At 42.1% G+C, this 101,568-nt stretch carries 95 protein-coding genes, 2 tRNA genes and 5 pseudogenes; 49 read left to right on the top strand and 53 right to left on the bottom strand.

Annotated features, from left to right (window positions below; translation table 11 throughout):
* Positions 1–121 precede the first annotated feature (121 nt).
* Positions 122–2,140 carry an excinuclease ABC subunit UvrB gene (gene uvrB / locus ACYVIL_RS08745; protein WP_303477061.1) on the bottom strand — a complete coding sequence of 673 codons (2,019 nt, stop codon included), beginning with the start codon at positions 2,138–2,140 and terminating at the stop codon, positions 122–124.
* Positions 2,141–2,197: 57 nt separating this feature from the next.
* Positions 2,198–3,562: an MATE family efflux transporter gene (locus tag ACYVIL_RS08740; protein WP_460312220.1), complete on the bottom strand. Its 1,365-nt coding sequence runs from the start codon at positions 3,560–3,562 to the stop codon at positions 2,198–2,200.
* A 1,117-nt stretch (positions 3,563–4,679) separates the two neighbouring features.
* On the opposite strand from ACYVIL_RS08740, the gene ACYVIL_RS08735 reads away from it, so the two are divergent.
* The 9 genes from ACYVIL_RS08735 (at position 4,680) to nth (ending at position 11,665) form a co-directional block, all read left to right on the top strand.
* Positions 4,680–4,756, top strand: a tRNA-Asn gene (locus tag ACYVIL_RS08735).
* Positions 4,757–4,777: 21 nt separating this feature from the next.
* Positions 4,778–4,854, top strand: a tRNA-Asn gene (locus ACYVIL_RS08730).
* Positions 4,855–5,005: 151 nt separating this feature from the next.
* Complete coding sequence (gene rsxA, locus ACYVIL_RS08725) at positions 5,006–5,587, top strand: electron transport complex subunit RsxA (protein WP_303476321.1); 582 nt, start codon at positions 5,006–5,008, stop codon at positions 5,585–5,587.
* Positions 5,587–6,141: an electron transport complex subunit RsxB gene (gene rsxB / locus ACYVIL_RS08720; RefSeq protein ID WP_303476323.1), complete on the top strand. Its 555-nt coding sequence runs from the start codon at positions 5,587–5,589 to the stop codon at positions 6,139–6,141. The genes rsxA and rsxB overlap by 1 nt, the downstream gene beginning before the upstream one ends.
* Positions 6,142–6,152: 11 nt before the next feature.
* The gene (gene rsxC / locus ACYVIL_RS08715; RefSeq protein ID WP_460312217.1) at positions 6,153–8,552 is read left to right on the top strand and encodes an electron transport complex subunit RsxC; all 2,400 of its coding nucleotides are present in this window, start codon (positions 6,153–6,155) and stop codon (positions 8,550–8,552) included.
* A 6-nt stretch (positions 8,553–8,558) separates the two neighbouring features.
* The gene (gene rsxD, locus ACYVIL_RS08710) at positions 8,559–9,653 is read left to right on the top strand and encodes an electron transport complex subunit RsxD (protein WP_460312216.1); all 1,095 of its coding nucleotides are present in this window, start codon (positions 8,559–8,561) and stop codon (positions 9,651–9,653) included.
* Between the two features lie 3 nt (positions 9,654–9,656).
* Positions 9,657–10,319 (top strand): electron transport complex subunit RsxG, encoded by a 663-nt coding sequence (gene rsxG, locus ACYVIL_RS08705; protein WP_460312215.1) that lies wholly within the window; start codon positions 9,657–9,659, stop codon positions 10,317–10,319.
* A 1-nt stretch (position 10,320) separates the two neighbouring features.
* Positions 10,321–11,019, top strand: a complete 699-nt coding sequence (locus tag ACYVIL_RS08700) for an electron transport complex subunit E (protein ID WP_303476331.1) — start codon at positions 10,321–10,323, stop codon at positions 11,017–11,019.
* Positions 11,020–11,032: 13 nt separating this feature from the next.
* Positions 11,033–11,665, top strand: a complete 633-nt coding sequence (gene nth, locus ACYVIL_RS08695) for an endonuclease III (protein WP_460312214.1) — start codon at positions 11,033–11,035, stop codon at positions 11,663–11,665.
* Positions 11,666–11,971: 306 nt separating this feature from the next.
* Here the strand turns inward: nth and ACYVIL_RS08690 are convergent, their stop codons facing one another.
* Positions 11,972–13,246, bottom strand: a complete 1,275-nt coding sequence (locus tag ACYVIL_RS08690; RefSeq protein WP_460312213.1) for a metal-dependent hydrolase family protein — start codon at positions 13,244–13,246, stop codon at positions 11,972–11,974.
* Between the two features lie 373 nt (positions 13,247–13,619).
* On the opposite strand from ACYVIL_RS08690, the pseudogene ACYVIL_RS08685 reads away from it, so the two are divergent.
* From ACYVIL_RS08685 to ACYVIL_RS08670, 4 genes and pseudogenes are all read left to right on the top strand, one after another.
* A pseudogene (locus ACYVIL_RS08685) lies at positions 13,620–13,724 on the top strand (endonuclease III); the annotation flags it as partial.
* Between the two features lie 360 nt (positions 13,725–14,084).
* Positions 14,085–14,702, top strand: coding sequence for a c-type cytochrome (locus tag ACYVIL_RS08680; protein WP_460312212.1), 618 nt, complete (start codon positions 14,085–14,087; stop codon positions 14,700–14,702).
* Between the two features lie 23 nt (positions 14,703–14,725).
* A complete protein-coding gene (locus ACYVIL_RS08675) occupies positions 14,726–14,875 on the top strand; it encodes a hypothetical protein (RefSeq protein WP_460312211.1) in 150 nt (49 codons plus the stop codon).
* Positions 14,876–15,091: 216 nt separating this feature from the next.
* A pseudogene (locus tag ACYVIL_RS08670) lies at positions 15,092–15,219 on the top strand (endonuclease III); the annotation flags it as partial.
* Positions 15,220–15,498: 279 nt separating this feature from the next.
* Here ACYVIL_RS08670 and ACYVIL_RS08665 read toward each other — a convergent pair.
* Positions 15,499–16,068 (bottom strand): FMN-dependent NADH-azoreductase, encoded by a 570-nt coding sequence (locus ACYVIL_RS08665; RefSeq protein WP_460312210.1) that lies wholly within the window; start codon positions 16,066–16,068, stop codon positions 15,499–15,501.
* Positions 16,069–16,173: 105 nt separating this feature from the next.
* Between ACYVIL_RS08665 and ACYVIL_RS08660 the strand changes: the two genes are divergently transcribed.
* The 3 genes from ACYVIL_RS08660 to ACYVIL_RS08650 all read left to right on the top strand — a co-directional run bounded on the left by ACYVIL_RS08660 (position 16,174) and on the right by ACYVIL_RS08650 (position 19,873).
* A complete protein-coding gene (locus tag ACYVIL_RS08660; protein ID WP_460312209.1) occupies positions 16,174–17,064 on the top strand; it encodes a LysR family transcriptional regulator in 891 nt (296 codons plus the stop codon).
* Positions 17,065–17,887: 823 nt separating this feature from the next.
* Positions 17,888–18,949: a 1-aminocyclopropane-1-carboxylate deaminase/D-cysteine desulfhydrase gene (locus tag ACYVIL_RS08655; RefSeq protein ID WP_460312208.1), complete on the top strand. Its 1,062-nt coding sequence runs from the start codon at positions 17,888–17,890 to the stop codon at positions 18,947–18,949.
* Between the two features lie 30 nt (positions 18,950–18,979).
* Positions 18,980–19,873: a hypothetical protein gene (locus tag ACYVIL_RS08650; RefSeq protein ID WP_460312207.1), complete on the top strand. Its 894-nt coding sequence runs from the start codon at positions 18,980–18,982 to the stop codon at positions 19,871–19,873.
* Between the two features lie 76 nt (positions 19,874–19,949).
* On the opposite strand, the pseudogene ACYVIL_RS08645 reads toward ACYVIL_RS08650, so the two are convergent.
* Together ACYVIL_RS08645 and ACYVIL_RS08640 are read right to left on the bottom strand one after the other, a co-directional pair.
* A pseudogene (locus tag ACYVIL_RS08645) lies at positions 19,950–20,138 on the bottom strand (hypothetical protein); the annotation flags it as partial.
* 30 nt (positions 20,139–20,168) lie between these two features.
* A complete protein-coding gene (locus ACYVIL_RS08640) occupies positions 20,169–20,447 on the bottom strand; it encodes a hypothetical protein (protein ID WP_460312206.1) in 279 nt (92 codons plus the stop codon).
* Positions 20,448–20,526: 79 nt separating this feature from the next.
* Between ACYVIL_RS08640 and ACYVIL_RS08635 the strand changes: the two are divergent.
* Positions 20,527–20,655, top strand: a pseudogene (locus ACYVIL_RS08635) (endonuclease III); the annotation flags it as partial.
* A gap of 110 nt (positions 20,656–20,765) precedes the next feature.
* On the opposite strand, the gene ACYVIL_RS08630 reads toward ACYVIL_RS08635, so the two are convergent.
* The gene (locus ACYVIL_RS08630) at positions 20,766–21,821 is read right to left on the bottom strand and encodes a M14 family metallopeptidase (protein ID WP_460312205.1); all 1,056 of its coding nucleotides are present in this window, start codon (positions 21,819–21,821) and stop codon (positions 20,766–20,768) included.
* A gap of 224 nt (positions 21,822–22,045) precedes the next feature.
* Positions 22,046–22,513 carry a hypothetical protein gene (locus ACYVIL_RS08625; protein WP_460312204.1) on the bottom strand — a complete coding sequence of 156 codons (468 nt, stop codon included), beginning with the start codon at positions 22,511–22,513 and terminating at the stop codon, positions 22,046–22,048.
* Positions 22,514–23,028: 515 nt separating this feature from the next.
* Here ACYVIL_RS08625 and ACYVIL_RS08620 point away from each other — a divergent pair.
* Both ACYVIL_RS08620 and ACYVIL_RS08615 read left to right on the top strand, forming a co-directional pair.
* The gene (locus ACYVIL_RS08620) at positions 23,029–24,087 is read left to right on the top strand and encodes a helix-turn-helix domain-containing protein (RefSeq protein ID WP_460312203.1); all 1,059 of its coding nucleotides are present in this window, start codon (positions 23,029–23,031) and stop codon (positions 24,085–24,087) included.
* Positions 24,088–24,173: 86 nt separating this feature from the next.
* Entirely contained in the window at positions 24,174–25,442 is a 1,269-nt protein-coding gene (locus ACYVIL_RS08615) for a serine hydrolase domain-containing protein (protein WP_460312202.1), read from the top strand.
* Positions 25,443–25,739: 297 nt separating this feature from the next.
* Here ACYVIL_RS08615 and ACYVIL_RS08610 read toward each other — a convergent pair whose 3' ends face one another.
* Both ACYVIL_RS08610 and ACYVIL_RS08605 read right to left on the bottom strand, forming a co-directional pair.
* Entirely contained in the window at positions 25,740–26,915 is a 1,176-nt protein-coding gene (locus ACYVIL_RS08610) for an iron-containing alcohol dehydrogenase (RefSeq protein ID WP_460312201.1), read from the bottom strand.
* A 47-nt stretch (positions 26,916–26,962) separates the two neighbouring features.
* Positions 26,963–27,649: a type 1 glutamine amidotransferase domain-containing protein gene (locus tag ACYVIL_RS08605; protein WP_460312200.1), complete on the bottom strand. Its 687-nt coding sequence runs from the start codon at positions 27,647–27,649 to the stop codon at positions 26,963–26,965.
* 171 nt (positions 27,650–27,820) lie between these two features.
* Between ACYVIL_RS08605 and ACYVIL_RS08600 the strand changes: the two genes are divergently transcribed.
* The 4 genes from ACYVIL_RS08600 (at position 27,821) to ACYVIL_RS08585 (ending at position 31,926) form a co-directional block, all read left to right on the top strand.
* Entirely contained in the window at positions 27,821–28,735 is a 915-nt protein-coding gene (locus ACYVIL_RS08600) for a LysR family transcriptional regulator (RefSeq protein WP_460312199.1), read from the top strand.
* Between the two features lie 190 nt (positions 28,736–28,925).
* A complete protein-coding gene (locus ACYVIL_RS08595; protein ID WP_460312198.1) occupies positions 28,926–30,083 on the top strand; it encodes a helix-turn-helix transcriptional regulator in 1,158 nt (385 codons plus the stop codon).
* Between the two features lie 87 nt (positions 30,084–30,170).
* Positions 30,171–30,851, top strand: coding sequence for a DUF4386 domain-containing protein (locus ACYVIL_RS08590; RefSeq protein ID WP_460312197.1), 681 nt, complete (start codon positions 30,171–30,173; stop codon positions 30,849–30,851).
* 55 nt (positions 30,852–30,906) lie between these two features.
* Positions 30,907–31,926: a serine hydrolase domain-containing protein gene (locus ACYVIL_RS08585; RefSeq protein WP_460312196.1), complete on the top strand. Its 1,020-nt coding sequence runs from the start codon at positions 30,907–30,909 to the stop codon at positions 31,924–31,926.
* A 74-nt stretch (positions 31,927–32,000) separates the two neighbouring features.
* Here ACYVIL_RS08585 and ACYVIL_RS08580 read toward each other — a convergent pair whose 3' ends face one another.
* Positions 32,001–32,672, bottom strand: a complete 672-nt coding sequence (locus tag ACYVIL_RS08580) for a hypothetical protein (protein ID WP_460312195.1) — start codon at positions 32,670–32,672, stop codon at positions 32,001–32,003.
* A 16-nt stretch (positions 32,673–32,688) separates the two neighbouring features.
* On the bottom strand, positions 32,689–33,120 hold the full coding sequence (locus tag ACYVIL_RS08575) for a hypothetical protein (protein ID WP_303476373.1): 432 nt from the start codon (positions 33,118–33,120) through the stop codon (positions 32,689–32,691).
* Between the two features lie 492 nt (positions 33,121–33,612).
* On the opposite strand from ACYVIL_RS08575, the gene ACYVIL_RS08570 reads away from it, so the two are divergent.
* Entirely contained in the window at positions 33,613–35,013 is a 1,401-nt protein-coding gene (locus ACYVIL_RS08570) for a M20/M25/M40 family metallo-hydrolase (RefSeq protein ID WP_460312194.1), read from the top strand.
* Between the two features lie 79 nt (positions 35,014–35,092).
* Here the strand turns inward: ACYVIL_RS08570 and ACYVIL_RS08565 are convergent, their stop codons facing one another.
* Genes ACYVIL_RS08565 through ACYVIL_RS08555 form a run of 3 tightly spaced genes read right to left on the bottom strand, consistent with a single transcriptional unit; the run spans position 35,093 to position 37,989 of the window.
* The gene (locus tag ACYVIL_RS08565; RefSeq protein WP_460312193.1) at positions 35,093–35,629 is read right to left on the bottom strand and encodes a redoxin domain-containing protein; all 537 of its coding nucleotides are present in this window, start codon (positions 35,627–35,629) and stop codon (positions 35,093–35,095) included.
* Complete coding sequence (locus ACYVIL_RS08560; RefSeq protein ID WP_460312192.1) at positions 35,598–36,779, bottom strand: MFS transporter; 1,182 nt, start codon at positions 36,777–36,779, stop codon at positions 35,598–35,600. The genes ACYVIL_RS08565 and ACYVIL_RS08560 overlap by 32 nt, the downstream gene beginning before the upstream one ends.
* Before the next feature lie 37 nt (positions 36,780–36,816).
* Positions 36,817–37,989, bottom strand: coding sequence for an MFS transporter (locus ACYVIL_RS08555; protein WP_460312191.1), 1,173 nt, complete (start codon positions 37,987–37,989; stop codon positions 36,817–36,819).
* Between the two features lie 120 nt (positions 37,990–38,109).
* On the opposite strand from ACYVIL_RS08555, the gene ACYVIL_RS08550 reads away from it, so the two are divergent.
* Entirely contained in the window at positions 38,110–39,021 is a 912-nt protein-coding gene (locus ACYVIL_RS08550) for a LysR family transcriptional regulator (protein WP_460312190.1), read from the top strand.
* Between the two features lie 163 nt (positions 39,022–39,184).
* Here ACYVIL_RS08550 and ACYVIL_RS08545 read toward each other — a convergent pair whose 3' ends face one another.
* On the bottom strand, positions 39,185–40,171 hold the full coding sequence (locus ACYVIL_RS08545; RefSeq protein WP_303476390.1) for a zinc-dependent alcohol dehydrogenase family protein: 987 nt from the start codon (positions 40,169–40,171) through the stop codon (positions 39,185–39,187).
* Between the two features lie 126 nt (positions 40,172–40,297).
* On the opposite strand from ACYVIL_RS08545, the gene ACYVIL_RS08540 reads away from it, so the two are divergent.
* Both ACYVIL_RS08540 and glpQ read left to right on the top strand, forming a co-directional pair.
* Complete coding sequence (locus ACYVIL_RS08540; protein ID WP_460312189.1) at positions 40,298–41,191, top strand: LysR family transcriptional regulator; 894 nt, start codon at positions 40,298–40,300, stop codon at positions 41,189–41,191.
* A 78-nt stretch (positions 41,192–41,269) separates the two neighbouring features.
* Positions 41,270–42,274 carry a glycerophosphodiester phosphodiesterase gene (glpQ, locus tag ACYVIL_RS08535; protein ID WP_303476395.1) on the top strand — a complete coding sequence of 335 codons (1,005 nt, stop codon included), beginning with the start codon at positions 41,270–41,272 and terminating at the stop codon, positions 42,272–42,274.
* Positions 42,275–42,328: 54 nt separating this feature from the next.
* Here the strand turns inward: glpQ and ACYVIL_RS08530 are convergent, their stop codons facing one another.
* Positions 42,329–43,192 carry a flagellar protein MotY gene (locus ACYVIL_RS08530; RefSeq protein WP_303476396.1) on the bottom strand — a complete coding sequence of 288 codons (864 nt, stop codon included), beginning with the start codon at positions 43,190–43,192 and terminating at the stop codon, positions 42,329–42,331.
* Between the two features lie 204 nt (positions 43,193–43,396).
* On the opposite strand from ACYVIL_RS08530, the gene rnt reads away from it, so the two are divergent.
* On the top strand, positions 43,397–44,023 hold the full coding sequence (gene rnt / locus ACYVIL_RS08525) for a ribonuclease T (RefSeq protein ID WP_303476399.1): 627 nt from the start codon (positions 43,397–43,399) through the stop codon (positions 44,021–44,023).
* Positions 44,024–44,158: 135 nt separating this feature from the next.
* On the opposite strand, the gene purF is transcribed toward rnt, so the two are convergent.
* The 10 genes from purF to ACYVIL_RS08475 all read right to left on the bottom strand — a co-directional run bounded on the left by purF (position 44,159) and on the right by ACYVIL_RS08475 (position 57,417).
* On the bottom strand, positions 44,159–45,685 hold the full coding sequence (gene purF / locus ACYVIL_RS08520; RefSeq protein WP_303476402.1) for an amidophosphoribosyltransferase: 1,527 nt from the start codon (positions 45,683–45,685) through the stop codon (positions 44,159–44,161).
* Positions 45,686–45,694: 9 nt separating this feature from the next.
* Positions 45,695–46,186 (bottom strand): CvpA family protein, encoded by a 492-nt coding sequence (locus ACYVIL_RS08515; RefSeq protein ID WP_216050228.1) that lies wholly within the window; start codon positions 46,184–46,186, stop codon positions 45,695–45,697.
* Positions 46,187–46,262: 76 nt separating this feature from the next.
* On the bottom strand, positions 46,263–46,943 hold the full coding sequence (gene dedD / locus ACYVIL_RS08510) for a cell division protein DedD (RefSeq protein WP_303476404.1): 681 nt from the start codon (positions 46,941–46,943) through the stop codon (positions 46,263–46,265).
* 48 nt (positions 46,944–46,991) lie between these two features.
* Positions 46,992–48,263, bottom strand: a complete 1,272-nt coding sequence (folC, locus tag ACYVIL_RS08505; RefSeq protein ID WP_460312188.1) for a bifunctional tetrahydrofolate synthase/dihydrofolate synthase — start codon at positions 48,261–48,263, stop codon at positions 46,992–46,994.
* A complete protein-coding gene (accD, locus tag ACYVIL_RS08500; RefSeq protein WP_303476407.1) occupies positions 48,263–49,111 on the bottom strand; it encodes an acetyl-CoA carboxylase, carboxyltransferase subunit beta in 849 nt (282 codons plus the stop codon). Before accD ends, folC begins: the two co-directional genes overlap by 1 nt.
* A 195-nt stretch (positions 49,112–49,306) precedes the next feature.
* Positions 49,307–50,113: a tRNA pseudouridine(38-40) synthase TruA gene (gene truA, locus ACYVIL_RS08495; RefSeq protein WP_460312187.1), complete on the bottom strand. Its 807-nt coding sequence runs from the start codon at positions 50,111–50,113 to the stop codon at positions 49,307–49,309.
* A 232-nt stretch (positions 50,114–50,345) separates the two neighbouring features.
* Positions 50,346–53,951, bottom strand: coding sequence for a FimV/HubP family polar landmark protein (locus ACYVIL_RS08490; RefSeq protein WP_460312186.1), 3,606 nt, complete (start codon positions 53,949–53,951; stop codon positions 50,346–50,348).
* A gap of 403 nt (positions 53,952–54,354) precedes the next feature.
* Positions 54,355–55,371, bottom strand: a complete 1,017-nt coding sequence (locus ACYVIL_RS08485; protein WP_460312185.1) for an aspartate-semialdehyde dehydrogenase — start codon at positions 55,369–55,371, stop codon at positions 54,355–54,357.
* Positions 55,372–55,429: 58 nt separating this feature from the next.
* Positions 55,430–56,560, bottom strand: a complete 1,131-nt coding sequence (locus ACYVIL_RS08480) for a 4-phosphoerythronate dehydrogenase (RefSeq protein ID WP_460312184.1) — start codon at positions 56,558–56,560, stop codon at positions 55,430–55,432.
* A 590-nt stretch (positions 56,561–57,150) separates the two neighbouring features.
* Positions 57,151–57,417, bottom strand: a complete 267-nt coding sequence (locus ACYVIL_RS08475) for a pentapeptide repeat-containing protein (protein ID WP_460312219.1) — start codon at positions 57,415–57,417, stop codon at positions 57,151–57,153.
* Between the two features lie 408 nt (positions 57,418–57,825).
* On the opposite strand from ACYVIL_RS08475, the gene ACYVIL_RS08470 reads away from it, so the two are divergent.
* Both ACYVIL_RS08470 and ACYVIL_RS08465 read left to right on the top strand, forming a co-directional pair.
* On the top strand, positions 57,826–59,220 hold the full coding sequence (locus ACYVIL_RS08470; RefSeq protein ID WP_460312183.1) for a M20/M25/M40 family metallo-hydrolase: 1,395 nt from the start codon (positions 57,826–57,828) through the stop codon (positions 59,218–59,220).
* 60 nt (positions 59,221–59,280) lie between these two features.
* A pseudogene (locus ACYVIL_RS08465) lies at positions 59,281–59,751 on the top strand (FKBP-type peptidyl-prolyl cis-trans isomerase).
* 94 nt (positions 59,752–59,845) lie between these two features.
* Here ACYVIL_RS08465 and ACYVIL_RS08460 read toward each other — a convergent pair.
* Entirely contained in the window at positions 59,846–60,601 is a 756-nt protein-coding gene (locus tag ACYVIL_RS08460) for a class II aldolase/adducin family protein (protein WP_460312182.1), read from the bottom strand.
* A 100-nt stretch (positions 60,602–60,701) separates the two neighbouring features.
* On the opposite strand from ACYVIL_RS08460, the gene ACYVIL_RS08455 reads away from it, so the two are divergent.
* Complete coding sequence (locus ACYVIL_RS08455; protein WP_460312181.1) at positions 60,702–61,394, top strand: Crp/Fnr family transcriptional regulator; 693 nt, start codon at positions 60,702–60,704, stop codon at positions 61,392–61,394.
* Between the two features lie 35 nt (positions 61,395–61,429).
* Here ACYVIL_RS08455 and fabB read toward each other — a convergent pair whose 3' ends face one another.
* On the bottom strand, positions 61,430–62,644 hold the full coding sequence (gene fabB, locus ACYVIL_RS08450) for a beta-ketoacyl-ACP synthase I (RefSeq protein WP_303476455.1): 1,215 nt from the start codon (positions 62,642–62,644) through the stop codon (positions 61,430–61,432).
* A gap of 210 nt (positions 62,645–62,854) precedes the next feature.
* Here fabB and mnmC point away from each other — a divergent pair, with 210 nt between their 5' ends.
* Positions 62,855–64,882, top strand: coding sequence for a bifunctional tRNA (5-methylaminomethyl-2-thiouridine)(34)-methyltransferase MnmC2/FAD-dependent 5-carboxymethylaminomethyl-2-thiouridine(34) oxidoreductase MnmC1 (mnmC, locus tag ACYVIL_RS08445; protein ID WP_460312180.1), 2,028 nt, complete (start codon positions 62,855–62,857; stop codon positions 64,880–64,882).
* 41 nt (positions 64,883–64,923) lie between these two features.
* Here mnmC and ACYVIL_RS08440 read toward each other — a convergent pair whose 3' ends face one another.
* The 6 genes from ACYVIL_RS08440 to ACYVIL_RS08415 form a co-directional block, all read right to left on the bottom strand.
* Positions 64,924–65,658 carry a FlgO family outer membrane protein gene (locus ACYVIL_RS08440; protein WP_460312179.1) on the bottom strand — a complete coding sequence of 245 codons (735 nt, stop codon included), beginning with the start codon at positions 65,656–65,658 and terminating at the stop codon, positions 64,924–64,926.
* Positions 65,659–65,662: 4 nt separating this feature from the next.
* Entirely contained in the window at positions 65,663–66,415 is a 753-nt protein-coding gene (locus ACYVIL_RS08435; protein WP_460312178.1) for a FlgO family outer membrane protein, read from the bottom strand.
* Positions 66,416–66,430: 15 nt separating this feature from the next.
* The gene (locus tag ACYVIL_RS08430) at positions 66,431–67,045 is read right to left on the bottom strand and encodes a FlgO family outer membrane protein (RefSeq protein WP_303476528.1); all 615 of its coding nucleotides are present in this window, start codon (positions 67,043–67,045) and stop codon (positions 66,431–66,433) included.
* A 381-nt stretch (positions 67,046–67,426) separates the two neighbouring features.
* Positions 67,427–67,708 (bottom strand): YfcL family protein, encoded by a 282-nt coding sequence (locus ACYVIL_RS08425; protein ID WP_460312177.1) that lies wholly within the window; start codon positions 67,706–67,708, stop codon positions 67,427–67,429.
* A gap of 40 nt (positions 67,709–67,748) precedes the next feature.
* Positions 67,749–68,879, bottom strand: a complete 1,131-nt coding sequence (locus ACYVIL_RS08420) for an ATP-NAD kinase family protein (RefSeq protein WP_303476465.1) — start codon at positions 68,877–68,879, stop codon at positions 67,749–67,751.
* The gene (locus ACYVIL_RS08415; protein WP_303476468.1) at positions 68,876–69,436 is read right to left on the bottom strand and encodes an elongation factor P hydroxylase; all 561 of its coding nucleotides are present in this window, start codon (positions 69,434–69,436) and stop codon (positions 68,876–68,878) included. The genes ACYVIL_RS08420 and ACYVIL_RS08415 overlap by 4 nt, the downstream gene beginning before the upstream one ends.
* A 168-nt stretch (positions 69,437–69,604) precedes the next feature.
* Between ACYVIL_RS08415 and ACYVIL_RS08410 the strand changes: the two genes are divergently transcribed.
* The 4 genes from ACYVIL_RS08410 to ACYVIL_RS08395 are packed head-to-tail and all read left to right on the top strand — an operon-like array spanning position 69,605 to position 72,789.
* Entirely contained in the window at positions 69,605–70,363 is a 759-nt protein-coding gene (locus tag ACYVIL_RS08410) for a sugar-binding protein (RefSeq protein WP_460312176.1), read from the top strand.
* 7 nt (positions 70,364–70,370) lie between these two features.
* Complete coding sequence (locus ACYVIL_RS08405; protein WP_460312175.1) at positions 70,371–71,072, top strand: FFLEELY motif protein; 702 nt, start codon at positions 70,371–70,373, stop codon at positions 71,070–71,072.
* 2 nt (positions 71,073–71,074) lie between these two features.
* The gene (locus tag ACYVIL_RS08400) at positions 71,075–71,602 is read left to right on the top strand and encodes an acyl-CoA thioesterase (protein ID WP_460312174.1); all 528 of its coding nucleotides are present in this window, start codon (positions 71,075–71,077) and stop codon (positions 71,600–71,602) included.
* A 23-nt stretch (positions 71,603–71,625) separates the two neighbouring features.
* Entirely contained in the window at positions 71,626–72,789 is a 1,164-nt protein-coding gene (locus ACYVIL_RS08395; protein ID WP_460312173.1) for a retropepsin-like aspartic protease family protein, read from the top strand.
* A 6-nt stretch (positions 72,790–72,795) separates the two neighbouring features.
* On the opposite strand, the gene ACYVIL_RS08390 is transcribed toward ACYVIL_RS08395, so the two are convergent.
* From ACYVIL_RS08390 to prmB, 4 genes are all read right to left on the bottom strand, one after another.
* Complete coding sequence (locus ACYVIL_RS08390) at positions 72,796–73,599, bottom strand: hypothetical protein (RefSeq protein WP_303476481.1); 804 nt, start codon at positions 73,597–73,599, stop codon at positions 72,796–72,798.
* A gap of 154 nt (positions 73,600–73,753) precedes the next feature.
* On the bottom strand, positions 73,754–74,887 hold the full coding sequence (locus ACYVIL_RS08385; protein WP_460312218.1) for an MFS transporter: 1,134 nt from the start codon (positions 74,885–74,887) through the stop codon (positions 73,754–73,756).
* Between the two features lie 59 nt (positions 74,888–74,946).
* Positions 74,947–76,044 (bottom strand): chorismate synthase, encoded by a 1,098-nt coding sequence (gene aroC / locus ACYVIL_RS08380; RefSeq protein WP_303476483.1) that lies wholly within the window; start codon positions 76,042–76,044, stop codon positions 74,947–74,949.
* Between the two features lie 20 nt (positions 76,045–76,064).
* Positions 76,065–77,006 carry a 50S ribosomal protein L3 N(5)-glutamine methyltransferase gene (gene prmB / locus ACYVIL_RS08375; RefSeq protein ID WP_460312172.1) on the bottom strand — a complete coding sequence of 314 codons (942 nt, stop codon included), beginning with the start codon at positions 77,004–77,006 and terminating at the stop codon, positions 76,065–76,067.
* Between the two features lie 97 nt (positions 77,007–77,103).
* Between prmB and smrB the strand changes: the two genes are divergently transcribed.
* A complete protein-coding gene (gene smrB, locus ACYVIL_RS08370) occupies positions 77,104–77,706 on the top strand; it encodes an endonuclease SmrB (RefSeq protein ID WP_303476490.1) in 603 nt (200 codons plus the stop codon).
* A 45-nt stretch (positions 77,707–77,751) separates the two neighbouring features.
* Here the strand turns inward: smrB and ACYVIL_RS08365 are convergent, their stop codons facing one another.
* Complete coding sequence (locus ACYVIL_RS08365) at positions 77,752–77,874, bottom strand: hypothetical protein (RefSeq protein ID WP_372545493.1); 123 nt, start codon at positions 77,872–77,874, stop codon at positions 77,752–77,754.
* 278 nt (positions 77,875–78,152) lie between these two features.
* Here ACYVIL_RS08365 and ACYVIL_RS08360 point away from each other — a divergent pair, with 278 nt between their 5' ends.
* On the top strand, positions 78,153–78,881 hold the full coding sequence (locus ACYVIL_RS08360) for an NAD(P)-binding domain-containing protein (protein ID WP_303476493.1): 729 nt from the start codon (positions 78,153–78,155) through the stop codon (positions 78,879–78,881).
* Positions 78,882–78,900: 19 nt separating this feature from the next.
* Here ACYVIL_RS08360 and ACYVIL_RS08355 read toward each other — a convergent pair whose 3' ends face one another.
* From ACYVIL_RS08355 to ACYVIL_RS08345, 3 genes are all read right to left on the bottom strand, one after another.
* A complete protein-coding gene (locus tag ACYVIL_RS08355) occupies positions 78,901–79,542 on the bottom strand; it encodes a transglycosylase SLT domain-containing protein (protein WP_460312171.1) in 642 nt (213 codons plus the stop codon).
* A gap of 107 nt (positions 79,543–79,649) precedes the next feature.
* Positions 79,650–81,254 carry a glutamate--cysteine ligase gene (gshA, locus tag ACYVIL_RS08350; RefSeq protein WP_460312170.1) on the bottom strand — a complete coding sequence of 535 codons (1,605 nt, stop codon included), beginning with the start codon at positions 81,252–81,254 and terminating at the stop codon, positions 79,650–79,652.
* A 132-nt stretch (positions 81,255–81,386) separates the two neighbouring features.
* Complete coding sequence (locus tag ACYVIL_RS08345) at positions 81,387–84,251, bottom strand: insulinase family protein (RefSeq protein WP_460312169.1); 2,865 nt, start codon at positions 84,249–84,251, stop codon at positions 81,387–81,389.
* A gap of 86 nt (positions 84,252–84,337) precedes the next feature.
* Here ACYVIL_RS08345 and ACYVIL_RS08340 point away from each other — a divergent pair, with 86 nt between their 5' ends.
* From ACYVIL_RS08340 to ACYVIL_RS08325, 4 genes are read left to right on the top strand one after another with little or no spacing between them, the layout of a single operon-like run.
* Positions 84,338–84,922: an Hpt domain-containing protein gene (locus ACYVIL_RS08340; RefSeq protein ID WP_460312168.1), complete on the top strand. Its 585-nt coding sequence runs from the start codon at positions 84,338–84,340 to the stop codon at positions 84,920–84,922.
* A gap of 21 nt (positions 84,923–84,943) precedes the next feature.
* Positions 84,944–85,645, top strand: a complete 702-nt coding sequence (locus tag ACYVIL_RS08335; protein WP_460312167.1) for a TIGR01621 family pseudouridine synthase — start codon at positions 84,944–84,946, stop codon at positions 85,643–85,645.
* The gene (locus ACYVIL_RS08330) at positions 85,642–86,013 is read left to right on the top strand and encodes a VanZ family protein (protein ID WP_368411654.1); all 372 of its coding nucleotides are present in this window, start codon (positions 85,642–85,644) and stop codon (positions 86,011–86,013) included. The genes ACYVIL_RS08335 and ACYVIL_RS08330 overlap by 4 nt, the downstream gene beginning before the upstream one ends.
* The gene (locus tag ACYVIL_RS08325) at positions 86,010–86,939 is read left to right on the top strand and encodes a ketopantoate reductase family protein (RefSeq protein WP_460312166.1); all 930 of its coding nucleotides are present in this window, start codon (positions 86,010–86,012) and stop codon (positions 86,937–86,939) included. The genes ACYVIL_RS08330 and ACYVIL_RS08325 overlap by 4 nt, the downstream gene beginning before the upstream one ends.
* Before the next feature lie 27 nt (positions 86,940–86,966).
* Here the strand turns inward: ACYVIL_RS08325 and lysS are convergent, their stop codons facing one another.
* From lysS to ACYVIL_RS08295, 6 genes are all read right to left on the bottom strand, one after another.
* Positions 86,967–88,511: a lysine--tRNA ligase gene (gene lysS / locus ACYVIL_RS08320; protein ID WP_460312165.1), complete on the bottom strand. Its 1,545-nt coding sequence runs from the start codon at positions 88,509–88,511 to the stop codon at positions 86,967–86,969.
* 44 nt (positions 88,512–88,555) lie between these two features.
* Positions 88,556–89,654, bottom strand: a protein-coding gene (gene prfB, locus ACYVIL_RS08315; protein WP_303476504.1) for a peptide chain release factor 2 whose coding sequence is annotated in 2 segments (ribosomal slippage) — positions 88,556–89,578 and positions 89,580–89,654 — 1,098 coding nt in all. Because the reading frame shifts where the segments join, the coding sequence is not laid out codon by codon here.
* Positions 89,655–89,779: 125 nt separating this feature from the next.
* Positions 89,780–90,352 carry an NADPH-dependent FMN reductase gene (locus tag ACYVIL_RS08310; RefSeq protein WP_303476505.1) on the bottom strand — a complete coding sequence of 191 codons (573 nt, stop codon included), beginning with the start codon at positions 90,350–90,352 and terminating at the stop codon, positions 89,780–89,782.
* Positions 90,353–90,376: 24 nt separating this feature from the next.
* Entirely contained in the window at positions 90,377–92,113 is a 1,737-nt protein-coding gene (gene argS / locus ACYVIL_RS08305) for an arginine--tRNA ligase (RefSeq protein ID WP_460312164.1), read from the bottom strand.
* 25 nt (positions 92,114–92,138) lie between these two features.
* The gene (gene prfC / locus ACYVIL_RS08300) at positions 92,139–93,725 is read right to left on the bottom strand and encodes a peptide chain release factor 3 (RefSeq protein WP_460312163.1); all 1,587 of its coding nucleotides are present in this window, start codon (positions 93,723–93,725) and stop codon (positions 92,139–92,141) included.
* A 256-nt stretch (positions 93,726–93,981) separates the two neighbouring features.
* Entirely contained in the window at positions 93,982–94,629 is a 648-nt protein-coding gene (locus ACYVIL_RS08295; protein ID WP_015066602.1) for a LexA family protein, read from the bottom strand.
* Between the two features lie 123 nt (positions 94,630–94,752).
* Between ACYVIL_RS08295 and ACYVIL_RS08290 the strand changes: the two genes are divergently transcribed.
* From ACYVIL_RS08290 to eexR, 7 genes are read left to right on the top strand one after another with little or no spacing between them, the layout of a single operon-like run.
* Positions 94,753–94,998, top strand: coding sequence for a helix-turn-helix domain-containing protein (locus ACYVIL_RS08290; RefSeq protein ID WP_435786256.1), 246 nt, complete (start codon positions 94,753–94,755; stop codon positions 94,996–94,998).
* Between the two features lie 55 nt (positions 94,999–95,053).
* Entirely contained in the window at positions 95,054–95,923 is an 870-nt protein-coding gene (locus tag ACYVIL_RS08285) for a hypothetical protein (protein ID WP_191867311.1), read from the top strand.
* Positions 95,910–96,572, top strand: a complete 663-nt coding sequence (locus ACYVIL_RS08280; RefSeq protein ID WP_001158521.1) for a DUF6475 domain-containing protein — start codon at positions 95,910–95,912, stop codon at positions 96,570–96,572. Before ACYVIL_RS08285 ends, ACYVIL_RS08280 begins: the two co-directional genes overlap by 14 nt.
* Positions 96,559–97,107, top strand: a complete 549-nt coding sequence (locus tag ACYVIL_RS08275) for a lytic transglycosylase domain-containing protein (protein ID WP_000848909.1) — start codon at positions 96,559–96,561, stop codon at positions 97,105–97,107. The genes ACYVIL_RS08280 and ACYVIL_RS08275 overlap by 14 nt, the downstream gene beginning before the upstream one ends.
* Positions 97,104–97,403, top strand: coding sequence for a flagellar transcriptional regulator FlhD (locus ACYVIL_RS08270; RefSeq protein ID WP_000210563.1), 300 nt, complete (start codon positions 97,104–97,106; stop codon positions 97,401–97,403). Before ACYVIL_RS08275 ends, ACYVIL_RS08270 begins: the two co-directional genes overlap by 4 nt.
* Positions 97,400–97,933, top strand: coding sequence for a FlhC family transcriptional regulator (locus tag ACYVIL_RS08265; RefSeq protein WP_000566753.1), 534 nt, complete (start codon positions 97,400–97,402; stop codon positions 97,931–97,933). The genes ACYVIL_RS08270 and ACYVIL_RS08265 overlap by 4 nt, the downstream gene beginning before the upstream one ends.
* Before the next feature lie 54 nt (positions 97,934–97,987).
* Positions 97,988–98,419 (top strand): entry exclusion protein EexR, encoded by a 432-nt coding sequence (gene eexR, locus ACYVIL_RS08260; protein ID WP_040132805.1) that lies wholly within the window; start codon positions 97,988–97,990, stop codon positions 98,417–98,419.
* Positions 98,420–98,524: 105 nt separating this feature from the next.
* On the opposite strand, the gene merA is transcribed toward eexR, so the two are convergent.
* Genes merA through ACYVIL_RS08240 form a run of 4 tightly spaced genes read right to left on the bottom strand, consistent with a single transcriptional unit; the run spans position 98,525 to position 101,341 of the window.
* Positions 98,525–100,198, bottom strand: a complete 1,674-nt coding sequence (merA, locus tag ACYVIL_RS08255; protein ID WP_191867310.1) for a mercury(II) reductase — start codon at positions 100,196–100,198, stop codon at positions 98,525–98,527.
* 37 nt (positions 100,199–100,235) lie between these two features.
* On the bottom strand, positions 100,236–100,649 hold the full coding sequence (gene merC, locus ACYVIL_RS08250) for an organomercurial transporter MerC (protein WP_154622165.1): 414 nt from the start codon (positions 100,647–100,649) through the stop codon (positions 100,236–100,238).
* A 9-nt stretch (positions 100,650–100,658) separates the two neighbouring features.
* On the bottom strand, positions 100,659–100,934 hold the full coding sequence (gene merP, locus ACYVIL_RS08245) for a mercury resistance system periplasmic binding protein MerP (protein WP_028867975.1): 276 nt from the start codon (positions 100,932–100,934) through the stop codon (positions 100,659–100,661).
* 59 nt (positions 100,935–100,993) lie between these two features.
* A complete protein-coding gene (locus ACYVIL_RS08240; RefSeq protein WP_028867974.1) occupies positions 100,994–101,341 on the bottom strand; it encodes a mercuric transporter MerT family protein in 348 nt (115 codons plus the stop codon).
* Between the last annotated feature and the right edge of the window lie 227 nt (positions 101,342–101,568).

Genomic DNA, 101,568 nt, shown 5'->3' with positions numbered 1-101,568 from the left:
CACCGCTGATCAGTTAGCATTAGTCTCGGCATGGTATTGAGTTGTTAGTTTATTTTTGGCGAAACAAATTATAACTCTTTACCATGCCGCTCAAAAACCAATCACGAAAGATCAACAGGCCCTAGGATAATTTTACGCTTTGTTCCCTAAGTTGTTCTACTTCATCCCTAAGACTTGCTGCTTTCTCAAACTCTAACTCCCGCGCTGCAGTGAACATTTGCTTCTCTAACTCAGCAATTTTGGCCATTAACTCAGTCGCCGTCATTGCTTTGTATGTCTTATTGGCTTCAGCAATTTTCCGCAACTTAACCTTGCCACCTACATCAACTGAATTCCCTTCACCAATATCCATAATATCGGTGATCGGTTTGTTTAATTGCGTAGGTTGAATACCTTCATCTAAATTATGTTGATGTTGCTTTTCTCGACGACGTTGGGTTTCTTTCATCGCCCTTTCCATTGAGCCGGTAATACGATCTGCATAAAGTATTGCTTTACCATTCACGTTACGAGCCGCCCGTCCCATAGACTGGATCAATGATCGATCAGAACGTAAAAAGCCTTCTTTATCTGCATCTAAAATCGCCACTAAAGAGACTTCTGGCATATCTAAGCCTTCGCGCAAGAGATTAATTCCTACCAGAACATCAAACTTCCCTAATCGCAAATCGCGGATAATTTCAATACGCTCAACAGTATCAATGTCAGAATGCAGATAACGCACTCGAATACCATGCTCATCTAAATAGTCGGTGAGATCCTCTGCCATTCGTTTTGTTAGTGTAGTGACTAACACTCTTTCGTTCTTCGCCACTCGCAAGTTTATTTCTGACATTACATCGTCTACTTGGGTGGCAACCGGTCTCACTTCAACTTCAGGATCTAATAAACCTGTTGGCCTAACAACTTGCTCAACAATATCCTCACCTGACTTTTCTATTTCATATTTACCAGGTGTGGCTGACACATAAATGGTTTGCGGAGATATCTGTTCAAACTCATCAAATTTTAGTGGTCGATTATCCAATGCTGACGGCAGTCTAAAACCAAACTCAACTAATGTTTCTTTACGCGAACGATCGCCTTTATACATTGCGCCTATTTGTGAAACTGTTACGTGAGATTCATCCACGAATAACAATCCATCAGCAGGAAAATAGTCTAATAATGTCGGCGGTGGCTCACCGGGGGCTCTGCCTGATAAATAGCGAGAATAGTTTTCAATTCCAGAGCAATACCCTAACTCTTGCATCATTTCCATATCAAACTGAGTACGCTGAACTATGCGCTGTTCTTCCACCAACTTATGGACAGACTTGAGTTGGTCTCTGCGCTCTCTAAGCTCATCTTTGATATGACCAATGGCTTCTAAAATCTTTTCTCTGGGCGTCACATAATGTGTTTTCGGAAAAACCGTAGCTCGTGTAACTGTCTGCTCCACGCTCCCGGTTAGGGGATCAAATAACCTAATGGCATCAATTTCTTCGTCAAATAATTCAACTCTAATCCCCTGCTTCTCGGAGTCCGCGGGAAAAATATCGATCACATCACCGCGCACACGAAACGTGCCGCGCTCGAAAGAGACGTCATTACGACTATACTGTAACTCCGCTAAGCGACGAAGAATCGCCCTTTGATCCATCAAATCGCCTTGACGCAAATGCAGCAACATTTTCATATACGACTCAGGATCACCTAGTCCATAAATAGCCGAAACACTAGAAACGATGATAACGTCACGGCGTTCCATCAAAGATTTAGTGGCGGACAATCGCATTTGTTCAATGTGATCATTTATTGAAGAGTCTTTTTCTATAAAAGTGTCAGTGCTTGGTACATAAGCCTCGGGCTGATAGTAGTCATAATAAGAAACAAAGTATTCAACTGCGTTATTTGGAAAAAATTCTTTCATTTCTCCATATAATTGTGCAGCAAGGGTTTTATTATGAGCAAGAATCAAGGTCGGTCTTTGCACGTGTGAAACAATATTTGCCATTGTGAAGGTTTTACCCGAGCCGGTTACTCCTAACAACGTTTGATTTGCTAATCCGCTTTCCAATCCATCCACCAATTTTTCAATAGCTTGGGGCTGGTCACCAGCAGGTTGATAATGTGAGGATAATTCAAATGGACGACTCAATTTCTTTTCCTTACTCAAATGAAGTAAATGTACACTTAACCAAAGCGAATAAAACTCCTAAACTGGCTGTGTTTGAATATTGGTGCTTTTTTTAAACCAAGCATAGGCCACTATTGCGGTACAAAGGTTTGCCACTATGATGCCGAAAAACAATCCGTGGATATCCAGCAACCTACTGCCTAAATAAGCCAAAGGTACAAAAAACAAAAATAAACGAACCACACTCAAAATTAATGCCGAGATCGGCTGATGCATCGCATTGAAAGAAGAATTGGTAAGTATGACAACACCTTGTAACCCATAACCTAAGGGTACGATATACAAGAATAATACGATCAGATCTGCAACTTGTTGTTCTTCTGCGAACAAAGACGCAATATAAGGTGCAACACCACACAATATGAGGTAAACAATAAACTGGATAACCAGCACCGATTTCAGAGAAAGCGAATAACTACTCGCAACCCGTGAGAGTTTATTGGCTCCAAAATTTTGACTAATAAACGGTGGTAAAGACATCGATAACGCTAAAACTAAAATACTCGCAATAGACTCCAAACGACTCCCTACTCCCCATGCAGCAACAGCCCCAGGTCCGTAAGCTGCTATGATTTTAGTGATAACACCACCGGCAATCGGCGTTAACATATTGGCCCCAGCAGCAGGTAAGCCAATTCGTAAAATCCCCCCGCTGGTCAGCCTAAGCTCGTTAAAAGTTAACAATCGTGGAAGCATCAATTTTCGCTTTAAGGCAAGCAAATACAATATATAGAGTAATCCGACTCCCCAAGAAATAGCCGTAGCTAAAGCTGCTCCTTGAATGCCTAACGCAGGGACGGGTCCCCAACCAAAAATTAGAATCGGATCTAAGATAACGTTAATTACCCCGCCAACAGTCATAACTATACTGGGAGTTTTCGTATCACCAGCGGCTCTTAAAACGCTATTTCCAACCATAGGAACCGCTAAAAATATAGCCGCTGCGTACCACAACTCCATGTAATCATAAATGAAAGGAAGCAGTTCGTCGGTCGCCCCCATTGAACGAAATATCGGATCAATTGTTAAATATCCAACAAAGGCTAAAAGCCCCACCAAAATGAGAGAAAGCATAAGTGCGCCAGTAGCAAACTCTTTAGCTAAATGAGTTTCACCGGAACCCAACGAGCGCCCAATAATGGCAGAAGTACCAATGCCCAAACCAATATTTAGACTAATAATGGTAAAGGTCACCGGAAATGTGAAACTAATGGCCGCCAGTTCTTCAGTGCCGAGCATGCTCACAAAAAATGTATCAGCTAAACCAAAGGTCATTAACATTATCATTGCCAAAACCATCGGCAAGGTCATTTTTTGCAGAGTTTCGAAAATAGGGCCATTTAGCATATCATTATTACGGCTTGTTGCTTGGGGCTCTTTCACTTTAGTTGTACTCATTAAGGCTAATTGGCAATATTTATAGACATAGCAATAATTCTCACTATGCCAACGCTATTTTTTACTTAGTTTGGAATGTATTTATGCTGCGAAAACAGCCGATCAATTATATGACAGACAGATCATCGAATATATGACTATTTGAATTATTTTAAGGCTTTAGCGCGTTTTTCTACTAATAACCCTTTGCCAAATCAAAAATTATCGCCCCCTTTATAAACACACCAAAGATGTTAATAAAATGTCAATTTTTCAACATCTTACTAAACAGTTTAAAGCTATTTCACAAAAATACACACAGGACAATAGGCTTAAGGTAAGTTTATGCTCCAGCTTGGTGCAACTTTTCACTAAAAACAGATAAACTATTGATTATACTGATTAAATATTTTTTTGGGAAAAATATCAAATGCTATATTGACTTCTTTAAACAAATTAGAAATAGCTATCTCAGATCGTTATACACAAACTTATCCACAGGATTAGTGGATAACTGTACTCACGCCAATAAAGCCGCTATGTTACAGTAATGTGACTAAAAATTAGGTAAGTCAGCACTAACCTGAGGGGCTTTAATTTTATGTTTCAGAATTATGAAACACTGTTATAAAACACAGTGATCAATCAAATATTTATAACAAAAAGGAATAACAGATCGTATTTATAGTCTCTAATAAAAAAACCGCTATTAGCACTTTAATTGCCGCTTTATGGATCGTTACTTGATCATTAAGCCCGCCTAAACTGTTCAAATAACATACACACTGGTTGTGATTTTGTTACACCTTTTTTAGTGCCTTCAAAAACGTCATGTTTTAGATTAGTCCGATCTTATTTAAAGCAGAAAAAATGAGTTGCTTTAACATGGATTCTGACTAAATTATGAACAGTGTTTAGCAACGTAAATATATCTGTTGAGCGCATTCGTTCTACTGCATTTAAATTTGAAAAAGAAAAACCAGGTCAATTATTCCATTATTAGACGTTTTTACATCAAAAATAGCTGCTTATTCAATCAATTTGAATTAAAGCCTAAAAAACTAAGATATTGTGTTGACAGAACGGTTGATGCTCATTAATATTCGCCTCCGTTGAAATCAGGTCCCCCTTAGCTCAGTTGGTTAGAGCGACGGACTGTTAATCCGCAGGTCCCCCGTTCGAGTCGGGGAGGGGGAGCCAACTTCAACGACACAATTTGATTCCCCCTTAGCTCAGTTGGTTAGAGCGACGGACTGTTAATCCGCAGGTCCCCCGTTCGAGTCGGGGAGGGGGAGCCAAATCTCCTAGCTCTATCTCTCAGTGTCATTTTAAGTAATAAGTAGGCTAAATATTGGCCAACATAACCTTATAAATATCAAGTTGTTAATCGGTCTGTAAACAGAGATAATAGACGCCGTTTGCATCATCGTTAGGCGTTACACATATCAAATGAGTGAATTTTTAGTTTTATTGGTAGGTACAGTACTAGTAAATAACTTCGTATTGGTCCAATTTTTGGGCTTATGCCCGTTTATGGGCGTGTCTAATCGTTTAGAAACAGCGATTGGTATGTCTATGGCCACAACCTTTGTACTCACTCTTGCCTCTTTAACCAGTTATTTAGTCGAGCACTATGTCCTTCAACCTTTGGGAATGGGCTACCTGCGGACCCTAAGTTTTATTCTGGTCATTGCAGTGGTCGTCCAATTTACCGAAATGGTGGTTCACAAAACAAGTCCTACTTTGTATCGCTTATTAGGCATTTTCTTACCGCTGATTACGACCAATTGCGCAGTATTAGGTGTTGCACTGTTAAACGTGAATCAAGATCATAATTTTGTCGAATCCGTTATTTATGGTTTTGGCGCAGCTGTGGGCTTTTCCTTGGTGTTGATTCTCTTTTCTGCGATGCGAGAACGATTAGCTGCTGCCAATGTCCCCTCTCCTTTTAAAGGAGCTTCTATTGCCATGATTACGGCAGGCTTAATGTCAATGGCATTTATGGGCTTCACAGGATTGGTGAAGTTTTAATGACCCTAATAATCGCACTAACCGTAATTGGAATCATGGCGCTAATTTTTGGCGCTATTTTAGGCTACGCTGCGATTCGCTTTCGAGTTGAAAGTGACCCCCTAGTTGAACAAATAGACGCCTTGTTACCGCAAACCCAATGTGGACAATGTGGTTTCCCGGGTTGTCGCCCTTACGCTGAGTCTATTGCCAATGGTGATGACATTAATAAATGCCCTCCAGGTGGTGATGCGACGATCAAACAGTTGGCAGACTTAATGGGAGTGGAAGCTAAACCTCTTGATGCGGCCCATGGTCAAGAAGATGTGAAAAAGGTCGCCTTTATTCGTGAGGACGAATGTATTGGTTGCACTAAGTGTATTCAAGCATGTCCAGTCGATGCAATTATTGGCGCGGCAAAGCAAATGCATACGGTGATTCAAGACGAATGCACGGGGTGTGATTTATGTGTTGATCCCTGCCCTGTTGATTGTATCGATATGATTCCAATAGCGCAGAATACTTCTTCATGGCAATGGCAGCTCGATGCTATTCCAGTAAAACAAGTCAATTGAGGAAGAGTAAATTGTATTCTGACTATGACCATATTTTACAACGCTTAAATCAAGGCCGATTGTGGGACTTCCACGGTGGCGTGCATCCGCCCCAACTCAAATCACTTTCAAACACAAAAGCCATTGAAACCATAACAATGCCTAAAACACTGTATGTTATGGTTAAACAACATATAGGTGTAGAAGGCGGCTTGTTGGTCAAAGAGGGAGACAGAGTTCTCAAAGGGCAAGCGTTAACTCACAGTACCAACCCCTTTTCTGTCCCAGTACATGCGCCTACATCAGGTTATGTGAGCCAAATTGGACCTCATGTATCAGCTCACCCTTCCGGCTTGCCAGAGCTTGCCATAGAAATTAGCACCGATGAGTTCGAGACTTGGGCTCCTCTGGAACCCATCTTAGACTATCAACAGAAGCCTAAATCCAAAATTGTAGAAGCCATTTGCAATGCCGGCATTAGTGGTATGGGGGGCGCGGGTTTCCCAACACACATTAAGTCGTCACCAAAGAAAAATGTAGAATTTTTGATTATCAATGGTGTGGAATGTGAACCTTATATCACTTCTGATGATCGATTGATGCGTGAACATGCATGGCAAATTCGCCAAGGTATCGATATTTTGGTGCATCTACTGTCACCGAAACTGGTGATAATCGCCATAGAGGATAACAAACCTGAAGCCATTGAGGCCATGCAAGTTGCTTGTCAGGAAAATGCAAAGTACAGAGTAATTTCCATTCCCACTAAGTATCCCGCTGGCGGTGAAAAACAACTTATCCAAATTTTAACCAATCGTGAAGTGCCTGGTAACGGCTTGCCTATAGATGTGGGTGTGATAATGCAAAATGTTGGCACCTGTTTCGCCATTGCCGACGCCATTTTTACTGGGACTCCCCTTATACGACGCGTGGTGACCTTAACTGGACAGGCATTTAAGCGCCCGCAGAATATTTGGGCGCCGATAGGAACGCCGATCTCACATTTATTGGAAGTGGGTCATTATAAAGCCCATAAACAACGGGCGAGGAAACTCATTATGGGGGGGCCGATGATGGGCTTTGAAACCATTAATGATCAAGTCCCCGTTGTTAAAATAACCAATTGCATTTTGGCTCCATCGGCAGCCGAAATTCAAGAGCCTAATGCAGAACAACCTTGTATTCGCTGCAGTGCATGTGCAGATGCTTGCCCTGCGACTTTACTGCCACAACAATTGTTCTGGCATAGCCAAGCTAAAGAATATGAAAAAGCCGAAGAACAGAACCTGTTTGATTGCATTGAATGCGGTGCTTGCGCCTACGTCTGCCCTAGTGAGATCCCATTGGTTCACTATTATCGCGTTGCCAAAGCCGATATACGCACCCAAGCACAGGAAAAAGCGCAAGCAGATAAGGCTAGGATAAGATTCGAAGCACGTAAAGAACGCTTAGAACGAGAGCAAAAAGAGCGTGAAGAAAAACACGCAAAAGCGGCAGCGGCCCGCAAAAAAGCAATGAGCGAAAAAGGCAATGACGCTAAAGACAAAATTGCGGCAGCCTTAGCTCGGGCAAAAGCGAAAAAACAAGCCAATACGTCGCCATCCGATCCCCAAGACGGACCAGCTGCAACAAATGAGAGTGCGGAAACCACGCAAACACCGCAGTCAACTAGTGCCAACAATCAGGAAACAACGAGCAAACAAGATAAAGTCGCTGCAGCAATTGCTCGCGCCAAAGCCAAACGTGCAGCGGCAAAAGAAGCCGCGGCTAGTGAAACCAGGGAGACGCCTAAACCTGACGAAGCTAAAACGACTGAAGCTGCAAAAACACACAAAGTGGCTGATGACAAGTCACCCCAAGGTAATACCGCGACTGAATCGTCATCAGCACCTGCGCGTTCCAGCAAACAAGAAAAAGTATCCATTGCCATAGCAAAAGCTAAAGCTAAACGCGAAGCGATCAAAAAAGCACAACAAGCGGAATCCGCTGACACGGCCAAAGGTGAAGAAGGACAAGGCGATAATAGGCAAGATAATGAGCAAAATCAAAACGCTCAAGAGGATACGCCTATTGTCAATAACCACCAACAACGGCAAACAGAGAGTGCCAGTGAAGAGACGCCCGCTCCTTCGGCAAAACAAAAAGCCATAGCCGCAGCGATCGCCAAAGCAAAAGCAAAAAAGTTAGCCAAAGCTAGTGAGAATGAAGCGTCTGAAGTCCAGTCTTCAGCCACACAAACGCCTGATGCTGCTAACCAAGAATCGACAAAGAGTCAGCAAGGTGAAAAATTAACTGCCGCACAAATTCGCAAACAAAAAGTAGAAGCGGCAGTGGCAAAAGCTCGAGAACAAAATCGTCTTGCGAAATTAAAGCGCGCTGAGAAAGCCGCGAAAAAGTCGTCTAGCTCAACAGCAGACAAGGATGAAAGTTAATTAACCATGAGTTTTAAATTTGCCAGCTCGCCCCACCAAAGAGTAAAACGTACCACAGGTCAGGTAATGCGCTTAGTAATGTATGCAGGAATTCCTGGTTTAGCGGTACAAACTTGGTTTTTCGGCTGGGGCGCATTAATCCACTTTTTGATAGCCAGTATTACAATCATTGTCACTGAAGCTGCCATTCTTGAAATGCGTAAAAAGAATTTTGAAGTGGCGATTAAAGATTGTAGCGCTTTGGTGACCGCATTTTTAATTGCGGTGAGTATTCCACCTTTTGCCCCTTGGTGGATCACAGTGATTGGCAGTATTTTTGCCATCGCCATAGTCAAGCAATTGTATGGCGGATTAGGATTCAACTTATTCAACCCTGCAATGGCGGCATACGTCATGCTGCTCATTTCATTTCCTGTACAAATGTCGACGTGGGCGATCCCCCAAGCATTAAGCCAATTCCCCCAATCTTTCATGGATTCCTTTAGTATTATTTTTAGCGGCTTCAGCGCTGACGGTTATAGTATTGAGCAGCTACGAACCCATGTGGATGGTTACACCATGGCCACCCCTCTTGATGCGGTGAAAACAGCAATCTCCCAAGGAATGACAGTCCAAGAAAGTATGCAAACCTCGGTTTTCAATAATGGCTTAGGAGTTGGCTGGTTTTGGGTAAACTTTGCATACCTTTTAGGCGGGTTGCTTTTATTAAAAGTAAACGTGATTAAATGGCATATTCCCGTTGGCATGATTGCTGGTATTAGCGTTTTATCGCTGTTTATGTACTTGATAGATGATGGGATTTACGCCAGCCCCATGTTCCATTTATTTAGTGGTGGTTTTATGTTGGGAGTCTTCTTTATTGCCACCGATCCGGTTTCCGCTACGACCACCAATCGAGGTCGTATAATTTTTGGTTTAGGAATAGGCGCTTGGGTTTATATTATTAGAACCTGGGGTGGCTATCCTGATGCCATTGCGTTTTCCGTGTTAATCATGAATATGGGTGTGCCATTAATTGATTATTACACCCGACCACGAACATACGGTCATCGTACAGAACACAAAAATGTGATTAAAGTGAAACAGATTGATGAGGACTAGTTAATGAAACAAAGTATCGTTAGCAATGGTCTGAAACTCACCGCATTTGCTTTAGTGACAACGGCAATCATAGCGGTCACCTATGCTGTGACTGAAGATCAGATAACCGAGCAACAAATCCAAAAACGGCTGGCTATCTTGAACGCAATCATCCCAAATTCTTTATACGATAACGACATTCACCATGATTGCACCAAAGTGATAAATACTGAATTGTTAGGCTCAAAAGATCCTCACACTGTCTATTTAGCCAGAATGAACAATGCCCCTTCTGCAGTGGCAATTGAGACAACCGCGCCAGATGGTTACAGTGGTAAAATTGAGTTAATAGTTGGTATTAACATGCAATCGGAAGTGACAGGTGTTCGTGTTTTAGATCATAAAGAAACTCCGGGATTAGGTGACAAAATTGATATCCGTATCACTGACTGGATTACGTCATTTACTGGCAAATCTGTAACGACTGAAAACCATAAAGATTGGCAAGTAAAAAAAGACGGTGGTCAGTTTGATCAATTTACCGGCGCAACCATCACTCCTCGGGCAGTAGTTAAAGCAGTTAAAAATACCGTTTTATATTTTCAACAGCATCAACCGGCGCTTTTTAACGCAGCCAATGCATGTGAAGCCGAGAATAACCAGCCAGCGCGTGCTGAGGTAGAATAAGATGAATCAATTTAAAGAACTCAGTTGGCAAGGTTTGTGGAAAAACAACCCTGCCATAGTACAACTGCTAGGCCTATGTCCACTGCTAGCAGTAACAATGACAGTCATCAATGGATTAGGCTTAGGTCTTGCCACAACCTTGGTATTAATTGGCTCAAACTGTACTGTGTCTTTAGTGCGTAACCTAGTACCCAATGAAATACGTATCCCTGTTTTTGTGATGGTCATTGCCGGTTTTGTCACAGTGGTGCAATTACTCATGAATGCATATACTTTCCGACTTTATGAAGCCTTGGGGATCTTTATCCCTTTGATAGTGACCAACTGTGCCATTATTGGCCGCGCAGAAGCTTATGCATCGAAAAACCCCGTAGGTCACGCCGCTTTTGATGGTTTGATGATGGGTCTTGGCTTCACTTTAGTGCTATTGATTCTAGGCGGTATGCGAGAGCTATTAGGTTATGGCACCCTATTCTCTGGTGCTAATTTGTTGTTTGGTGAATGGGCAAGCGTATTAAAAATAACTGTCTTTGAATCCGACAGCCCTTTCTTATTAGCCATACTTCCCCCTGGTGCTTTTTTGGGAATGGGATTACTTATCGCCCTCAAGAACGCTTTAGATAAACGAGTCGAATCTTGGGTTGTAAAACCCGAACAAGATAAAGTGGTACAGCGGGCCCGAGTCACCGCAGAAAGTTAAGGTAGTTGATGTTATGAACAATCAGAAACGTCGGGAGATACTGACACGCTTACGGGCAGAAAACCCCGAACCCACCACTGAATTAAATTATTCTACCCCCTTCGAATTACTCATTGCAGTGATTTTATCTGCCCAAGCCACTGACGTTGGCGTAAACAAGGCAACCGACAAACTTTATCCGGTAGCCAATACGCCAGAAGCCATATACGCATTGGGTGTCGATGGCTTGAAACAATACATAAAAACCATAGGTTTGTTTAACGCTAAAGCCGAAAACGTGATCAAAACCTGTAAAATTTTAATCGACCAACATCACTCGCAAGTACCCGAAAGCCGTGAAGCCTTAGAAGCCCTGCCCGGTGTGGGACGCAAAACCGCCAACGTAGTACTCAACACGGCTTTTGGCTGGCCGACCATCGCCGTGGACACCCACATCTTTAGAGTTTCCAACCGTACTAAGCTTGCCATGGGTAAAAACGTTGATCAGGTTGAACAGAAACTACTCAAAGTGGTGCCTGCAGAATTTAAAGTGGATGTCCATCACTGGTTAATACTCCATGGCAGATACATCTGTGTTGCCCGAAAGCCACGTTGTGGCGCTTGTATTATTGAAGATTTATGTGAGTTTAAGGATAAAGCTGAATAGCCCAGGTCTGTTGTGAGCAATAAACCGCTAGTCATTAATTTCGCTTAAACCTTTTATATGGCCCAACCAATGGAAGTATCTGTTAACGCGTTCCGTACTCGTCTAGCCTAGCATTGTCATTTTATACCAAAATTTGAAAGTGAACATTCTATCGAATTTCATGCTGATAACAGTGCGTACGATGATTATCCATATAGGTCTGCTGCTGATCCCAAAGATAAATTGCAAGCATGGAAACACGACATTACAGGCTTTCAATTATAGACCCTAGCATGAGAGCTCTGCGAGCTACGCCTCACCTCCCAACTATTGTTTGTAAACTACTCCTTGCTTCATTACAAATGTAACTGCTTCCATTGTGGTAATATCATCGAGTGGATTGCTCGGTACTGCAACAATATCTGCGCGCAGTCCCTCTTTTAGTTCCCCACGGTCACTCACGCCTAATAATTCAGCTGCGTTTATGGTCGCCATGCGCAAGGTATCAATAGCAGAAATGTTTTTGCTCGTTAATGCTGCAAACTCTAAAGGAGTATCGTGGTGAGGAAATACACCGTTGTCTGATCCAAATGCCATTTTAATTCCTGCCTGATAGGCCATGTCGAAACTATTATCGATTAACGGTTCGAGATATTTACCCTTCGCTATGGTTGCAGGCGGTGTATCAGGTCCTGGTTCAAAATTGCTTAAATAGGCTTGTGGCACCAAAAAAGTGCCTTTTTCTTTCATGAGTTTAATAGACTCTTTAGTTAAGATAGAACCATGCTCTATCGAATCTACACCTGCAAGCACCGCAGCATTAATACCTTCTGTTCCATGAGCGTGTGCAGCAACTTTTAACCCCAATTTATGGGCTTCACGTACAATCATTTCAAGTTCTTCAGCGCCATATTGCTGTGCGCCTATTTCAGCATTTTGTGAAAACGAAAAGACACCACCAGTTGCACATACTTTAATCACTTTAACACCATGCTTAGCTTGGTAGCGAACTGCTTTCATTGCTTCAACTGTGCCGTCGGCAATGCCTGCTTCAGGGCCAAGTTCCATTACGCCGGGCGCGAACCCTGTCCAATCGCAGTGGCCGCCTGTGATCGAAATAGCATGACCTGCAGGCCAAATATCAGGGCCAATTACATGGCCTGCCTCAATTGCTCGCATCAGCGCCACATCTGGAAACCCTGGTTGCGCACCTAAATCTCTAACGGTGGTGAAGCCGGCATCAAGCACGTCACGCGCAAACTTTACCCCCTGTAATGCCCAATCAGGCGCTGTTTGCATCACTGCAGCGGTTGTCCAATCATTCCCAGTAAAATAGTCGCTAGTGATATGCGTATGCATGTCGATTAAGCCAGGCAGTAAGGTTTGATTACCCAGGTCAATGACAGTTGCTTTTTCTGGTAACGTCTTGGGGTTTATCTCTTCAATTTTTCCTTTATTAACCACTATTAGCGCTGGGGATATTAATTCACCGCTACGCACATCTAACATGCGTTCTGCTTTGATAACTACCATTTGCGCTGAAACGATCGGAACAAGAAAGCAGCCAATGATCAATGTTAAAATTCGTAACTTAGATAACATAGCATTTCCCTAATAGGATAAAGTGGGTAAAAATAACAAAGCAAAATTAATATAGGACAAAGTATGACTAGAAACTTTACTGTCAGATTTATTCACGTTTTTGATAAAAGATAGCTTAGGCTAAGTCCTACTAAATTGCGCTATTAATCTTCTATTAAAGTTGCATAATGGTAGGTGGTTGCCTAAGATCATTTTGTTCATCAATCATGAATGCGTTTATACAAAGCTCTATAATTTCAATCGTAGTTTCATGGCTCATTTCACCTGGGTCAATGTCATCACCATAATAAGCCTCTTTCCAATAACCTTCCCGTTCAATATTTATTACAGAACCTTTCTTATTTACAATCTTAAAAAAGCCATTTTATCCTTAAGGGTCGCTAATCGTACTAAGCTTGCCATGAACAAAACCATCGATCAGGTTGAACAGAAACGACTAAAAGTGGTTCCAGAAGAATTTAAAGTGGACGCGCATCACTGACTCTTGGGGACATCTGACATTATTCGTCGTTCTGGCAAGTTAATACCGGAATGGTGACGTACATTCAACGATTTGTTAGTGCACTGGATTGAATATTCACTTACACATGGTGTTTGAGAAAGGAGTAATCACTAAAGGTCTGCAGGCTAAGCCACACCAACGCTAATACGGGTTCAAGTTTCATCCACTAGCATGACGAACGAACAAGAGAGCACACAAAATAAACAACTGCGATAAGGGATAGATGACAGCATTTATCCGTCCTATACTCATTATAAAGAGAGACACAATGCAGGAAGAGTAAATATAGTCATGAAGGCAATTACCCTTTTAGCACTTGTAGGTGCGACCATTGTTATGAGTAACAAGCTGATACTTTCTCAGGCTTACGCTGTTGATAAAACTTACCTAGAAGACAATCGCTTTGAGCAAGTTTCGAATGATCAAATTGAGCATGGTAAGCGTCTTTCAGCTGTATTAGGTTGCATTGGGTGTCACACATTAGATTTAACTGGGGAAGATTGGACTGAACCAGAATTAGGTGTACTTTGGACGGCAAACCTCACGGTTAGTGTCACTGAATACTCCCAGGCTGAGCTCACAGATATGATTGTAAAAGGGAAACGTCCAGACAGAGCGCTCATGGATATGCCTTCTTACCTTTTCTCCTCCTTACATGAAAGTGATGTTGATGCCCTCGTTGCTTATCTAAAGACTATTCCAGTTAAGGGAGAGAAACACCCAGACCCGACAATCGGCCCCCAGTTAGCTAAAGATATTGACAGTGGCGCTTTTAAAAACTCGGTTGAGATGGTGGCAGAAATGAAAAATCAATCCCCACCCGATATGGGGACTGATTTTGCTTTTGCTCGGTATATTGTGCGTGCTACTTGTGCAGAATGTCACGGTATGGATCTAAAAGGTAGTACAGAAGAAATGGCAGACTCCCCCCGCGACCCAATCTTCGCATGGTAGCAGCATATTCCGAAGAAGAATTTGTGACCTTAATGAGAACTGGCAAGGCCTTAGGTAATCGTGATCTGAAGCTAATGGGGGGAGTCGCGCGATTCCGTTACGCCAAATTTACCGACTCAGAAATCAACGCTATTTACCACTACCTTGTGAAGCTTGCTGAAAGGGATCCTTAGTGCCACTAAATATCTTGCAAGATCCTGTCTTTTTACTAGGTACATCTTTACACAACCTATTCAAAATTGGCGCTCCGGTTGCTGAACACCCTTCCTATCCAATTAAACACATTATATCTCACGTATAATTTGTAATAATAAACTTGATGTATTTCTCTTTTAGCCAATTTAAGGCCTGAATTTCATCACTTCCAGTGGGAAAAGTACGACAAAATAGTATTTTTAGATACCCATATTTTCCTCGTTTCAACCCCTCTTAGCTCGCCATGGGTAAAAATGTCGATGAGGTTGAACAGAAACGGCTTAAAGTCGTTCCAGCTAAATTTAAAGTGGGTGTCCATTACTGACTCAAGCTGAATTGTCGCGCTGCTTCCAGACTAAGCAGGGGTATTTTGTCAATAGGTCCGTAAGCTTCAAAACCCCAATGAAAATCCCTCCCTCTGTACCATCGTGATAGTAAATGCATCGTGCAACCTGAAACCGAATATCCAGCAGACTTTCAAAACGTTGCTTAATATTGAATAGCTTCGTAAATCAGGAAGCACGATCTTCTCACACTGCAGGTAACGTAGCGAAGCAGCAACTGGCATGGTCCTAAACTATGAGTTAATCTGTCCCTCAAGTCACACTAGCGCCAGTGCCTGCTTTTCCGCAGCATCGATGCTCTTGCTTCGCGCTTCATCACCTAAATTAACCCCTTCTGCGTCAATGAACTCAACGTTAGTCAAGCCCAGAAACGCCAGCATTGTAGTTAAATAGCGCACATCTAAATCTGTACCTTTTTGTTTATGTAGCCCTCCTCGGGCACTGACGATATACACCTTTTTATTCATCAGTAAACCAACTGGACCAGTCTCGGTATATTTAAATGTCACACCAGCCCGAGCGATATGATCAAACCAGGATTTTAGCTGAGTTGGTATCGCAAAATTATACATGGGCGCAGCAATCACTATGGTGTCGGCACGCTGAACTTCCGCTATTAACTCATCAGCCAATTCAGCTTTTTGCTCTGTGATAGCATTAATCGTATCTAAATTAAAATGCGGGATCTCATCGGCCGATACATTACGTTCAATCACCTCGGATGCCGTCGCCACAGATAAGCTATTTACCAGCTTCCTGGCAATACCGCTGGAAACGCCTTGGTCACCAAATATACTAGATTGTACGAATAGAATGTGTTGTGTCATGGTAAAACTCCAATTGTCAGAAAATCTTGAGACTAATAATAAACCTTATAATTTGATTAAATAAACGATATATTTGCCCTTATTAATCAAAATTATTGATGAATTATGCTTCCTAAAATTACTCTGGAGCAATGGGCGACCTTTATCGCGGTTGTGGATGAAGGTTCCTTTGCCAAAGCTGCCGAACGCCTACATAAAAGCCAGTCGAGCATCAGCTACATACTGGCGCGTATGGAGGAACAGCTCCCTGCCCCAGCTTTAAGGCCAGAAGGACGCAAAGCCGTGTTGACTGAAGCGGGTAAATTGTTGTATCGCTACGCCAGTAATTTGTTAGCACAGGCCAATCAAATTGAAAGTATTGCGACCTATATTGCCCGTGGATGGGAAACCGAAATCAGCCTGGCAGTGGATGCGCTGGTACCTCTGAGAAGCGTGTTTTGTGCACTTCACAAATTTTCGTCACAACATCCGCAGCCGCGGATTAATGTGTTGGAAACGACCCTGTCGGGCACCGACGAAAGCCTGTTATTTGGCAAAGCCGATATTGTGTTAACCCCAAATGTATTAACCGGGTTTATGGGCATCCCCCTGGGTTCTATTACTATGCGCTATGTTGCCAGCCCAGAGCATCCTTTGATTCAAATTGACCAGCCTGTTGAGGAACAGATGCTGAAGCAGTACCGGCAAATTGTAATTAGAGATTCTGGCATCAAACGCCAGCGCGACTCAGGCTGGCTTGGTGCTGAACAACGCTGGAGCTTTTCACATATTTCCAGCAGTATTGAAGCCGCCAAAGCCGGGCTGGGATTTGCAAACCTTCCCGTTGAGTGCATTCAAGGGGAGCTGCAATCCGGCCAACTTGTTCCCCTGAACCTTGCGGTAAATAGTCAGCGTAAAATTCCACTTTATTTAATTAAAACCGCCCAGTCGAATATCGGCCCGGCAGCAGAGGAGCTTTGCAGGCAAATACTTGATGTCTTCTGTGCATCTAACTGAAAAATTGATAAAACAACCTTTTTCACTGAAGCCACCGAGGTAGGAGCGTTTACATTGGATTTTCTGATCTTGGAAATCAGGGATGAAATCGGTGCACTCTGGAACCCAACTCTAGCCGATTGACCCGCAGTGCAAGGATACACTGACTGGGAGAGTTACCATGGATGGGTTTAATCTGAGTTAGGTTGTGCATTTGTATCGAAGAGCTGAGCCCCACAAGGATGGATTTACAGCGTGTCTGGAAATACAAAGTAACTTCACTACCCTGCTTAGTACTGACGAAGTTACTCGCCTGCACGCGCACGACCTAGGGTGTTTTGCGGCTATGACCTAGGGTGTATCAACAACTGCTTTTCGCCCTGAGTCATTCAACAAGCTTTTTATGCCGCTAAAAGAGGATAATTCCTCTCTTACAATGCCAATAAGCATTAATCTGCTAGTTCACAATGCTAGGCTTGGTTGTATCAAAAACATCGCCGTATACACCTACATATCTAAAGTTTCCAGCCGTACTAAGCTTGCTTTAAGTTAAAATGTCGATCATGCTGAACAGAAACGGCTTAAAGTGGTTCCTGCGGAATTTAAAGATAAGACTGAATAATATTCAGTCTTCAAAGTAGTTAAGGAACTCATCTCGAAACCCAAATACTTGCAGTGGTTTTCAACTCAAGGCATGAATAAAATAGATTCGTCATTTAAAGCAAAACATTAGTACTATCAACTTTCCTAGTTTATAGTGATTAGCGTGACGTCGGCTTATCAAAATGCCTCTAACATTCAACTGAAACGTCGCTAACCCCAATTAAATACTGAGGAAAGCGATATGATTGATAAATATGCGTTGTGTGATCTACATTCCCGTCTTGAAAAATTACCACGTACCTCGCTGGCACTGCTCCCTACTCCAATACAAACACTGAAAAGATTTGGCGCGTCCCTAGGTGGTCCTGAGCTATGGATGAAGCGAGATGATTTATCTGGCTTAGAAGGTGGTGGCAACAAAACACGAAAACTTGAATTCATAGTGGGTGATGCGCTGCTACAAGGTGCAGACATGTTGGTAACAGTTGGCGCTATTCAATCCAACCATACCCGACAAACCGCTGCTGCCGCAGCCAAAGCAGGCCTAAAATGTGCGCTTTTACATTGCGCCTGGACCAAAGATGCAAGCGCTACTTATCGGCAGGTAGGTAATATTCTTTTAAGCCACGTAATGGGTGCCGAACTTTATGTGGACGAAACTGAGCGCCCTATCGAAGATCAAGGTCCTCTGGAAGAATTCATGGACTATCTTCGTCAACAGGGACACAAACCATACCTAATTCCAGGCGGTGCTTCTGAACACCCCTTGGGAAGTATGGGCTATATAAACTGCGCTGCTGAACTAGCTGTTCAAATGGCTGAAACTGGCCAAGCCTTTGATTACCTTGTGCATTGTACTGGCTCAAGCAGTACCCAAGCCGGTCTGGTAGCAGGCTTTGCAGCACTTAATATCAAAACTCAGGTAATCGGAATATCGGACGATAATGAAACCGAGATTAAAAAATCCCGAGTTAAACTTCTAGCCAATAATGCTTTGAGTGAGCTTGGATTAGATGTGCGAGTGCAACCGAACAGTATTGAAATTATACCTGCCAATACCAACGCCTACGGCATCGCTGATACAGAAATTACCGATGCTATCCAGCTATTTGCCAGTACCGAAGGGTTGATTGCCGATCCTGTCTATGAAGGTCGCGCAATACGTGGGTTATTAAACTTGTCTGCTGAAGGTCGTTTTGAGAAGGACGCAAGAATTCTGCTTATGCATCTAGGCGGATCGCCTGCTATACATGCCTATGCCGAAAAATTTGGCGCAATTCAACTTCATCCTTTTACTGTTTAATTAACTCTTTATTCTCAGAGGTATTGTAACGTGACCGAAATTTTATTAGATAAAGATTCTCTTGTAGCAAACATTCGAACCCAATTCCAAAATAGTGACCAACTAAAATATCAGCGGGCTTTACAAGAGTTTTTTGATGGTGAAACCTTTATTGGAGACAATGTTTTTGAAACCTGCTTCAAATTACGTGCGGGCTTACCCCCACTTGCATATGAAGTTTCAGGTCCTTATTGTGCAATCAGCAATGAATACGCCACCATAGAGCGCATTTATGAACGTGGTGAACTAATATTTGAAAGCAATATAAAACAGCAGATCCAACAACGCACAGCAGCGATGGTTTGGCTTTTTCTCTCTGTTTTGGAACATAAACCAGAAAAAATCTTAATAGTGGGCGCAGGGAAACTATCCCTTGAAATCGTTAAATATTTAAAGCACTTTATACCAAGCTTATCCAACATCGACTATCACACGCGAACTCAGCACACGGAATCATTCGAACAACCTTGCGGCAGCATAGGTGTTACTTCTGACTACCAACAGAACCTCAAGCTTGAAGCTTATGACACTATTATTATGGCTACGAATACCAACCGCTGTTTAATCGACGAAACCAACATTACTTCAATCAAACCAGGGGCGGTGATCGCGTCACTTTGCACCACCTCACAAACTGGAGAGATTGCAGGCAATGTATATGCCCGTGATGACGTGAATGTTATTTTCGACTTTGAACTAACACGTCATTTTACAGCCGATATGAAAGCGGCGGATAGAATGGGTTATTTGAATAACGTCCTATTGCTAAGCGACATCTTAAAAGGGCAACACCCTGAAGATATTTCGAAAAAGAAGAAGGTTTTACGCATTACAGGCACGCCCATGCAAAACGTTGCAGTACTGGATATGATACGTTCAATTTAATTATACAATTCCCCACGGCTGTGCAGTGGGGATAATTCTCGATAAATAATAAACACCTAAGGCCTTGCAAGCAGCTTTATGAGTATGTAAGCACGAAAAAAGCCACCTCATTTGAGGTGACTTTAACCTCAGGATTGTAAGTGAAACGTTGGCAGCAATGAATAGCGGTAGGAACAATATAAAAGCTGAATTTAAGTTGTGTTCTGCGACGGGACACAATTGAGCCTGCTAAACCCAACGACAATAACATAAATGTCGCAGGTGCTGAGACTTCGACTGCGGGGGACCAAACAGCCTAGGAATATTCGCTTAAGCCGGATTTGTCATCGTCGTCAAATATACCAAAAAGAGTAGAATGAACATTAGCACTTGAAGGGGGATTGATTAATAGTGACGACAGTGAGAGTTCGCCAGCCAGACTGTAAGGGATTATGACATGGTATACATCACCGCATTCACAACCAGCAGTAAAGACGGGTACGACATCATACAATATCCCATCGACCAAAACATTTTTAGTCCCTAACAAATTCCCGTCACCATCGCTGGCGTGAATAACTGATGCGTCTGCCACCGATAAAAAGGCACCCAACAATAAAGCGCAGGTTAGTTCACAATGCTAGGCTTGGTTGTATCAAAACATCGCCGAAGACATCGCCGTAGACACCCACATATCTAGAGTTTCCAGCCGTACTAAGCTTGCTTTAAGTTAAAATGTCGAGCAGGTTGAACAGAAACGGCTTAAAGTTGTTCCAGCCGAATTTAAAGTGGATGTCCACTACTGACCTTCAACACTAGCGGCAACCTCTTTTCTGTTTATACACTACTCTGTTGGGGTGTTGCTTAGGGCTATTTAACAAGAGGCCTGGCTCAGTCACTTAGCTGGCCTAGGTCAATTGGCTTTTTTAACTAGACCAATGGCAACCGGGGATTCTCCTTGTTTAATTGGCGGCGTTTCGTTAATCATTAATACGGTTCCGTTTGCGCCGGCGGTAATAGTTTGAACTAGGTCACCAAAATAATTGGTGATTTCGCCTACCGGGGTAGTTGCTGAAACTCTATCGCCGATGGTGACTAGTGGAGTGAAGAACCCTGTGAAGTTGCTTTTAGGGTAGTAAACTTGCCGATAAATTGTGGCTGGCTGTGTGTGGGCCGGTGAGCCTGACAGCATGTTTAAAAAGTACAGGGCGTTTTTAGCCACCGTGTGGGCATAGTTAATCGATTCTTCGTCACGCAGTCCTAAGTGTCCAATTTCCGTTGTTAAGCCGGGCTTGCCACGAGTCATGGCAGTATTGGGGAATGAGATAGAATTATCTGGGTCGTTAGGGCGGTCGCCATACATGATGATGTTGCTCATACCGATGGCTTTGGCAAATTCGAAAGTGAATGCATCGAGTTCCGGTTCGCCTATGTAGGGAGAATAAACGTGATCGAGTAATTTTTGGTTAGCGCTACCCGAGTGCATGTCGATAAAAAAGTCTGCTTTGCGAATAAATTCACGTGTTAATAGTTCGGCTATTTGTTCAGTATGTGTGCCTTGTTTACTACCCGGAAATTCTCGATTGAGATTTTTATTATCTTTGGGGTTTAAAGCGAGTAAACGTTCGTGAAACCCGTCCAAGTTGGCCAGGTGCAATATTATTACCGTACCTTTTAGTTGCTTAGGGTTAAGCTCTTTCGCGAGCCGTTGCAAGGCAAACATTGATGGATATTCATCACCGTGGGTGCCTGCGGCAAGCAATAATACCGGGCCAGACTCTATGCCATTCACTACTGTAACAGGTAATTTTATGTTGCCCTCACTGCCTAAATAGGCATTTTTATCACCTGCTGGGGTTTGAATATTAAGCAGTTCAAAGGGGGCTTTACATTGCCCGCAAGCACTAAATAGGCACAGTGCGACTAGTGAAATACGCACTGTTGATAGTTGTTTAAAAATAGACAACATCAAGGAGTTCTCCTTAAAGATTTGAGACTGAAATATAAGAAAGCCAAGTTAGAAATTAATTCTGGCATCAAAAATGTTTGATTTTGCAGGCCCCTATAATCAGGTTTTACTTTGTTTTTTACAACTAGTGTTCGTCGCCACTGGTTGAGACTGACGATTACGGCCAATGCTAATACTATGCAAAAGGGCGTGAAGCATCGCCCCTTTGCATTGGAGAGGTTATGTTATGCAGGTTGGTAAGGCAGAGATGATTGATGTAATACAATTCTCACCTTGCCGTCTTCACAAAGTTTAAACACGAAGCTTTTGTTAACAAAAATGTGGCTGTCATCCGCGCCAATAAAATGAACGTTACATTGTACAATGGCAAGGTCGTTGTGCAGAATAAAGTCTTCTTTGCTGTACCAAACTTTAACCCATGGCTTTAATTTAAAGCCATTGTCGTTGGGGTAATTTTCATCACCACCAACAAAGTACGATAAAGCGCCCTCTTTGGTATCGCGAAACGTTTGTTCTCCATAGGTCAGTGTTGGTTTGAACAACACTTTACCGTTATCATAATCGTAATTCTCTGACAAAACTTGCGCAGAGAAGGCCTTGGCGTCTCCTCCTTGACTGTGAACTTCACCCACTTTAACTACATTCTCACACCAGGTTTCTAGGGCTTTATGAACCATCTCATCGGTAAACATCCAGTCTTCTCCTATATGAATGTTATTGTTTAAGCAATGTTATATCGTTTTATTTACTGAGTGTATATCACTATAAACCTTTTTACTAAACAAGTGTTTCTCTTGATAGCTAAACACTATCAAGAAGCTAGATTATTGTGCTTGCTCCGGTTATCTGATTGACTATGTTCTATGTTGATGTGTTAGGCATAGCCTATCTATTTTCTCTGGCTCACCGGCATTGATAAAGGTATCCACAACGAATGAGAGCCAGCTTGTAATGGCTAGCTGGCCATATGCACGGTCTTAACTGGTGGATAATGATTGTACAATGACCACTTGTTGCCTTTGTTTAGGTCTTATAAGGATATGATAGCTTACGGAAGCGCTTTAAGTTAGTCGCAGTAGTAATATCAAAGGAATTTACACCTGAGAAGCGCTTGTGATGCTGATGATTTATATGCCCTTTGCTCTTTAACTCGTATCTATACTTTGACAAACTAAAGCGCGGTTAACGTCTTACAATAAGGTTAGAAGTGGAAATTACACTTTCAGGTGTGCAGATTATAGATGTATTTCTCAGGTTTGCTGCCGTAGGTCAATTGGGCTTATTAATCATTTTCTTAGTCAGGAAACATTCGGTTCTGCCCCTCGCGCAAGTTGGATTAATTGCATGCTTAATAGCCTATGTTCTATTAACGGTTCCAATTGAAAATCATCACTTCGGAAGTTTACGCAATATCTTATTGCTAATTACCGATTTAACTCCATTTGCGGCTTTGTGGTTCACCCTAACTAAGCTCCAAAAGCACTTTAAATTGGCACAACAAGCCAAATGGATATTGGCTTTGCTGACGTTTTGGCTACTAATCTTAGCTTATGTGTTCTTAGTACTAGGCGGTAGAAGTCCATTACACGACCTCAATCACATCATTGGAATTGGGCTGTTAATGTGGGTCATTTATTTATGTTTAGCGGAATACTTAGACGACTTGGATAATCGCCGCCGCAACGCTCGGCTGTTAATAGTCGCGTTTTGTTGTTTTTATATGTTAGGACTTGTGTCCTTTGAGTTTATCTATCAAAACATTAGAGATACTTGGCAATTTAGCCTAGCTAATGCTTTTATAATCTTTGCAATAGTTACCATTATTTTAGCAAAAATAATAACCCCAAAAGACCACTTACCGAGTGCTACCAGTAATCAAGTTGATACCTTCGAAACGTCTACCTCTGCACAAAACAAAGCTAAACCGATTGATTCTCCCCACCTAGAAGCATTAAATAAACTGATGAATGACGGTGTGTTTTTGCAACAGGAACTAACCATTGGTAAGTTGGCAAATTTACTCGATTTGCCTCCTCACCAACTTCGTCAGCTGATTAATCAACAACTCGGCTTTAGCAATTTTTCTCACTATCTAAATAGCTACAGGATCCCTTGGGTGTGTGAGCAACTTCAGGATACCTCGAAAAAGAATTTACCTATCCTAACGATAGCATTGGAAGCAGGCTATGGTTCTATTGCACCATTTAATCGTGCTTTTAAAGCAACAATAGGTCAAACGCCTACACAATATCGTACTCAATTTTAAAAATGATCAGTATTTTTCATATTCGATAAGACCTAGTATCTAACAATGGATGTAATGGCCTCCACTAATTATTTGTAGAAGTTATTATGAAAAAAGCACTGCTCATTTTGTTCGTTTTTATACTCTCTGTTTTGTCTTATTTAGGTTGGCCTATCTATCAAGGTATAGCCTATCGTGGCATGGCTCCAATGATAGGGATGAACTATGTTACCTGGCCTAGTGAACAGCCAACAACAAACAGGGTATTCGACGCTGATTTCAATCATGCAGCGAATGAAGCCTTACAATCACTGGTAGTCCAACAACAAAGCGTTGCAGCACCGGGCTACACTGCTGCAGTAGCCATAAACGGAAAACTCATTTGGGCAGCTAGTGTCGGCTGGTCAGATATTAGCAAGAAAATACAAATGACCACCGATAGCCAAATGCGAATAGGCAGCACGTCAAAAGCGCTAACTGCCACTGGGCTAGCTCGATTGGTCGACAGCGGCAGGCTTAACTTAGATGCACCATTATCGGAGTATTTTGAAACACCTCCCAACCCACACTGGAAGACAGTGACGGCTAGGCAGCTCGCCTCTCATATGGCAGGGATCCCACATTATGGTGAGAACACGGAAACACTTGGCACCTTGGCAATGTTAGGTGCTCAGCGCTATTTTGCTGATCCACTTGCTGCCATGGCTTTATTTGACGATAGCGATATGTTATTTGCACCTGGTGAGCAATTTAGTTATTCGAGTTTAGGCACTGTATTGCTTAGTGCATTGATGCAAATAAAAGCTGAAATGAAATATCAAGACTATATGCAGCAGAGGGTATTTGCCCCCCTTGCCATGCATGCGACCTTTACTGAAACGCCGACCCAAACTAGCGATGATCTGGCGACGTTTTACTGGCAAGACAAACATCAACCTAGCAGATTAAAGCCTTGGTATCACTTGGATTTAAGTCACCGATTAGCCGGCGGCGGTTGGGTATCGACATCTAAAGATCTCGCAATGTTAGGACAAGGTTTTATGAATGAGGCGTTTATTTCTGAACAAACGAGGATTGCATTTTGGACACCACAAAGGCTTAATAATGGCCAAGTGAATCCTCAACAATATGGTCTTGGCTGGCGTATAAATGATCTCGACTTAGGTGAAGGTTATAAATCAGTGACGTTTATGCATCATGGTGGCGTATCAGCAGGTGCTCAAAGTTTTTTGATGGTTATTCCTGAGTACAAGTTGTCATTGTCCGTTAACGCCAATATTAGAACTGAGGTATTTTCAGATTTCGCTAGCGTCTCTTATGATATAGCCAGGTTTTTTATCGACGAGATAGAACGTCAAAGTCATGTAGAAAAATAATCTAAAGCAAGCAAACACTGCTTATTGAGTTTTAATTACACTATGTCTAGGTTACTCGCGTCTTCTTAACCTGAGCTCAAAATCACTCAAGCAGATGTCATGGATGTATAGCATCATGTCCATTTACAGTGGGTTGTCATTTATTCTACTAGGCCTTGTATAACACTAGTATCTTTTGACTCGCCCACCGCTATTTAGGTAATTTATATGAATTGGTTGAGTCATAATATTTCGAAAATTAAAGACGATTTAGTGGCGTATAGCGTTTCCTATACACCACCAGTGGTTTCACCATATTTACAATGCTTGCGTTAAGATCTCTCGACTTTTTTCTAGGGTGATATCACTGTGTTCACCAAGTGCGGTCATGCCATGCTGTTTTAACCCATCAATAAGTAAATCGATATCTTTTGCACCAAGATCTACGTCAGATAATCGGGTGGGTACTTGCATTGTTTTGAAAAATTGTTCGGTTAACAAAATAGCTTGATCAATGCGAGCATCCTCATCCCCCTCATTTATCTGCCAAACCCGCGATGCATATTGCAGTAGTTTTTCACGCTTATTGTCACGACAGACTTTCATGACAGCGGGTAATACTATGGATAGCGTACGTGCGTGATCAATGCCAAACGCGCCCGTTAATTCATGACCTATCATATGGGTTGACCAATCTTGTGGTACACCGGCACCAATTAGTCCATTTAATGCCATGGTTGCCGACCACATAATATTGGCTCTCACTTCAAGGTCACCTTTGGTTTGTGGCTGTAATGCTTTAGGCCCTTCTTCAATTAAGGTTTGCAATAACCCTTCACTGAAACGGTCTTGTACTTTGCCATTAACGCTATAGGTCAAGTATTGCTCGATAGTATGAACAAACGCATCAACAACACCGTTACTGATTTGACGATCAGACAATGACAATGTGACTTTGGGATCTAACACTGCAAATAGTGGACGCACTAGAGGGCTTGAAAATGCACGTTTATTGCCATCTCGAGTAACAACTGCATTACCATTACTTTCAGAACCTGTGGCTGGTAGGGTTAAAACTGCGCCTATGGGTAACGCTTTCGTGATGGTATGTTGCTTTGTGAGAATATCCCATGGATCTTTCTCCTCACTTGGATCATCTCCCTCAAAGAAGGTCGCTGCGGCAATAAATTTAGCGCCATCAACCACAGAGCCACCGCCAACCGCAAGTAAAAAATCAATACGCTGCTCTTTAATAATCTCCTGAGCTTTCATTAATGTGTTGTAACTTGGATTGGGTTCGATACCTGAAAACTCAAACCAGGTATGTTGTTCAAGGGCATCAACCACTTGTTGATACACGCCGTTATTTTTTATGGAACCGCCACCATAGACCAGTAAAACCCTTGCATCTGATGGTATTTGTTGGGAAATGGTGGCGATTTTTCCTTCTCCAAAATGAATATGAGTTGGATTTTGAAAACTGAAATTTAACATTGATATATATCCTAAAACTTTGCCAAGAAAAAATGTATAAAAACTCTTTATGCACCAAGGTGAGCGAGTAACTTTTCAGCGGCTAAAGCTGAACTCGCTGGATTTTGACCAGTGATAAGCAGGCCATCTTGTACAACAAATGCTTCCCAATCTTGGGCTTTTTGATAATCACCGCCACGTTTAATGAGTTCATCTTCAAGTAAAAATGGCACCACTTCGGTTAATTGCACCGCGTCTTCTTCACTGTTAGTAAAGCCGGTTACTGCTTTTCCTTTTACAACAAAGTCACCAGACCCATGTTTTACATTTAATAATGCGGCACTAGCATGACAGACGGTAGAAACGGCTTTGCCTGCAGTTAAAAACCTTTCTAGCAAAGTGATTGAGTCGGGATTGTCGGTAAGATCCCATAAAGGTCCATGACCTCCGGGGTAGAAAACAGCATCAAAGTCACCTTCACTAACAGAAGACAATTTCAACGTAGTCGCAATTTTGGCTTGGGCGGCATTGTCTGAGTCATAACGTTCAGTAGCGGCAGTTTGAAATTCTGCGAGTTTGCTTGTGGGATCAATAGGGGCTTGGCCGCCCTGTGGCGTAGCTAAGGTGACTTCAACACCAGCGTCAATAAAAGCATAATAAGGCGCGGCGAACTCCTCAACCCAAAAACCGGTTTTCTTGCCAGTGTCGCCAAGTTTATCGTGAGAAGTCAGTACCATTAATATTTTTTTATTCATTTTTGTTCATCCATTTATCAAAACAAGCAAGCTTGTTTAAGTGAGTTTTTATTTTCTATGGAAGGAGTATATGCTCACAAAAAAAGTATACAATGCAGATAAAATTGACATCATTGTATCAATAATTGATACAATGGTTTTGATGTTTGTTTTTCAGTAATGGGTCTCGGTATGAATGTTTCGTTTGAACGTCTCAAAAGTATGGTTGTTTTTGCTCAAGTTGTGGAACAAGGCAGCTTAATTGGAGCAGCAAAGCATTTGGGACTCTCGCGCGCGGTAGTCAGCTACCACCTGAAAAAACTTGAATCTCAACTTGAGGTGAAATTACTTAATCGCTCTACTCGTTCGATCAATCTCACAGAAGCTGGCCAAGCCTTTTATGAGCGTTGTCATGCTATAGCCGAACATGCCAATGCCGCCAATCAACAAATTGAAAACGTCAAAAATGAACCCATCGGCCTACTTAAAATAACCTGTCCGGTAAATGTTGGATTACAAACAATTGTGCCTGCACTGAATGAATTCAAAAAAATTCATCCTAAAATTGAGCTGGATGTGATGCTCACGGATGAAGTGGTGAATATTATGAAAGAAGGAATCGATTTAGCGATCCGCGGAGCCCCCTTGCCTGACTCAGGATTACAAGCAAGTAAACTTGCTACCCTAAAAACCTGTTTGTGCGGTTCTCCAGAGTACTTTAGCCAATATGGAAAACCAAAAAACCATACTGATTTAGCCAATCATCAATGGGTAATTTACAAATTAACCTCTGGCGTAGTGAACCTAACAAAAGGCAACCGCACTTATCGTATTGTCACCCAAGGAAGTATCAGTACCAATAATGCAGCGGCGCGTACTGCATTTGTTGAAGCTGGCCACGGTTTAGCCCGCATCCCTATTTATGATGCTTGGCCTAAAATACAAGCAGGCACCTTACAAAGAGTACTTGATGATTATGTATTCAACGATATAAATGTCTATGGTGTGTTCCCGCCAGGCACGGCAAATACCAAAAAACTGAGGTTATTACTGACTTTCTTGAAAGAGTATTTTACCCGTCAAATCAGCTTCAGCTCGACCATTTAATAGATGCCAATGATCCTATTTCCAGTATCAAAATTAGGTGCACATTCAAGCCATCTCATATTCAAGCCCTCTTAGCCAAATAAGCTCTTTATGGCGAAAATCTTGGTTTGGCCTTTGTGGTCTATTTATCCCATAATGAAGACTAACAAAATCGAAACCCTAACCTAAAAAAACGAGTAAAGCATCTCAAATGATTGTGAAAGTGTTACCAACAATAATCTTTTCATTTCAACTTGGCATTGCAGGCCTTGCTATTGCCCAGTCTTTGTTGAGTGCTAAGGGCGGGCAAAAACACACTTACTATCTAACCGGGGTACTGATATTTCTCTCTATTCATACATTTGGTGATTTACTTGTGGTGTCAGGTGGGTATCGGTATTTCCCCAATCTAGTAGGATTACAATTCCCCTTAGCGACATTGATTGGTCCCGCATTTTACTTTTACGCGCGTTCCATGATGACCCGCTCAAATGTGTTAAGCACGAAATCTATGCTTACAGCTAGTATTGGTCCCGTACTGGGTATTTTAGTATTGCTCCCTTTCGCCTTAGGGCTGACCACCGAACAAAAACTTTCTCTTGCGGATCCACTCACCCGAGATGCTGAACTCTACAAGTTTGCTCTTCTAACTTGCTTACTCTCTACCCTTACCTTTTTAATCTCCACGCTATTGTATTTTAGCGCAACCTACCGGCTTCTAGACAACCACAAAGTTCAGCTCATGAAGAAGTTTTCGGTTATCGAAAAAAAATCACTGGATTGGTTACGCACAATTCTACTTTTATGGGGTAGTGTTTGGGTGCTTTACACCATTGAATATATATTGAATTTTATTGGCGTAAGCTGGATTGGATCGGGTGTCGTTATTCCAATGCTAAATTTACTATTGCTTTTGGCGTTTGCTCACTTATCACTTAATCAACCTTTATTGTCAGAAACAGACAAATCAAAAGACAGTGATTTGCAACCTCGAGCCGCCGCATTAGACGATGATAGAATGAAGAGAATTGCCGTAAAACTCCACAAAGTGATGCAAGGGGAACGCTTATTTTGTGAAAATGAACTGAGCCTTCACCGATTATCTGAAGCCATTGGCATATCTCAAAATCATATTTCCGAGACCCTATCCCAGCATTTACAGATTAATTTTTTCTCGTTCATTAACAATTATCGTGTAGAAGAAGCAAAAAGACTGTTAACTACAACAACCTTATCAATTATTGATATCTCGCTGGAGTCGGGCTTTAACTCTCGCTCGACGTTTAATTCTGCCTTTAAAAAAACCGAAGGCGTAACCCCGTCGGCCTATCGCATGCTCATGAAAAATCATAATACTGCGAAAGAATAATGAACGAATGGGCCCATTTGGACGACGTTAGTCTCGAAATCCTTGAAACTTTCCCTATCATCAAAAATCACCTAGAGGAAAATTCATATGTCAAACTTGTTCGCTGCTCGTCTGGTGGGCGCGTTATTTATTATATCAACAGGCGCTTACATGACGGCGAGTCATATCATTTCGACGCTATTTAGTGCACCTGATTTTATCCTTTATCTGTACCCGAATAGAAACCTTTTGACCGTAGCCGCCCTATTGGAGTTTGTTAACTCTGCCGCTGTAGTGGCTATAGCCACCGTTATATTTCCCATCATTAAACCTCTTAGTCAGCGAATCGCTTTGACCTATGTTAGCTTTAGGATCATCGAAGCGGTTATGCTACTTATTGGCGCATTAGCGCTATTTTCTTTAATTGCCATTAGCAAAGAAATGGTAACAGCCATCGCCCCCAGTGTTGACTATTTAAGTGTTATGGCTGATGTTCTAAAACAGCAACGTTATGTTAGTTTTCAACTTGGCATGATCCCCCTAGCTCTTTGCGGCTTTATGCTTTGTGTTACCTTTTATCAACACCGTTTAGTCCCAAGGTTATTATCCGCTTTAGGCCTTGTCGGGTATTTGTTATTGTTGCTAAAAGTCAGCGCTGATTTTTTCGCCATTAATATTGGCGGTGGATTGCTGTATATTCCTGGTGCTTTATTTGAACTACTTCTACCATTGTGGTTGTTTTTTAAAGGTTTTCATTTAAGTGAACAACCACAAACACACGAGAAGTGAATGACATAAACGCTATATATTGATTGCCGTGTTTTGCTTTAGGCTAAGAGTGCCCATGGAAAAATGGAAGAAGATCACACTTAAGGTTTTACTCGCTTGTTTCCTGACAACAACAAGTATTTATTTGTTCGCGCCTTGGGAATATGGGCTGTATTATTTAAAGCCTGTACCTAACTCCATTGAGCAACAAGTTCATGAAGCAACGTCACAAGGTATAGACGGAATCATTGTCTATGTGGATGAGGCCAATAAACCAGCTCGGTTGTATGCAAGTGGTTGGCATAATAGACAAGAAAAAATACCGGCATATGGCAATGCTCTATTTAAAATTGCCAGTATTGGAAAATTATATGAAGCGGCGGCAATCGCTAAACTAGTCGCGTCCAATCAGCTCAAACTGGACCAAAGCCTTGCAGACTATTTGCCTCAATTAGCTAAACGTATCGAATATGCAAATAAAATTACCCTACGCATGTTGGTAGAGCACCGCAGTGGTATTCCTAACTTCACCGATCAGGAAGGCTTTGATTGGGCATCAAACTCCCTTGACGTATTGAGTTTAGTATTAGACAAACCTGCGGACTTCCCACCCGGTACTGATTACGACTACTCCAATTCAAATTATTTGTTGCTACAAAAAATAATGACCGAAACCTTGGGTTATCCTTACTCCCGCTTCATTAACAATGAAATTCTTTTACCATTGGGCTTAAACCGAACTTTCTTTTCAATTCACCAGATCGATACAAATGAGCTCATGAGCGGATATTATGTAGGCTATGACGAAGACTTAAAACACCTCGACCAAGGTTACGTAGCCAGTGCACAAGATGTAGGGATCTTTTTAAGAGCCCTAAACGATGGAAGTGTGTTTACCGAAGCAGAACGCAAAATTTATGCTTCACTTTATGAATATAACCATACAGGTTGGGTGCTCGGCTATTCTAGTATAGCCCGATACCATAGGGATATTGATACCGTTGTCATTCAATTTACCAACACGACCGGTGAAGATAGAGTGATACTTACAGGCATCATATATGACCGAATTATGAGTATCTTACGGAGCCAATAAAATGAATTGTTTGACTAGGTATTGGTAAGATTTAATTACCTCATTCCCGCCACAGCCCCGCAAAGCTTTATCACCTATGATTTTTCACCTAATAACATACTGCCATCGCCTAAAAAGCTTAAAACAATCTGTATTGCTGGGCGGTTATCGTCAAATAAATAGCTGTATTTCTCCACTATTCTATCTCTATCAGCTTGATTTCTTGCTGTCGACATTTCATCGCGAAAAGGCTGTCCTTCCATAATACCAGCATAATGACTAGCAATAGCGGCTGTTGTGCGCAGTGCATTTTCAACTTTGGGGTTTTCTGTAAACGCCTGCGTCAACTGTGTCGAATACGCATAATCAGCCGGTAAAACTAACTGTCCCTGAGTGTTGAATTCTATACTTGCAGGTGGTGAGGGTATGCCATATTGTGCTAACAATGCTTTAAACTCGTTTTGCGAGTATTTGGATAAGGTATCAATGTTGTGCGCTGTTGGCAGTAATAAGGGTATGTCCTTTAAATTCACCGGACTAGGTTGCGCTCCAGGCGTAAGATACTCATCTAGATTGATTTCTTGTTGGTCTCCTTGGGAGGTATTCATTCTGAAAACCGCATTCGTAGCGGGCTTTTCTACCTTTTGAACCTGATGATTTTGTTGATAAGCGGCTAATAATTCGGAAAAGCCATTGTTTCCTTTCGATTGATTGGGTTGCAGTAGGTTTTGTGAGTGAGTTTTAAAAATACGATTGGAGACGTCCATTTTAACCTCGACAATTTTAACTTTGTAAACGCTCTAAAACATCAAGTACATTGGCTCTTAGCTGTGCATCTTTATTTTGTGCCGTGCCAATAGACTGATCAAACTCCACCGACTTTCTTGCCAAGGCTAATACGTCATATTTTTCATCGGCATCGAAATCTCGGCTTGGAGGCGCTCTCATTGCTAATCCCTCTTGTGAGGTGATTAACCCGTCTAATTGTAACTCTGACGACATACGCGTTAATTCGTTATATGACATATTAGTCGGATCATACTGGTCAGCGACTTCCTGAAATTTTGTTTCTGCAATTAGACCCGCCTGGCTCAGTGTTACTTTATCTGCTGAGCTGTGATTGTTAGATAACTGGTTAGAATGAGTGGTATCTGCACCTTGGTTTTTACTGCTTTGATAGATAGAGCTCAGCTGACTATTGTTATTTATTTCCATTACATTCCCATTAGTCAATTTAGTGCTAATCACCACTAATTATCGGCTTATTTAGCTTGATGAGTTTGAGCAGCAATGACTATGCCAAAGGTACTGTTTTTGATTTAGGCTGATACAGGTTAACTAGCAGGAATTGCGCCATTAGGCTGCGAGCTAACCCCTTAGGCTGATTTTCAATGGGGTATTACCAGCAATTAGGCAAATTATTGCCGAGGATAAGACAATATCGGCAATGACAGGAAAAAACGGCAAGAGCGGCAAGTATTATTCCTGCCTCTTTGAGCTTAAAAATAAGACTAATGGCAACATAAAGTTGCACATTAATATAGGTTAGCCGACGAAATTTTACTTAGCGTATCGAATTTAGATAGTGTTTTAGTTAAGATGTTCAGACGATTGTTATTTTCCAATTGCGTTTAACCCTAAACGCTCACCAAAATATTACCAAAACGATAACTAACTTAAGCACTTATAATAATGAATGGAGAAACCATGCACCTTCGTAAACGCCTTGTCCTTGGCACAATATTGAGCTTTTTTAGCGTTCAATTGCTGGCCGCAGAAGCCATTGTTAGCGCTGAACAGAAGCAAACTGCCGAACAACTGATGCAAACCGCACTGAAAAGTGATCTTGGCATGGACATAGTCACGTCATTGACGACTGAAATTGGCCCTCGCCTTGCGGGTTCAGAAGCTGAAAAGCGAGCTAGAGGTTGGGGAGAAAAATTGGGACAACGCTTAGGGTTTGATAAGGTTCGCGTGGAAGAATTTACGATGCCGTTCTGGGAGCGGGGAAATTTACACATATCCCTTACTTCCCCCTACAATCAAGCATTATACGGCACAGCATTAGGTGGGGCGGCACCATCAAAACAAGATATTGATGCACCCGTGGTTTATTTTAGAGATATTCACGCTCTAATGGAGGTAGAAGAAGGAGAGCTCAAAGGTAAAATCGCTTTTGTTGATGGCGATATTATGGTGAAAAGTCAGGTGGGCGCAGGTTACGGACAAGCGAACCATCGTCGCAGAGTGGGATGGCAACATGCGCAACGTGGCGGTGCAGATGCGTTAGTGGTGCGTTCCGTGGGTTCAGATTCACATCGATTTCCCCATACAGGCATGATGAGTAAAGATGGAGACAAATGGGCAAGTATTCCTGTTATTGCAATTTCTAACCCAGATGCGGATCATCTTCGCCGTTTACATAATTTGGATAAACCCCTAAGTATTTCCCTTCATTCTGAGTCTGACTGGAAAGGAGAAGTTAGCAGCGGGAATGTTGTGTTAGATTTGATTGGTAGCGAGAAACCTGAAGAGATCGTACTTATCGGTGGCCATTTAGATAGCTGGGATCTGGGTACTGGAGCTGTAGACGACGGTGCTGGTGTTGCGATTACCACTGCAGCGGCTGCATTGATTGCAAAATTACCTAAGCGCCCTAAACGTACTATCCGAGTGGTCATGTTTGGTGCTGAAGAGGTAGGCCTGTTAGGCGCATTTGCTTACACCAAAAAACATGAAGCAAATTTGAGTAATCATGTTCTGGCCACAGAGTCAGATTTTGGGGCACAAAAAGTATGGCAATTGGGATCTAACGTTAATCCAAAAGCCACAGTGTTAATGGATGAAATAGGCAGAATTTTATCCCCTCTAGGTATCGTTAGAGGCCGTTCAGATGCACCAGGAGGTGGCCCCGACATTATTCCAATGGCCGCCAAAGGCGTACCCACAATTCGTTTAAATCAAGACGGACAAGACTACTTTGATTTACACCATACGCCAGACGACACCTTAGATAAAATTGAGCCTGACGCTCTAGCGCAAAATATTGCTGCTTATGCCGCTACTATTTATTTAATTGCCGACTCAGAGGTTGAGTTAAAACCATAAGCTAGCGCCAGCAACTGACGCGAAGACTGAAAAGCCCTAATCCTTTAATTAGCTGGGATTAGGGTTTAAGCATGCAAATTTAGTAGGTTTGTGTACCGCGGATGGGGTAACCAGTTTGATTACGAACAAAGGTTAACCCCCTTACAACTACATCTAACTCTGGGCGTAAAAAAGGCGTATTGGCAATATTTACCCCCTGTAATACTCCCACTTCGTTAATGACAAAAAGCGCAGGCTCTGAAAAATCATGATCGGTTTCTTTTTCAGAACGTGGGGCTGATATGTACAACCCTAATTGCTGCATTTGCTCAACACTTAGCCCGTAAGCGATGGGATAAGTCACATTTAGCACTTCCATGTTTTGACTAAGTTGTTCTTTTGAATCTGCTGATACGGCTGTGACACTCACACCGATGGCAATTAACGCCTCTTTGTGCTCCTCCAATAAATTGAGGTAGCGTACACATAAAGGACAATGTTTTCCCCGATACACTACCAGCATTTGCCAATCGGCCCCTGAGTGAGCTTGTCCTAGATTAACCGTGGAGCCATCTAGAAGCGCTGCATTAATAGATGGAAAAGGACTACCGGGAATGAGTTTTACTAAGTTTGTCATTTTGATCTCTTTGATAGTTAGTGAGTTTTATAGATTGAATAAACAGTGTGAGGGCTATACCCATGCATAGAACCACACAGCTGATAAATATATTGCTTATGCCGCCAGGTATGTATTCTACAAACGAGGTTAAAAACTGCCCTAGAAACACCGCCATGGTAAAAAATGATAAATTGCGACCACGCACTTTTACTTCGCTTCGCTCTACGGTCATGTGGTTTAGCAATGGAATACTAAAGCCAAACCCAATGCCGATAAAAATCGCCCCTACCACTAAACTAATAGTGCCTGTTTGTAAGAAGAAAAGATAAGCTATCCCGAAACCAATAAATGCTAGAGCTAACACTTTCTGCTCGCCAAAAAGTTTACATACCTTAGGCAGGAAGTGCGCCGCAACTACCGCCATTAATGAAATGAAGGCCAACAAACCTCCTATTTGCTGTTCGTCGTAATCTTGTCCATACATATAACTGGGCAGCAAAACTATAGAGGTGAAAAACAATACCATTGCAAGCATAGCAATTAGATACACACTTTTGAGTGAAATTCCCTTTTGCAAAGTCGCATGTTCATGTTGGGTTTCCACTTCTTTTTCAACGGGATTTTGGCGGGGTACGAAGACCAAGAGCATGGCTAGAAATACCCAAGCAACGAGATAAAGCGAAAGGGGTAATGCCCAGTGTTGCGCCGCGAGTAAGCCTCCAATAAATAGAAATACCACCCCGCCCAGTTCGATCGCCATGCCCTGTTTAGCAATCATTTTTAACCGCTGTTCGCCAAAATACCATTGGGAAATTAACACCGTACAGCCTGCCATCACCACTGAAGTCACGCCGCCTAAAACGAATCGATTAAACAATACCCATAACGGACCATGCAACCAATAGACGCTTGCCCCCACAACCCCATATAAGAATAAGCCAATAATAAGCAATTGATATGCGCCATATTTGTCAATTAGTTTGCCAGCTAGGGGAGCAAAGACTACCGCGCCTAATGCGGGTAAAGTGACCAACAAAATAGCATTGTCTGTCACGCCCAAGCCAGCCGAGATACTGACTAAACCTGGGGCAACGACAGCCCCTACCATAATCGTTAAACAGGCAATACAAAGTAAGGTGTAGCCACCGGCACTGTTAAGTTTGTTCATGAAAAAGTCCCTTAAATTGATAAAAAAGAAATGTTATTTAGTGTTTGGCCAAGGCGTTAAAAAATGCACTGATGATAATGAAGAGAATGCTCACCACCACCACCCCAGGCCATTGATATAGAGAGTAAGCGGTAAGACCTGCTATTGAGCCTAGCGCCCCACCAAGATAGTAACCGAGCATGTAAATACCGTTGATACGACTTTGGGCGCTGTTATCGATGCTAAAGACCCGCACCTGATTAGCCACTTGTGCACTAAAAACAGCAAAGTCGATTAGTATAATTCCCACTATCAAGGACACTAGATTTCCGGCAAATAGCCCTGTTATGGCAAACCCTAGCGCAGCCAGCCCTAACACCACCATTATTAAAGTTTTAGCGCCAAGTTTATTCACCCATTTACCCGAAGCCTTAGCACCGATGACGCCCGCTAATGCAATCAGACCAAAGAGGCCGGCTTGTTGGGCGTTGTAATGAAAAGGCGCGTCACTCACATAAATTGCCAGTGTTGCCCACAAAACATTAAATGCGGCAAACCAAAATGCACCGGAAACTGTAAATAGTCGCAGCGATCGATGTCGGGCAAACAACACTAAGGTGCTCTTTAACAGGGGCAAGTAACGCAACGAAGCCTGTGGTTTATTGGTGGGTAAACATATCCATAGCAAGATCCCAAGGAAGGCGGCGATTAACGCTGACATAATAAACACACTGCGCCAGCCAAACTGCTCTGCAACAAACCCACTTAAGGTTCTTGAGAGCAAAATACCAATGGTTAACCCCATCATTAAAGTGCCAAGGGTGGCACCTTTGTTTTCAATAGACACCATTGATGCAGCAAACGGAATTAGCTGCTGAGTAATATTTGCGCTCACACCGATTAAAAAGACGGCCAGCATCAGTATTGGCAGATTTGGCGCAAAAAAGGCGACTGAGCAAGCTGCCACTAATAAGCAAGATAAGAGACCTATAAGTTGCCGCCGCACTACCGAATCACCCAAGGGTGAGATAAACAAGAGTGCAAAGGCATAACCAAATTGCGTGAGTGCTGGAATACTGCCTAATTGCGAATCATTTAAATGAAACTCGTTGGCAATTAACGGCAAAATAGGTTGGTTGTAATACAGGTTCGCCGCACTAGCCGCAATGGCAGTTGTCATAAGTAATAACATTAAAGGGCTTAACACGGGTGTAGAATCTGAATGGGTCATATGTGTCGTTAAGTAAATAAAACATAGACACAGCATAAGACTTATCTATTAATAACAAAAATGATATTATTTAATTGAATCGATACCAAATTTGTATAGATTCTAACATTGGACTTCGTCATGGATATCAAAATATTAAGGAGTTTTGTTTCAGTCGCTAAACATAAGAGCTTTTCAGAAGCTGCCCGCGAGTTACACACTGTTCAACCAGCGATAAGTCGTCATATATCCGCGTTGGAGGATGAACTTGCTGTCACATTATTTAACCGCAACTCTAGAGATGTTGCGATTACCCCAGCGGGTGAACAATTACTTGATGATGCTTTAAGGATTCTCGCCTTAACTGAGCAAGCTAAGCAAAAGGTAAAACGTGCCCACAGTGGTACTGTGGGAACCTTGAATATTGCCCATTTAAGTTCAGCATGCTTGTCTTTTATGGCCAGCCTGATCCGAACCTATAGATCTCAGTTTCCCCACGTCCACATCGCTCTATTTGAAATGACCGCAACGGAACAAATTGAAGCTCTAAAGCAAGATAAAATCGATATTGCGTTTTCAAGACCCTTGCCGACCCCTATTGCTGACGAATTTATTAGTCACGATATTTATATTGATAAATTGGTGGCCGTGGTAAATCAAAGCCATCCACTTGCAAGCCAAAAACACACTGATCTCGCTAGGTTAAAAAGCGAACAATTTATTATTTTTAATCGTGAAGAAGCCCTTGGACTTTTTGATGAAACCATCATACTTTGTAAACAAGCAGGATTCTCACCGAACATCATTAGTCAACCGAGGCATATGCAAACCTTAGTCACTGAAGTGGCTGCCGGTTTAGGCGTGGCAATTGCTCCTTTTTGCGTAAGCAAATTGTATAGTCAGGGCTGTCATTTTATTGCATTGGACAATGTCGACACGCAAATTCCGTTACAAATCCAATTTAAACAAAACGACAATAGCGCCACCACCCACGCCTTCTTAACGGTCGCGTTAAACGCCAAAAACGAAATTCAACGCAGCATGACGCTTTAACCCTACCTGCAAATTTGACTAAATCGAATCTCGCTTTCAAAAAGCATGTAAAGCAAAGAAACCATGCCCTCAGAAACCATGACAGTCATAAAAGAGCAGCCATAGTAGACGTAAGATGAATTCAGGCTAGGAACATCTAGCCTGAATCAGTATTAGCTGTATATTAGATTTCGATGACGACTTTACCTAAGCCTTTACCACTGGCTAATCGGTCGTGAGCTTGACTCACTTGTTCAAGACTATAATGATTTTCATCTAATACAGGAGTTAATTTTCCAGCTTCGATAATTTTAGTTAATTGTTTAAGAATCTGACTGTGCTCAGCGCGCTTATAGTTGTGTAACATTGGAATGAGCATAAATACCACATGCAAGGACAACCCTTTGAAATGCGCTTCCGTTAAGTCGATTTCAAGCATAGACACAGTAGTAGATACTTGCCCATTTAACGCTGCCGCTTTAAACGAGTTGGATAAATTCGCCCCGCCAACAGAGTCAAATACCACGTCAAAACCTGCATTGTTTGTGTGCTTAGCAACGTAATCTTCCACTTTTTCTGTTTTATAATTTATGGCTGTCGCACCCAGTTTTTCGATTAAGTTTAATTGTGCTTCTCCGCCGCCAGTAGAAAATACCTTAGCGCCAAAATAGTTTGCTAATTGTAAGGCAATATGTCCTACGCCGCCTGAACCACCATGCACCAATACAGACTGTTGGGCTTTAACGCCGGCTCGTTTGAGGCCTTCGTAAGCGGTGATCCCGCACAATGGAATGGCAGCAGCCTCTCTCATTGAAATGTTTTTCGCTTTAGGTGCGATTAAATTAGCATCTGCAACAATGTATTCCGCTAAGGTACCGGGTAAATCCGCCAAGCCACCTGCACACCCATAAACCTCGTCACCCACTTGGTATTCGGTAACCCCCTCACCTACAGCTTCCACTGTACCGGCAAAATCCATTCCTAAAATTGCAGGAAGTGGTGGCGCAATGGGGAATTCAGCCCCTAATTCACGCAGCATCGTGTCGACAGTATTAACACTGGTGGCTGCAATTTTAACTAGTACATGTCCAGATTTTACAGCAGGTTTAGCAACCTCTGCCGCTTCAAATACATCGCTGCCACCATAGGCTTTAATAATCATTGCTTTCATGTTCGACTCCTTATTGATTGATGAAACAAGTATATTCAAACAACATTAAATTGATAATAGAGAAATTTATTGAATGACTTTCTATATTTTGTTGATAATAATATACAATGAAGGAGAGCCATGAACATGAATTTAGATCATTTGAAATTATTTGTACGCATAGCGGCATTGAACAATATCAGTGCCGCAGGTAATGAACTTCACCTATCCCCTGCAGTATCGAGCAACTACATCAGTAAACTTGAAGAAAGTTTAGGCACTCGGCTGATCCACAGAACAACTCGCAAAGTATCATTAACAGAAGAAGGTAGAACCTTTTTACCCCATGCTGAAAACGTATTGATGAGTGTGGAATCGGCTATGGCATCCGTGGGCATTGGCAAAGTGACTCCCCAGGGAAGGTTGCGAATTACCGCACCCGCTTCATTTGGACGTATGCATCTAGTGCCTGCTCTGGCCGGCTTTCTCAAACACTACCCAGATATAGATATTGATCTTCGACTTTCCGATAGCATAGTCGATCTGGTTGAAGGCGGCTTTGATATTGCAATTAGAGACGCCTCATTAAAAGACTCTAGCCTGATTGCCAAGAAATTAGCGACAGATAAACGGATCGTCTGTGCATCACCCGATTACATTGCCGAGTATGGTGCGCCAGCGACTCCCGATGATTTGCAAGCGCACAGTTGTATTACCTTGGTCGGTTTAGATAACTGGCATTTCCAAACTGACGGTTCTACTCAAACGATTAAAGTGATTAGCAGGTTTACTACTGATAATGGTGAGGCCACAAGGGACGCCAGTGTAAATGGATTAGGCATTACCGTTGCTTCCACATGGAGCGTTTACCAACATTTAAAAGAGAAAACCCTTGTTCCTGTCTTATCCAATTACCCGCTATTATCAGAAACAGACATATGGGCGGTTTTTCCGAGTTCACGACTACTAGCGCCAAAAGTACGCGTATTTATTGACTATTTTACAGCGTATTTTGGTGATATTCCTTATTGGGATTTGTGACAATATTCACTGAACCTTCATATGTGAGTGTTATTGTTGACATAATTATTTGTGCAAATGAAACAGAGGTAGGAAGGTATGTCGTACAAATTTCCGTTGTTAATGTGGTTGTGCCTGTTTGGTACGCAACTTTATGCTAAGCCAACGATTATCGCCCACCGCGGAGCTTCTGGGTATTTACCAGAGCATACCATAGAAGCCGCCGTCCTCGCATTTTCCCAAGGGGCGGACTTTATAGAACAAGATTTGGTCTTAAGTAAAGACTTAATCCCGGTGGTATTGCATGATATTCACTTGGAAACCGTGACCAACGTCGAACAAGTCTTTCCTAAGCGTCATCGGACTGATGGTCGATATTATGCGTTTGACTTCACCCTAGAAGAATTGCAAACCTTAAATGTACATGAACGTACAACCCAAAAAGGCGAACAGGTTTACCCCCAACGTTATCATGGACAGTCACCATTCAAGATCGCCACATTTGAACAACAAATTAATTTAATTCAACAACTTAATCGTCAATTTAAACGAAACGTTGGCCTCTATGTGGAAATTAAATCTCCCCGTTGGCACCAAAAAAATGGTGCCGACCTTAGCCAAATAACACTCAATATCCTACGTAAACACGGTTTAGACAACCAAGACAGCCATGTTTACGTACAGTGTTTTGACTTTGCAGAAACCCAACGACTTAGCACTGAATTGCAGGCAAAGGTAAAACTCATTCAACTCATTGCGGAGAACAGTTGGCAGGAATCTGAGTCTGACTATGATTACTTAAAAACCAGCGAAGGCCTTAAAGCTATTGCTAAGGTCGCCCAAGGCATTGGGCCATGGATACCACAAGTATTCAATTTTCAACATAACAGACCCACAACTTTAGTTGCCAATGCTCACAAGGCAGGTTTGCTCGTTCACCCTTATACATTTAGAAAAGACGAGCTACCAAAAGAGTATTCATCCCAACAAACCCTAGAGATTTTATTTGAACAGTTAAAAGTAGATGGATTATTTACCGACTTTACCGATGAGGTAAAAAGCTATATCGATAAGCAGGTAAATGAGGTAAAGCCAAAAGGCTAAATTATTCTCGGGAAATAGCTCGCAAAACCAAATAGGCCCTGCGAGCTGTGTAAATTAAGGTTTGGCCATTCGAATAACAACGCGTCTGTTCTTAGCGCGAGACATCTTATTAGTGTTGGTGGCAGCATGACGACGCTCACCGTGTCCGGTGACCTCTATGCGATCAGGATCAACACCCATTTCAGTGAAATACGCTTTTATTTCTTCCCCTCGACGAATGGACAGCTGTTCGTTATTCCAACGACCGCCATAACTATCTGAATACCCGTCTAACAATACCAACTCAAGATCAGTATCTTCTTTGAGGTAATCCCCTATCATCTGCAAACGCTTCTTAGAATATTTGGTTAGATCTGTACTGTTACTGTTGTAACTCAATACAGTGTAAGCAATATCTTCAAATGCAAAGGGTAATAAATTGGCAACACACTCAGCAAATTCAATGTAAGGTTTTGCGAAGTTACTGGCATTCAACCCCACGGCTATACGATCAAAATCACTGTACCAATCTTGATAATAAAGGGTTGGCCAAAAGCCTTTTTCTAATTCGGATAACATTGTCCACGCCGCTTTTTGCGGTAGATCACTGTTGTATTGTTTACGAATGGGCATTTGTGCAATTTTTCGTTGCATTTGCCCTGGCATCCATTTGGGAGGCACAGAATAGACAGACGCCACCGAATAGGTGTTTGGCAATCGTAACATCTGCAGCTCAAACTCCATATTTAGCTGTTTCGATGCTGAGCTATAAAAAGCCGCCTCGCCGTAACCTGGTAGCTGATGACTTAAAGTACATTGTAAGCGACTTTTTTGACTGACCTGCCACTGAGAATCCTCAATAGGTGCAGCATAGTGTCGCAAGCTAGCCTGACTAGCAAAGCTTAGGGTTAAGCCCAAAAAAATCGCGCAGGTTTTCATATCAAACACAAATCCAGTAAATGGGGTTTATTCATAGTAGGTATCGACATTTGAATCAAAAAGTTTAATCCCCTAATGTGTATAGATAATAACCAACTACTACTAACGAATGCAAATGCTTACCAACATATTCACAACTGAACTGGTACAAGGCTGTAAAGGTTGACATAATAGCAAGCTATTTTGTCAATTAGTAAGGTTATCATGTCTGCGCCAATTCACCTGTTGAACCAACGATTTAGAGGGTACTTCCCAGTCGTCATTGATGTCGAAACAGCTGGATTCAATGCACAAACTGACGCTTTGTTAGAGTTAGCCGCAGTCACATTGAAAATGACAGCCAGTGGAGAGATAGAGATAGATAAAACCTTCCACTATCATATTAATCCGTTTGCAGGGGCCAACCTCGAACAAGCCGCCTTAGACTTTAATGGTATCGATCCCCAATGTGCTTTACGGGGCGCTATTGACGAAACAGAAGCAATTAAAAATTTATGTAAAGAAATTCGTAAAGAACAAAAAGCAGCAGATTGCCAACGTTCTGTAATTGTTGCTCATAATGCTGCGTTCGACCAAGGCTTTGTCAACGCCGCAATTGAACGGTGTAATATTAAACGCACTCCTTTCCATCCATTTGTATCATTCGATACCACTAGTTTAGCGGGTTTAACCCTAGGTCAGACGGTGCTTGTAAAAGCTTGTGAAGCGGCAAAAATTGAATTTGATCAGCGTGAAGCCCACTCGGCGCTTTACGACACAAAGAAAACAGCGGAACTATTTTGTTATATGGTTAATAAGTGGAAAGCCCTGGGTGGATGGCCCATTGAGTGAGCGATATTAACCATATAAATTTGACTTAGTTGGCAAGCAGTAGAGGTTTTTAAGGCGATAAAACAAAAGTGAGGCCGAAGCCTCACCTTAACGAATCTAATACTGGAAGGGATACCCTGCCCTAGCTAATATGCATTACTCATCAGAATCGGAATCAAGGTTGTGCATTTCCAAGTTACTCAACTCTGTTTGAATCATCGACTTTTTCGCCCCTTCAGAACGGGCTCCATCGACTCTTTCTAGATACACTTGGTCGATATCACCGGTAATGTAGTCACCGTCAAATACTGATGTTTCGAAGCCAGTGATAGCCGTGTTCTCGGCACTTACGGCTTCAACAAGATCTTGAATATCTTGGAAAATAAGGCCATCAGCTTTAATTAACTCGCTAATTTCGTCGATATCACGTCCATATGCAATTAACTCATTGGCACTGGGCATATCAATACCATAGACATTTGGAAAGCGGATTTCTGGCGCAGCTGAGGCAAAATACACCTTTTTAGCCCCTGACTCACGAGCCATTTCGATGATCTGCTCAGAGGTAGTACCGCGAACAATTGAATCATCGACTAAAAGCACATTTTTACCTTTAAACTCAGATTTGATCGCATTCAACTTTCGGCGCACAGACTTACGTCGCAAGGTTTGCCCAGGCATGATAAATGTACGACCGATATAGCGATTTTTCACATACCCTTGTCGATACGGCAAATCGAGTTCAATGGCTATCTGTAACGCTACATCAGAAGAGGTTTCAGGAATAGGGATCACCACGTCAATGTCTAAATCAGCCCATTCTTTAGCTATTTTTTGCCCTAGTTTTTTCCCCATATTGACCCTAGAAGCATATACGGAAATGCCATCGATAAATGAATCAGGGCGAGCAAAATACACAAATTCAAAAATACAGGGAACATTTTTAGGGTTTTGAGCACATTGTTTTGTAAACAATTCCCCTTCTTCGGTTACGTAGATTGCTTCACCAGGCGCAACATCACGAATAAAGGTGAAACCAACTGCATCTAAAGCTACACTTTCAGAGGCAACCATATATTCATCGCCCTGCTCGGTCTTACGCTTCCCTAATGCAAGTGGACGTATGCCATATGGGTCTCGAAATGCAACCATACCATTGCCGATAATAGCGGCAACTACAGCATAGGCTCCGCGAATTTTCTTATGTACATTAGCAATAGTGGTGAAAACATCTTCTGGGGTTAGGGTTAATCCTGCACTTTGTTGTAACTCATGGGCAAAGATATTTAGTAATAATTCTGAATCAGAGGTGGTATTAATATGCCGTCTAGCAATTCGAAATACCTCATCTTGTAAATCATGGGCATTGGTCAAATTCCCATTATGGGCAAAGGCGATTCCAAATGGTGAGTTAACGTAAAAGGGTTGCGCCTCTGCAGAGCTTGAAGAGCCAGCCGTAGGGTAACGCACATGGCCAATGCCAAACTGCCCCGTTAATCGCTGCATATGGCGGTTATGAAACACATCTCGCACCAAACCATTGGCCTTTCGAAGATGGAACATCTTATCATCAACAGTCATGATCCCTGCGGCATCTTGCCCACGGTGCTGAAGCACAGTTAACGCGTCATAAAGTGCTTGATTTACTGCACTCTTTCCAACAATTCCGACAATACCACACATGCAATTTACCTACTTATTCGGCGTTAAAAAACTGGAGTTATTTTGTATAAAACTAAAAAACCACTCAATAATAGGAGTGAATTCAGGCACTAATACCGACTCTATCCACCAAGAGGATTCGGAAGCAGTCGTAAAAGTATCTAAGAAGAACAAGGCTGCGCTAACAATCAGAATGCCACGAATAATGCCAAACACTGAACCTAGGGCTCTATCCGTGCCGGTCAATCCGGTAAATTGTACTAAGCGCGCAATTAAATAATTTATCAGCCCACCTAAAATTAGCGTACTGGCAAACAAAATCGCTATGGAAACGCCATTCCTGACCATTTGATCATCAAACTTAGTCATGTAAACAGCAAGGTATTCGTAAAATTGGCTAGCAATAAAAAAAGCGGCGAACCAAATAGCTAAAGAGATAGCTTCTTTAATGAATCCCCGTACCAAACTTATAATGGTGGAGACAGCGATAACGCCAATGATGGTGAAATCTATCCAATTCATAATGACCCGGTCATATTAATTGTTGGTTCGTTAAAATCGCGCGCATTCTATCAGAGATAGTATTTATTTCTAGTATTCATTTTACTGTGAATGGTGTGACTCGCCCTTGCAACTTAGTTAATTCCCTCAGCTGGGGAAGCGCATTTTGCAGTTTTTGTTTGTTTAACTCAGGTCCAACAAACACTTTAGTGAGTTCACCGGAACTCGTTTGCACCGGTCGGCTGAATGCTTGATAGCCCGCTTTTCGGAGTGTACTTAATAATTCACTGACATTTTTTTGGTGACGAAATACACCAAGTTGAACAACCCATCCGGCTTTTGCAAGCAGTCGACTGTCAATTTGACTGGGATTGGATTGGGCGTTGTTATTTATTTCGACTTTGTCTTCTACGGGACGATCAATTTCCCTAGAGGTGTTCTTATTCGCATCTGTATTTTCAGACGTTGTGTTACTCACAACATCTTGTTGTTTTACTGTCGATGACGGATCATCATTTTGTTCAACCTGATCAATTTCAAAATCATCTGTGGCCACGTCCGGTACTATTTCAACTTTTCGAGAAACTTCTTGTTTTACTTGCTCGACAGGAAATTCTTCAGTGTTACTGACGTTACTCATTTTAGGTTGTTCGGGGATCGACTCAAATTGGTCTTGGCTAGTTTGTTTTTCACCATCGAGCAAATCGGGCAGAAAAATCACTGCTAGTGCTACGACTATAATGGTGCCAACCAATCGGTTTTGAAGTGCTGAAGACAAGACGTTTCCTCTATTAAACCCATGCCAAGGTCATTCATTTAAATTGTATCAAGATGCTTGTATTACTTCACTCACGGTAAAAAATGAACCGAACACAATAATTAAATCATCATGTTTTGCATTTTTCTTGGCTTCATGAAGCGCATCAGAAACACTTTCAAATTCTACCACTTTTTGTGAGTCAGTGAGCACTGTTTTTAGTTGTTTACTCTTCGCACCTCGCGGCACATTGAGAGAAGCAACATACCAATTGGCATTCATGGATACAAGTGGCAATAAGCTTCCAGCAATATCTTTATCTTCTAACATAGCGACGACCAAATGCAATTGCTGGTATTTCAGTCGTTCTATTCTGGATGCCAACAACTCCGTAGCTTGGGGGTTATGGGCAACATCTAAGACTATTTTAGGATTGTGACTTATTACCTCAAAACGGCCAGGTAGCGTGGATTGGTCGATTAACTCTTTTAGCTTGTCTTGATTAGAAGGTAAATGTCCTAACACGCTTAATACTTGCAGTGCAGTTGACGCGTTCTGCATAGGAATTAATGGTAGTGTTAAATCACTGAACTGGTTATCAGCGTTGTACCAACACCAATTGGTTTCACAATCTTTGTAGCCAAACTCTTTACCTTGCCAGTATGGCTGAGCTTGCCGCTTTTCAACTGCCGTAAAAAGGGTTATCGGCGGATCGGGTTCGCCAATGACCACGGGGATATTATCGCGCATTATACCCGACTTTTCCGTTGCAATGAGTTCGCGGGTATCCCCTAAATAGTCTTGATGGTCTAGGGCAATACTCGTTATGACTGCGATATTAGGATCAACAATATTTACCGCGTCGAGTCGCCCACCTAACCCCACCTCCAACACCACAAAATTAGGTTGATGGTTAGCAATTAATACCAGCCCTGCTAAGGTGGCAAATTCGAAATAAGTCAAGGATACATCACCGCGAGCGCGTTCGACTTGCATAAACGCATTCACATGCGCTTGTTCACTCAACATTTGACCATTGATACGCACGCGCTCGGTATAGTCAATGATATGAGGAGAACTATAAACTGCAACACTTTGTTGCTGAATCAGTAGACCCATTTCTATCATTCGGCAAGTAGTGCCCTTACCATTTGTTCCAGCAACAGTTATCACCGTACTGTTCGAAAAATCTAATTTTAATCGGGCATAGATTTGTTGGCTGCGGGAAAGACCCATATCAATTGATTTGCTATGGATCCCTTGTAAATATTCCAGCCATGTAGAAAGTGACCAGGACAAACTAGGTTTGTGCTGGTCTTCTGACGATATGTTATCTGTCATTAATGGGGCTGTGAATGTAGCTTTTTCAGTAAGCTATGAACGGTATCGCGCATTTGGCGACGGTCAACAATCATATCGATTGCACCTTTTTCCACCAAGAATTCACTGCGCTGGAAACCCTCGGGTAAGGTTTCTCGCACCGTCTGTTCTATCACGCGTGGTCCGGCAAAACCAATCAAAGCTTTAGGCTCAGCAATATTAATGTCTCCTAACATCGCCAAACTGGCTGAAACACCACCCATAGTCGGATCGGTTAAAACCGAAATATAAGGTAACCCCTTTTTACTCATACGAGCTAAGGCTGCACTAGTCTTGGCCATTTGCATCAATGAAAACAGCGCTTCTTGCATCCGAGCTCCACCACTTGAGGAATAACACACCAATGGCATATTATGTTCTAAACAAGCTTCTACCGCTTTCACAAATCTGGCACCAACTACAGATGCCATGGAACCACCCATAAATGAAAACTCAAATGCTGCACACACAACAGGCATGCCTTTCAGTTTACCTTGCATCACAATCAACGCATCTTTTTCTTTGGTTGCTTTTTGGGCGGCAAGTAGGCGATCTTTATAACGCTTAGAATCTTTAAATTTCAAGACATCTTGAGGCTCTAAGTCGTCACCAATTTCTTTGCGGTCAGCCTGATCAAGAAAAGCGTTAATTCTCGCACGAGCGGTAATACGCATGTGATGATCACATTTTGGACAGACTTCAAGCTGCTTCTCTAATTCGGTTTTATATAACACCGCTCCACAAGATCCACATTTTGTCCAAATCCCCTCAGGCACATTGCTTTTAATAGAAGACTGGGTCCGCGGTAATATTTTTTGTATCCAACTCATTCAATTCATCCTAATTGCAAAAATTTGCGCTTTATATGCTGCTATTTTCACCAAAATCATGATTAATATCGCTTTATCGACAGCTTATCGACGTAAAATATCTATTCTCGCCATTAAAACATAGTTTACTCTTGGGAAGAAAACAAAACTGGTCTAAGAAGTGGCTTTGCTGTTTCTAATTTGGTTTTTTCACTGCTAGAAAAACGCCGGTCCCAATGGAATCTCTGGGATCCCAAAACGCTCAGGGTAAAGCACATCCACTAAATACAAACCATTTGGCTTGGCTGTTGCCCCTGCTTTTGCTCTATCTTTTTGTTCCAGTAACGTTTTCATCCACTCAACCGGTTGTTCTCCACTGCCTATAACAGCAAGACTTCCGGTAATATTTCGAACCATATGGTGTAAGAAAGCATTTGCTTGCACATCAATCATAATGTACTGGCCACGCCGTGTAACCTGAATATGCTCGAGCCTTCGCACAGGTGAATTAGCTTGGCATAACGAAGCCCTGAATGCACTAAAATCATGCTCACCTACCAGACATTGTGCCGCTTCATGCATTTTTTGATGATCGAGTTGCGTATACATATGTGTCAAACCACCAGCCAGTATTGCAGGACGAAAGGGGTTATTATAAATAATATAACGATAACGACGACCTACTGCAGAAAAGCGGGCATGGAAGTCTGGGCTCACTTGTTTGGCCCATTTGACGGCGATATCTTTGGGAAGATTGGTATTCACGCCCAAAGTCCAACTGCGTTCGGGTCTAGAGGCAGGTGTTTCAAAATGCACTACTTGACCTGTGGCATGAACTCCTGCATCCGTTCGACCTGCACATAATACGGCAACGGGATGATTAGCAACTTTGCTTAACGCTTCTTCTAAATGCAATTGTACACTAGTGACTTGAGATTGCCGCTGCCAACCGTGATAGTTTGTGCCATCATACTCAATCCCTAACGCGATTTTATTTGTTTGCTGCTGCTCCACTGAGACCATTTTCCTTTAAAACTGGAAGGGGTTAATAAGCCACCTTGAATAGGATCTATCTTTCGCCACAATCAAGAGCTTACGAGAAATGGTTGGGAATGAATCTTTATGAACCTGAAACTAACCTCTATGGTTTACATATCTTAATCAGCACAACCAAAAGCCCGCCATTGTAATGAATTTCGGCGAACTTTTCATAGGTTGATTGCACTTTCAATTTAAATATTTTACGTAAACGTGTTTATTCAGCCAATTTAGTAAGCAATTCTTGCGCTTCTAAGCGTTGGGATTCATCGCCTTTACTAATGACTTCTTCCAGTAACTCTTTAGCCGCGTCAATATCGTCTGTTTCCAAATAAGCTTGCGCTAAATCTAATTTTGCACCTATGCCATTATCACCATCAACATCTACCTCATCAGCCTCACCAAACCCAGCATAGGATTCAAAGGCCGCAGCAAGGTTCAATTCTTTATCGATTTCCTGCGTACCCTCTGCTTCGATACTTTCATTAATCAAGTCATCCACATCCAAAAAGTCGTCTTCTGATTGCTGGTCAGACGGCGTTTGTTGTGGTGAAGCTGTCATATCAGCATCATTTAATAAGGCATCAAAATCTAAACCGCTATCCACGTTTGATAATGTATTTTCATCATCAATTGATGGTAGATCTTTAGGGTTATCTTCAGTTGTATCTATGCTATCGAGTAACTCATCAAAACTCGTCTTTTCAAGCTCATTCAGAGAGTTACTTTCTTCGGCTTCTTCAGAAGACAGCCAGTCACCCAACCCGGGTAAATCGTCTAATTCAACATTTTCTGACTTATCCGTGCTTTGCTTTTCAACTAGGTTGTCTTGCTCAGCCAAATAATCTTCATCAAATGCTTTTAAAGCTTCATCTAAATCAGCATCATCGAAACCATCTGAACCTTCTCCTGACAAGCTATCTATATCATCGATACTTGGAATTTCTTCATCAAAATCAGAGAGAACCTTTTCGATATCATCTTCTTTATCGATGGGAATGATCTGCTCTAGCTGCATGTCATCTGAGTCTTCACTTGGTGTGAAGTTATCATCTCCAATTTCAACATCAAAGCTAGTTGCTTCTGACACAACCTCTTGTTCAAATTCATCTAGTGCTTTATCGAGATCCTCAATTTCATCACTTTGTATTTGTTCAACTTTGTTTTCTGAGTTTTGCTCGGTAGTTAAATCGACTGCTGTTTCTTGTTCATCTACCGTTTCGGGGCTATCTACAAGATTTTGTTCTTCTGTGGGATCTTGAACCCCTTGAGTCTCTTCAATTTCTAGCGGCTCTTCAGCTTCATTTAGCACATCGGCTAGTTCTGACTGAACATCTTCAGGTTCCGGAGGTAATGCAGAACCAGATTCAGTTAACTCATCTATTTTTTCCGATTTGTCATTTTCAAACTCAGCTAAGAGTTCATCCGCCGAAAGCGACTCTACGCTGTTATCTTCAACATTTTCTTGGTTAAGTAAATCATCTATGTCGTCAACATCTTGGCTAAGGACTTCGTCCTCTACCTGACTTTCATCCAAAGGAGTATCAGCACCATTCTCTGGAGCTTGTGCGTCTTCTGACGGGTTAACCGGCTCGTCAACATCTTGGCTAAGGACTTCGTCCTCTACCTGACTTTCATCCAAAGGAGTTTCAGCGCCATTTTCTGGAGCTTGTACGTCTTCTGACGGGTTAACAGCTGCCTTAACATCTTGGTTAAGGACTTCGTCCTCTAGCTGACTTTCATCCAAAGGAGTATCAGCGCCATTTTCTGGAGCTTGTACGTCTTCTGACGGGTTAACCGGCTCGTCAACATCTTGGCTAAGGGTTTCGTCCTCTACCTGACTGTCATCCAAAGGAGTTTCAGCGCCATTGTCTAAATCTTGTGGGTCTTCTGACGGGTTAACCGACTCGTCAACATCTTGCTCAATGACGTCTTGTTCAACCTCATCTTCTTCGATGGCATCGAAAAGCTCATCAGCAATATCCAGTTCTTCACTGTCATCATCAATTACATCTTCAACAAGGTCTTCTTCATCTAGATTTTCTGTTAGGGAATCTAATTCCTGAATCCCCATCTGACTTTCCGCAGGCGTAGGTTCTTCTAGGGTTTCAGGTTCTTCATCCAGCATTCCCCCCATTTGCTCTAATTGCTCGATTTCATTGAGCAATTCATCGGTAATATTATCTAACTGGGCATTTTGCTGATGAATTTCTTTATCAATATTTTGTAGCATTTCCTCATTCATTAAATCTGAATTATCAGAAACAATGGAATCTACTTCCTGTTCTGTTTGAGGTTGCTCAAGTAATTCATCGATACTAATTTCAGGCTTATCAGGTTCATCATCAATAACAGGGGGTTTAATTTCAGGGGTAGATGATTCCGTCGCCTTTGCAGAGTCCTCAACTGTTGACTCGCTTTGTTCAACTTTATCTTCAGGCGTATCACTATCTAAATCGGGTAACTCGCCCAAGCCATCAATTTCATCATCGGCAGTATCGTCTTGGTTAGATTCGGCCAAATCTAACTCATCTTCTTCTGCCCCTTGCTCACTGTCTTGTTCCGCGGTTGAGTCAGCTTTGGCATCCGACTCTCCTTCAGTTAACTCATCACCAATGTCAGCAAGTAAGTCTTCTTCATCAAACAGATTGTCAAGATCATCTTCTAGAACACTATCACCTTCTGCAATCTCGTCTTTAGATTCCTCTATGACTGGGTCTAAACTGTCGTCGTCTAAATCATCAAAGGCTTCAAAACTATCTTCACCAGTTTCATCTAATGACTCTTCTAATTCTTCTGACAATACATCATCTAGAAGATCATCTTCTCCGAACAAATCATCATCACTGTCTTCTAGTTCTTCACTTAATTCATTGGTTAAGGCATCCGCTAGATCATCCATTTCATCACTTTGCTCGAGGATAGCGGCGTGATTTTCATCAAGTATAGGGCCAGATTCTGTTTCCGGTCGCTTTCTGCGAATTAGCCACATTGCAAACGCGCCTAGCAAGCTAATAGTGAAAAGTACAGACAGTAAAATAAGAAACAGCGGATCGGTTAACCAGGCAAAACCACTGCTTTGCATTTCCGCTTTGCGTTGATTCTCTGCTTCCCGGGAAATGGCTAAGAGTTCATTTTGCAATGCCAACATCTGATCCATTTGCACTTGCAACTCTTCATCTACCCGCCCTCGTAGACTACCAATTTCGGTATCAACCGCATCTAATCGGTCAACGAGTTTACGATTTTCATTGAGTAAGGTTTGAACACTTTCAATTGACTCGGCAAATTGCTGCCGAATTGCCGTAAATTGGCGATTTTGTTCCGCGTCAAGTGCACTTAGTTTTTCTTCAATGACTTGTTTCGTTTCCGTTAAGTCATCTTTACTTGCTGCCTCTTGAGAAGTCTTTACGTTAACTTGTTGTGTTTCGCCTTTAGTGAAAGCGCGCCAAGCACTATCGTCTTGTTCAGCTTTCATCTGCGCGGCTTTAGGATCGATTCTAGCAACATAACGTTCTGAGGGAAGTTTTAGAATGCTGCCATCAACAAGATGATTAAAATTCTGATCTTCAAATGCGTCAGGGTTGAGTTGATAAATGGCCTGCATCACTTGATACACAGACAGATTCTTATTTTGACGATATCGACTGGCTATGCGCCATAAGGTATCTTCCGGAACCACCGGCCCATAGGTTGTGCCAGAAAACTCGGCGGTATTACTTTTAGGACCTCTAATTTGAAGTTGTTGAGCATCAACAGTGGCGCTAATAGACCAAAGTCCTACGCTGGCAAATAGTAAAAACGCTACCTGTCGCACATTCATATAATTAAGTCATCGCCCTGTAATAATTATTATTTTTTGCTCACTAAAATGTGACCAATTGCATAAAAATTAGTATTAAAAATCCGTCTCTAATCAATAACCTTTAACTCGCACCTAGAAGTGCTAAGTTAGCATAGAGAATCATAAAATAAGGAATAAGCAAAACTCATTCCAAACTATTGTTGTTAATATTCATCGATTAACACAAATATAAACCACATAAGAACTATGATCTACATAGATAGAACATAAAGCTACAGATAGCTACGGTTAATCAACTCAAGACTTGCCGATGTTCTTGCCCATTGTGGTTAACTTAGGTTATCGGCATAGCGGTAAATTACTAAAAATAAATCAAAAAAAAGGCCAGACGGCAGTCTGACCTTCGTAGATAAAAATCGAATTACATGTAATCGCGCACCAGCACTTCTGCTATTTGCACACTGTTCAAGGCCGCGCCTTTTCTGACGTTGTCAGACACAACCCACATGTTTAAACCATTTGGATGAGAAATATCATTTCTTACTCGACCCACAAAGGTTTCATCATGACCACTAGCATTTCCCACTTGCGTTGGAAAATCTTCTGGGTTCTCAAGCAATTTAACTCCAGGAGCATCTGCTAATAATCGTTTAGCATCTTCTGCGTCTAGGGGGGAATGAGTTTCTAGGTGTATGGCTTCACCATGACCGAAGAACACGGGCACCCGCACAGCCGTAGCGTTCACTAAAATAGAATCATCACCCATTATTTTTTGTGTTTCCCACACCATTTTCATTTCTTCTTTGGTGTAGTAATTATCCATGAACACATCAATTTGCGGGATCACATTAAAAGCGATTTGGCGACTAAAGGCTTTGGGCGTAATTTCTCTGCCACTTAGCAAGTCGGTAGTTTGTTTAGCCAACTCTTCCATTGCTGATTTTCCAGCGCCAGAAACCGATTGATAGGTAGCCACGTTAATACGAGCAATTCCAACGGCGTCTTGAATTGGCTTCAACGCCACCATCATTTGAATAGTTGAACAGTTAGGATTAGCAATGATATTGCGATTTCTAAAATCAGCCAAAGCATGGGGATTTACTTCTGGCACTACCAATGGAATATCGGGTTCGTAGCGGTAATGGGAGGTGTTATCGATAACCACACAACCTGCTTCTGCCGCTTTAGGTGCAAAAATTTCTGAAACACTTCCGCCAGCCGAAAAGAAACCAAGTTGAACCTTTGACCAATCAAAAGTATCTGCATCTAATACGGTAATCTCTTTGCCCTTGAAGGTCACTTTACCACCCGCTGAGCGACTGCTCGCCAATGGATATAATTTATTAACCGGAAAATCTCGTTGTTCGAGAATTTCAATCATGTGTTGACCAACTAAACCAGTTGCCCCTAAAACAGCAACATCAAAAGCGCGAGACATTAGTGCATTACTCCAAAAAATATAATCAAATTAAGCGGATGCTGAATAAACGATCAGCTTACTCTCCAATGGTATTAAAACCAAGGCCGTAGAGTGCCTCGGAAATCGGTAAATTTCCAGTTTTTAAGGTCACAGATGCAAATTCTCTTCTTATAGCATAGTGTTTTCGGCTATAAACGAAGTCTGCAGCGGATTTTACATCTTGTTTGAATGATTCACTATCCTGTTGAACATTGTAAGTGCTCAAAATTGCGGCACTGACTTGTTCAAATTTGCTGCTCTGGGACAAGTCTTTTATTTCGATAGTGTCAGCTGGCGGTAAACAGCTTTCAAAATTCAATTTTTGAGGCAAATCGAAACGCTGACATAGCTGTTCATATAACATGTAGGTTCCTCTGGCCTTTCCCTCAATGGTATGTCCCGCAATATGGGCAGTAGTTATAGGGCAATAGGGAACCAAATCAAAATCAATCCCGGGCTCATTTTCCCACACATCCATATTTAATCGCAGTTTCTTACCTTCTTGTAACAGGTTTTTCGCTGCTTGATTGTCGACTACTTCGCCACGACATGCGTTGATCAATAACTGCTGGTCTTGTAGCTCGGATAACCTTTTACGATCAAACATGTGGTGAGTTGCATCTTCCCCTTCTGCGACAAAGGGAACATGTAAACTAATAATGTCACATTGGCAGATTTCCTCTAGTGAGCAGAAAACTCGCGGGTCACCTGCTTTTTGTAACGGGGGATCGCACAATTTCGTTTTTATGCCCAGTACCTGCAAACGTTTATCCAATTGTGTACCAACATGACCTGCACCAACAATACCAACAGTTTTATTCGCCAAAGCGGTTAGATCATCTGCATATTCATTTACTAAGCAACTTAGTACGTATTCAGCTACTGCAATGGCATTACAACCCGCTGCGCTGCCCCAAGGAATGGACCTTTTTTCTAGCATGGGTTTATCAATGTGATCAGAACCTGCGGTTGCAGTGGCAACATATTTTAGTTTTCGCGCTTTACTAAGTAATTGTTCAGTTACCTTGGTTGTTGAACGAACTAACAATACATCAACATCCATAAGATCATCAGGCGTTATTGTTTGACTTGAGAATGACTGAATATCACCAAGGGGTGAGAAAAAATGCTCGGCGTAGGGCATCGAGTCTTCGTAAAATATTTTCATGACTAACATTATTCCGTTGGTTTAGGATAAACCTGTGAAAACGTAAAAGCGGAGGCGCTAGTGCCCTGCTCCCGTAATTGGGTTATCCATAGCACTTGTGGGTATTTCCATACGTAGACTTCTCATCTTCAATAGCGCTTTTCGGTCTATCGCGTTTTTGATTAGCACATCGCCTCTAAATTTGAACCGGCGCAGTTTATACTCTTGCGTTACTAAAATCACCCTATCAAAACAAAAGTGGTCATTGAACACCTAAGTAATGGCTGTCCATGAAGTAATTTACTACGACAGTAACCTAATGAACATAGGGAAAGAACCTTTAAAACTTTCGAATTTAACGTTGTAAATTGCATAGAAGATAACGGTTTCACGAGTGCTCCATTAGTTGAGTCAAACTTGGTCCAATGGAACAATAATGCTGTATTTAACAATGTGTATGGATTGCCTGACATATTTTCTCAGCTAACTTCAGACAACATGCTTGGATTACATCATGAAAGTATAGGTTAACTAATATAGGCAACCAAAGGGTGACAATATCTGCTGTTCAATTTAAAAAGAGTATTACGATTATTTAAAAATTTTACTAACTAAGGAGTAAAAAAATTAGGATGCGAAGGATCTGTATATCGAGTTAAGTCAATTGGTGATAAATAAGGTGTGCCATCTGGCAGCGTTGTACTAATATCAAGAAGCGAAACGTCAATTATCGCTCCTTGCAGATTAGCACCGGTTAAATCTGCACCACGTAAATCAGTGTAGCTCAAATCAACATTGTAAAAATCTGAATGCCTTAACTGCGCGTCCCTCAAACTCACTCCATCCATTGAAACATGTCGAAAACTACGACGAACCAGAACTAAACCGCCTAACTCTCCTCCAGCAAGCTCTACTAAATCAATATCATGTAATTGGCCTGCTCCAGTGAAATCATCGACATATCCCGTATTAGGGAGATCGGGTAGATGCCCAAAATAGAGTCTTTGCTTGATTTTGTGGCATGATGCCGAACGTTAACCATTTATCATTTTTGTAGGCTTTGATTGAACCTATATCCTTTAGTTTTGAAGTGAATCAGAGTCCTGCCGATACTGATTTGAGTAAAGGAGTCAATGCTAATACCGTCGAGAGAATCACTCAAATAACGTATCAGTTCGCAATATAAATTTCACCTTGACTAAATAAAAGTGAAATGTGTGAATGCATTTGCCCTTCGTTCCCGTTAATCTAGTTAACCTAGAACACTTCAATCAAGGCGCGAACCCATGAAATATGCTTTAGTACTGAGTTTCTTGCTGTTTACGACCACATCGGCATTGGCTAATACGCTAGAAAATTCTGAACATGCTAAAAAATCCTTGGATATTTATAAAACTATTGTGGGTATTCCTACTGTTGCAGGCAGGGGTAATGTGCCCAAAATGGCTTCGTATTTGGCCAGTGAATTTAAACAAGTGGGATTTAGCGATGACGACATTCAGATTATTCCTAGTGGCGAAACGGTTGGGTTAATTGTTCGATATCAAGGAGATAGTTCGAGCAACAAGAAGCCTATTCTATTGTTAGGGCATATGGATGTAGTAGAAGCGTTAGCAAAAGACTGGCAACGACCGCCATTTGAATTGACCCAAGACGACAAAAATTTCTATGGTCGAGGTAGTATCGATAATAAGTATGGGATTGCCATGCTTTCTTCAACTTTTATTCGTATGAAAAAAGAAGGGTTTGTGCCAAATCGAGATCTCTATCTGGTGTTCTCTGGTGATGAAGAGACCGGCATGGTCACTACCCGCATGTTAGCCAATGAACGTCCTGAATTGGCATCGGCTGAATTTGCACTAAATTCAGACGCTGGAGGCGGTAGTTTGGATGCTAATGGAAATGCCATAGCATATCTGGTTCAAGCTGCAGAAAAGACATACGTGAGCTTTGAGCTAACCTTGCGCAATAAAGGTGGACACAGTTCTAGACCACGCCCTGATAATGCAATTTACGAGCTTTCAGAGGCTTTATTAAACATTAAAGACTATCATTTTCCAGTCATGTGGAGTGAGATGACGCGTGAATACTTTAGGATTTCAGGCCTTCAACTCGGTGGTGAATTGGGAGAAGCGATGCTCGCTTTTGCCAAAGATCCAACGGATAAACACGCATCTGACCGTTTACAAATAGAATCGTCTTATGTGGGTACAACTCGTACCACATGCGTTACGACTATGTTGAACGCGGGCCACGCTGAAAATGCCCTTCCGCAATCTGCCACAGCAACGGTGAATTGTCGTATTTTCCCAGGGGTTTCAGTCGACAAAGTGAAACAAACCTTGCAAGAGGTCGTGGATAACCCTGAGATAGAAATTGTCACCCTAGGCGATCCCGTTGAAAGTCCGATATCTGAATTACGAGAAGATGTGATGTCTGCCATTGGAAAAGCCGTACATGCAAGGTATCCCAAAGTGGATATCATCGCTTATATGGAGTCAGGTGGTACAGATGGGAAGCACTTTCGTAAGGCTGGGATCCCAACATGGGCTATGTCGAGCGGGTTTATGAATCAAAATGAAATGTTTGCCCATGGCCTGAATGAAAGGCTTCCCATTAAAGCATTTTATGACGGATTGGATCACTGGAGTATTATTCTCAAGGAGTTAGCTGGAAATTAGCCATACAAATAGGACGTACAAGGTAACTAAGTCAATCAATTAAAAATAAATAGGAAAATTATGAAATTTATTGTTTTAGCTGTGGTTATTGCATTAGCAGTATTCTACTTCAATAGAAATTCAAATAATAAGAAGTTAGCCGTTGAAAACACCGCAACAGGTAAGGCGTTTTTAACCCAAAATAAAGCTAACGAGGATGTTGTAGAGACCGCAACAGGACTTCAATATCAAGTAATGCAAAAAGGGGATGGTTAGACTCACCCAAGTGCAACTTCAACCGTTAAAGTTCATTATCACGGCACATTACTCGATGGCACTGTATTTGATAGTTCTGTAAATAGAGGCCAACCTATTAGCTTCCCTTTGAATCAAGTGATTGCCGGTTGGACTGAAGGTGTTCAATTAATGGTGGTCGGAGATAAATTTAAATTTTTTATCCCTGCTAACCTAGCCTATGGCGACCATGCAACGGGAAACATTAGCCCTGGCTCGCTTCTTATCTTTGAAGTCGAGCTGCTTGAAATTCAATAGTGTTTTTTGCCGGTAACTGGTACTGCTAGCCATTTAAACTTAAGGTTTTTCAGCCTTGAAAAACCTTCATTTAAAGCAATGCACTCCCCCATTTTTACTGATCATATCCAGGATTAATGCGATCAAGTTTACGCAGTATTCCCGGCCATGCTAACGCGCCTCCTGCAGCGCGAGTTACCTGCTTCGCTTGGGCTTGTATACCGCTTAAAATTGGATCAGGAATTTTAATCATTGGCTGTCCAGTAGCTTGAGCTTGTAGTTGAATTTCGCATGAACGCTGAAGTAGGAACATGCCAAGAAAGGTATCTGCTATGGACTCGCCACAAGTGAGTAATCCATGATTACGCAAGATCATAAAGTTGTTCTCGCCTAAATCAGCCACTAAACGGCTTTTTTCTTCAGGATTAAGGGCAACACCTTCGTAGTCATGATAAGCCATGGACGATAAGGCAAACAGAGACTGTTGACTGTAAGCCTGTAAACCGTCCTTTAAGGTCGATACCGCAACTCCAGCCGTGGTATGCAAATGTAAAACGCATAAAGCATCGGCTCTAGCTTCATGGACAGCACTGTGAATGGTAAAACCCGCTGGATTAATATTGAATTCAGTATCCATTACAATATTTCCCTGCAGATCGACTTTCACTAAGTTTGACGCTGTGATCTCTTCAAATAATAAACCATAAGGATTAATTAAAAAGTGATGTTCGGGCCCCGGAACCCTCGCAGAGATATGAGTGAAAACCAGATCGTCCCAACCGTAATGGGCGACAATCCGATAACACGCGGCTAAATCCACGCGCGTTTGCCACTCTTGTTGGCTAACCCGTTCTTTTACACCAGCGACCATAATGATTCCTTCAAAAATTACAATTTAATAACATTTGTTCACTGTAAGGGTTTTGTTTGGGTTAGACTGTCGTCAATTTGACAATCTTATTGGAATAGCTATGGATCATTCAGAAATAGAACAGCTTTTCAAACACCACAATTGGCTAGATCAGTTACCTATCCAGGTTATTCAGGCTTTAATTTCTGTGAGTAAATTAAAAACCCTCAAAAAGGGACAAATTTTACATGCTAAGGGGGATAATGCTGACGGATTTTATTGCATTCTAAAAGGCAAAATTCGCGTTAGTAATGTTAATTCTCAGGGCAAGGAAATGGTGCTGACATGGCTAGAAAGTGGGACATGGTTTGGCGAAATATCGATGTTTGACGATTTACCACGAACCCATGATGCCCATGCCGATGATCAATGCCACTTGCTAATGATCCCAAAACTCGCTTTTCATCATTTACTGCAAGAAAAACCGCACTTTTATCCCTATTTTATACGTATGTTATGTCAGCGAATTAGAGTGACATTTAATCTAATTGATGAAACCGGTGGTTTATCTTTATTGGGACAATTGGCACGACGGATATTACTGCTGGCAAACGGATTACATAACACTAAGCAAAATCAAAAAAATAAACAGATCGCTATATCCCAAGAATCATTGGCACATATGATCAATAGTTCGCGGCAGACAGTTAACAAACTGTTGAATGAATTGAATCAGAAAAATATTGTCAATGTTGACTACGGGGCAATTGAGATTATAAATATGCAGGCGTTAGAAAGACTGTGTGAAATTTAATGAGCAAGGCAGCACCTTGCTCATTATAAACGTCATTAAGCTTCGTATTTCTTCAATACAAGAGTGGCGTTAGTGCCGCCGAAACCAAAACTGTTCGACATAACTGTATTCAGTTTAGCTTTACGTGTTGAGGTCACTACGTCTAAGCCTTCAGCCGCTTCGTCCAAATTATCAATATTAATTGATGGTGCAATAAAATCATTTTCCATCATTAATATGCTGTAAATTGCTTCATTAACACCTGCCGCGCCTAACGCATGACCCGTCATTGACTTAGTTGAACTGATAGCAGGACTCTTGCCACCAAATACTTCTTGAATAGCCCCTAACTCCTTCACGTCACCTACTGGCGTGGAAGTACCATGGGTATTCAGGTAATCAATGGGAGTATCTACGTCTTGCATCGCCATTTGCATACAGCGAACTGCGCCTTCACCTGAAGGAGCCACCATATCCACACCATCTGAAGTTGCACCGTAACCAACGACTTCGGCATAAATTTTAGCTCCGCGGGCCAATGCATGTTCGAGCTCTTCAACGACGACCATACCGCCACCGCCAGAGCTAACGAAACCATCGCGATCAGCATCATAGGTACGTGAAGCAACAGACGGATTGTCATTGTATTTCGAAGACAAAGCTCCCATGGCATCAAACTGTACCGATAACGTCCAATCCAATTCTTCACCGCCACCAGCAAATACAACATCTTGTTTGTTCAATTGAATTAACTCTAAAGCATTACCAATACAATGAGCACTGGTAGCACAGGCTGAAGCAATAGAGTAATTGATGCCTTTGATTTTAAAAGGCGTTGCTAAACATGCAGACACCGTGCTGGCCATAGACTTAGTAACCATGTATGGGCCAACTCGTTTAACGCCTTTAGCACGTAAAATATCAGCAGCATCAACCTGACTTTTTGATGATGCGCCGCCGGAACCTGCAATAATACCGGTGCGAATGTTAGACACTTGATCTTCAGGTAAACCGGAATCCTCAACTGCTTGTTGCATCGCTATGTATGCATAAGCCGCTGCGTCCCCCATAAAACGTAACTGTTTACGATCAATATGCTCTTTAAAATCGATATCTACCTTTCCCCAGACCTGTGAACGCAAACCCATTTCCGCAAACTCATCTGAAAAGGTGATACCTGAACGACCTTGTTGCAAGGAATCCAGAACTTCTTCTTGGTTAATCCCTATGCTAGAAACAATACCGATACCTGTTATGACTGCTCTTCTCATTTTTCACCTTTTTTACGATTTAATCGAAGAATTTTCCGCTTATAATAATGATTTTACAGACTTAACTGGTCTGCTCTTCTGCTAAATGAAATAATGCCTTTAGTAATGCTAGCATGGGATTTACTAAGTTACCTAAAAATCACCATTTTTAAGCAGAATTAAATTGAATTCAGTTATCTACATGATCCAAATATAAATTAAGGACACCCGTTGACTATCCAACCCGCCACAATCGTATACAACTCAGAAGGCACTCCTGTAGCAGAAGATTTCGACGATGTGTATTTCTCTAATCACAATGGACTAGAAGAGAGTCGATACGTTTTTTTGAAGAATAATCAACTGCCTGAGCGTTGGACAACACACAATCAAAGAAGTTTTGTTATTGCTGAAACAGGCTTTGGAACCGGCTTAAATTTTTTGGCTGTTTGGCAATTATTTGAGCAATATTGTCAATCTTCAACTGCTCCCTTCCCTGAGTGTTTGCACTTTATCAGCTGTGAAAAGTTTCCCATACCCAAAGCCGATTTAATCACCGCATTAAATAAATGGCCTGAACTGAAACACTACGCAATGCAATTAACAGAGCTTTACCCAGATTTAGTCGCTGGCTGTCATCGTCTTAGTTTTGCACAAGGAAGGGTAATACTTGATCTTTGGTTAGGAGAAGCCACCGATGTTTTTGCGAGTATGCATAATCAACCCCAAGGTTTAGTTGATGCTTGGTTTTTAGATGGTTTTGCCCCAAGCAAAAACCCTGAGATGTGGAATTCTAGCCTTTATCAACAAATGGCCAGACTGAGTAAACAAGGTGCCAGTTTTGCCACGTTTACAGCTGCAGGTATCGTCAAACGCGGATTAGCTGAACAAGGCTTTGATGTGAAAAAAGCCAAAGGCTTTGGACGTAAACGGGATATGCTGGTGGGTCATTTCGATCATCTTAAGGTAAACCGGCGCAGTGCGCGCTATTTTCAACGACACGGTTTAGCTGAGGCTGTCCCTTTGCAAAAACAATCCATAGGCATTATTGGCGGAGGGATAGCTGCAGCAAATTTAGCCCTATCTTTGGTCCACAAAGGATGTAAAGTGACTTTGATGTGTAAGGACGCGAAACTGGCTCAAGGGGCTTCAGGAAACCCTCAAGGCGGGTTTTACCCACAACTGAATGCCGAAGCCAATATTGCCAGTCGAATACAGGCAATCTCCTTTGGTTTTGCCTGCCGTCGATATCATCAATTGCTGAAGCAGGGCTATCAATATGCGCATCAGTGGTGTGGTGTTTTGCAGTTAGGCTTTAATCATAAGGTTTTACAGCGTCAGCAGAACTTACTGCAAAACAATATTTGGCCAGAATCACTGATTACCTATAGTGATCCACAACGCTCTACACTTATTTCCGGCATAGATTTACCCTACGAAGGATTATTTATTCCCCAAGGTGGTTGGTTAACCCCAGCCGATTTGGTTGATGCTATGTTGCAAATGGCAAAGGATTTGGGAGATTGCGAAGTATTACTAGGTGCAGATGTGTCTGCTATCAGCGAATCTAACGGACAATGGAATGTTGAACTACCTGAAAAATATTCTAGTAATGCTAAGCAATTTGACGCTTTGGTTATTGCCACAGGATCGGATATATCGAACTTTGCGTACTGCGATGGGATTCCTTTTCAAATGGTCAGAGGGCAAGTTGAAGCAATTCCAACCCAAGCCCCTTTGGATAAATTGCAAAGCGTTTTATGCCACAAAGGCTACTTAACACCAGCATTAAACGGATGCCATGCCCTAGGTTCAACTTATATCAAGGAAGATACCAATCTTGAATATCGCCACAAAGAACAAACGACCAATTTAGAGATGCACAAAAAAGCTTTAGCGAACACCACCTGGGCTGGCGGTATTTATGGGCAAGATGCAGGACGAGCGGCTGTACGATGTTCTTTACCTGATCACCTACCGGCCGTAGGGGCGGCTTTTGATCCAAAAGTACAATCGCAGCAATTCAAGGATTTATACAAAGCATTACCCATTGATCGTTATGCAGAGGCGCAGGATCTAGAAGGATTATTTATTTTTGCAGGCTTAGGCTCCAGAGGACTCACCACTGCACCATTGCTCTCCGAGTTATTGGCTTCGCAAATATGCAATGAACCCTTGCCCATGGAAAAGCAACTTCTCGATGCCCTTAATCCTAATCGCTTTTTGATAAAGAACTTAATCCGGCGGAATGACAGCTAAATCAGTATCTCACTGGTTACATAGGATGCTATTTAACGGATTTAGTCGCTAACTAACACATATTCCGGCTGCAATGACTTCACCACAAAATTGGGGATCAGGATGGACGCGCTTGCCACCACAATTTTGGAATCCATGGAAATCACTCTGGCGTTAACCCGAACGCCCTTTTCATTGCTTATTAATGTACCAGATAAGATAAAATCTAAATTTAACTGATTGGACAATTTACGGGCGTCGCGGCTAAATACCATGTCACCGTTAGCTCCCACACCTATGTAATCAGTGGTTTTAAAATCCACCACTTGCACACCAAACCCCTGCACTTCTACAATCAACATCTCAGCCAATTGATTCCCCAAAACACTCGTTTGCTTGAGTGTATTGTCGAAATTAACAAAAGATGCCACTCCAACTTTACTTTGGGTATTCAATTGTCTGCCATTTTTGACCAATTCCATGGTTAACTGCTCAGCATAACCCGATAATGATTTATGGGTGTATGCCGGTTGGTACAGGGAATTAGGAGCCCGATAAATGGCCATAGTTTGCTGATTGTTTTGGCTATTGGATTCTATCATTCGCGCTCTAGAGTCCGCGCGATAGGCTAAACCAGTTTCAGGATTCGGATTAATATCCACTTTTTCAACCGGTGCTTCTGGAGGAGGTTCTGGACTGGAAAACCAACCAACCAAGGCATTGTCAGACGAAGCACAAGCACTGAGGAACAAAACTGTACCGGCCAAGAAAACACGACTGATGAGCATCCATTTCATCCCACTATTCCCCTTGGGTCAATTGCACACCATCCACCAAGTTGTGCTCACTAGGCAGTAGCGCGTCGACGACGTAAAAAGGCACCAACATTTGTGCGCTAGCCACCACAGCTTTACTTTCTAAACCAAGTATCCGCGCATTAACAATATAACCACCTTGATGCTTAGTCATAGTGCCCGTTAGAATATATTCGATTGGAGATTGCTCAGTTAACTCTAAAAAATCCCTGCTTAGCAAGAAATCACCTCGTTCAGTCACACGAATATATTCAGTTGCTTTAAAGTCAATGACTGGAATACGAAACTTGTGCAGTTCATGCATAAATGACTCGGTAAGTTGAAACCCAAGTAAATTACTTCTTTGTAAATCACTGTCGATGAGGGCAAAATTGGTCACCCCTACCGGAGTTTTATCGGTTATGTACTCCATGTTTGAAATTAAATCTTGGGTCATATTTTGTACGTAGTCACCAACATGCTTAGTCACCATTCGAGCATTTGTGCCAGTGCCATTACCATATAAGGCATCCGCAGGTTCACTGCCGTATAAATCCGATTGAGAAGTTGTAGAGGTCTGAGCATGATCAGCAGGCTTTATTGCTGGATCAGCAACAATATTAACCACCTGCATCTGCGGGGTTATTTCAGTTTTAGATTGATTATCCGGCTTTTCTGAGTCAGCTTCACCAAATAAAGAAAAACTTGAACAGCCTGACATGAGCAACGCTGCTGTGATTAGTGGTATTAGTTTAGTCACTTAAGACTCCTTTATTTATGAACCTGTGCGGTAAATCATGCCACCTCGCATGGTGACTTTTTCTCTTAACCAAAACAATTCTGCAGGGAAAAATTTCGTTGCCGATGCTACAACATCTTTACTTTCAACATGAATAATTCTCGCATTTACAATGGCGCCTTCTTGCTGCTCGGTTATGGTTCCAGCAATATAGAAGTCAACATTTTGCAAAGGCGCTAATCGAGAAACGTCTCGACTTAAAGCGTATTCTGCTTCTTTGGTTACTAATATATCGTTTGTAATCTTATAGTCTTGAGTAATAAATCCACGACGACTGGCTTCGGTGACCATTCCTTCAGATAATTGATGGCCTAACAGCATCAACGGATGTTGATAGGTTTTATCAAATTGCAGATTAGTAACAGGAACAAAATTCACTACTGCATAGCGGTAATCGCGATTTGCCGTCAAACCAGCAAACAACTCATTGGCGAGTATCGAAGTGTGATATTCAATGTTCCCAAGTGCCGGTAACGATTCTTCATACTGCATTTTTGGCTGATTTTCAGTTTCAGACATTGAAGAACAAGCGCTCAAACACAAGGCTAATACTGTCCATATACAGCTTTGCAATTTTTGTTTATTTAGCATCTTCACTTTTTACTCTCTTATTCTAGTAATAGGGTTCTATGTTTAACAAACCCCATCCATTGTGCCATTAGCGGTTGTTTAGACATGTTTGCCTAATTGCCAACATCACTCAAAATCAGTAATACCGTTGAAAATATATGATTAAGTAAGTCTTGCTAGTTGTAGGTGAGAAATGCATATATTAAGCCATTTTTGCAAAGGCTAATTGGATTAGGTTTACATTCAGATAAGGTCCTGAATACCTCTAGAATCGGCAGAAACAGGGTTACCCTTAAAACTATCAACAGGCAAAACGGCAATGAATCACCCTTTAGCGGCAAGGATTGACAAAATCAGCGGAATAGAACGCGCTTGAGAGAGTTACATTTAAGGTGAATAACGTTAAGCATTATTTATTAAAGACTGCCACAACAATATCACTTTTTGTTGATCTTCAGGTTCAAGTTCTTTTTGTGCAAAAGCACTGTCTAGATTTTCCGTCAATAGTTTATTCAAGGTCTTGATATTGGCTTGCTCACTGCTCAAAGCTTGGCTTACCACCAAAGAAAAATGCCCATGCAAGTAACCAGCAATAAACAATTCGTCATCTGTACCTGTTTCCACCACTGCGTCTAATTGCGATTCGGCTTGTTGAATAAACTCTTCTAATTGCTGATAAGACACGACTTAAGGTTCCTAATGATAATGATGAATAAAATCATTGCTAAATTTCAGCAATGGGATATAAAACTTGGTCACGGTAGCCGGTTATGACGGGTATCAATCCGGACAAATGTGCATCCACTTGTACGTCCCCAATATCACTTATTAGGGGACGGCCTTGCAGAGACTGCAATTTAGATTTGGTAGCCACTATATTGATATTATCTCGGCCGATTGTTGAGACAACTTGTGGACTAAGTTGCTGGTTACCACGCCCGAAAATATGCCCTTGCCCGCCGATGAGCGTGATCACTAGCTTACAGGGCTTATTCTCTATGAACCTTAAAATATCTTTTTCAGTTGCATCCTGAAGAACCAAGTGTTGATCAACAACAATATCAACTCCCAACAAGGTATTTGGTAACCCTAGTTCTTGCATAATTGCCCCCACAGTTGAACCCGACCCCATAATAAATACGGTTTCCGGACAATCTTGCATCAATTCAATAATCTGAGCAGCAATGTCAATTAACACTAACTCTTCGGATTCCTTTCCGCCCATTTTAACGGCTTGAATATAACGCAATTCAGTTGGGACGCGCATTTCACCGTAGTAACGAGCATTTACTTTACCTTGCCGAAATTTCTCCTCATCGATGTCTTTCACTTCGGCTTCACTTAAACTAACAATTTCCCCTTGGATTAACATATTCACCACTCGACCAGCAGATTTAGGGGTAATTGCGTAAACACCAGAATGAATTTTGCAGCCAGCGGGTACGCCTAACACTGCGACTTTATCAGCAACAATGTCATAGATATTACGGGCTGTGCCATCACCTCCAGCAAAGAGAATTAAATCGACTTTGGACTCCAATAAAGCTTGGGCGGTGCGTTGGCTATCTTCAGGCTCGGTTTGAAAGTTTTCAGGGGTATATATAACCTGAGTACGAAAGCCCATTGAACGGCACAAATCTTCGCCCATTTCTCCTGATGCGGTATAGATTGTCAGATTATCTTTATGGCCTAACAATTCTTCCAAGGCCAACTGTGTTTTCCCATTGGCACGTTTCTCAGCCCCCATTGACAATGCTTTTTCTCTAATTTCAGGCCCATCACTGCCTTTTAATGCCAGGGCGCCACCGATGCCTGCATAGGGATTAATGATTAAACCTAATTTGAATTGTCTCATGCCGTCAACCTATCCACTGATTTCGATTTTCTCTCTGTTTGTTCATTAAAAACAACGGATTTCAATGCAACCTGATAAAACGAACATAAAGCCTTAATCATAATTAACGCTCTGGGCGGAAAACCATAGTGTTGGTAATGTTTTAGTTGTTTACGCACTTTACTTTCAAATGCTGCTCTGTCTGGCTGAACGCCACTTAAATTATCGGTACTGACTTGAAACGGAAAATCTGCAGCCAGACTAAATGCCCATTCAATTGCTTGAGGTTTAACTTCCACTTGTTCAAATGCTTGCTGTTGTTGTTGATCGCGCCCATCAGGACAATACCAGTAGCCATAATCTTCTAATAATCGCCGCTGTTTGCCAGCAATACACCAATGGGCAATTTCATGGAGTCCGCTGGCGAAAAAACCATTGGCAAATACAATTTGATGATAGTCAGTTAGGTGATTAGCAGGTAAATAAATGGGTTCACTTTCGCCTTTAATCAATCGCGTATTTTCGCTTTTTTGGAAACAGTGATTAAAGATCTCAATTAGGTCGCGATAGTGATGCACAAATTATCCGAAACAGGGTTGTCATTTAGAAGTGCTATTGTAACCAATTGCAACTGAGTAACTCAACCACCATCAATGGTTGTATTCACCTAATGTATTTAGTTATTGTTATCAATGCTGGTTTGAGACAAGCTATCATACAGGGTTCATCAATTGGGAGAAAAGCATATGCTTGGACTTGCAAAGAAAATTTTCACCCTAAGCCGAATATGCAGTGCAATGGCTTTATTTTGTTCACTCTTTTTCAATGTCAGTGCCATTGAAGTACCGGCAACAGACACAGCGCCTATAATAGATGGGGTGAACAATGAACCCCAATGGCAGAAATCACAATGGCTAGCAATCGACCAAGTCATAATAGGTGGCCCATTAAACAAATACGACTTTCAAGGTCGTTATCGATTGCTGTGGGATGCCAACAAACTCTATTTGCAGGCTGAAATTGTAGATGATCGCTTAGTTGACTTTAATGCTGATCCCTTAGATAAATATTGGGATGACGATACCTTGGAAATCTTTTTAGACGAAGATGCTTCAGGCGGTGACCACCAGTATTCATATAACGCTTTCGCGTATCATATTGCACTAGACAACCAAGTTGTTGATATTACGCCACAACGCACTTTTGCGTTATTTAATGACCACATTGAAAGCCGCTGGAAAAGAGACATTAATGCCCCTCATAAAATTATTTGGGAAATGGCAATTTCGCTTTATGCTGATGACTTTGATCCAGCAGAAAAGAACTCACCTGTGGGTTTGCACAAAGGTAAAAAGATTGGCTTTATGTTGGCCTACTGTGACAATGATAACAGTGAAACTCGCGAACACTTTATCAACTCTAAAGATGTAACCGCGGTGAATGGTGACAAAAATCGAGGTTGGATAGATGCCAGCGTGTTTGATACTTTAATTTTAGGTGAATAAAAAAGATATGAGTTTAATTCTGGATAATATTATCCAACACCTTCATCATGCGAACGAACTGCATGAGCATACTCTCGAAGCCCAGCTTACGGAGCCCTTACGAGCTTTACAACATTGGCAAACTAAGCGCCTTCTGGCTACCCATCAAGACTTATGGCAAAACAAACGTTTTCGGCCTGCAATGGGATTTTTCATTGACGAGTTATATGGCCCAAAGGACTTCAGTCAACGGGATCAAGAACTGGCCAGAGTCGTCCCAAAAATGGCCAAAATCATTCCCAAACAAGCATTAGAGTCGTTAGAAGCTGCACTACGCTTAAATAGTCTTTCTTTGGCCTTAGATATTGCATTAACAGAGCACTTAAACGCCGCCCCTGTGAACCGAGAAAGCTACGCCTTAGCTTACGTAAAATCTGATAATCAAGCACAGCGAGAAGAGCAAATTGTTTTATTAGAAAGGTTGGGGGTAGATTTGGCCGATGTAGTAAAAATTAAAGGTATTTCAACTTTATTAATGTTGTCGCGCAAGCCGGCTAAAATGGCTGGGGTTGAAAGTCTGCATCAATTTCTTGAATCGGGGTTTAAAGCGTTTAAAAAGCTCGGCAATGTGGATGAGTTTATCCAGCCTATAATCACACGAGAGCGGGCACTAAAAAATGCGCTTTTTGCCCAACAGGTTCCCAATCCTCTCCCCGAATTTGAGGCCTAGTCATGTCAAACGAACCTATAATTAACCAAATTGATGCCCACGAAACAGCGAAACAAGAAGTGGCGAAAGAAATAACCACAGATCACCAAAACCTTCCTTGGCGATTACCTAATCCTCATATTATTAAGTGGACAATTGCACCTGAGCAAATAGACCACTATAACCATGTTAACAATGTGGCTTATGTTTCACAGCTGGAACGAGTATCTTGGTCACATTCCATGTCCCTAGGACTGGATATAGGTATCTATCAGCAATTAGATAGAGGCATGGCTATTAGCAAACATGTTATTGAATATCATGCTGCCGCCTTGCTAGGTGATCATTTACTTTGCGCAACCTGGGTGACTCACTGCGATGGCAGATTAAAGTTATCTCGTCAGTTTCAGTTTATTCGTGAATCAGATGGTATGACTGTTTTGACAGCGCAAACGGACTTTGTATGCATTGCCTTAGGGTCAGGAAAACCGAAACGTATGCCAGTTGAGTTTCGGGAAACCTATGGCAAGGTATGTGTTTCTAATGAATAAGTATTGCTAAGGTTCGCAACATCATGAGTAAATTTTGGGTTCCTTTCTGGGTGTTATGTTTAGGGATTTCTTTATCTTTAAACCTATATTTTTGGTGGCAACTAAAATCCATTAATACCACAGTCGAAGTCAATGCTGCTAGACAAACTCAGTCACCAAACTCAAAGAACAAAATCAATTCGCCCGCTGATGCTTTACCTGAGGTTTACCAGCAGTCCGGGGAGCAGCAAAATCATAATCTCGCCAGTAATTCAGATAAAAACAGTCAATACCAAAAAGCCATTTACTGGATAAAACAACAACTGGCTGCCGGTGAGCTAGTAGACGCAAAGGAGGCAATCCAAGCTTATTTACGTCATCAACCTCAAAATATTGATTACCTACTACTCGAAGGGCAACTCATTGCTAAAACTGCGCCCATTGATGAAGTGTTAGCACACTACTATGGGCTACTCGATTTTCCTTTAGAGACGGAAGAAAAAGCGAAAGTACTAGCCCTGATCACTGAGCTTACCAGCAGTAATATCAGCAAACTCAAAGCAATTCGTTCCTGGGATGTACTGGCTACATTTCTTGAGCCTTTGTGGCAATTTGATCCGACTCGACGCTCCATAATAGTCGCTTTAGCCGAAGCCTATGCGTATCAAAATCAAGAGTTTTTAATGGAAAATGTGTTGGCATCCCTGCAACAGGGTGATCTTGATGCTGCGCGAATAAGACAAATTTTGGCGCAACAAACATCCCCTATCAAAACCTCAACTCCCCTACAAGAAAACGAACCTATTGTTAATGATTATGAGCGCAATATAAAACTGCGCGCTTTAGGTGATCATTACACAACCCCTATTATGATTGGCAGAAGTACTCACGAGTTGATGCTTGATACTGGCGCAACCACCACAGTTCTGACCTCAGAAGCCTTTGATAGAATTTCCAGACGTACGAGTTGGGAATATGTAGGAACTTATAAAATAAATACCGCAGGTGGACTGTTTGACGCACCAGTCTATCAATTAAAGCAGGTATTTTTTGCCGGTTTTCGATTAGATAATGTGGCCATAGTGGTATTGCCTATGCCAGATTTTAGCTACGCAGATGGTTTACTTGGCATGAATATCCTGCGCCAATTCGATTTTAAAATAGACCAGCAAAATGACAGGCTTCTTTTGAACAGAAATGACTCTTAGAGAAAGCTAAAAGGTAATGTCTATTTCCGGTTGCGCTTTTTGTAACTCAAAGTGCTCTATTTGGTTTTGAATAGCAAAATTTCGCAGCGTTAGCGTGATCCCCTGCCCTTTCATATTGCCACTAGATGGCTGAAAAGAACATAAACTCAATAACTCTGTAAACTCGTTAACGGACCAAAAATAACACTGTCTAAACCCCGTTAATAAGAGAGCGTGCCCTTTTTCCGTTTCCACGAAATGGGTCTTTGGGGTAACTTGTAAGTAATTAAAGTAAGCTTTCACCAATTCGCCAGTTTCACCTTGGTTTGTCAATTTAGCCACAAATGCGCGCAGTCTAACCTCGTCCCTGTTTTCTTGCGCAATATCTTGAACTTGCTTAAAGCTCATTGGCTCACCGTATTTAACAATCGCCTGCTCTACGGTTTTATTATAAACCGGTAAAATATCAAGATAGCGGCTTGCGATACGATAGGTGAGTGAAATCTGATGAATAAACCCCAGATCTTTGTCAAAACGTAGAGATAGGCTTTGCAGAAGTTCAGATTCTAAATAAGGTTGTCTAAAAACAATATCGACTTTTTCACTGCGATTGCCGCCAGAAATATACTGTACTTCACCATTTTGATTAATTAAATTAAGGGTTTGACCAAGAACATTGTCGCCAATTCTAACATCGCGAATATCCATTTGAGACTGAACGTGGAGGTTTTGATTGACGTCGAAGCGAGACAAACTAGATAAGTTTTTATCATCTTGAGCAAACACATTGAGAACTAAAAACCCACACCCTAAACAGATACTTCTAAGCATAATTAAACTTCACACTCTGGTTTGATTATAAAAATCAATGATTTCAAATTAGTTAACAGAGTATATACCCAAGTAGGGGGAAAATGCAGATTTGTGTAGACAAGTTAGTTTTAGGTATTTTCCCTAAAGCTGTTTCTCTGAAATGAATTCAACATTAATAAGACATTTTCTTTGCAGGTATTCCCAACAAAACCAAAGCTGCGAGTAAGGCTGTTAGCGCAGAAAATAAGAAGGCTTGATAAGAACCGGCCCCTTGTTGCCACAAGTATCCCGACACATAATTGCCTATCGCGCCACCTAGTCCAAATGCGATACTAATGTAAAGTGCCTGTCCACGACTTTGGTATGCCTGTCCAAAATAATCATGAATAAACTTGATTGAAGCAGCGTGATGCATTCCAAAACTAAAGGCATGTATTATCTGGCTTAAAATCAAGATCCACAAATATTCTGCAGCCACACCTAACACATACCAGCGCATTGCGGTAAGACCAATACTGATAAATAAAATCCACTTCAGTCCAAAAACTTTAATCAATTTTCCCGCTAACAGAAATATCACTATTTCAGCGGCTACCGCTAAAGCCAGTAAAATGCCAGTAGTTTGGCCGCTGTAGCCTAAATCTCGTGTATATAATGCAAAAAATCCATAATAAGTCGCGAAGCTAACTTGCAAGAATATGGCACTGAACATAAACAATATAAAAGGAGTGGCACAAGCTTTACGCCAAATGCTGCCATTTGCAGTCTGACTTATCACCTTACCAGGCCCTTCATAAATAAATAAAGTGGCAATAAACAAGCAGAATAATACTGCAGAACTGACATAGATAGGTGCGTCGGAGGAGCTTATATCAATGGCTTTACCGGTAATGATGGTTAGAATGATAAACCCCACACTACCCCATAAACGAATGCGGCTGTAGCGGCTAGGATCACTGGCAACACAATTGAGAGTTAATACTTCCAGTTGCGGTAATACCGCAGTCCAAAACATCATCATTAAAGCAAAGGCTAAGGTTAAGCCCCAAAAACCGTCTAGCCAGAATACCAAGCAAAAGGTGGATACAGTCAGCAAGCAGCCTAACCTTAATATAGCGAGGCCTTTACCTGACTTGTCCGCCATAGACGCCCAAAGGTTTGGGCCTAGAATACGAGTTATGGTGATGAGCGCAAACAACTCGCCAATCTGTTGTGAACTGAAGCCCCTACCATCCAAAAAAACGCCTAAATAAGGCACTAGCACCCCTAACTGCCCAAAGTAGAGCAGATAGGTGATAGCCAACAAAATTAAATTCGTTTTAGACTGTGCTTGCCCAGACGCGGAGCTAGCGCCGAGCAAAGATTTTACGCCTGCCCGGGAATAATAGGTGTGATTGAAGTAACATCTGCATTTTGACCTCGATGCCGCAACAGGTGATCCATTAATACAATCGCCATCATAGCTTCAGCAATGGGGACGGCGCGGATCCCAACACATGGATCATGACGTCCACGGGTAATAATTTCAGCCGCTTCACCGTGAATATCCACTGAGTCACCAGGAACACTAATACTAGAAGTGGGTTTAAGAGCTAAGTGCACTAGCAAATCTTGTCCCGAGGATATTCCCCCCAAAATACCGCCAGCCCGATTGGTTTTAAATCCCTCGGGTGTGATCTCATCGCGGTGTTCACTGCCCTTTTGTTCCACAACATCAAAGCCGTCACCTACCTCAACGCCTTTTACCGCATTAATTCCCATCATCGCAGAAGCCAAATCCGCGTCTAAACGATCAAATATGGGTTCGCCCAATCCAACGGGCATATTTTTGGCAACTACGGATACCTTAGCGCCGATTGAATCTCCCTGTTTGATTAAATCTCGCATATATTCATCGAGCTCATCAAGTTTGCTAGGATCGGGACAGAAAAACGCATTTGTATTTGTCACACTTTGGTCAACATTATCAATTTTTATTGGCCCTAGTTGTGACAAATAGCCGTGTATTTCGATGCCGTGCACTTGTTTTAAATACTTCTTGGCAATACCACCAGCAGCCACACGAATAGCCGTTTCACGGGCAGAAGAACGACCACCGCCGCGGTAATCCCGTAAACCATATTTCTGCTGATAGGTGTAATCAGCATGTCCAGGACGGAAGGTATCTTTGATTTTCGAATAATCTTGACTGCGTTGGTTAGTATTATTAATTAGCAAACCAATACTTGTACCTGTGGTTTTTCCTTCAAACACGCCCGACAAAATTTGCACTTCGTCACCTTCCCGTCTAGCGGTGGTGTAGCGAGATGTCCCTGGCTTGCGACGATTCAAATCAATTTGCAGATCTGCTTCGCTAATGTCTAAATTAGGTGGACATCCGTCAACGACTCCACCAATGGCAATACCATGACTTTCGCCGAAAGTAGTCACAGTAAACAGCTTACCAAATGTATTTCCAGCCATATCTTTTTCAGTTCCTAAGGTTAACTATGTGTAGCCCAATATGCTTTAAGCGTCGCTTGATTAATTGCAAACACACCACTTCCGCCGTGTTCAAATTCGACCCATTCAATCTCTAAATCTGGATATTTATAATCCATGTGCACTTCACTATTTCCCACTTCTACAAACAACCAGCCATCTGGATTTAAGTGCTCTACAGCTTGGCGCAGAATGTGATCAACCAAGTCTAGTCCATCTTCACCCGCGGCCAAGCCGAGTTCAGGCTCATGCTGAAATTCATCGGGTAAGTCAGCCATATCTTCAGCATCCACGTATGGTGGGTTCGACACAATTAAATCGTATTTATGCCCTTGCAATGCACTCATTAAATCTGACTTGATGGGAAATACCTGCTCACTCATAGCATGCTCTTGAATATTGATATCAGCTACTTGTAGGGCATCATCACTGATATCAACGGCATCTATTTGAGCTTCTGCAAACTCATACGCCAAGGCAATAGCAATACAAGCACTACCTGTGCATAAATCGAGAATATGCTGTGGTTCTGTTTTTAACCAAGACGAAAAATGTTGGTTAATCAATTCTGCAAAAGGAGAGCGAGGTACTAGCACACGCTCATCCACATAAAAAGGCAATCCGCAAAACCAAGCTTGATTGGTCAAATAAGCTACAGGCACTTTTTCAGTGATGCGCCTTTTTACCAAGGCCAAAATTTGGCTTTTCTCGGCTGTGGTTAACCTTGACTGTAACAACATTCGGCTATCATCTTCAGGCATATTTTGCGGTAAATGTAGTACTTGCAGAGCAAGTGTTAACGCTTCGCTCCAAGCGTTATCCGTGCCATGTCCAAAATATAAATCAGCTTGATTAAATTGGCTCATGGACCACCTCACCACATCCAAAATGGAAATGAGTTCAGTGGCGGTACTTTCCAAATCAATGGAGTCAATTGATGTCATATAAAATGGTCTTATTTAAGGTGTTTAGTGCCCGTCAGTATTTTGCTATGCTTCTGATAAAATTGCCTGTCAAATTACGCATAAACCATAACAAAATATGAAAAAGCAGCCTAACAATCCGTTTAAAAGGTTATCGATTGCGCCAGTTAACCCCCCAGAGCCAGACGACCATTCACTATTTCGAGGTGAATTTAAGGATGTTGCGCAAATTAAGCAGGACAAAATAACGCCTCCGCGGCCTTCCAGCAAGAAAATTTCGCATTTACAGCATAAAAAACAGCAAGAAAACCTCGAAACTAAACAAGCAGCCGCATCCTTCCATTTTTCAGATGGTTTTGAAGCCTATTTTTCTGAACAAGGCCCCCTTAAATATATTAAACCCGGAAAACCTAGTTATGAAGTCAAGCGACTCCGACGAGGTGAATACCCCCCAGATCTGATTTTGGATTTACATGGATTAACCAAAGAAAATGCTAAGCTAGAAATAGCAGCACTCATTGTTGCGGCTAAGAAACAGAATGCCCACTGCGTGTGCATTGTGCATGGTCTGGGTTCACTCGTGTTAAAAAACGCCGTACCCAATTGGTTGGTGCAACACCCTGATGTCGAAGGTTTTCACCAAGCCCCATTAGAATGGGGTGGTAAAGGCGCTCTACTGGTCTTAATTGAGCAACCAGAATCATTTACTGATTTTTTTTGATTCAATAAATCCCGATTGCTCAAAGGGTTTTCAACCTACCCGATTTTATAAGTCGTGACTAGTGTTGTGTAAAAACAAGTAAGTGTAATACGCGCAAATCCCCACAACTACTGACAAGCCTAGTAGAGAACCCCAAACCACCGGATCTTTTAATAATAATGCAAACATGTCGATTTCCTCATGTAGATATAAATTGATGAATTAGTTTATGGGGTAAGTATAAATTCGCGGCATAAAAGAGAACTGATCTGGATCAACAAATTGAACATATTTTAGGCTAGATTTTAAAACTGTCTGCAAAAGGTGACAGAGCAAAGTGTAAAACCGCCTTTAAAAATCATAACCATTTGATTTAATTAAATATTTAAATAATGGAATGAATTATGCGACACCTAAAGTTCCCATGCTTAACAGACATTTTTAAAGAACTAAATAGGTAATTTATCATGTATCACTCACATCAAAGTCAAGTAAGAACACGACCTATCTACAATTACAGACACCCAGCAACTTCGCTGAGTGCATCAGACGTCAGTTCTCAAAACGAGCGTATCAGTGTAATAGGTTTGGGTTTGATGGGGAGTTTACTCAGCGTTTCTTTTGCCAATAATGGGCATAAAGTGATTGCCGTAGATATGGACTCTCGTAAAGTAAATGGAATTAACCAAAACCACTCCCCCATTCAAGACGCAGAACTTGAAGAAGCAATAGTATCCGCTCGAAGTAAACGCAATTTGGTGGCAACTAGTGATTTGCATAATGCTATTTTACAAACAGAGGTAACCTTAGTTTGTATAGGCAAAGTAGATGCTCAGGAATCGACAGTGGCCAAAAATATAGAAACGGTTTGCCAACAAATTGGCGCGACCTTAGCAATCAAAGGTCACTACCATCTTATTGTTATCCACAGCGATTTAAAATCTACCTGTACAGAGAAACACCTAAAACCAATCTTAGAAAAATGGTCTAATAAGCGTTGTGGTAAAGATTTTGGCCTATGCTATTTACCACTTCATGTTGCTCACAAAAGCCAATATTCGACGGCAAAATTAAATGAGGGAATTTTACAAGGAACTCACGACAATAAAAGTGCCAATGCCGCCTCTAGGTTGTTCTCTACCCTGGATATCGGTTTAAAGAACGTGGGTGTCACCGCCAAACTACATTCAGATTGAGCAATGTGAGTAGCTACAATTAGTCAAATAACTTCCAGAACCAGCTTTTGTCTAATTCAGCTTCGCATTTTTTTAGTTGAGTAGCATAGCGCAGTGAACGGGCGTTAACCTTTTTCGCAACTTTAACTAACCAGGCTTTTTTGTTGTAGGTGCGCCTTTTATAACCACCCCAACCTTCGTGGTAATTAAGGTATTGGGCGTACGCATCCCATTTAGAAATGCCATTCACTTTATAAGTCTTTGAAATAAACCATCCCATAAAATCAATGGCATCATCGAAATCATCTCGATCCGCTCCGCTATTTTTAGTTTCTCTAATATAATCAGACCAAGTGGGCGTTTTTGCTTGAGAATACCCATAGGCACTGCTGATTCTCCCCCAAGGAATAAGTCCAAAAAACACATAATCTCTAGGAGGTAAGGCATCATGCCGAAAGGAACTTTCTTGATACATCATCGACATGGGGACATGTATTGGCACTCCCCACTTTTCATTCATGTCTTTAGCCGCGTCATACCAATGACTTTTTTCTTCGAAGATATTACAAATATTACTGATATTTTTGGGAGGAGTGGTGCTGCAGCCCACGAAAAATAGGGATAGTACTGAAACCAAGAAAGTTTTTACGAAAAAACTAGGATTTTTTATGAACTTTCTCATTACTACTGACTCTATACCTATGTGTGTTTAAGTTTTTGTGTGTTTTCCCTGGTAGTAGTTTAATGCCTGACCTTGAGTCAGGCATTTTTTTGCCTTAAATTCACTCGCTATTTGGCTAAATAATTACTTTGGGGGGCGGCAAAATAGTCTTTTAAAAACTCTTCAAAAGACAAGGTATCTTCCTGTTCCCGCTGTTTTTGTATTTCAATAGAGTCCTTAGCTTGTTGCTCAAAAGACGTTTTTGAATACACTTTATAATCCGCACTAAGTAAAGCATCACGATATTGTTGTGCTAGTTCAACCCCTAAAGCGCCATTGTCTTTGTTTTCAGAGATTAACTTTTCCAACAGTTGTGCAGAAGGTGTCAATGACGGATCTGCCACCTTTTGTTTTTGTTGCTCAAGGGCCTGAGAATAAAGCGAATTATCATTTGCCTCATCTAACACTGCAGCCACCTGTGCCATTTCCGCAAACAATGTCTCGGTCCATTGCGGAATAGATTTGGCTTCGAGTTCATCACTTAATTTCAGTTCTGGATCTCTACCATTCACCACAACAGCTTTAAGGTTAGATTCCGTTTCTGCGTATTGTTGCTGGGTCATAAAGTCGCTTGGAGCAATCAAACAATAGGTCAGGAACACATCCAGAAAATAAAACTGCTCCTTCGATATACCGATATCACTAAACGGATTGACATCAAGAGCTCTAACTTCAATGTAGTTAACCCCCCTTTTCGCCAATGCATCTGTGGGCTTTTCTAATGGTTCTGTGGGTTGTTTTGGGCGAATGGGCGAATACAGCTCATTTTCAATTTGCAGTACATTGCTGTTGAGTTGACGGTATTCTTCACCTTCTTTAACTTCAAACTCAGCGTACTTTTCCGACGGCGTATTGATGGCCTTACGCACCGATGAAATATAACTGTCCATCTGGTTATAGCAAATATTCAACCCCGCTTGTTCCGAGTTGGTATACCCTAAGTCACTCATTCTTAAAGAGGTTGCATAGGGTAAATACATTGTGCCTTTACCTAAGTGCTGAAACGGTAACTTAGTCTTTTTACCACGAATAAAAGAGCCGCAAATAGCCGGTGATGCACCAAATAAGTATGGGATTAACCAACAAAAGCGTCGATAATTTCTTATCATCGCAAAATAAGCATCTGAAATGCTGTGTTTGTCGGCCTTAGCGCCATCAATATTAGCTAACCATTGTTGCCAAAACTCTGTTGATAAGGAAAAGTTAAAATGCACACCAGCGATGGCTTGCATCATGCTGCCGTAACGATTTTTTAATCCCACTCGATAGAGGCTCTTCATTTTTGCAACGTTAGAACTGCCATAATCAGCAATGGGAATATTGTCTTCGCCATTAATAAAACAGGGCATACTCATTGGCCACAAACGTTCATCCCCAATGTTTTCGATAACATATTTATGCACGTCTCGAAGTTGTTCTATGGTTACATTGGGATCTGCCTCTGGTGGTGTAATAAATTCCAACAGCGACTCAGAAAAGTCTGTAGTAATAAAGTCATGGGTCAACGCCGCCCCTAATTTTTCATTATGCGGAGTTGTCGCCAGACCACCATCGGCATTGATTCTTAGAGTTTCGCGCTCTACACCGTGTTTAATTTGAGGCAAAGTAGCACGCACTTCTGGGCGTTGAAGGATCGCTAACCGATCAGTAAAAGACATTGAACTAGACGTCAAAATACATTCCTAATGAAAAATCGAATTTTAAAAGGTGGGGAAAAATATCTGGTTTTCAAGGGAAAATCACCAAATACCCCATGAATACCTATCCCCCTCCTATCTTAAGGTGAAAGTTAATAATAACAAATTTTATTTAGAAACATTTATTTCTACTACTTCACGGCCTAATTCAGTTAATTGCGGTTTAATCTTGTCTGCATCACCCACAACAATCACTTGCATACGCTTAATATCAAGTAATTCACGGGCTATATCATTTAGCTCTGACAAGGTTATATTCTCAATCACATCCGCTTGGATATCTCGATATTCTCTATCTAAATCATAAGTGAGTAAATGATTTAAAAAGTTAGCTTTGCTTGACGGCGTTTCATAACTCAACGCATCTGCTTGAGTATAAGCGCTGCGCATGGATAACAACTCACTTTGCGTCATCCCATTTTGACTAAAGCGTTGGATTTCGGTTAAAAACTCTTTGATACTGTCGCCGGTATTTTCCTGTTTAACATCAGCAGAAGCTTGAAAACGACCAAGGGTTTTACCGCCCACAAAGCGACTCGATGCCCCATAGGTGTAACCTTTATCTTCACGCAAATTAAGATTAATGCGACTATTAAACATCCCCCCTAACGGATAATTCATCAGCTTACTTTTAAATTGTTGTCCGCTTGCATCATAAGGTAATGCAAGTTCAACTACCCGTACCACAGATTGTGCTGCGCCTGGTTTATCCACTAAGTAGATTTTAGGCTCATGGTGCTCAGGAAATGGCTGGTATGGGGGGATTTGATAAGACGCCCCTTGCCAATCAATTAGAAACTGAATGTCTTTATTAATTTGCTTTTGATCGATATCACCCACTATCACTAAATTGGCCATGGCGGGTGAATAATACTGTTGATAAAACGCTTTAATATCTTCCAGTTCAATATTAGCTAACGTACTTAAATTGCCAGAGTCAGGTAGGCTTATTCGGTTGCTTTGGCCATACAACAAAGTATCTGTGGCGCGTGCAGCTAACACTGACGGATTTTTTAATTGTTGTTGTAGTTGCTGGGCTAGATTTTGCTTAATACGATTAAAATCTTCTGACAAAAATGCTGGTTTAAACAGTTTTGTTTTCAGCAGTTCTAAGGTTTTGTCCAAATTATGCACTAAAGAATTCACACGAATTTGGGTATACCGTCCTCCTGCACTGAAACTAATTTGACTGCCTAACAACGCTAGCTCATTGGCCATTTGTTCATTTGTCATAGATGTTGTTGATTCGTTCATCATTTCGGCTGTAAAACTAGCCAGACCCGCCTTTTCAATTGGATCAAGCAAAGGGCCACCTTCTAAACTCAACAATAAGGTGACTGTGGGCGTCTCATCCGTGCTATGTGTGAGCATTTCAATACCATTATCAAACTGGGTACGCTGATACTCTGGCACTTTTACTGTTGGGTTAGGTCCGGCTTTTGGCATGATAGACCGATCAAAATCATCAATAATCACAGGCGCTTCAACTTTGTGACCGACAGTGCTAGTGGTAATTTCCCGTTTTGGAAGTTCAAAATTCTGCGGCTTAGCAACCAGTTCGGTTTGTCCGGCAGGCACTATACTCAAAACGACTTTCGCTTTTCCCTTGATGTATTTGCGATAAACACGCATGACATCTTGTGCTGTTACATTGTTGTAGCGATTAAGATCGTATTGAACTAAGTCAGGTTGAGAGTCGAAGGTTTCATTTGCCGCTAATGTCGAAACTTTACCTGAAACACTTTGTAATCCGAAAATGGTTGATGATTCAATGCTCGCTTTCGTTCTAGCTAAATCGTCTTCGCTCACGCCACGGGTTTCGAACTCTAATAAAGATTCTTCGATACGTTGTTGTAAATCAGATAATTTCGTCGACTTAGCAGGGTTTGCTAAGGCGATAAGCTGAAACTCACAAGAAAGTTCTCGACACGGGTGAGAAACCATCGCTTGAACAGCATGGTTGTCTTTCACTAAATTTTTATAAAATAGCGAGGTTTTACCGCCGCCAAGTATATCTGAAAGCACATCCAAAGGCGCTTCGTCAGGATGCCTAACATACACGGTTGGATAGGTTAATTGGATAAGCGGCAAATAGACCTGATCTTCAATAGTGACATAACGATCCCTTTCTAATGATACTGCTCGTTTTTTCGGATCTTCAACGGCAGGCCCTTTGGGTATGCTGCCAAAGTACTTTTGAACCCAGACTAGGGTTTTGTTTTTATCTATGTCGCCACCAATGGTAAGCACCGCATTGTTAGGTCCATACCAACGCTTAAAAAACGCTTTTAAATCATCTACTGTTACCCGGTCTAAATCTTCTACGTAACCAATAGTAGACCAAGAATAAGGGTGCCCAACTGGATATAGAGATTCACCGTTGCGCTCACTTCGCAAACCATAGGGTTGATTGTCGTAACTTTGTCCCCGCTCATTTTTAACGGTTTCGCGCTGAATTTCGAATTTCTCTTGGGTCACAGTATCAAGTAAGAACCCCATACGATCTGATTCTAACCAAAGTACTTTTTCCAACTGATTAGCAGGAACAGTTTCATAATAATTGGTTCTATCACTGTTAGTAGAACCATTCATAGTACCCCCCGCTTCGGTAATGATCTTAAAGTGCTCATCATCTTCCACGTTTTTAGAGCCTTGGAACATCATATGTTCGAAAAAGTGCGCGAAACCAGATTTTCCGACCTCTTCTCTGGCTGATCCAACATGATAAGTAACATCTACGTGCACCAATGGATCTGAGTGATCTTCATGCAATACTACCGTCAAACCGTTATCCAACTGATACTTGCTGTAAGGAATGGACACATCACCATTGGCCTTATCAGAGTGTTGCTCAACGAGTGTAATGCCAGAGGGGAGATTATCGGTTACTACCTGTGGTTTAGAGTGGTTTTCGGTGGAACATCCGCTGAGAAGTAACGCTGCACTTCCCAAGATCAAAACGAGTCTCTTCACAATACTGCCTTTTATTAATATTCTATACGTGATTTTTTAAATAACTTTGTGTATTAAGTCTACCTTGATGGCACAAATAAAGTAATATGTTGTTAGAAATTGTGTCTGGTGAGTACGAAATGAATACAGAAGAACAAATTATTGATTTAGATTTTGCGGTTTCGCAGCTAAGTGGAAATCAATCATTACTGATTAAGTTACTATCAAAATTTAATGCCCAATATGAAAACTTAGAACATGAGCTAAAGGATTTAAAACAATCACAGGACTTCAAAGCTTATAAAGAAGTGATCCACACAGTTAAAGGTGTATCTGGCAATTTAGGGCTTAATGCTTTGCATCTGTCTTCTAAAAATTTAGAAAGTTCGGTGATCAATCAAGCCGATATTGTTGAGCCTGAAGCAAACTTTCTGACATCTCTTAATCAAACCATAGCTAAAATTAATAGCCTGACCGACGAAAGCTCTGAAGCTGATTCTGTCACAGCGCCTAAAAGCAGCCGCGACCTATTAATTGAGATGTTGAAAAATAATGAATTCATCACGCAAGATAAACTCAATTCGTTACTTGATGACTGCGCTATAACCGAAACAGATAAACAAGAATTGCTCAACGCCATTGACGATTTAGATTATGCTGAAGCCCTTAATGTTATCAATAGAAGCAGTTAGTTTATTGGTGGCAGCGTTGCGATGAAGCCTATCCCCATTGTGTTTGAAAATAGCGATTTTGTTGTTATAAATAAACCTGAAGGTGTAGCCGTTCAAAATGAACAGTCCCAATCAGGAATCTTGCCGCGAATTCAAACACAATTACAACTAGATAAGCTTTGGTTAGTTCACCGTTTAGATAAAGTCACCTCTGGTTTGCTGATACTAGCTAAAAATGCGGAGGCGGCAAGTCGATTAAGTCAATATTTTGCTGCGCGTAAAATTCAAAAATATTATCTTGCTATCAGCGACAAAAAGCCAAAGAAAAAACAGGGTGCAGTCATCGGTGATATGCATAAAGTACGGGATGGTAAGTGGGCACTCAAAACCTCACGTCATCAGCCTGCAATAGGACAATTTTTTAGTGCCGGATTAGGCGATGGACAACGTCTTTTTGTTATCAAACCCCACACTGGCAAAACCCACCAAATTAGAGTGATGTTAAAAAGTCTTAGTAGTCCAATTGTGGGCGATAGCAGCTATAGTGGTACTCCATCTGACCGCACCTACCTGCACGCATACGGATTAACATTTGAAGATTGTGGGCAACAAATTCAGATTAGTTGCCTGCCTGACTCTGGTCAACATTTTACATTCTCAACCGCTAATCCAAAAGTAGCTAGCTTACTTTCACCTTGGGAATTAGATTGGCCACAATTGCACATCCAAAAGTCGACTAAATGATACATACCTACATTCGGCACCCGTGGGGCTTAGTTTTCGCCTTAATTATTTTTCTCATATTTTCTGTCGCTGCTGTGATCCCAGTAGAATACATCCCCCTTGACACTCGGTATGACAAGATACAACACGCGAGTATTTTTTTACTATTAACCTGCTCAATCACTGCAAGTTTACGGTTTAATCAGTGGCTTATTGGGTGTTTACTAAGCATATTTGCGGTGGCAAGCGAATGTATTCAAAACTTGCTCTCCTATAGAAGTGGTAGCTGGGAAGATCTTTATGCTGATTTTATCGGTATCTTCGTTGCTTGCCTGCTTATTGAATTGGTAGTTCGTGTGTATCGAGTTTTACGGAAATTATTGGCATGATGACGATTTTAGGCAATGGTGCAATCGGCAACCTATTGGCATTGCAATGTCACAAATTGCACCTTGATTATTGCATCCTTGCCCGCTCACAGGCCCCTACAGAACTACTCTGTCGTGCTATTGAGCAGACGACCCAATCTCACCATTCCCAGCCGTCATTTAGCACAGCAACTGCATTGCACCCCGTTTATCATCAAGAAACTGACTCAATAGATGATGGCCTGTTTATTTTACCTTTGAAGGCCTATCAAATCATTCCCGCTATTGAACAATATAAAGCGAAACTTAGCCCTGAGGTTCCAGTGGCTTTATTGCACAATGGAATGGTGGATCAGCAACATATACTGCAGCTTTTACCCAGCAACCCTATTATTGTTGCCACCACTAGTTATGGTGGGTTTAAACCCCAGCCAAATAAATTAAATATAACAGGTATCGGGGCAACGCAAGCGGGATGGCTGCGAAACAGCATAGATAACCCCTACTTCCAAAGTATATTTGAGAAGCTGTTACCTCCTTGTACTTGGCATTCCGATATTTCACTAATATTGTGGCGAAAGTTAGCGGTAAATGCGGTGATAAACCCGCTCACCGCAATTTATAATATTCCTAACGGAGCCTTAGCACAGCCACAATATCACAACACCATCATGGCAATTAACGCTGAAATTTGCACTCTTATGAATCGCTTAGAAATGCCCGTTACTGAACAACAATTATTGAGCAATTGCATGTCAATCATTGACAAAACCGCGGCTAATTATTCGTCCATGCACCAAGACGTGCTGCATAACCGCAAAACCGAAATTGAAAATATTAATGGATATGTGGTGAGTCAGGGGAAGATTTTATCAATACCAACCCCGATAAATAGTCATTTACTTGAGCAGGTAAGAAAAATAGAGACTTATTCCGGTAAAAAATAAATCTCTATTTAAATCAAATGTGGCGAATTATTCCTGCGAGCCCTGTGGTCTCATATGTGGGAATAAAATGACATCTTTAATAGTTGGACTATCAGTGAATAACATCACTAAGCGATCAATACCAATGCCTTCACCAGCGGTAGGAGGAAGACCATACTCAAGTGCAGTAATGTAGTCTTCATCAAAGTGCATGGCTTCATCATCTCCAGCATCTTTTTCTTCTACTTGCTTTTTAAAGCGTGCAGCTTGATCTTCTGAATCATTTAATTCCGAGAAACCATTGGCTAATTCACGTCCTCCAACAAAAAACTCAAATCTGTCGGTAACAAAATGGTTTTCATCGTTACGACGAGCCAGAGGCGAAACTTCCCAGGGATAAGCAGTGATAAATGTAGGCTGGATTAATTTCTCTTCCGCTGTTGCTTCAAAGATTTCACACAGGTATTTACCCGCTCCCCAAATACCATCGACTTCAGGCTCTTTAATTTTCAGTTGTTTCGCCATGGCTTTTAATTCATCCAAATGATTTTCTGGATCTTTAATTGCCGCTTCGTTGGCTTCAGGCCAATATTTTAGTACCGCGTCGTTCATGGTTAAACGTTCGAAAGGTTGGCCAAAGTCATATTCAACCTCACTGATAACATTGCCTTCAATGTCTTTTTCAGTGCTTTTAATAATAGTGCTACCCAATACATCTTGAGCTAACGTACGCAACATGTCTTCGGTCAAATCCATTAAATCATGATAATCAGCATAGGCCTGATAGAACTCAAGCATCGTAAATTCAGGATTGTGACGTGTGGATAAACCTTCATTTCGGAAGTTTCTGTTAATTTCAAATACACGTTCAAAACCACCCACCACAAGACGCTTCAAATAGAGCTCTGGGGCGATACGCAAATACATATCAATGTCTAAGGCGTTATGATGAGTCACAAAAGGTTTAGCTGTGGCACCGCCAGGAATAACTTGAAGCATAGGTGTCTCAACTTCCATGTAATTTCTGTCGGTTAAGAATTTACGAATGCCTGTCACAATTTTACTGCGGATCATAAAGGTATCACGGGTTTGTGTATTGGTGATCAAATCCACATAACGCTGACGATATTTAGTTTCTTGATCAGCCAGACCATGAAACTTTTCTGGTAGCGGTCGCAAAGACTTTGTCAGTAATTGATATTCATCCATGTTGACATACAAATCGCCTTTACCTGATTTATGCAATACACCCTTAACGCCAATAATGTCACCAATATCCAAGCTGCCGTATCTCGCTTTAATATCTTTTTGGGTATCTTTTGCTGCGTAAGATTGAATACGCCCAGTCATGTCTTGTAGCAATAAAAATGGACCACGTTTAGCAAGTATACGCCCAGCGATACTAACCACTTTGCCTAGTTCAGCAAGGGCTTCTTTTTCGTGATCGGAAAATTCGTCTTGTAGATCTTGGCTATAAAACTCACGTCTAAATGAATTTGGAAAACCATTCGAGTTACACTCGCTACGAATTTGCTCTAACTTGCTGCGGCGTTCCGCAATTAATTTATTTTCATCTTGCTGAATGTCAGTCATCGACTTTCCTGAAAGTGTTTAAATCTGTAAAAAGACTCTATTTGTTAAAGGCCAGACTTTAAGCTGGCCTGAATGAATTTATCTAAATCGCCATCTAAAACGGCTTGGGTATTTCTGGTTTCAACACCCGTTCGTAAATCTTTAATCCGCGAATCGTCTAACACATAAGAACGGATTTGACTGCCCCAACCTATATCGGACTTACTGTCTTCCATGGCTTGCTTTTCGTCGTTCTGCTTTTGCATTTCGTATTCGTGAAGTTTCGCTTTTAACTGTTTAAAAGCCTGATCTTTATTTTTGTGTTGTGAACGGTCGTTTTGACATTGCACAACAATATTTGTTGGTAAATGGGTAATCCGCACCGCTGAATCAGTACGGTTGACGTGCTGCCCACCAGCACCTGATGCACGATATGTATCGATACGCAAATCAGCAGGATTAATATCAATTTCGATATCATCATTAATTTCAGGATACACAAAGGCTGAAGCAAATGACGTATGACGACGGTTACCTGAGTCAAAAGGCGACTTTCTGACCAGACGATGTACTCCTGTTTCAGTGCGCAGCCAACCAAATGCATATTCACCGGAAAATCGAATAGTGGCACTTTTGATCCCAGCGACATCGCCATCAGAGACTTCAATTAATTCTGGTTTGAAGCCATGAGCTTCTCCCCAGCGCAAGTACATGCGCAAAATCATATTCGCCCAATCTTGAGCTTCGGTGCCGCCCGAACCCGATTGGATATCAAGATAACAATCATTAATATCGTTAGGGCCTGAAAACATGCGACGAAACTCAAGCAACTCTAATTGCTCAACAAGCTGATCAAGTTCAGCTTGGGCTTCATCAAAGGTTTCTTCATCTTCAGCTTCAACGGCTAATTCAAGCAGGCCTTCAACATCTTCTGTACCCTGATCAAGTTTTTCAATAGTTTCAACAACTTGCTCTAAGGCTACCTTCTCTTTACCTAAAGCTTGAGCACGGGCTGGCTCGTTCCAAACCTCAGGACTTTCTAACTCGCGACTAACTTCTTCTAATCGTTCTTTTTTAAGATCGAAGTCAAAGATACCCCCGAAGCAAAGCAGTACGTTCTCTAACGTCTGCTAGCAAATTTTGTATAGGATTGATTTCAAACATAAATCTTATTTGCGTATTTTAAATTAGGGCGAGGATTCTACCGGATTTAGCGGCGTTTGGACAGATGTTGAGAAGGATTAAGACGGTATAAATTATACCGTCAATGTGAATTCAAATATTTATAATTAGTGATTAAGTTTGCGGCAGGTTTCCACCAAGGTTTTACCAATATTTTTCAACGCCTTTTCTGTGGCTTCATCCGTAATGTTGCCATTGTCATCAAATTTAGAAAAAGCATCACTTATGGCTATTTGCCCTGGTAAAACCATAGTGCCTAGATTTTCCATTAGCATGCGTAAGGTAACCAACACACGCATCCCGCCCAATCCTCCCGGAGATGCCGCCATAATACCAGCCACCTTTCCTCGATAAGCTTGCAATGGTGTTTCCCCTTCAATTTTACGTGACGCCCAATCTATGGCGTTTTTAAACAGCGCGCTGTAAGAACTGTTGTACTCGGGTGAAGATATTAAAAACCCATCACTATTGATTAAAAGCGCTTTGAATTTTTGAGCATTGGGATCCATGCCTCTTTCAGCTTCCAAATCTTCTGTAAAAAAAGGCAGGTTAAAATCTTCTAAATTCACTATGGTCACTTGAGCACCTTCTTCTTCAGCTCCCTTAGCAGCTACAGCAACCACCTTTTTGTTCACTGAATCACGACGACCACTGCCGCTAAACGCCACTATTTTAACCATTTCAAATTCCCCTGCTTTTATCTGTTACATTTTTTCTAAGGTGCTGATACCAAGCAATTCTAACCCTGATTTAATGGTCTTAGCCGTTAAAGCAGAGAGTGCGATTCGACTGTTTTTTTGTTCTTCAGTTACGCCTTCTTTGAATATTGGACAAGCTTCGTAAAATGTCATAAAGCTGCTGGCTAAATCATACAAGTAACTACACAGAACATGAGGCGTCGCTTCATTAACAAGTAAGTTTAACGCTTCAACGTATTGCAATAGCTTCACCGCCAAACTGCGTTCCTGAGGACTTTGCAGATCAATATTAGCAACAAACTTGCTTGTGTCGTCGGCCCCATCGTTGAATATTTTATTCGCTCGGGTGTAAGCATATTGAATATAAGGCGCAGTATTGCCTTCAAAACTTAGCATTGAGTCCCAGTTGAAAATATAATCAGTGGTTCTATTTTTACTTAAATCTGCGTATTTAACTGCGCTAATGCCAATTTTTTCAGCAATTTCTTGCTGTTCTTGAGCACTAAAATCAGATTTTCTGGCAGCCATTAATTTTTCAGCCCGTTCAACCGCTTCATCTAACAAATCAGCTAACTTCACGGTGCTACCACTGCGTGTTTTAAAGGGTTTGCCGTCTTGCCCTAACATCATTCCAAATGGACAGTGCTCATATGTTTGTTGAGGGCCAATGAACCCCGCTTTACGCGCTACAATTTCAGTTTGTTTAAAGTGCAACGCCTGGCGAGCATCAGTAAATATTAAGGTTCTGTCAGCACCCAACGTTTGACAACGATAGCGAATTGCGGCCTGATCTGTGGTTGAATATAAATAGCCCCCACCAGATTTTTGAATGATATATACCGCAGGATCTCCCTCTTTATTGGCCAATTCTTGGATGAATACAACTAGCGCACCTTGATCTTCTACTGCAATACCTTTTTCAATAAGTTCATCAACGGTTGGCTTCAAATCATCGTTATAGGCACTCTCTCCCATAATGTCTTTGCGGGTAAGGGAGACATTTAGCTTATTGTAGACTTCTTCACTGTGCTTAATTGAGATATCAATAAAATCTTTCCACAATGATAAACAATGGGCATCACCACCTTGCAGTTTCACAACATACTGTCGAGCACGATCAGCAAACCCTTGCTCTTCGTCAAACCTAACTTTAGCTTCACGATAAAAGTCTTCCAAATCAGATAGCGCAGTTTCAGCTACCTGGTTAGACGCTATTTTGTCACTTAGATGCGCTAACAACATGCCAAACTGAGTCCCCCAGTCGCCCATGTGATTCTGACGAATAACATTATGGCCCATAAACTCAAGGGCTTTGACAACGGCATCACCGATAATAGTGCTGCGTAGATGCCCTACATGCATTTCTTTGGCGAGATTAGGAGAAGAATAGTCAACCACAACGGTTTTCGCTTCTTGCTTCTCCACACCTAAACGCTCATCAGTAAAAGCACTTTGCAATTGCGTGGCCAACCAGTTGGGGTTTAGGTGAATATTGATAAACCCTGGGCCGGCAATTTCCAGCTTTTCGGCGACATCATCTAATTTTACCGCCTCAACAATTTTCGAGGCGATATCTCTGGGCTTTTGCTTTAATATTTTTGCTAACGCCATCGCACCATTAAACTGGTATTCCCCAAATTCTGGACGGGTACTTTTGGCTAGTGGTGCTGGAGAGTTCTCAGGCGCACCTATTGCAACTAATGCTGCTTTAAAACGGTCTAGTAAGACAGTATGTAAATTCATAATTTAAACTTAGTTTCTTTAAAAATTAGTGTTCACGAGTAGTATGGAACTCTATATCAGGATAACGCTCTTGAGATAAATTTAAATTTACCATGGTAGGCGCAATGTAGGTTAGGTTATCACCGCCATCGAGGGCTAAATTAACCTCAGCCTTGCGTCTAAATTCATCCAGTTTTTTATCATCTTTGCTGTAGACCCAACGTGCAGTGCTAACATTCACATGCTCATACAACGCATCCACATTATATTCGGCTTTTAAACGAGCCACGACCACATCAAACTGCAAAACACCCACCGCGCCCACAATCAAATCATTATTGACCAACGGTCTGAACACTTGCACAGCACCTTCTTCAGATAATTGAATCAAACCTTTTTGCAGTTGTTTCTGTTTCAATGGATCGCGCAATCGAATGCGTTTAAATAACTCTGGCGCAAAATTAGGAATACCTGCAAAGCGGAATTTGTCTCCCCAGGTGAAAGTATCGCCGATTTGAATCGAACCGTGATTGTGTAACCCGATTATATCGCCGGCGTAGGCTTCTTCTAATAAAGCCCGATCTCCAGCTAAAAATGTGAGGGCGTCAGATATACGCACATCTTTGCCGATCCGAGTTTGGTGCATTTTCATGCCTTTTTCGTATTTACCAGACACGATTCGGCAAAATGCAATACGGTCTCGATGTTTAGGATCCATATTGGCTTGAATTTTAAACACAAATCCACTGAATTTATTTTGCTCAGAGGTTACAAGTCCATTATTAGACTCCCTGCCCTGGGGTTTGGGTGCCCATTCCACTAAGCCATCTAACATATGATCAACACCAAAGTTCCCCAGTGCTGTACCAAAATAAACGGGGGTCAGTTCACCATCTAAAAACTCTTGCATATCAAATTCATGTGAAGCACCTTTGACTAGCTCTAGCATTTCACGGATTTCTTCTGCATAACTACCAATGGCTTCGTCTAACATCGGATTATCGATGCCCTTTATAATTTTTTCTTCTTGAATGGTGTGTCCCATACCGGTTTGATACAGAATGGTTTCATCTCTGAGTAAATGGTAAACACCTTTAAATTCTTTGCCCATGCCGATGGGCCAAGTAATAGGTGCGCATTTTATTTTCATTACATCTTCGATTTCATCTAATAAGTCGATGGGATCACGAGTATCTCTATCTAACTTGTTGACGAAAGTCAGAATGGGGGTGTCACGTAATCGAGTGACTTCCATCAGCTTAATGGTTCGTGCTTCAACCCCTTTTGCGGCATCAATCACCATCAAGCAAGAATCCACAGCGGTCAATGTCCGATAAGTATCTTCAGAGAAATCTTCGTGCCCTGGTGTATCAAGTAGATTTACTAGGTGATCTTTATAGGGGAACTGCATCACGGAAGTGGTCACGGAAATACCGCGCTCCTTTTCCATCTCCATCCAATCAGACTTAGCGTGCTGACCTGACTTTTTACCTTTTACCGTTCCGGCTTTTTGTAGCGCATTCCCAAACAAAAGCACTTTTTCAGTGATCGTTGTTTTACCCGCATCCGGGTGAGAGATGATAGCAAAGGTCCTTCGCTTATTGATTTCATTGAGAAAATCTTGGTTTGCCATGTATAAATTCTTTTAGTTTGTACACGGATTTGTACACACTTTTGGAAGTACTCTCTTTTCAGTTCTTCGCTTGTCAAATCCGTCGTGTTAATCGTAATTGGTCGCTATTTTCGCTGATCTTGACTTTATAAACAATCAATGGTTATCTAATCGGTTACCATTTACTCTCAGCGTGCGCCAATGCTCAGTTGTAGCTGTTTGCAATCGTTGCTTCTTCAGCTCATGAACAACTGTGGCTAAACCACAAATTCCTTCGCTACCAAAAATCGATGATAGCTTGTTTAACAACGCCAATAATTGAGCAATTGCCGTTGATCGGTATTGCTGGATATTGTGGATTGAGAGGCTTCAAATATTTTTGCTCACCATCCAAGACTAATTGTTTAAAGGTTGCTTCTCTTGAATCATCAAGCCGCGCTACAACCAATGAACCAGATGAGTAAGGAGCATCAGGATCTACAACTATAACAGCACCTTCTGGTATTGATTTTTTGCCGCTTGGATTTTCCATACTGTCGCCTTTTACGCGAAGCGCGAAACAACCTTCATGTGCTTTCCCAGTGACTTCACGCCACTCCTCTGCATCTTCAAAGGCAAATCCCTCCGCTATTTCAGTCCAATCCCCAGCCTGAACCCAATTAATAAGAGGAATACTCCCTTTAATGTCAGGCCCTACTTCTACATTACCGACCCCCAAGCCAATCTCGCCATCACCTGTGGCGAGCCAATGAGCATTCACGCGAAGCGCCTCCGCGATCTGCATGGTGTAACGAGACCTAGCCGATTTACCAGAGCAAATCTGGCTGATCGACTGCTGTTTGATACCAATGCGACGAGCCAACTCAGACTGAGTCACCCCAGTAAGCTGCAAGGCATGGTTTAGTCGTTCGGATAAAGTTTTCATAAGCCCGTATTCTACAAATAAAACTGTAGCCTTTCAACAATTTTAACTGTTGACTTACCTACAGTTTAAACTGTAACATTCAATCTTGTAACAGTTATTATTGTAACAGGAGACGGTATGGAAGTGTTCAACACGACACAAAAACATCTCCGCCGTGCCATTGACTTGGTCGGCGGGCAATCAGCATTAGCACGAGCCATCAACTCAAAACAGCAAAACGTCTGGTTTTGGTTGAATAAATCAGGGCGTGTTCCCGCTGAATTCGTTTTACCCATCGAACAAGCTACGCAAGGACAGGTAACCCGATCTCAGTTAAGACCGGACATCTACCCCGAATGCCCAAGCGAGCTGAAAGCCAGTAACCAGTAGGATTAAGGGCAAGTAATGGTCAGCATTTTACGTAAACACAAAAGCGAGTACCTCCATGCGTGATTATGGCAAGGTCTATACCCGCTTTTGGCTAAAGCAAAATGTTTTATCCTGGAGTGACTCAGCGAAGTTGCTAGGACTGTATTTGCTTACATGCCCGCATTGTAATTTGCTTGGCTGCTTTCGACTGCCGATTGGTTACGTTGCTTCTGACTTGAACTGGGATGAGCAACAGGTTGCCAAGGCTCTAAATGAGTTAGAACAAGATCAGTTCCTGATTCGTTGCGAGGGATCTGGTTGGACTTTGATTCGAAGCTTTCTGAAGCACAACCCAATCGAAAACCCAAACCAAGGTAAGGCAGCCTTTCGGTTGCTTAAAGATGTACCTGCCGACTTCGTTGGTATGGCATCGCTTTTGAAATCTCTCGCCGCTTTTCAAGCTCGGCTTCCAGAAGAATTTTCATCATTGTTTATGCCTGATGGCAACCCGGTAAGGGACTCTCAACGGTCGGATGACTCTGAGAGAAGCAATAAGCCAACAGTTAAAACTGTTAACCAGATACAGTTCGAAGACTTCTGGGATGTACAAATACGCAAAGAAAAAAAAGCGAAAGCCAAAGAAGAATGGCTGCGCATGGGCCTCAATGAAGATCATGAACTCGCCTTGGAAGTCCTAACACGCTGGAAAGAGCAACGAGACAACCGATTGCAGTATCAAGATCGGACTAAGACCCCTATGCCACATAACTGGCTTTTAAACCGGCAATGGGAAGACGAGTACGTTCGCATTGATGAAGTACAGCAATCATCGACGAGCCTAAAGGGCAGCAATCACCAATTGAATATTGAAGAAAGCAATCGTCGCATCGCTGAAAGCTGGGCCGGACCAGGTATTCGGGAGGTTCGTTCAAGTGCAGGAGGTTGATAAACGCGAGTTTGCTGAAGTTTGGGGAGCCGCTTGGGCCATGTATGGCAAAAGCGTATCACCGCAATTGCTATCCATCGCATTTGAAGCCCTTCGTGCTTATAGCATTGAAGAAGTGCGAATCGGTCTGACTCGGCATATTCAATCACCGGATACTGGGCAATTTTTTCCAAAGCCCGCTGACGTCATCAAGCATATCGATGGCAACTCGGGTTCAAGAGCCATGGTTGCTTGGAACAAAGTTGACAAGGCTGTTCGTCAGGTTGGCGCTTGGACATCCGTGATGTTTGACGATGCACTTATCCACCGCGTGATTTCAGACATGGGGGGATGGGTTGAACTCTGCAAAGTTGATGACAGGGAATACCCCTTTAAGCAAAAAGAGTTTTTAACACGCTACCAGGCTTACTTGCTGCGGGACGAAGTGGGTGAATACCCAAGGCTATTACAGGGTATTGCAGACCATCAGAACCAGCAAAAAGGATTTGATATGCAAGCGCCTGTTGCCGTGGGTGACTGGTCAAAAGCGGCACAAGTTTACACGAGAGGCATCGCCAATTTTAGCGCAGTGCCTTTGAAAAGAATAAGCCCGAAAGCCATTCAGGCGCTTCTCGGAAATCAATTAGAGGACAAAAATGAAAACGATTAAAGCAAAAACCGTTGCCCTAGTGATAGCCATGTCCGCAAGCACTTCAGTCTATGCGTTTCCGGGCTATCAGTGGGAAAAAGCAGCACAAAGTGTTGGTATTGATCCAGTCATGCTCTACGCCGTTGCCTTGGCTGAGTCAGCCTCACATCGAGGTCTTAACATGACCAGTCCATGGCCATACGCAATTCGCAATGGTTCAAACGCAACCTACGCCAAATCTAAGACAGAAGCGGAGCAACTGTTAAACCAGGCACTTCAAGAGAGTGAAAAATACCAGCTCGATATTGGCCTTATGCAAATCAATTTGCATTGGCATGGGCATCGAGTGAGCTCAGCAGCTGAACTGCTAGACCCCATCACCAACCTTACTGTCGGCTCCAGTATTTTGGCCGAAGCAATCAAGTCTTCACCAAACGATTTAGAGCTTGGCATAGGCCGCTATCACAGTTGGAACGAAGAGCGTGCACGCTGGTATGGGCAAAGAGTGCTTTCTATCTATCGCAATATTTTACATGAACTGGAGGTCCGTCAATGACAACCAATCAACAAGACTTCTATCAATTAAATTTGGCGTACCTACACGCAGCACGTGAATTAGCGCGAATTGATCCGCAAGAGGCGGTCTTGCGCTTTGGACTTACACGCGACGTGGTGGATGCACTGATTAATGCCGGTGTTGACGACCTGCAACGAGTGGCGACCTCATCATTCATGCTGTTTCAACCAAGGGGTAACCAAAGCCAACTGATTGAGATGGTGAAGAGCAAAGGCACAGGTATCCCAAGAATCGCTTATTTATTATCAACCCTAAACAACAAGGGGGATGCATGATTGATAACCTGTCCAAAAGTGAGCTGTTTACCCGAGCCTCGCTGCTTATTAAGTACGGATTTCGAACGACCATTATCGCCCTCGATACAGGTTTGCCAATCCACATTATCAGAAGACTGCACAAAGAAGTGACTGGCAAGTCACCTTGTCCTGGTCAATTGCCAGAATCTGATGCCATCGTTAAAAGCAGAAGAGCCCTAGTTGAAGGCTCCCTGCTGATGGCGCTTTATGTCAATATTGGTGGTGATAATGTCTACAAGCAATTAAATATCGATGCTTTGATGAAGGCTTACGATGCGTACTTGGTTGCAAGAGAAGAGGCAGACCTTCCAGCTGAGATCCCCTGGAAAAAACTGACCATCAATGAAGGTTGGGTTCTAGCTCGTGATTTAAGATCACAGCTTGCATCCTTACACCGGTGTCGATGCGGTAGTCTGTATTTGACGGTATCTCAACAGCGCATTCAGCTTAAATGTCCTGTGTGCGAGATTATGGCCGAGCAAACCACTAGAGCACTTTTTGAGAACTAACATGCTGATGCATGATTTGATTGTGCACCGCCCGTGCACTTTGAGAGTACTAAGATGATAAAATTACTTAAATCTTTACCAGCACGCTGCTGGTTTATATCACTGGGGCTTTTTCTGGCGACTTTGGCTGCGGCTCATTTTTTTCCCTCAGAAATATTAACGGCATCTGCCAAGTTAGCGGCTTTGCCATTTCTGATTTGCACCGTCGTTTTTTTCAGCTACTTGGGATTCAAAGCGACCTGTAATCCCATCGGACTTATAGCCATCATCACTATGCTTGTAGCAATCGCATATTGGCAAGCGAGTTGGACAATTTTATGTGTCGGTTTAGCCTTCTTAGGCTTAAGCGGACTAATCCATTTATTTCAAAGACAACTGAAAGATACCGGTCGAGAACTAAGCCTGAGCGAAAAAAAATATTGGTACTGGGTAAACGAATTTGCAGATGGTCGCTCATCTATCCTCCCTAAAAAAACAAGGTCATAGTAAATTGACTGCTTTTTTACTTATACTCAAAAAATTGATTGGCACTTTCGTACTACGAATGAAAAATGCCATTTCCATCAATGAATACGGATCAACTCAAGTTCGTTACCCAGCACAACAGGACAGTTCTTTGACATCCTTGTTAAAGGTTTGGGCGCAGAGCTTCAAACCCTCCACCATAGTCAGGTAAGGGAAAAGCTGGTCGGCTAATTCCGTCACCGTCATACGGTTGCGGATCGCCAGCGCCGCACTCTGGATCAGTTCTCCACCTTCATGCGCCAGAATCTGCGCCCCGATCAGGCGGCCAGTGGCTTTTTCCGTCACCAATTTGATAAAACCATCGGTCTCGAAATTCGCCAGTGCGCGCGGCACGTTCTCCATCTCCAATACACGACTGTCGGTTTCAATGTCTTGTGCGTTGGCTTGCTCTTCCGTGAGCCCAACAGTTGCCACCTGGGGATCGGTAAAAATCACTGCTGGCATGGTGGATAGATCCAGTTTGGCGTATCCGCCCGTCATGTTGATGCCGGAACGGCTACCGGCGGCCGCGGCGACATAGACGAATTGCGGCATGTTGCAGCAGTCTCCGGCGGCGTAAATACCGGGAACATTCGTTTCCATGCGTTCATTAACAACGATTTCGCCCTTTTTGTTGGTCGTAATACCCACCGCGCCCAGATTGAGTTGGCAAGTATTGGCGTGTCGCCCGGTGCTTACCAGCAAACGATCGCAGCGTAGATCGCCCGCGTTAGTTTCCAATGTAAATTGGCTTCCATCGTGGGTCACCTTGGTAGCTTGCGTACTGTTTAATACTCGAATGCCTTCTTTTTCAAAACATCCGGTGAGTTTTTCACCGAGCAAGGGATCTTCCCGATAAAGCAATGTATGTCTTGCTAATATGGTGACTTCACTGCCTAAACGGCGATAAGCCTGGGCAATTTCCAGCGCTACAACCGACGAACCAATCACGACCAGGTGCTGCGGCAATTCCTGAGCAAACAGCGCTTCGGTAGAGGTCCAATAAGGTGTTTCAGTTAAACCATCAATAGGAGGAATGGTTGGCGTGGAGCCGGTAGCGATCAGGATTTTATCGGCGTGAACTGCCTGCTCGGTTCCATCATTTTTTCTGACTATCAGGGTGTTGGCATTTTTAAATTGCGCCCAACCTTTAAGTAAACTAAGCGCAGGATTTGTCTCCAGAATATTCTGGTACTTTGCCGCGCGCAGCTCTTCGACCCGAGCGGTCTGCTGCTGAGTCAACAAGGCTCGACTCAATTGGGGCGCATGATTTTCCAGTCCGGTAAAGGGATTATTGCGTTGCTGCTGAGCCAATTGAGCGGCGCGGATTAGAATTTTTGAGGGTACGCAGCCGACATTCACGCAACAGCCGCCAATCACATCGGCTCCCTCAATAAGAGTGACCTTGGCACCACCTTCAGCGGCTTTAATAGCGCAGGCAAAAGCGCCGGAACCCGTACCGATAATCGCCACGTGTTGAGTTTGGTTGCTTTCAGTGTTGCTTGCATTTTCGTTGTCACAGCAGTCGTTCGGTGAAGTAATTTCTTTTGCAGTGCCAGTGGATTCTTTTGCGATATAACCGAGAGCTTCTATTGCTCCAATGAGAACGGTTACGCTGACCCCACCGTTCGTGGTGATCGTTGCTCTGGCGTTTTCATAAGATATTTCAACCTTATTAACGCCTTCGATCGCATCGAGTGCTTCTTTAACGTGGGCGACGCAACTTGGACAGGTCATCCCTTCTATCGATAGTAAGATCATTCGTTTTCCTCAAATAGTAGTCAGGCATTGCGTCGTGTTAAACAGCACAGCTGTCATCATCACAGCGTTTATTCGCCGGTGAAAAAATATCCCAAAGCGATACGGCAACCATCAGGCCTAATGCTGAATAGGTGACATAGCTGCTCCAGCCGTACTGGAAAAACGGATAGAGCGATAACAGCAATAAAATGGGGCCGGCCACACCCAGCGCACTACGGTGCCATTGCCGGTGGCTGAACCAGCCAAGTCCGTTGAGTACCAAGGCAATCCAGGCAAACAGGGGTAATAGCGTGCTAACAAACAGACCTTCCCATTGGCTGAGAAAACCCAGTCCTACCGCAGCGCCCAGACTGGCAATGGCCGGGAAACACATGGCGCATCCCATAGCAGAAACCAGCGCGCCCAATGAGCTAATCTTATCGCCGAACCGGGTCAGTAACCGTATTAGCATTTCTATGCTTTACTCCTTGAGCGTTGACGGATAACCCGCGTTAGTGGTGGCTTCGGTCAGTGCTTTTACCGTGGTTTTTTCGTCGTCGAAGGTGACCACCGCCAGTTTGGTCTTAAAGGTCACTTCGGCTTTACTGACGCCATCGACTTTTTGTAAGGCTTTTTCCACGGTAAAGGGACAGGTCACACAGTTCATGGTTGGGACTTCCAAAGTAACTGTTTTCGGGGCAGCTAAAGCGTTCAGGCTGGTCAGTACGAACAGGGACATTAGGGCGAGTGTTTTCATAATTTTCTCCAAGAGCAAGCCATAAAGATTTAATCAAAATAAAAGGTTAGAAATCGTCATCAGGCGAACCAGACAATCCAATAATTACTGGTGACTAAAACCAACGCAGTCAGTGCCGTTAACCAAAAGATCACCTGCCGACGTTTTCGCACTTGAGGAACTGCACAGGCGGTGCCTGGCTCACAGTCCTCGACGGGGCGATAGACCTTCCAGCCTGCGAAGCCAAATAAGGCTAAAACCAGCAGGATAAAAATGGGACGATAAGGTTCTAACAAGGTTAAATTACCAATCCAGGAGCCACTCACGCCTAGCAGCAACAAGACGAAAGGACCAGCGCAGCAAAGACCAGCGCCAATAGCGGCAATAACACCGCCGATGATTGGAAAGTTGGGATTACTTTTTGACATAACTCACTCTACTTATCGTACTTTAGTAAAACAAGCTTAAACCCCGTACCCAACTACGGAGTCAAGATAAAATTTGACTCATTATTAATCTTCAGGAAGTAGGGGTTCTAGGGATTTTCCCCTCTAAAGTAACATAAATCGCCACAACCCTCGCAGTTAATGGCTTGTGGAGCTGGGTTACCTTTCATTTTAGACTTCATTTTCAACAATAGGCCTAGTTATTTCCT

Source organism: Aliiglaciecola aliphaticivorans, from assembly GCF_054782055.1.
This window is presented reverse-complemented; position numbering and strand designations above follow the sequence as displayed.

Excerpts from the sequence above, each read along its gene's own strand:
- rsxA (WP_303476321.1), top strand. The coding sequence starts at position 5,006 with ATGAGTGAATTTTTAGTTTTATTGGTAGGTACAGTACTAGTAAATAAC.
- rsxB (WP_303476323.1), top strand. The coding sequence starts at position 5,587 with ATGACCCTAATAATCGCACTAACCGTAATTGGAATCATGGCGCTAATT.
- rsxD (WP_460312216.1), top strand. The coding sequence starts at position 8,559 with ATGAGTTTTAAATTTGCCAGCTCGCCCCACCAAAGAGTAAAACGTACC.
- rsxG (WP_460312215.1), top strand. The coding sequence starts at position 9,657 with ATGAAACAAAGTATCGTTAGCAATGGTCTGAAACTCACCGCATTTGCT.
- ACYVIL_RS08700 (WP_303476331.1), top strand. The coding sequence starts at position 10,321 with ATGAATCAATTTAAAGAACTCAGTTGGCAAGGTTTGTGGAAAAACAAC.
- nth (WP_460312214.1), top strand. The coding sequence starts at position 11,033 with ATGAACAATCAGAAACGTCGGGAGATACTGACACGCTTACGGGCAGAA.
- ACYVIL_RS08690 (WP_460312213.1), bottom strand. The coding sequence starts at position 13,246 with ATGTTATCTAAGTTACGAATTTTAACATTGATCATTGGCTGCTTTCTT.
- ACYVIL_RS08680 (WP_460312212.1), top strand. The coding sequence starts at position 14,085 with ATGAGTAACAAGCTGATACTTTCTCAGGCTTACGCTGTTGATAAAACT.
- ACYVIL_RS08665 (WP_460312210.1), bottom strand. The coding sequence starts at position 16,068 with ATGACACAACACATTCTATTCGTACAATCTAGTATATTTGGTGACCAA.
- ACYVIL_RS08660 (WP_460312209.1), top strand. The coding sequence starts at position 16,174 with ATGCTTCCTAAAATTACTCTGGAGCAATGGGCGACCTTTATCGCGGTT.
- ACYVIL_RS08655 (WP_460312208.1), top strand. The coding sequence starts at position 17,888 with ATGATTGATAAATATGCGTTGTGTGATCTACATTCCCGTCTTGAAAAA.
- ACYVIL_RS08630 (WP_460312205.1), bottom strand. The coding sequence starts at position 21,821 with ATGTTGTCTATTTTTAAACAACTATCAACAGTGCGTATTTCACTAGTC.
- ACYVIL_RS08625 (WP_460312204.1), bottom strand. The coding sequence starts at position 22,513 with ATGTTTACCGATGAGATGGTTCATAAAGCCCTAGAAACCTGGTGTGAG.
- ACYVIL_RS08615 (WP_460312202.1), top strand. The coding sequence starts at position 24,174 with ATGAAAAAAGCACTGCTCATTTTGTTCGTTTTTATACTCTCTGTTTTG.
- ACYVIL_RS08610 (WP_460312201.1), bottom strand. The coding sequence starts at position 26,915 with ATGTTAAATTTCAGTTTTCAAAATCCAACTCATATTCATTTTGGAGAA.
- ACYVIL_RS08605 (WP_460312200.1), bottom strand. The coding sequence starts at position 27,649 with ATGAATAAAAAAATATTAATGGTACTGACTTCTCACGATAAACTTGGC.
- ACYVIL_RS08600 (WP_460312199.1), top strand. The coding sequence starts at position 27,821 with ATGAATGTTTCGTTTGAACGTCTCAAAAGTATGGTTGTTTTTGCTCAA.
- ACYVIL_RS08595 (WP_460312198.1), top strand. The coding sequence starts at position 28,926 with ATGATTGTGAAAGTGTTACCAACAATAATCTTTTCATTTCAACTTGGC.
- ACYVIL_RS08590 (WP_460312197.1), top strand. The coding sequence starts at position 30,171 with ATGTCAAACTTGTTCGCTGCTCGTCTGGTGGGCGCGTTATTTATTATA.
- ACYVIL_RS08585 (WP_460312196.1), top strand. The coding sequence starts at position 30,907 with ATGGAAAAATGGAAGAAGATCACACTTAAGGTTTTACTCGCTTGTTTC.
- ACYVIL_RS08580 (WP_460312195.1), bottom strand. The coding sequence starts at position 32,672 with ATGGACGTCTCCAATCGTATTTTTAAAACTCACTCACAAAACCTACTG.
- ACYVIL_RS08575 (WP_303476373.1), bottom strand. The coding sequence starts at position 33,120 with ATGGAAATAAATAACAATAGTCAGCTGAGCTCTATCTATCAAAGCAGT.
- ACYVIL_RS08570 (WP_460312194.1), top strand. The coding sequence starts at position 33,613 with ATGCACCTTCGTAAACGCCTTGTCCTTGGCACAATATTGAGCTTTTTT.
- ACYVIL_RS08565 (WP_460312193.1), bottom strand. The coding sequence starts at position 35,629 with ATGACAAACTTAGTAAAACTCATTCCCGGTAGTCCTTTTCCATCTATT.
- ACYVIL_RS08560 (WP_460312192.1), bottom strand. The coding sequence starts at position 36,779 with ATGAACAAACTTAACAGTGCCGGTGGCTACACCTTACTTTGTATTGCC.
- ACYVIL_RS08555 (WP_460312191.1), bottom strand. The coding sequence starts at position 37,989 with ATGACCCATTCAGATTCTACACCCGTGTTAAGCCCTTTAATGTTATTA.
- ACYVIL_RS08550 (WP_460312190.1), top strand. The coding sequence starts at position 38,110 with ATGGATATCAAAATATTAAGGAGTTTTGTTTCAGTCGCTAAACATAAG.
- ACYVIL_RS08545 (WP_303476390.1), bottom strand. The coding sequence starts at position 40,171 with ATGAAAGCAATGATTATTAAAGCCTATGGTGGCAGCGATGTATTTGAA.
- ACYVIL_RS08540 (WP_460312189.1), top strand. The coding sequence starts at position 40,298 with ATGAATTTAGATCATTTGAAATTATTTGTACGCATAGCGGCATTGAAC.
- glpQ (WP_303476395.1), top strand. The coding sequence starts at position 41,270 with ATGTCGTACAAATTTCCGTTGTTAATGTGGTTGTGCCTGTTTGGTACG.
- ACYVIL_RS08530 (WP_303476396.1), bottom strand. The coding sequence starts at position 43,192 with ATGAAAACCTGCGCGATTTTTTTGGGCTTAACCCTAAGCTTTGCTAGT.
- rnt (WP_303476399.1), top strand. The coding sequence starts at position 43,397 with ATGTCTGCGCCAATTCACCTGTTGAACCAACGATTTAGAGGGTACTTC.
- purF (WP_303476402.1), bottom strand. The coding sequence starts at position 45,685 with ATGTGTGGTATTGTCGGAATTGTTGGAAAGAGTGCAGTAAATCAAGCA.
- ACYVIL_RS08515 (WP_216050228.1), bottom strand. The coding sequence starts at position 46,186 with ATGAATTGGATAGATTTCACCATCATTGGCGTTATCGCTGTCTCCACC.
- folC (WP_460312188.1), bottom strand. The coding sequence starts at position 48,263 with ATGACAGATAACATATCGTCAGAAGACCAGCACAAACCTAGTTTGTCC.
- accD (WP_303476407.1), bottom strand. The coding sequence starts at position 49,111 with ATGAGTTGGATACAAAAAATATTACCGCGGACCCAGTCTTCTATTAAA.
- truA (WP_460312187.1), bottom strand. The coding sequence starts at position 50,113 with ATGGTCTCAGTGGAGCAGCAGCAAACAAATAAAATCGCGTTAGGGATT.
- ACYVIL_RS08490 (WP_460312186.1), bottom strand. The coding sequence starts at position 53,951 with ATGAATGTGCGACAGGTAGCGTTTTTACTATTTGCCAGCGTAGGACTT.
- ACYVIL_RS08485 (WP_460312185.1), bottom strand. The coding sequence starts at position 55,371 with ATGTCTCGCGCTTTTGATGTTGCTGTTTTAGGGGCAACTGGTTTAGTT.
- ACYVIL_RS08480 (WP_460312184.1), bottom strand. The coding sequence starts at position 56,560 with ATGAAAATATTTTACGAAGACTCGATGCCCTACGCCGAGCATTTTTTC.
- ACYVIL_RS08470 (WP_460312183.1), top strand. The coding sequence starts at position 57,826 with ATGAAATATGCTTTAGTACTGAGTTTCTTGCTGTTTACGACCACATCG.
- ACYVIL_RS08460 (WP_460312182.1), bottom strand. The coding sequence starts at position 60,601 with ATGGTCGCTGGTGTAAAAGAACGGGTTAGCCAACAAGAGTGGCAAACG.
- ACYVIL_RS08455 (WP_460312181.1), top strand. The coding sequence starts at position 60,702 with ATGGATCATTCAGAAATAGAACAGCTTTTCAAACACCACAATTGGCTA.
- fabB (WP_303476455.1), bottom strand. The coding sequence starts at position 62,644 with ATGAGAAGAGCAGTCATAACAGGTATCGGTATTGTTTCTAGCATAGGG.
- ACYVIL_RS08440 (WP_460312179.1), bottom strand. The coding sequence starts at position 65,658 with ATGAAATGGATGCTCATCAGTCGTGTTTTCTTGGCCGGTACAGTTTTG.
- ACYVIL_RS08430 (WP_303476528.1), bottom strand. The coding sequence starts at position 67,045 with ATGCTAAATAAACAAAAATTGCAAAGCTGTATATGGACAGTATTAGCC.
- ACYVIL_RS08420 (WP_303476465.1), bottom strand. The coding sequence starts at position 68,879 with ATGAGACAATTCAAATTAGGTTTAATCATTAATCCCTATGCAGGCATC.
- ACYVIL_RS08410 (WP_460312176.1), top strand. The coding sequence starts at position 69,605 with ATGCTTGGACTTGCAAAGAAAATTTTCACCCTAAGCCGAATATGCAGT.
- ACYVIL_RS08405 (WP_460312175.1), top strand. The coding sequence starts at position 70,371 with ATGAGTTTAATTCTGGATAATATTATCCAACACCTTCATCATGCGAAC.
- ACYVIL_RS08400 (WP_460312174.1), top strand. The coding sequence starts at position 71,075 with ATGTCAAACGAACCTATAATTAACCAAATTGATGCCCACGAAACAGCG.
- ACYVIL_RS08395 (WP_460312173.1), top strand. The coding sequence starts at position 71,626 with ATGAGTAAATTTTGGGTTCCTTTCTGGGTGTTATGTTTAGGGATTTCT.
- ACYVIL_RS08390 (WP_303476481.1), bottom strand. The coding sequence starts at position 73,599 with ATGCTTAGAAGTATCTGTTTAGGGTGTGGGTTTTTAGTTCTCAATGTG.
- aroC (WP_303476483.1), bottom strand. The coding sequence starts at position 76,044 with ATGGCTGGAAATACATTTGGTAAGCTGTTTACTGTGACTACTTTCGGC.
- prmB (WP_460312172.1), bottom strand. The coding sequence starts at position 77,006 with ATGACATCAATTGACTCCATTGATTTGGAAAGTACCGCCACTGAACTC.
- smrB (WP_303476490.1), top strand. The coding sequence starts at position 77,104 with ATGAAAAAGCAGCCTAACAATCCGTTTAAAAGGTTATCGATTGCGCCA.
- ACYVIL_RS08365 (WP_372545493.1), bottom strand. The coding sequence starts at position 77,874 with ATGTTTGCATTATTATTAAAAGATCCGGTGGTTTGGGGTTCTCTACTA.
- ACYVIL_RS08360 (WP_303476493.1), top strand. The coding sequence starts at position 78,153 with ATGTATCACTCACATCAAAGTCAAGTAAGAACACGACCTATCTACAAT.
- ACYVIL_RS08355 (WP_460312171.1), bottom strand. The coding sequence starts at position 79,542 with ATGAGAAAGTTCATAAAAAATCCTAGTTTTTTCGTAAAAACTTTCTTG.
- ACYVIL_RS08340 (WP_460312168.1), top strand. The coding sequence starts at position 84,338 with ATGTTGTTAGAAATTGTGTCTGGTGAGTACGAAATGAATACAGAAGAA.
- ACYVIL_RS08335 (WP_460312167.1), top strand. The coding sequence starts at position 84,944 with ATGAAGCCTATCCCCATTGTGTTTGAAAATAGCGATTTTGTTGTTATA.
- ACYVIL_RS08330 (WP_368411654.1), top strand. The coding sequence starts at position 85,642 with ATGATACATACCTACATTCGGCACCCGTGGGGCTTAGTTTTCGCCTTA.
- ACYVIL_RS08325 (WP_460312166.1), top strand. The coding sequence starts at position 86,010 with ATGATGACGATTTTAGGCAATGGTGCAATCGGCAACCTATTGGCATTG.
- lysS (WP_460312165.1), bottom strand. The coding sequence starts at position 88,511 with ATGACTGACATTCAGCAAGATGAAAATAAATTAATTGCGGAACGCCGC.
- ACYVIL_RS08310 (WP_303476505.1), bottom strand. The coding sequence starts at position 90,352 with ATGGTTAAAATAGTGGCGTTTAGCGGCAGTGGTCGTCGTGATTCAGTG.
- argS (WP_460312164.1), bottom strand. The coding sequence starts at position 92,113 with ATGAATTTACATACTGTCTTACTAGACCGTTTTAAAGCAGCATTAGTT.
- prfC (WP_460312163.1), bottom strand. The coding sequence starts at position 93,725 with ATGGCAAACCAAGATTTTCTCAATGAAATCAATAAGCGAAGGACCTTT.
- ACYVIL_RS08295 (WP_015066602.1), bottom strand. The coding sequence starts at position 94,629 with ATGAAAACTTTATCCGAACGACTAAACCATGCCTTGCAGCTTACTGGG.
- ACYVIL_RS08285 (WP_191867311.1), top strand. The coding sequence starts at position 95,054 with ATGCGTGATTATGGCAAGGTCTATACCCGCTTTTGGCTAAAGCAAAAT.
- ACYVIL_RS08275 (WP_000848909.1), top strand. The coding sequence starts at position 96,559 with ATGAAAACGATTAAAGCAAAAACCGTTGCCCTAGTGATAGCCATGTCC.
- ACYVIL_RS08270 (WP_000210563.1), top strand. The coding sequence starts at position 97,104 with ATGACAACCAATCAACAAGACTTCTATCAATTAAATTTGGCGTACCTA.
- ACYVIL_RS08265 (WP_000566753.1), top strand. The coding sequence starts at position 97,400 with ATGATTGATAACCTGTCCAAAAGTGAGCTGTTTACCCGAGCCTCGCTG.
- eexR (WP_040132805.1), top strand. The coding sequence starts at position 97,988 with ATGATAAAATTACTTAAATCTTTACCAGCACGCTGCTGGTTTATATCA.
- merA (WP_191867310.1), bottom strand. The coding sequence starts at position 100,198 with ATGATCTTACTATCGATAGAAGGGATGACCTGTCCAAGTTGCGTCGCC.
- merC (WP_154622165.1), bottom strand. The coding sequence starts at position 100,649 with ATGCTAATACGGTTACTGACCCGGTTCGGCGATAAGATTAGCTCATTG.
- merP (WP_028867975.1), bottom strand. The coding sequence starts at position 100,934 with ATGAAAACACTCGCCCTAATGTCCCTGTTCGTACTGACCAGCCTGAAC.
- ACYVIL_RS08240 (WP_028867974.1), bottom strand. The coding sequence starts at position 101,341 with ATGTCAAAAAGTAATCCCAACTTTCCAATCATCGGCGGTGTTATTGCC.